This window comes from Exiguobacterium sp. CH10 (assembly GCF_018617635.1).
In the GTDB taxonomy this organism is placed as follows: domain Bacteria; phylum Bacillota; class Bacilli; order Exiguobacteriales; family Exiguobacteriaceae; genus Exiguobacterium; species Exiguobacterium aestuarii_A.
Window position 1 is genome coordinate 862,524 of the sequence record NZ_JACSKO010000001.1, and the last position, 115,343, is coordinate 977,866.

The 115,343-nt window shown below is 47.7% G+C and carries 84 protein-coding genes, 2 pseudogenes and 1 riboswitch (2 of these 87 cut by a window edge); of the genes and pseudogenes, 21 read left to right on the forward strand and 65 right to left on the reverse strand.

Going from position 1 to position 115,343, the window contains the following annotated elements:
- A protein-coding gene (locus KNP04_RS04415) for a sensor histidine kinase (protein ID WP_353047901.1) crosses the window boundary here: on the forward strand, nt 1–763 show its 3' portion. The gene continues 608 nt to the left of window position 1, outside the view; 763 of the gene's 1,371 nt are visible here — the last part of the coding sequence; its start codon lies beyond the left edge, outside the window; the stop codon is at nt 761–763.
- Nucleotides 764–777: 14 nt separating this feature from the next.
- Here the strand turns inward: KNP04_RS04415 and KNP04_RS04420 are convergent, their stop codons facing one another.
- Nucleotides 778–2,625 carry a sensor domain-containing phosphodiesterase gene (locus KNP04_RS04420; protein WP_214874784.1) on the reverse strand — a complete coding sequence of 616 codons (1,848 nt, stop codon included), beginning with the start codon at nt 2,623–2,625 and terminating at the stop codon, nt 778–780.
- Between the two features lie 279 nt (nt 2,626–2,904).
- On the opposite strand from KNP04_RS04420, the gene KNP04_RS04425 reads away from it, so the two are divergent.
- Nucleotides 2,905–4,716 carry a C40 family peptidase gene (locus KNP04_RS04425; protein ID WP_214874785.1) on the forward strand — a complete coding sequence of 604 codons (1,812 nt, stop codon included), beginning with the start codon at nt 2,905–2,907 and terminating at the stop codon, nt 4,714–4,716.
- Nucleotides 4,717–4,829: 113 nt separating this feature from the next.
- Nucleotides 4,830–7,526: an EAL domain-containing protein gene (locus KNP04_RS04430; RefSeq protein WP_214874786.1), complete on the forward strand. Its 2,697-nt coding sequence runs from the start codon at nt 4,830–4,832 to the stop codon at nt 7,524–7,526.
- A gap of 12 nt (nt 7,527–7,538) precedes the next feature.
- Here KNP04_RS04430 and KNP04_RS04435 read toward each other — a convergent pair whose 3' ends face one another.
- Together KNP04_RS04435 and KNP04_RS04440 are read right to left on the reverse strand one after the other, a co-directional pair.
- Nucleotides 7,539–8,267, reverse strand: a complete 729-nt coding sequence (locus tag KNP04_RS04435) for a DUF3784 domain-containing protein (protein WP_214874787.1) — start codon at nt 8,265–8,267, stop codon at nt 7,539–7,541.
- A gap of 99 nt (nt 8,268–8,366) precedes the next feature.
- A complete protein-coding gene (locus KNP04_RS04440) occupies nt 8,367–9,608 on the reverse strand; it encodes a UDP-glucose dehydrogenase family protein (RefSeq protein WP_214874788.1) in 1,242 nt (413 codons plus the stop codon).
- 104 nt (nt 9,609–9,712) lie between these two features.
- On the opposite strand from KNP04_RS04440, the gene KNP04_RS04445 reads away from it, so the two are divergent.
- Nucleotides 9,713–9,973 carry a hypothetical protein gene (locus KNP04_RS04445; protein WP_214874789.1) on the forward strand — a complete coding sequence of 87 codons (261 nt, stop codon included), beginning with the start codon at nt 9,713–9,715 and terminating at the stop codon, nt 9,971–9,973.
- A 98-nt stretch (nt 9,974–10,071) separates the two neighbouring features.
- Here the strand turns inward: KNP04_RS04445 and KNP04_RS04450 are convergent, their stop codons facing one another.
- From KNP04_RS04450 to KNP04_RS04555, 22 genes and pseudogenes are all read right to left on the reverse strand, one after another.
- Nucleotides 10,072–11,079, reverse strand: a complete 1,008-nt coding sequence (locus KNP04_RS04450; RefSeq protein ID WP_214874790.1) for a DUF916 domain-containing protein — start codon at nt 11,077–11,079, stop codon at nt 10,072–10,074.
- An 11-nt stretch (nt 11,080–11,090) separates the two neighbouring features.
- Nucleotides 11,091–11,804: a WxL domain-containing protein gene (locus tag KNP04_RS04455; protein WP_214874791.1), complete on the reverse strand. Its 714-nt coding sequence runs from the start codon at nt 11,802–11,804 to the stop codon at nt 11,091–11,093.
- Between the two features lie 17 nt (nt 11,805–11,821).
- The gene (locus KNP04_RS04460) at nt 11,822–13,168 is read right to left on the reverse strand and encodes a hypothetical protein (protein WP_214874792.1); all 1,347 of its coding nucleotides are present in this window, start codon (nt 13,166–13,168) and stop codon (nt 11,822–11,824) included.
- 151 nt (nt 13,169–13,319) lie between these two features.
- The gene (locus KNP04_RS04465) at nt 13,320–13,937 is read right to left on the reverse strand and encodes a sugar transferase (RefSeq protein ID WP_214874793.1); all 618 of its coding nucleotides are present in this window, start codon (nt 13,935–13,937) and stop codon (nt 13,320–13,322) included.
- Nucleotides 13,938–13,953: 16 nt separating this feature from the next.
- Complete coding sequence (rfbB, locus tag KNP04_RS04470; RefSeq protein WP_214874794.1) at nt 13,954–15,009, reverse strand: dTDP-glucose 4,6-dehydratase; 1,056 nt, start codon at nt 15,007–15,009, stop codon at nt 13,954–13,956.
- On the reverse strand, nt 14,915–15,886 hold the full coding sequence (rfbA, locus tag KNP04_RS04475) for a glucose-1-phosphate thymidylyltransferase RfbA (protein ID WP_214874795.1): 972 nt from the start codon (nt 15,884–15,886) through the stop codon (nt 14,915–14,917). The genes rfbB and rfbA overlap by 95 nt, the downstream gene beginning before the upstream one ends.
- Nucleotides 15,883–17,040 carry a DegT/DnrJ/EryC1/StrS family aminotransferase gene (locus KNP04_RS04480; RefSeq protein ID WP_214874796.1) on the reverse strand — a complete coding sequence of 386 codons (1,158 nt, stop codon included), beginning with the start codon at nt 17,038–17,040 and terminating at the stop codon, nt 15,883–15,885. The genes rfbA and KNP04_RS04480 overlap by 4 nt, the downstream gene beginning before the upstream one ends.
- 10 nt (nt 17,041–17,050) lie before the next feature.
- On the reverse strand, nt 17,051–17,767 hold the full coding sequence (locus tag KNP04_RS04485; protein ID WP_214874797.1) for a WbqC family protein: 717 nt from the start codon (nt 17,765–17,767) through the stop codon (nt 17,051–17,053).
- A 12-nt stretch (nt 17,768–17,779) separates the two neighbouring features.
- Complete coding sequence (locus KNP04_RS04490) at nt 17,780–18,910, reverse strand: glycosyltransferase family 4 protein (protein ID WP_214784368.1); 1,131 nt, start codon at nt 18,908–18,910, stop codon at nt 17,780–17,782.
- 3 nt (nt 18,911–18,913) lie between these two features.
- Nucleotides 18,914–20,065, reverse strand: a complete 1,152-nt coding sequence (gene wecB, locus KNP04_RS04495) for a non-hydrolyzing UDP-N-acetylglucosamine 2-epimerase (RefSeq protein ID WP_214874798.1) — start codon at nt 20,063–20,065, stop codon at nt 18,914–18,916.
- Nucleotides 19,992–21,167 (reverse strand): polysaccharide biosynthesis C-terminal domain-containing protein, encoded by a 1,176-nt coding sequence (locus tag KNP04_RS04500; protein WP_214874799.1) that lies wholly within the window; start codon nt 21,165–21,167, stop codon nt 19,992–19,994. Before KNP04_RS04500 ends, wecB begins: the two co-directional genes overlap by 74 nt.
- Entirely contained in the window at nt 21,164–22,189 is a 1,026-nt protein-coding gene (locus tag KNP04_RS04505) for a polysaccharide biosynthesis protein (protein WP_214784377.1), read from the reverse strand. Before KNP04_RS04505 ends, KNP04_RS04500 begins: the two co-directional genes overlap by 4 nt.
- Before the next feature lie 183 nt (nt 22,190–22,372).
- A complete protein-coding gene (locus KNP04_RS04510; protein ID WP_214874800.1) occupies nt 22,373–23,905 on the reverse strand; it encodes an oligosaccharide flippase family protein in 1,533 nt (510 codons plus the stop codon).
- Nucleotides 23,906–23,920: 15 nt separating this feature from the next.
- Nucleotides 23,921–24,985, reverse strand: a complete 1,065-nt coding sequence (locus tag KNP04_RS04515; RefSeq protein WP_214874801.1) for an EpsG family protein — start codon at nt 24,983–24,985, stop codon at nt 23,921–23,923.
- A 17-nt stretch (nt 24,986–25,002) separates the two neighbouring features.
- A complete protein-coding gene (locus tag KNP04_RS04520) occupies nt 25,003–25,920 on the reverse strand; it encodes a glycosyltransferase family 2 protein (RefSeq protein WP_214874802.1) in 918 nt (305 codons plus the stop codon).
- Nucleotides 25,863–27,134, reverse strand: coding sequence for a glycosyltransferase (locus KNP04_RS04525; RefSeq protein WP_214874803.1), 1,272 nt, complete (start codon nt 27,132–27,134; stop codon nt 25,863–25,865). The genes KNP04_RS04520 and KNP04_RS04525 overlap by 58 nt, the downstream gene beginning before the upstream one ends.
- Nucleotides 27,135–27,157: 23 nt before the next feature.
- Nucleotides 27,158–27,859: a CpsD/CapB family tyrosine-protein kinase gene (locus tag KNP04_RS04530; RefSeq protein ID WP_214874804.1), complete on the reverse strand. Its 702-nt coding sequence runs from the start codon at nt 27,857–27,859 to the stop codon at nt 27,158–27,160.
- A 178-nt stretch (nt 27,860–28,037) separates the two neighbouring features.
- Nucleotides 28,038–28,592: pseudogene (locus tag KNP04_RS04535) on the reverse strand (YveK family protein); the annotation flags it as partial.
- Between the two features lie 137 nt (nt 28,593–28,729).
- On the reverse strand, nt 28,730–29,887 hold the full coding sequence (locus tag KNP04_RS04540) for a glycosyltransferase family 4 protein (protein ID WP_214874806.1): 1,158 nt from the start codon (nt 29,885–29,887) through the stop codon (nt 28,730–28,732).
- 13 nt (nt 29,888–29,900) lie between these two features.
- Entirely contained in the window at nt 29,901–30,953 is a 1,053-nt protein-coding gene (locus tag KNP04_RS04545) for a glycosyltransferase family 2 protein (protein ID WP_214874807.1), read from the reverse strand.
- Nucleotides 30,954–31,143: 190 nt separating this feature from the next.
- Complete coding sequence (locus KNP04_RS04550; protein WP_214874808.1) at nt 31,144–32,055, reverse strand: NAD(P)-dependent oxidoreductase; 912 nt, start codon at nt 32,053–32,055, stop codon at nt 31,144–31,146.
- Nucleotides 32,052–32,897: an aldolase/citrate lyase family protein gene (locus KNP04_RS04555; protein ID WP_214874809.1), complete on the reverse strand. Its 846-nt coding sequence runs from the start codon at nt 32,895–32,897 to the stop codon at nt 32,052–32,054. The genes KNP04_RS04550 and KNP04_RS04555 overlap by 4 nt, the downstream gene beginning before the upstream one ends.
- A 235-nt stretch (nt 32,898–33,132) precedes the next feature.
- Here KNP04_RS04555 and KNP04_RS04560 point away from each other — a divergent pair, with 235 nt between their 5' ends.
- From KNP04_RS04560 to KNP04_RS04600, 9 genes are all read left to right on the forward strand, one after another.
- Nucleotides 33,133–33,780, forward strand: a complete 648-nt coding sequence (locus KNP04_RS04560; protein ID WP_214874810.1) for an acetyltransferase — start codon at nt 33,133–33,135, stop codon at nt 33,778–33,780.
- A gap of 229 nt (nt 33,781–34,009) precedes the next feature.
- On the forward strand, nt 34,010–36,133 hold the full coding sequence (locus KNP04_RS04565; RefSeq protein ID WP_214874811.1) for an NAD-dependent epimerase/dehydratase family protein: 2,124 nt from the start codon (nt 34,010–34,012) through the stop codon (nt 36,131–36,133).
- A complete protein-coding gene (locus KNP04_RS04570) occupies nt 36,123–36,992 on the forward strand; it encodes a hypothetical protein (RefSeq protein WP_214874812.1) in 870 nt (289 codons plus the stop codon). Before KNP04_RS04565 ends, KNP04_RS04570 begins: the two co-directional genes overlap by 11 nt.
- 10 nt (nt 36,993–37,002) lie before the next feature.
- Nucleotides 37,003–38,637: a DUF2194 domain-containing protein gene (locus KNP04_RS04575; RefSeq protein WP_214874813.1), complete on the forward strand. Its 1,635-nt coding sequence runs from the start codon at nt 37,003–37,005 to the stop codon at nt 38,635–38,637.
- A complete protein-coding gene (gene pelF / locus KNP04_RS04580; protein ID WP_214874814.1) occupies nt 38,637–40,076 on the forward strand; it encodes a GT4 family glycosyltransferase PelF in 1,440 nt (479 codons plus the stop codon). Before KNP04_RS04575 ends, pelF begins: the two co-directional genes overlap by 1 nt.
- Nucleotides 40,021–41,475, forward strand: a complete 1,455-nt coding sequence (pelG, locus tag KNP04_RS04585; RefSeq protein WP_214874815.1) for an exopolysaccharide Pel transporter PelG — start codon at nt 40,021–40,023, stop codon at nt 41,473–41,475. The genes pelF and pelG overlap by 56 nt, the downstream gene beginning before the upstream one ends.
- Before the next feature lie 15 nt (nt 41,476–41,490).
- On the forward strand, nt 41,491–43,218 hold the full coding sequence (locus KNP04_RS04590) for a CotH kinase family protein (protein ID WP_214874816.1): 1,728 nt from the start codon (nt 41,491–41,493) through the stop codon (nt 43,216–43,218).
- Nucleotides 43,215–43,913 (forward strand): polyphosphate polymerase domain-containing protein, encoded by a 699-nt coding sequence (locus KNP04_RS04595; protein ID WP_214874817.1) that lies wholly within the window; start codon nt 43,215–43,217, stop codon nt 43,911–43,913. Before KNP04_RS04590 ends, KNP04_RS04595 begins: the two co-directional genes overlap by 4 nt.
- Nucleotides 43,914–43,926: 13 nt before the next feature.
- Nucleotides 43,927–44,607 (forward strand): DUF4956 domain-containing protein, encoded by a 681-nt coding sequence (locus KNP04_RS04600; RefSeq protein ID WP_214874818.1) that lies wholly within the window; start codon nt 43,927–43,929, stop codon nt 44,605–44,607.
- 69 nt (nt 44,608–44,676) lie between these two features.
- Here the strand turns inward: KNP04_RS04600 and KNP04_RS04605 are convergent, their stop codons facing one another.
- The 3 genes from KNP04_RS04605 to KNP04_RS04615 form a co-directional block, all read right to left on the reverse strand.
- Complete coding sequence (locus tag KNP04_RS04605; RefSeq protein WP_214874819.1) at nt 44,677–45,780, reverse strand: transglutaminase domain-containing protein; 1,104 nt, start codon at nt 45,778–45,780, stop codon at nt 44,677–44,679.
- A 202-nt stretch (nt 45,781–45,982) separates the two neighbouring features.
- The gene (locus KNP04_RS04610; protein ID WP_214874820.1) at nt 45,983–51,673 is read right to left on the reverse strand and encodes a SpaA isopeptide-forming pilin-related protein; all 5,691 of its coding nucleotides are present in this window, start codon (nt 51,671–51,673) and stop codon (nt 45,983–45,985) included.
- Between the two features lie 116 nt (nt 51,674–51,789).
- Nucleotides 51,790–52,557: a transglutaminase-like domain-containing protein gene (locus tag KNP04_RS04615; RefSeq protein ID WP_214874821.1), complete on the reverse strand. Its 768-nt coding sequence runs from the start codon at nt 52,555–52,557 to the stop codon at nt 51,790–51,792.
- A gap of 13 nt (nt 52,558–52,570) precedes the next feature.
- Nucleotides 52,571–52,647, reverse strand: a riboswitch (cyclic di-GMP riboswitch).
- A 508-nt stretch (nt 52,648–53,155) separates the two neighbouring features.
- Between KNP04_RS04615 and KNP04_RS04620 the strand changes: the two genes are divergently transcribed.
- From KNP04_RS04620 to KNP04_RS04630, 3 genes are read left to right on the forward strand one after another with little or no spacing between them, the layout of a single operon-like run.
- Nucleotides 53,156–56,839 (forward strand): RecQ family ATP-dependent DNA helicase, encoded by a 3,684-nt coding sequence (locus tag KNP04_RS04620; protein ID WP_214874822.1) that lies wholly within the window; start codon nt 53,156–53,158, stop codon nt 56,837–56,839.
- Nucleotides 56,836–57,504 carry a hypothetical protein gene (locus KNP04_RS04625; protein WP_214874823.1) on the forward strand — a complete coding sequence of 223 codons (669 nt, stop codon included), beginning with the start codon at nt 56,836–56,838 and terminating at the stop codon, nt 57,502–57,504. Before KNP04_RS04620 ends, KNP04_RS04625 begins: the two co-directional genes overlap by 4 nt.
- Entirely contained in the window at nt 57,504–58,313 is an 810-nt protein-coding gene (locus KNP04_RS04630; protein ID WP_214874824.1) for a DarT1-associated NADAR antitoxin family protein, read from the forward strand. Before KNP04_RS04625 ends, KNP04_RS04630 begins: the two co-directional genes overlap by 1 nt.
- 93 nt (nt 58,314–58,406) lie before the next feature.
- On the opposite strand, the gene KNP04_RS04635 is transcribed toward KNP04_RS04630, so the two are convergent.
- Both KNP04_RS04635 and KNP04_RS04640 read right to left on the reverse strand, forming a co-directional pair.
- Entirely contained in the window at nt 58,407–62,471 is a 4,065-nt protein-coding gene (locus KNP04_RS04635) for an Ig-like domain-containing protein (protein WP_214874825.1), read from the reverse strand.
- Nucleotides 62,472–62,695: 224 nt separating this feature from the next.
- Entirely contained in the window at nt 62,696–63,460 is a 765-nt protein-coding gene (locus tag KNP04_RS04640) for an SH3 domain-containing protein (RefSeq protein WP_251129824.1), read from the reverse strand.
- 197 nt (nt 63,461–63,657) lie between these two features.
- On the opposite strand from KNP04_RS04640, the gene KNP04_RS04645 reads away from it, so the two are divergent.
- Nucleotides 63,658–65,010 carry a PDDEXK-like family protein gene (locus KNP04_RS04645; RefSeq protein WP_214874826.1) on the forward strand — a complete coding sequence of 451 codons (1,353 nt, stop codon included), beginning with the start codon at nt 63,658–63,660 and terminating at the stop codon, nt 65,008–65,010.
- A 54-nt stretch (nt 65,011–65,064) separates the two neighbouring features.
- On the opposite strand, the gene KNP04_RS04650 is transcribed toward KNP04_RS04645, so the two are convergent.
- The 11 genes from KNP04_RS04650 to KNP04_RS04700 all read right to left on the reverse strand — a co-directional run bounded on the left by KNP04_RS04650 (nt 65,065) and on the right by KNP04_RS04700 (nt 78,755).
- Nucleotides 65,065–66,027: an aldose epimerase family protein gene (locus KNP04_RS04650; protein WP_214874827.1), complete on the reverse strand. Its 963-nt coding sequence runs from the start codon at nt 66,025–66,027 to the stop codon at nt 65,065–65,067.
- A gap of 14 nt (nt 66,028–66,041) precedes the next feature.
- Nucleotides 66,042–67,571, reverse strand: a complete 1,530-nt coding sequence (locus tag KNP04_RS04655) for a UDP-glucose--hexose-1-phosphate uridylyltransferase (RefSeq protein ID WP_214875164.1) — start codon at nt 67,569–67,571, stop codon at nt 66,042–66,044.
- Entirely contained in the window at nt 67,568–68,572 is a 1,005-nt protein-coding gene (gene galE / locus KNP04_RS04660) for a UDP-glucose 4-epimerase GalE (protein ID WP_214874828.1), read from the reverse strand. The genes KNP04_RS04655 and galE overlap by 4 nt, the downstream gene beginning before the upstream one ends.
- A complete protein-coding gene (locus KNP04_RS04665; protein WP_251129825.1) occupies nt 68,569–69,738 on the reverse strand; it encodes a galactokinase in 1,170 nt (389 codons plus the stop codon). Before KNP04_RS04665 ends, galE begins: the two co-directional genes overlap by 4 nt.
- A gap of 37 nt (nt 69,739–69,775) precedes the next feature.
- A complete protein-coding gene (locus tag KNP04_RS04670; RefSeq protein ID WP_214874830.1) occupies nt 69,776–71,842 on the reverse strand; it encodes an alpha-galactosidase in 2,067 nt (688 codons plus the stop codon).
- The gene (locus KNP04_RS04675; protein WP_214874831.1) at nt 71,839–73,827 is read right to left on the reverse strand and encodes a beta-galactosidase; all 1,989 of its coding nucleotides are present in this window, start codon (nt 73,825–73,827) and stop codon (nt 71,839–71,841) included. The genes KNP04_RS04670 and KNP04_RS04675 overlap by 4 nt, the downstream gene beginning before the upstream one ends.
- Nucleotides 73,828–73,845: 18 nt before the next feature.
- Nucleotides 73,846–74,631: a carbohydrate ABC transporter permease gene (locus KNP04_RS04680; protein ID WP_214694276.1), complete on the reverse strand. Its 786-nt coding sequence runs from the start codon at nt 74,629–74,631 to the stop codon at nt 73,846–73,848.
- 12 nt (nt 74,632–74,643) lie between these two features.
- Nucleotides 74,644–75,597: a carbohydrate ABC transporter permease gene (locus KNP04_RS04685; protein ID WP_214694278.1), complete on the reverse strand. Its 954-nt coding sequence runs from the start codon at nt 75,595–75,597 to the stop codon at nt 74,644–74,646.
- Between the two features lie 67 nt (nt 75,598–75,664).
- Entirely contained in the window at nt 75,665–76,966 is a 1,302-nt protein-coding gene (locus tag KNP04_RS04690) for an ABC transporter substrate-binding protein (protein ID WP_251129826.1), read from the reverse strand.
- A gap of 24 nt (nt 76,967–76,990) precedes the next feature.
- Nucleotides 76,991–77,437 carry a hypothetical protein gene (locus KNP04_RS04695; RefSeq protein ID WP_214744383.1) on the reverse strand — a complete coding sequence of 149 codons (447 nt, stop codon included), beginning with the start codon at nt 77,435–77,437 and terminating at the stop codon, nt 76,991–76,993.
- Nucleotides 77,438–77,603: 166 nt separating this feature from the next.
- Nucleotides 77,604–78,755, reverse strand: coding sequence for an ROK family transcriptional regulator (locus tag KNP04_RS04700; protein ID WP_214874833.1), 1,152 nt, complete (start codon nt 78,753–78,755; stop codon nt 77,604–77,606).
- Nucleotides 78,756–79,050: 295 nt separating this feature from the next.
- On the opposite strand from KNP04_RS04700, the gene KNP04_RS04705 reads away from it, so the two are divergent.
- On the forward strand, nt 79,051–81,000 hold the full coding sequence (locus KNP04_RS04705; protein ID WP_214874834.1) for an AAA family ATPase: 1,950 nt from the start codon (nt 79,051–79,053) through the stop codon (nt 80,998–81,000).
- A gap of 18 nt (nt 81,001–81,018) precedes the next feature.
- Nucleotides 81,019–83,058: a hypothetical protein gene (locus tag KNP04_RS04710; protein WP_214874835.1), complete on the forward strand. Its 2,040-nt coding sequence runs from the start codon at nt 81,019–81,021 to the stop codon at nt 83,056–83,058.
- A gap of 130 nt (nt 83,059–83,188) precedes the next feature.
- On the opposite strand, the gene KNP04_RS04715 is transcribed toward KNP04_RS04710, so the two are convergent.
- The 16 genes from KNP04_RS04715 to KNP04_RS04790 form a co-directional block, all read right to left on the reverse strand.
- Nucleotides 83,189–83,884, reverse strand: coding sequence for an N-acetylmannosamine-6-phosphate 2-epimerase (locus tag KNP04_RS04715; protein ID WP_214874836.1), 696 nt, complete (start codon nt 83,882–83,884; stop codon nt 83,189–83,191).
- A complete protein-coding gene (locus tag KNP04_RS04720) occupies nt 83,881–85,389 on the reverse strand; it encodes a DUF4127 family protein (RefSeq protein WP_214874837.1) in 1,509 nt (502 codons plus the stop codon). The genes KNP04_RS04715 and KNP04_RS04720 overlap by 4 nt, the downstream gene beginning before the upstream one ends.
- Nucleotides 85,390–85,398: 9 nt before the next feature.
- Complete coding sequence (locus KNP04_RS04725; RefSeq protein WP_214874838.1) at nt 85,399–87,057, reverse strand: ROK family protein; 1,659 nt, start codon at nt 87,055–87,057, stop codon at nt 85,399–85,401.
- A 24-nt stretch (nt 87,058–87,081) separates the two neighbouring features.
- Nucleotides 87,082–89,574 (reverse strand): glycoside hydrolase family 38 N-terminal domain-containing protein, encoded by a 2,493-nt coding sequence (locus KNP04_RS04730; RefSeq protein WP_214874839.1) that lies wholly within the window; start codon nt 89,572–89,574, stop codon nt 87,082–87,084.
- Entirely contained in the window at nt 89,571–90,914 is a 1,344-nt protein-coding gene (locus KNP04_RS04735; protein ID WP_214874840.1) for an FAD-dependent oxidoreductase, read from the reverse strand. The genes KNP04_RS04730 and KNP04_RS04735 overlap by 4 nt, the downstream gene beginning before the upstream one ends.
- Before the next feature lie 21 nt (nt 90,915–90,935).
- Complete coding sequence (locus tag KNP04_RS04740) at nt 90,936–91,760, reverse strand: carbohydrate ABC transporter permease (RefSeq protein ID WP_026825194.1); 825 nt, start codon at nt 91,758–91,760, stop codon at nt 90,936–90,938.
- Nucleotides 91,761–91,773: 13 nt separating this feature from the next.
- Nucleotides 91,774–92,709 carry a carbohydrate ABC transporter permease gene (locus tag KNP04_RS04745; RefSeq protein WP_214736631.1) on the reverse strand — a complete coding sequence of 312 codons (936 nt, stop codon included), beginning with the start codon at nt 92,707–92,709 and terminating at the stop codon, nt 91,774–91,776.
- 70 nt (nt 92,710–92,779) lie between these two features.
- Nucleotides 92,780–94,102: an ABC transporter substrate-binding protein gene (locus tag KNP04_RS04750; protein ID WP_214874841.1), complete on the reverse strand. Its 1,323-nt coding sequence runs from the start codon at nt 94,100–94,102 to the stop codon at nt 92,780–92,782.
- Between the two features lie 144 nt (nt 94,103–94,246).
- Nucleotides 94,247–96,571 (reverse strand): glycoside hydrolase family 10-like protein, encoded by a 2,325-nt coding sequence (locus tag KNP04_RS04755; RefSeq protein ID WP_214874842.1) that lies wholly within the window; start codon nt 96,569–96,571, stop codon nt 94,247–94,249.
- A 241-nt stretch (nt 96,572–96,812) separates the two neighbouring features.
- Nucleotides 96,813–97,763 (reverse strand): acetylxylan esterase, encoded by a 951-nt coding sequence (locus KNP04_RS04760; RefSeq protein ID WP_214874843.1) that lies wholly within the window; start codon nt 97,761–97,763, stop codon nt 96,813–96,815.
- Entirely contained in the window at nt 97,750–98,634 is an 885-nt protein-coding gene (locus KNP04_RS04765) for an ROK family protein (RefSeq protein ID WP_214874844.1), read from the reverse strand. Before KNP04_RS04765 ends, KNP04_RS04760 begins: the two co-directional genes overlap by 14 nt.
- A 32-nt stretch (nt 98,635–98,666) precedes the next feature.
- Complete coding sequence (locus KNP04_RS04770; RefSeq protein ID WP_214874845.1) at nt 98,667–99,605, reverse strand: type I phosphomannose isomerase catalytic subunit; 939 nt, start codon at nt 99,603–99,605, stop codon at nt 98,667–98,669.
- Nucleotides 99,606–99,667: 62 nt separating this feature from the next.
- The gene (locus KNP04_RS04775; protein WP_214816677.1) at nt 99,668–100,126 is read right to left on the reverse strand and encodes a PTS sugar transporter subunit IIA; all 459 of its coding nucleotides are present in this window, start codon (nt 100,124–100,126) and stop codon (nt 99,668–99,670) included.
- A gap of 13 nt (nt 100,127–100,139) precedes the next feature.
- A complete protein-coding gene (locus KNP04_RS04780) occupies nt 100,140–101,552 on the reverse strand; it encodes a PTS fructose transporter subunit IIC (protein ID WP_214874846.1) in 1,413 nt (470 codons plus the stop codon).
- 96 nt (nt 101,553–101,648) lie between these two features.
- Nucleotides 101,649–103,439: a BglG family transcription antiterminator gene (locus tag KNP04_RS04785; RefSeq protein WP_214874847.1), complete on the reverse strand. Its 1,791-nt coding sequence runs from the start codon at nt 103,437–103,439 to the stop codon at nt 101,649–101,651.
- Between the two features lie 203 nt (nt 103,440–103,642).
- Nucleotides 103,643–104,584, reverse strand: coding sequence for a hypothetical protein (locus KNP04_RS04790; RefSeq protein WP_214874848.1), 942 nt, complete (start codon nt 104,582–104,584; stop codon nt 103,643–103,645).
- Nucleotides 104,585–105,052: 468 nt separating this feature from the next.
- Between KNP04_RS04790 and KNP04_RS04795 the strand changes: the two genes are divergently transcribed.
- Together KNP04_RS04795 and KNP04_RS04800 are read left to right on the forward strand one after the other, a co-directional pair.
- The gene (locus KNP04_RS04795) at nt 105,053–105,505 is read left to right on the forward strand and encodes a sigma factor (RefSeq protein ID WP_214874849.1); all 453 of its coding nucleotides are present in this window, start codon (nt 105,053–105,055) and stop codon (nt 105,503–105,505) included.
- Between the two features lie 5 nt (nt 105,506–105,510).
- The gene (locus tag KNP04_RS04800) at nt 105,511–106,431 is read left to right on the forward strand and encodes a tyrosine-type recombinase/integrase (RefSeq protein ID WP_214874850.1); all 921 of its coding nucleotides are present in this window, start codon (nt 105,511–105,513) and stop codon (nt 106,429–106,431) included.
- A 40-nt stretch (nt 106,432–106,471) separates the two neighbouring features.
- Here KNP04_RS04800 and KNP04_RS15480 read toward each other — a convergent pair whose 3' ends face one another.
- The 8 genes and pseudogenes from KNP04_RS15480 to KNP04_RS04840 form a co-directional block, all read right to left on the reverse strand.
- On the reverse strand, nt 106,472–106,633 hold the full coding sequence (locus KNP04_RS15480; RefSeq protein ID WP_353047913.1) for a lasso peptide biosynthesis protein: 162 nt from the start codon (nt 106,631–106,633) through the stop codon (nt 106,472–106,474).
- A gap of 744 nt (nt 106,634–107,377) precedes the next feature.
- Entirely contained in the window at nt 107,378–107,830 is a 453-nt protein-coding gene (locus tag KNP04_RS04810; RefSeq protein ID WP_214874852.1) for a serine O-acetyltransferase, read from the reverse strand.
- A 5-nt stretch (nt 107,831–107,835) separates the two neighbouring features.
- A complete protein-coding gene (gene murJ / locus KNP04_RS04815) occupies nt 107,836–109,344 on the reverse strand; it encodes a murein biosynthesis integral membrane protein MurJ (protein ID WP_214874853.1) in 1,509 nt (502 codons plus the stop codon).
- A gap of 43 nt (nt 109,345–109,387) precedes the next feature.
- Nucleotides 109,388–109,546, reverse strand: a pseudogene (locus KNP04_RS15525) (DapH/DapD/GlmU-related protein); the annotation flags it as partial.
- Between the two features lie 350 nt (nt 109,547–109,896).
- Complete coding sequence (locus KNP04_RS04825; protein ID WP_214874855.1) at nt 109,897–111,201, reverse strand: O-antigen polymerase; 1,305 nt, start codon at nt 111,199–111,201, stop codon at nt 109,897–109,899.
- Between the two features lie 9 nt (nt 111,202–111,210).
- Complete coding sequence (locus KNP04_RS04830; protein WP_214874856.1) at nt 111,211–112,299, reverse strand: glycosyltransferase; 1,089 nt, start codon at nt 112,297–112,299, stop codon at nt 111,211–111,213.
- A 17-nt stretch (nt 112,300–112,316) separates the two neighbouring features.
- Nucleotides 112,317–114,236 carry a heparinase II/III domain-containing protein gene (locus tag KNP04_RS04835; protein WP_214874857.1) on the reverse strand — a complete coding sequence of 640 codons (1,920 nt, stop codon included), beginning with the start codon at nt 114,234–114,236 and terminating at the stop codon, nt 112,317–112,319.
- Nucleotides 114,184–115,343, reverse strand: the 3' portion of a protein-coding gene (locus tag KNP04_RS04840; protein ID WP_214874858.1) for a glycosyltransferase family 4 protein. The gene runs 148 nt beyond the window's last position; 1,160 of the gene's 1,308 nt are visible here — the last part of the coding sequence; its start codon lies off the right edge, out of view — the gene reads right to left on this strand; the stop codon is at nt 114,184–114,186. The genes KNP04_RS04835 and KNP04_RS04840 overlap by 53 nt, the downstream gene beginning before the upstream one ends.

The window sequence follows — 115,343 nt, forward strand, 5'->3', positions numbered from 1 at the left end:
TTCGACATCCGAACCGAAACGTGTCGGCATTTATCGTCCTGTCTTCCACGACTTGAATGCGGTCTCTGAGACATTGACGACGTACGAACGACAACGCGAGGAACTCGATGAGCGACGGAAAGAATGGATGAGTAACGTGTCGCATGATTTGAAGACCCCACTCGCTTCGATTCAAGGATACGCCGAACTATTGGATGACGAATCGCTAGATGTAACTGAGCGTAACCAATACGTACACGTGATTGAACGTCAGGCGAAATATATGAAAGAATTACTTGATGACTTCAACTTGACGATGCGTCTTCAGCATGGCGACTTCCCGCTCACGTTGGAAGAGTCGCGCCTCGAGCCATTCGTTCGCGAACTCGTCATCGACGTGTTGAACGACCCCCGTTTCAGTGAGCGTCACATCGAATTCGAGGCGACCACGGCAGCGACCGTTTCGATTGACCGCCACTTTATGAAACGTGCCCTGCTCAACTTCCTGTATAACGCCCTTCTTCATAATGATGAATCGGTAAAAGTGACGATTCAGGTCCGTGATGATGTCGTGACGATCCAGGATGACGGAAGCGGGATTGCTGAAGCCGAATTGCCTTATATATTCGAACGCTATTACCGTGGAACGAACACGGACGATGCCCGCGGGAGCGGTCTAGGAATGGCCATCTCGCGCGACATCATCGAAGCGCATGGTGGGAAGGTCGACGTCGACAGTGCACCAGGACAAGGTACTACGGTTCGAATCATATTCATTCCATAACAAAAGGGACGCACTCAGGCGTCCCTTTGCTTTGTCGTATAGTGATCAATCCATGTCTCGAGTTCCTCGAGCGGTAACGGTTTAGAGAAGTAATACCCTTGCATCTCATCACAGCCGAGTTCGCGTAACGCATGCCACTGATCAATCGTCTCAATTCCTTCACAGACGGTCTTCAAGTTCAGTCCTCGCGCGAGGTCGACGATCGACTCGACGATGACGTTTCCGGTCGGATCGTTCTCCGTCACTTGGATGAATTGACGATCGATTTTAATCTCGTGAATTGGATAGTGCTTCAAGTAGACGAACGCCGAGAATCCGGTCCCAAAGTCATCGATTGAAATCGAAAACCCTTCTTCTCGAAACGCAACAAATCGATCGATGACATGCTGTTGGTTTTCCATGCCGACACTCTCGGTGATTTCGAGCGTCAAATAGCTCGTACAGACCCCCTCTTCACGGGCAATTTGAGCGAATTTCTCGACGACGCCTTCAGACAAGAAGTGACGGGCTGATAAGTTGAGGGCAAGTGAATACCATTCTCCTCGGTCATGCCATCGTTTGAGCTGACGACAGGCCGTCACGAACACCCACTCTTCTAAGTCAATGATGACCCCCGTCGATTCGGCGAGCGGAATGAAGTCGAGCGGAGGAACGAGACCACGCTCTGGATGATTCCAGCGCATCAAACCTTCGAATCCTCTAAGCGCTCCGGTCGTCGCATCGATTTTCGGTTGATAATACAGCATGAACTCATTTCCTGCGAGTCCACTTCGTAAATTCATCTCCAAAATCAGTCGATTCGCCGCTTTCGTCCCCATCTCTTCTTCATAGAAGACAATCGCCGCTCGTTGAAACGCTCGTTCACTCGCGGCGATACGTGCCCGATGAACCATCTCGAGTGTCGTGATATCCTTTTGCTCGATAGCGATAAACGCGCTCATCGTCAAGATGACTTCTAGCTCATCAACAAGGAACGGGTCGCGTACGAGAACTTCACACAACTCATCCGCGACGGCATTCAGTTTAATCCGATCCCCATAGGGTAACCAAATCGCAAACCCAGACTGCGACATGCGACTCAGATTCGATTCATCGACATAACGACGTAGACGATTGGCCACTTCTCGGACAATTTCATCTGATTTCTCGATTCCAATGGCATCTTCGATTGACCGAAAATCGTCGACTTTCAAATAGACTAAAGCGCCTAGTTGTTGCGGTTGACGCTGACGTTCTTCGTCCATCTTCTCGATGAAGCCCGTATCTTTTAAAAGACCCGTCAATTCATCTATATAGGCTAATCGACGGATGTGTGTATCGACTGCCTGTCGATCGAGCCGGAAGTAAAGAATCGAAATAAAGTCCGTCAGTGTACTAACAATCAACTCTTCAAGATAGGTCCATTCCCGTGGAAGGAATGACTCACAACAGATGACACCTTTGACACGATTATTCGCATAGATCGGCGCATCGAGCATCGAGTAGATACGCTGTCCCTCTACGAAATACTCCTTGTATAGCTCCCTCACCCAAGGATGATTGCGGACATCCTCAAATGCGAGCACCCGGTCTTTTTGAAGTGCATCAAAATAGTCCGGTGCGAGTTCACGGTGAACTGTCAGTTTTGGATAATGTGTCCCTGATTCTTGAGAATAGGCAACTTGGCATGATATTGACCGATAAGATGGATCAAAGTGCCAAATCGACACCGTATCGACCGCTAGCATGTCAGCGACAATCTCACACATATATCGAGTTGCCTCTTGTACCGTGCCTTCCGTCACGATTGGCATGCGTACGAGCTCGAACAGTTTCTCTTGATGTTTACGATATGTTTGGTTTGAAAAGTTCTTCTCGACCATCAGTCTTCTACCTCACCCCATTTGATTTGACATTATAATAGCATGAAACCTTTCATCTCACGTTTTCCAAAATTCAACAGAGAGTCAATGCTTCCTACTTTTTTGAATGAAAAAAATAGGCAGTTATTCCCACTTATAAATTATTGACCTCCTTTATAAGAAAGAGACCCGAATTGACCATTTGTCCCATTGCTTGCTCATTTCATCTCACCGTACAATGAAATTGTATTGTTTCACTTGTTGAATGTTTCGCTCTCATTTTTGAAAGGAAGTGACGCTATGAATCCAAAGTCAGGTCTCACCTATTCATTCGCGGCTCTCGCAGCGGTCAGTGTATTGGCTCATGCAGATGAAGCAGCCGCCGCAAGCACACACACGGTGCGATCCGGTGATACGTTGTGGTCCATTAGCCGATCCTACGACCTTTCCGTTTCGGCTTTAAAATCGTTGAACGGATTGATGTCTGATTCCATCCGAATTGGTCAAACGCTTCAAGTATCCGGTACTGGATCGACAGGCGGTTCGTCACTCTCAACGTCGAGCACGACGCGCATGGCGACGACGGATGCGTTAAATTTACGCTCGGGCGCCGGGACGTCCCATCGGATCTTGTTGACGATCCCAAAAGGAAAAGTTGTCACACCGATTCAAACGAACGGCTCGTGGACAAAAGTAAGCTACGGTGGTCAAACGGGGTGGGTGCACAACGGATATTTGAAAAAGACTTCAACGTCGACTCCCACAACACCTGCACCGACGACACCGCCTAGCGTGAAACCGAGTGCGACCACTGCGAAGACGACAGTCAATTTGAACCTCCGTGCTTCCAAGTCGACGAAAGCTAGTATCTTATTGACGATTCCGAAAGGGAAAGCCGTCACGGTGCTAAAACGAGAAGGTTCTTGGTCACAAGTCAAATATGGCTCACGCACAGGTTATGTCGCTCATACATATTTAACGACATCAGGATCCGCGACACCGTCCACACCTGTCACGACTACCCCAAGCCCAAGTACTCCTACGGAAAGTACGGTGAACCAGCAGTTTGTCACGACGGCGAACTTGAACGTACGCCAAGGAGCCGGCATCGGCTATGCACTCGTGACGAATATCCCGAACGGTACGGTCGTTCAAGCGACGAAGAAGTCAGGTGACTGGTATTACGTCACGTATAACGGGAAATCCGGGTATGTGAGCGCCGGATATTTGAAGCAGACGACGACAACTCCAAGCAATCCAACCCCGAACGAAGGCGATGCGGGTGCCGGGAATGCGGAAGTCGATTATGTCGTGAACACACCGTCCCTGAACGTTCGGTCGAGCGCGTCGACGAACGCGACGATCATCGGGAGCGTCAAGGCCGGACAGACATTACGTGTCGTTCAAGCGTCAAACGGCTGGCTTCAAATCTACTACGGCAATACGGTCGGTTTTGTCGCTTCAGCTTACGTCAAAACAGTCTCAAAGGGCTCGACCGGGACCGAAGGACCGACATGGGTGGAAGGTTCATATGATGCGAATTCATACTACACGTATTACCCAACAGCGATTCGGGCACAGGCGAACGAATCGAGCAGTACGGTCGGTTCGACGCTGCGCGGTGAATTGTTAAACGTCATCGGGGAAACGACGACCCACTACAAGCTCGCGTCAGGGTTCGTCGCAAAATCAGCTGTCACCGAAATCAAAGGTCAAAACGCGCAGGCGACACGACTTGCTACGATTCAGGTGGCCAAGCAATACGTCGGCACCCCATATGTATGGGCCTCATCTAGTCCCGCAAATGGTGGTTTTGATTGTTCAGGTCTCATCTATTATGCATTCAATCAGTCAGGCGTCAGCATCCCACGCACAAACGTGGCCAACTACTGGGCTGGTGCTTACTTCGGTCCACAGTTACCGACGTCGTTCGTCCCTCAGGCGGGTGACCTCGTCTTCTTTGAGAATACGTATACCGCAGGACCTTCACACATGGGCATCATGATCAACGCCGATACATTCATTCATGCCGGCTCGTTCGGCTTAGGATACAACCAAATCAGCAAAGAACCGTATTGGCAATCACGCTTGATTGGTTACAAACGACCGTGACTTTTGTCACACTATAAAACCCGACGAAAGTCGGGTTTTTCTTTTGTTTTGCAGGATTTTTATCCGATGAAACGAAATCGGAAGTATGATGAAGGAAAAAAAGGAGGTGCCGGATGGGCCAACCCCGCTTTGCTAAAATTCCATACCGTACCTACACGATGGTACTAGCAATTGCTTGCCTCATCGGTGTCTTGATGTTCGGACTCGGAACGAGTTATTACTGGCATGAAAAAAAAGAAGCGATTGACGAGACCATCACGAACTTGAATCAGGCAGCAAACCTGGCTGGCGTCGAAGCATATGTCACCTTGTTCGAGGCGGCGACTCGATACGAGGATCAATCGAATCAGACAACATCATTTCTTTCTATTCCTTATAAAGAGCGCGCGCTTCAATACAATGAAAGACTGCAAAAAGACTTTGAGGCCGGTGTGAATGAACGAGAACGGGAGACGCTTCAAACATTTTCGAATGAATTGGAAGGCATTCTCGACGCAGAACAGTTCGAAGCGGTCCCATCTGATGTCATCAGTTCAATCAATCGACGTTGGCTGTATCAGGCGCTCGAACAGACCAATCAACCGAACGCCACGTATGAGCTGACGGACGCGATGATGCGAATGCAGTCGATGCTCTTGCGCAGTAGCGATACGCTGTTCCAAGAACCGATTGACGTGGAACAATTGACGAACACCGTTGACTTGATTGTCAACGAAGCGACGATCATTCAAAAAATCATCGACCAAAACGAAGCGTTACAAACGAAAGCTGTCATCGATGTTGCGGAAAGTGGTCAATCGTTTGCGAATATGGCGAGCAGTGAAGCGTCACTTGAAGCCCGTTACGTCAATTCGACGAACGTCTACGAAGATGCATACGCCGCCCTTCGCTCGATTCGTTCCACATCCGAAACGATGTTGCGAGAGGAAAGTAAACACTATCAGGTGCTTGCCACGACATCCTTTGTCGCAACGCTCCTCTTATCGCTTGGACTGATTTTCCTGCTCTACCATACGCGTAAACGGTATAATCACGATTTGGCGCATCTGAAAGCACGTGCCCTCGCCATCGATCCCAGTATAGATCCGGTCGAAGCGACATTCCCGAAAACACATGACTTCCGTGGTATTGAGGACGAATTACGTGAGATTGCGGTGAGCGTTCATTCGACCGTTCATGAGCTTGAAAATCGCTCACAAGAACTCGTCCGCTATCACGAACGTTGGTCATCGCTCTTCTCCGAGACGGGTCTCGCCATCGCCTTGATGGACGATTCGTATAACCTGATGGAACGAAACGAGATGTTCCGTCAATTTTTCGGGGACCGAAACTTATACGAAATCAATCAGCTGTTTACCGAGACGGGACGGCGCCTGTTCGAGCAAGCGCTTGAGGGTGTGGCCGACCAAGGTACGAGTGCGCAGTTCATCATTCATTTAAAAGGTGCACACACACGCTATTTGAACATCAAGCTCACCCCGCTCAAACGAGAAGAAAAACTGACGTACTATTTAATTGTCGAAGATGAGACCGACCGGGTCGAACGGGAGCGAAAAGTCGACCGACTCGTCCGCTTCGATTTGGCGACGAATCTCTATAACGAGTATGGGTTTATCAAGAAGTGGGAGCATCAAGAGATTGATGGGACGTTCTTGTTGATTCGATTGCACGACTACCATCATCTCGTTGACTGGTATGACCCGGCGTACGCGGACCTACTCATGACGGAGTTCGCCCGCGCTGTCGAAACCCGTCTATCGAAATATGCGCACCATCTCTTCGGACGATATCGGGATGATATGTTCATGCTGTATGTCAAAGGCTTTAGTGCCGAGGATGAACATGAATTGCTGGAATTGTTCCCGAGCGAAGTGACCGTCAATCACAAGCGACAAAACGTGCATATTCAACTCGGTGCGACCGAGACGAAACCTTCGTATACCGATTGCTTGTTCGAGGCAATGAAAGCTTTGCAACATGCGAAAGAAACACGTACGCCACTCGTTTGGTATGACTCAGATATCTTAGCTCAGATGCAGCTCGCTGCCTTAATCGAACAGGCACTTCCGGATGCGATTCGAAAAGGTGACTTGACGGTCGCCTATCAGCCGCAAGTCGAGCTGAAAACCGGACGCATCGTCGGTGCGGAAGTACTCGCCCGTTGGACACATCCTGAGATTGGAATCATTCCACCGAATGAATTCATTCGTATCGCCGAACGGTCCGATCAAATCCTGTGGCTGTCACACAACATCCTTGACCAGACGATTGAACAACTCGTCGCTTGGCAAGAAACAATGTTTGAAGATATCTCCTTATCGTTCAACCTGTCGGCCCACTCGGTCGACCCATCGATTGTGACGAAGCTTCGCGATTCGATTGAGAAATATCCATGGTTACCGGACCGTCTGAAAATCGAATTGACCGAGTCATCGGATATCATGTCGTATGCAAGCGAGCTCGAACGGTTAGAAGATATCGCCGACCTCGGGTATTGTCTCTCGATTGATGACTTTGGGACTGGATACGCTTCATTCGAAGCGATTTGGCACTTACCGATTCAGGAAGTGAAGATCGACCGGATGTATGTTAGCGGGAAAGCGAAAGAAAGCACGTCGTTCTTACGTGCCGTTTCACGCTTTGCGAACGAGCAACAGTTAACCGCTCTCGCGGAAGGCATCGAGACCGAGAGCGACCTGTCCCGTATGATTCGGGAAGGGGTCGAGCTCGGGCAAGGTTACTACTTCTCACCCGCACTCGATGCGGCTTCATTTGAATCATGGGTTAAGACGAAGGGACACTCGAATTGAGTGTCCCTTTCTTCAGCGAGAACGAATGTCCTCATATAATTGCCTCGTCGCTTCTGCCGAAGACTGATTCAAATAAATCGGTTCTTCCGACCAATCGAGTCGAATGACAGGCTCGACATCACGGTCGATAAAGAGAAGAACGTCCTCCCCTGCTTTCGTTCGAAAATGTCCCGTCAGACGTGATCCCGATTCCGCCCCGCTCGTCCGTCGCGCGATTTCGGGTAACGTCGTCCACGTCACATCATCGAGTTCATCGAATGGGATCTCACGGCTGTAGCTCCCCTCAATGACGATTGTCGAATCTGTCACGGTCACCTCGGTCGGTTGACTGAACCAAAACATGAGCGCCGGCACTCCGACGAGTAAGACGACGGAGACGATGACAATCGGGATGAGACGCTTTTTACCACCCGGTCTCAAGCGCCCCGATTCGTCATAAATATTGCCGTCATACTTTTGCATACGCCAAAGCATAGCTACGATGAAGACAATCATCACGATAAAGAACGGAGCGAGTGGAATGTCCAACTCAAATCCTTCGATGAGCGCGATGAGGAGAAAAATAGCGCCAATCCCGTAGCACATCCAGGCGACAAGACGTGCCACTTTTTGAATGTTGATTCGCTCCCGCTTCTCCTTAGACATCGTATTGTAACCCGAAATCAAATCGTGCCATCCGAGACGATCTACCGCAAAACCAAGTGCGATGACAATGACCGCGGCCAATACAAGAATCCACATGTGCCTCACCTCCTCTTCTTTACTTTACGTCATTCGTCACACAAAAGATTCATCACACACAAAAACAGGACCGCTAAATGGAACGGTCCCTCAGAAGATTTAGTTTGATGTCGGGGTGTTGGACGGACGTTGCATCCGACCGATCCCTTCATACGAGACGTCACCCGGGTCACGTGCGAACTTCCACGCATTCCGCGCGTCAATCAACCGACGTTGACGCATGCCGGAGAAGGCTTCCGGTGCCAAGTTGACGAGTTCTTCCCATTCCGTGACGAGAATCGCATAATCTGCATCTTTCAAGGCTTCTTCAACAGACGCCGCTTGTGGGTATTCCCATGTTGCAATCGGGTCATAGCCAATGACCTCGATATCTCGGGCGACCATATGGTGTGCGAGTAGAATCGACGGTGCATCTCGCATATCATCCGTTCCTGGTTTGAATGCCAAGCCGAGAATGGCGACACGCATCTTAGGTTCTAGATGAAGTTTCGACAATACGTACGGCGCTTGTGTTTCGTTCACTTTTGCTGCCGCCTTGATGATGCGAAGATTGACGTCGTTTTCTTTTGCGACATGAAGAAGCGCATCCATATCTTTCGGGAAACAAGAGCCTCCATATCCGATTCCGGCATTGAGGAACGAACGTCCGATCCGTGGGTCAAGACCCATTCCGTCCGCAATCGTCGTGATGTCCGCCCCTGCCTCATCAGCTAGACGAGACAAGTCGTTCATGAAGCTGATCTTTGTCGCCAAAAAGGCGTTCGAGGCGTATTTGATGAGCTCGGCATTGATCGGCGTCGTACAGATGAGCGGAACGCCAAGTCGGCCATAAATTCCTGCCAACTCTTCGCAAACCTCAAGGTCCTCACATCCGATGACGACACGATGTGGTTTCATCACATCTGCGAGGGCGCGCCCTTCTTGTAGAAACTCAGGTACAATCGCAAACGTATGAGAAGGATACATGATCTTCAACAAATCTGTCGTGCCAGGTGGGACCGAGCTACGAATGATGACCTTGTGCTTCGTCTTCAATTCGGAAAGAGCTGTCTCGATATAAAAGAGGTCACAACTTCCATCGGGCTTGCTCGGTGTGCCGACCGCGAGAACCAAATAGTCGACATGATCCGCATCCGCGATTTCGTCGGTCAACGTGATTTGATCAGCGTGCTCTTGTAACACGTCCGCCATGCCCGGTTCGTGGAATGGAAGGTGACCACTCTTCAGGAGACCTAACTTCCCTTGGTGCGTCTCGACACCGATGACTTCATGACCAGCTTTGGCCAATCCGCATAGTGTCGCCAATCCAACATATCCTAAGCCTATAATTCCAAATTTCACATCAGTTCCTCCTTCAATCATCTTTTCTAAGCGTACTCAAATACGCTCAAGAAGTGAAGCTTCTAACACTCTCTCGATGTTCTTTGCTATAATGAGTCAAAATGATGGGTGAAAGGACAAACCGTATGGGCTTAATCGCTTTCTTTTTGGTGACGTTATTGATTTATTTTTGGCTGCCAGTCCGGGGGGGACTGAAAACCTTTTTACTTGTCTTGATCATGGTGAGTGGTTGGCTCTCCATCTTTGAGCTCGTTTCAATCTTAGAAGCTCGACCTTGGATATTCGCTCCAATTCTAATTGTCATTGTGTCAGTGATTTGGAAAGTACAACGCGACCGAAAACAGCAAATGAAGAAAAGTGTTTGACCTCGGTCGGGCGCTTTTTCTTTTTGTCCTATTCGAGAAAGCTTGTGAATTTCCTGCATGCATACAAAAATCCTCGTTCTATCGACGAGGATTTGACGTTATTGTGTCTTTAACTTTCTTCTTAAATGGACGATGTACAAGAAGGCTGCCGTCAATAGAAGCGCAAGCAGAGACATCGTCCAAGTGCCACTAAAGAAGCTCGATTCTTCCACAATTGGTTGCTCGACACGTTCGCGAATCGTTTCCGCTTCTTCTTCAGAAACGATCAGTTCGTCTTCCCAAGTCCAAGTCGCCCCTGTACCCGATTCGGTCATCGTCATCTCGACTTGATAAGTGCCCGCATCTAGTCGTTTCGTCAACGGGAAGCGAAAACCCGTCGATGTGTAAGGGACGAGCTTCGCCTCCATCGCATGATCGAGCTTCACATCTTGTTCATCCGATCGAATCGTCATTTGAACGTCCAAGTCTTGACTGATGGAACCAGACGCATTCATCACTTGAAACGCGATGTGCGGATAATGATGCTCTTGATTGACGTTCACGCCTTGCCATTCTGGAAGAAACGGGACTTGTTTGACCGATGTTCGTAAGACGACGCCAATCACGTATTCATATCGATTTTGAAGTCCGACCTGCGCGTCTTCTTGTCGCTCCTCCGTTTCGGATACGCGAATCCCTCCTAAAATGACGCCGTTCACGTCTTCATTCACGCTCTTCAATACGAACGATATTCGCTTCGACTCGCCTGACGCAATCGTTACGTTTTCATCAAAAGTGGATACAAGTTCTGTGAAAGAGAGATGATTCGAGATGGCTTTCTCCTGATCATACATGACGACCCCGTTCTCATTCGTATAGCCATTCCCAATCTTTACATCGAACGTTTTGTCTTCAGACGCATGGTTGTGGATGATCACGTCTAACGTCGTTTCATTATCTTGCTTCACGAGCAAGTCAAAATACCCGACACGGTCATTCGTTTGCTGAACATGTGGGACCCGTTCAACGGAAAAACCCACTTCTCCGGTTTGCGCGCTTACTGGCGTCACGGAGTTGACGAATAGACAAACGAATAAGATGGAGAGCAGTCTGTAACACATTCTCATCCTCGACCCTCTTACGGTCCTAAATCAGGACTGAGTGTCCATGTCAGAACAGACGTGTGTTCTCCGACTTGTTTCGTATTCACTGGGATATCCAAAAACACACCGACATCTCCTTCTCCAATCCAATGTGCAAGCCATGTGAATGGCGCTTCTCCTGTATCGGCTGACAAGAGAGGGACCGCTCCTGCTAAGTCATCCGCAATCACCTGAATCGCTTCACTTCGTAACTTCGGACCTGTGAATCCACTATTCGTTTCCGGACTGGTCACGACACCTTCAGAAAATGTCAAATACGCTCCAGCTAAAGTCTTTGCTCCATTGCTCATAAATGTTGAAGCTTTAACTGAAACCGTCCATTGTCCCGGGATGATGCGGCGATCGGTCACTTGAAGGAATGGACCTTTCGTGAGTGAACCACCTTTCGCAGGAAGCACGGCTTCATATCGCGCCGCCAAATCATTTTCAATCTCGTTTGACCCGAAATAAATATGGGGAACGAAGTCGAGTGTCAGATCACCAGCTGTATCGTTCACGTCCCCGTCTCCTTCATTCGGTTGGGGGTCCAAGACGATATCCGGATTTTCTGGATCTAAAATCTCAGGCGGTTCGAGATCGACAAAGTCAATGACGGCGTTTGTCGTCCCTGTCGTCGCAGCATTTACTGTCATTACATTTCCAACAACCCATAATCCAATCATCCAACCCGTTACTTTATTCCATTTCATCATCGGTCATCTCCTTTTCAAGGCGCGTTGACGAGTGTCCAAGTAATCGTTGAGTAATATGGTTGTGCACGTGGTGTTTGTGTTTGTAAATCGAGAACAATCCCTTCATCAGAAGAATAGGAAAGTGTCGTCGATTCCGTTTCCATCACGCCGGATGTGATCAGTTGCGGACCTTGTTCAAGAGGCAACAGTTGCCCATCCGCCGTACGAAAATAGACACTATTTTCGAGAACATCCCCCTCACCTGTCTGTAACGGTGAGGCGTTGGCCAGGAGCCGCCACGGATAACCGAGTGCCCGCTCATGCGACACAATCAATGTCATCATCGTCTGGCGATTCACCGTTCGTCTCGCTTCGTGGAGCGGGACAATCCCAAAATCAATCGTGGAGGGCACGGTTAAATAAAACAGAGGACCATCTAACGTAAGCGTCCATGAATCGCTCCCGTCGGAAAAGAGTTCAATGTCCACGATTTCATTCGTCATATGGCTAAAAAACGTATATTGCTGTGGGTGCCCTAGTGGCAACGATGACAGTGTAAAGCTAATGGTGAAGCGATACGTGGAGCTCGAAAGAAGGGAAACACTTAATAACTCGTTGGCGTTAAAAATAATTTGTCCGCTTGCAGTGTCGATTAAAAAATCATCACGTGCTAGCGCTCCCGACCGTCTCCCAATTTCAATCCCAAGTAAACTGATGGAAGGTACATTATACGTACCTGTTAAACTCGCTTGATTGACATAAGGCATCAGACTGATTGGAACTTTAAAGATGACATATCGATCTTTTAAAAGATTCAAGTTCAGAACCCCACTTCCTGTCGCCGTGAGCGTCACACGATCAGCGTATGACCCGTTCAAGGTCAGGTTATCTAGTAACGATATCCCAGCCACTCCTGATGCCTCTGCTTCATTTTCTGCCTTTTCCTCTACTGCTTTGTCCGTTGACGGAGGATTTGAAGAAGACGTGTCTTCAATCGGTACATCTTCCGTCGGGATCTTCTCATTTGGTTCTGCAGATTCGGTGACAGGTGGGGCTTCTACTGAATCGTCGAGCTCCTCCGTTTCAGGTACGATTGCATCTGAATCGTCTGGTATCGGGATCACTTCTACCGATTCGGGGTTATCCGTTTCATCCGTATCACTTTCTGTTGATGGGGGGGCTTCCGACGATGGTGGAGACGATTCTGACGGATCAGGTTGAATCACCTCTTCAGAGGGAGACTCCTCCGTACCTGCGACGGGTGACGGCTCCTCCTCACAGACTGTACATGTCGCATCGTTCGTCGCTTCGTAAACCATTGGATGATTCAAGCAAATCACACCAATCAACATCATCGCGAACAATAAGTACTTTTTCCTCATACTCCCTCCCTATTTATGCGACAAAAGAAACAAGATTCTACATACATTATATCCATTATCAGACAATTAAAACTTTTATTATGTAAGATTTACTCTTTTATGGTTTTCCGAACTCATAAAAAAACATCTCTCCGCATTGCGAAAAGATGTTTTACTGATGCATGGTCTTATTCCCCATAAATGCTTCCATCGTCGCCGATGTGTCAGAAGAGATCCCTTCTCTTCGTAACACTTTGTAGGCGGTCCGAATCACGATCCACCAGTCGCCCCAAAAGGTCACATGTTCGACGTAACGGACATCTAGTTTAAAGCGTTCTTCCCACGATAAGCGATTGCGACCATTCACTTGAGCAAGTCCCGTCAATCCAGGTCGCACCTCATGACGTCGTTTCTGTTCCACACTATATCTAGGTAAATATTCGACAAGGAGCGGCCGAGGACCGACAATCGATAAGTCCCCTTTGATGATGTTGATCAGACTTGGTAACTCATCGATGCTAAGGGAACGTAACTTCTGACCGAATGGTGTCAAACGCTTCTCATCGGGAAGCAGTTCTCCATGTTCATCTCGTTCCTCTGTCATCGTCCGAAATTTGATTAAATGGAATACGACGCCATCCTTACCCGGGCGTTCCTGTAGAAAGAAGATGGGGCCCCCGAGCTTGATTCGAATCATCACACCGACAACGAATAAGATTGGGCTCAATACGAGTAGTGCGAGCGATGCTAAGGTGAGATCTTGCATTCGTTTAAAATGACGTTCATACATATTGAACCTCCCCTTTCTATAGAGAAGCGTACATTTTTTCGTAGTAATCGCGATAGGCACCCGTTACGACGTCCTCCACCCATTCGGGATGCGTGCGATACCATTCAATCGTTTCTTCCATCCCTTGTTCAAACTGATAACGAGGTGTCCAACCGAGCTCTTCCCGCATTTTAGAAGCATCGATTGCATAACGTCGGTCATGGCCTGGTCGGTCGGTGACGAACTGAATCTTATCGTCTGATTGTTGAAATACTTGTAAAATCGTACGAACGAGTTCGAGATTCGTCTTCTCGTTATGCCCACCGATGTTATACACCTCACCGAAGCGACCTTTCTCCCGAACGAGATCGATAGCTTCACAATGGTCTTGAACGTGTAACCAATCCCGGATATGTCCACCATCCCCATACACAGGAAGCAGTTTCCCAGTCATGCAATGATGCACCATGAGCGGAATCAGTTTTTCTGGGAATTGATACGGTCCATAGTTGTTGCTGCAACGTGTCGTTTTGACGGGGAGCCCGTATGTTTCATGATACGAGCGGACAAGTAAATCCGAACTGGCTTTTGATGCGGAATACGGGCTATTCGGTGCAATCGGTGATTCTTCCGTAAAATAGCCAGTCTCGCCGAGTGAGCCATACACTTCATCTGTCGAGACGTGAACGAAACAGACACCCTCTCGGTAGTCCCGACTGTATTTGTCATCCGGATGCAGTTTCCAGTGACGCATTGCCACATCTAACAGTACTTGTGTCCCGAGTACGTTTGTCGATAAAAATAATTCGGGCTCGAGGATACTGCGGTCGACATGGGATTCTGCCGCAAAGTGGACGACTTCGTCCACTTGAAATAGCGTGAACAGTTCATCGATCGCGGGACGGTCCCGAATGTCCACTTTTCGAAACACGTAGAGCGGGTCGGTCTCAAACTCCTGGATGTTGTTCAGGTTGCCTGCATACGTCAGCGCGTCGACGTTAAGAATGCGGGACGTCGGATGTTTTGCCCGATAGTGTTTTATGAAATTTGAACCGATGAACCCGGCTCCGCCAGTCACTAGGATCGTATGCATTGGTCTGTTCCCCTTCCTCTACGAGTGAGATTAAATATTGACCGTAGTCGGTCATCTTGAGCGTCAAGCCGATGTCCCGAAGCTGTTCACGTGTGATAAAACCGCGTCGCCACGCAATTTCTTCGAGACAAGCGATATAGTAGCCTTGTCGTTCTTGCACCGTCTGAACGAAAATCGAAGCTTTGATCATGCCTTCTGGCGTCCCTGTGTCGAGCCATGCCATCCCCCGACCGAATAGGACGACGTTCAGCTCGCCGCGCTCGAGATACATATTGTTGATGGATGTGATTTCAAGTTCTCCCCGTGGTGACGGTTTGACTTGTTTTGCGAATTCGACGACTTGATTGTCATAGAAGTATAGGCCAGGTACCGCATAGTTCGATTTTGGCACGGCCGGTTTTTCTTCGATGGACACGACGCGATGATTCTCGTCAAACTCGACAACACCGAACGCCCGCGGATCTTTCACCGGATACCCGAACACCGTCGCGCCTTTCGTCTTCGCTTGGGCGTCTTTTAAGAATCGGGTCAAGTCGGGTCCGTAAAAGACGTTGTCGCCTAAAATGAGGCAGACCGAATCATCACCGATGAACTCTTCTCCTAATATGAAGGCATCGGCTAAGCCGACGGGTTTCGTCTGGACTTTATACGAGACGTCAATCCCGAGCTGATGACCGTCACCGAAGAGGCGTTCATATCCTCCGATGTCTTGAGGAGTAGAGATGACGAGCACTTCTCGGATACCTGCGAGCATTAAGACCGACATCGGATAATAGATGAGTGGCTTGTCGTAAATCGGTAAGAGTTGTTTCGATACAGCTTTTGTCATCGGATAGAGGCGTGTCCCGTTCCCGCCCGCTAAAATGATCCCTTTCATCGTGTCATCATCCTTTCTCTCAAGATGTCACAAATTCGCGTGACGTCGGTCGGTGTCAAATCAGGATAAAGTGGCAACGTCAGGACGCGATTCGCGATTTGTTGGGCGACCGGTGTGCGTCGGCTCGCAAATCGATTTTCCATCCAGTCGTAGTCTGTCACGAGCGGATAAAAGTACTTTCTCGTCAACACACCTTTTGCAGCCAGTACCGCCTCCATCTCATCCCTGCGATTGATTGCATCCGTGAACACGATTGGATAGTAGGAATGATTCGGATGGACGCCTGGTTGATATTCGAGTACACGAATCCCCGGGATTCCTTTCAAAGCGGCGTCATACAGTTCTCGAACCTGCTTCCGCTTCGCCATCACTTCATCGATATGACGAAGGTTACACAGTCCCATCGCCGCTTGAAATTCATTCATTTTGGCGTTCCCACCTGGTTCTTTGACGGTTTCAGGACCGGTGATCCCAAAGTTTTTTAGTCGCTCAAAACGTTGTTTAAGTGCCGGGTCATTGAATGTGAGTGCCCCGCCTTCAATCGTATGGAAGACTTTCGTCGCATGAAAACTGAACATCGAGACATCTCCGAACGTTCCAATACCACGCCCGTTCACCGTCACCCCGAACGTATGGGCTGCATCATAGATCACTTTCAACTTATGTTTTTTCGCGATCGCCTCAATGACCTCGACATCACATACATTTCCATATACGTGCACCGGTAGAATGGCGGATGTTTTTGATGTAATCAATCGCTCGATTTTTGAAGCATCGAGCGTATAGTTGTCTGCTCGAATGTCTCCAAAGACAGGTGTCAGTCCTTTTCGAATCAACGCATGTGTCGTCGAGGCGAACGTAAACGGTGTCGTGATGACTTCCCCTGTCAATCCGAGCGCCTCGATTGCCGCCTCTAACGCCAAGTGACCGTTCGTGAAGAGCGCTACCTGTTCGACGTTCAAATAGTCTTTCAGTGCTTGTTCGAGTTGTTGGTGCTTCGTCCCGTTGTTCGTTAGCCATTTTGACTCCCATAACGATCGAATCTCTTCCACATATTCTTCGAATGGAGGGAGTGCCGACTGAATGACCGGAATGACGGGCTCATGCGATGGTAGCGGTGGTGTACTCGACTGAAGATCAACGATGTGCAACATATGCTCCCTCCTAAGTCGGTTGGTGATTGGCGACAAGTTTGTAACGATGAAGCATTTCATGAATGTGTTGAGCAGAGCAGTTCATCATGCAGTCGATGATGGACATGTAAGGCAGATACGTATCCGTTCCCTGCCTGTAAGCTGGGAGGTCTGACTGTAAGAAGGATAACGCCACCCCTGATTTTTGGAACGATTCTTCATCATAAAGTGCCCTACCGTTGATGGCATTGATGTAATGGGTCGCATCAAGTTGCCTACAATAGTCAAGAATCCGTTCCTGCCCTTTCAGCGCGGGATTCCCTTTAAGATCTGACGTAAAGAGAAAGGACGTATCGATTTGAAGATAGTGCGCCACTTCTTGTAGACTTTGAGCGAGATAGATCGCGACGTTTCGTTCTGGATTCGAAAGCGCGCGTTCGAGAACCGGCATCGCCTCATTGAAATAGGGCGCCTTTTGATACGCGTGGTGCAACTGTTTGATTTGCCGCACAACCGTCTCTTCCGCAAGCGCTCGTTCATGTTCACAAATCAACTTGTTCTGGCTCATCTTTTGAATGGATAACGTGAATGGATGGGGTTCACCGTCCATCACAATCTGATTCCGATGAATCCATCCCTTTTTGATAAATTGGACATCGTCGAAGATGACAAATGTATCGACGGCGTGCATCAGTTGGAAGTAGCCGATGTAGGGGAAAAAGTACGGCTGCATGATGGCAACTTTCATACGAACACTCCTTCACGAAATGATTTGTTTCTCCCGCAACGTGTCATAGTACCCTTTTGCCGTCACATCATTTCGATGGAATTTCACGAGCTCACGAGAGAGTTTGCCGTGTTCGATCAAGCGTTCGGGATGCGCCAAGTATTGCTCGATTCCCGCTTCAATCGACTCCACCGTGACATCACACATGTAACAGTTCTCTCCATCTACCGAATGATGCGATACGTTGTTGATCTGATTGCTGATGACGACGCCCATGCCGGAAGCCCGTGCCTCGATGATCGTCCCGTTCCCATTCGAGTAAGTCGCCGGGAGAATCAAGATATCGGCTTGTTCGTACACGATTGGCATCTCGTCCCACGCCCGAATCTCGTCTAAGAAATGAACGTTCTCGAGATGGTGTTCCGCGATGTATGATTTACAGGCTTCGAGTTGTTGACCCGAGTGGTTCAAGTAAAGCTCTAGGTTGTATCGTTTTGATAAATTGCGATACGCCTCGAGGACGAGCAGTGGCTGATACCGTTCGACCAGGCGATTCGCGAACAATAACTTGAACGTGTCCCCTTGTTTTTTATGACGGAGACCATGATCGAAATAGGCATCGATATCTTGTGCATAGGTGGCATGCACGACTTTATCCGGGTCGAACTGTAGCTCCCGTTTGAACTGATCGACCGCGACTGTTCCCATGCCGAAGAATAAATCCGCATCTTTGAACATCCAATGCAATAGCTGTGTTTTTCGAGGGTTATCGATCCGATTCATCAATCGATCTGACGGGTCATCGTCGTTTTGAAGTGGACGAAGCGGTTCACTCATGACGACCGTTTTGATCCCTAACCGTTTCGCCACTTTTGTAATCAGTGCATGCATCGGCATGAATCCTCCGAGCAAGATGATGTCAGGCTTGAAACGAATGAGTTCAGGAATCAACCCGAGTGAGAGATAGCTCAGTTTCGGGAACCGTTTCGAGTATTTTAAGATCTTACACTTGTCTCCGAGCGGGATTTTCCACCAGTCCGGTCGATTCGCATCCAAGTGTTCATAAAACCAAAACTCTGCATCGAAATATTCTTCTAAGGCGTAACAGAGCTTCACTTGGTACGGAGATGCGATATTACTAATAAAGACGAGCTTCTGTTTCATCGTTTATCCCTCCTTGACGACCTGTCTCGGGTCGACGCTACCTTTCCATACTTCACGTCGAACGTAGTCCGTATAAGACAAGAGGATTCGTATGACCTTGTCCGAGACGTTCGGCATACTGTAGTCACTGACGAGTCGTGGACGTGGTTGTGACATGACGACAGAGATGCCTTGGAGGATACGCTCTTTCTCGAGCCCGACCATCAGGACGGCCCCTTCCTCCATCGCTTCAGGACGTTCATGACTCTCGCGGATATTGAGACCTCGCAACCCGAGAATCGAAGACTCTTCACTGATTGTCCCGCTATCACTGAGGACCGCCTTCGCATGGAGCTGTAAGTGATTGTAGTCGATAAAACCGAGCGGCTTGAGCAACCGGACGTGCGGATGGAACGTGATGTTCAACTCCTGGATCCGCTTCATCGTGCGTGGGTGTGTACTCACGATGACGGGAAGGTCGTACGCGTCAGCTACCGTATTCAAACTGTCCACGAGCGCGATAAACAACTTGTCCGAATTGATATTCTCTTCCCGGTGAGCCGAGACGAGGAAATAGCCCTCCCGTATCAAGCCGAGTCGGTCGAGCACGTCCGACTGTTCGATGGCCTCACGCTTAGAGTGGAGCACTTCATACATCGGACTCCCTGTCTTGATCACCCGTTCTGGTGGCAACCCTTCACGAAGAAGATATTCCCGGGCAATATCGCTATACGTCAAATTGATATCCGACGTATGATCCACGATTTTACGGTTCGTCTCTTCCGGGACGCGCTGGTCGAAGCAGCGATTGCCCGCCTCCATATGGAAAATCGGAATCTTCCGTCGTTTGGCGGCGATGGCCGTCAAGCAAGAGTTCGTATCGCCTAAGATAAGGACCGCATCCGGACGCTCCTGTTCTAAAATCGGATCGATGTGAATCAAGATGTTGCCGATTGTCTCCATCGGACTACCGGTCGCGGCATTTAAAAAGTGATCTGGCTTTCTTAGTCCAAAGTCTTCGAAGAAGACCTCATTCAATTCGTAGTCATAGTTTTGTCCGGTATGCACGAGGATGTGCTCGATGGCTTCAGATTGTTCAAGTTTATGAAGGACGGCCGACAGACGAATGATCTCGGGTCGCGTCCCGACGATAGTCATCACTTTGAGCTGTTTCATCTTGCACCTCCATGAAATAAGTATCCGGACGATTCGGGTCAAACGCTTCATTGACCCACATGACCGTCACCAAATCTACCGTTCCAACGTTTTCGATACTGTGCGTATAGCCGACCGGGATATCAATGACGCGCATCATCTCACCCGTCACATAATACGAATGGACGACGTCCTCCCCGACTTTTCGAAAGTGAATGTTCGCTTCCCCGCTGATCACTAAAAACTTTTCGTTTTTCGTATGATGCCAGTGGTTCCCTTTCGTGATCCCGGGCTTGGCCACATTGACGGAAACTTGACCGCGGTCAGGTGTCCGAAGGAATTCGGTGAACGAGCCCCGATGATCCTCATGCTTCCGTAAGTCATATCCGAATTCATCGACCGGCAAGTAGCTGAGATACGTGCTATAGAGTTGCTTTGTGAATTGATCATCGAGCGCAGGGACGGCTAAATTCTTCCGACTCTCGCGGAACGTATAGAGAAGGTTTGCCAAACGCTCTAGCGAAACGGGGTCATGTGTGTCCACCATCTGATAGCCAGGCTTGACCGGATGTTCCAACACGTTCACGAAAGCTTCCACGACGTCATCGATATAAGCAAGGGTGACGGTGCGATTCGGATCATGAATCTCGACTGCCTCTCCTTTGGCGACCCGGTCACAAAATGTGGCGACGACGCTGTTATAATCCGGTCGACTCCATTTCCCGAACAAGTTCGGAAGTCGATAGATCATCACCTGACGTCCTGTCCGGTTCACTTCATCTAGTAGCAACTGCTCGGCTTGACGCTTACTTTGTCCATACGGGTTGTCGAGTTCGGCTTGAACGGAAGAAGCGTACACGATTGTTGCCGAGTTTCCGACTTGTGTGAGGATATCGAGAAGATGTTGCGTCAATCCGACATTTCCCTCGAAAAACTCGCGCTCCTCTTTCGGCCGATTCACCCCAGCCAGATGATAGATGAAATCTGCATCACGACAGTAGTTCATGAACGTCTCTGCGTCCGTATCACGTGTTTGAGCAAACACGTCATGCCCGGCCGCTTCGAGCGTCACCCTCAAATTCTTTCCGACAAACCCGTTCGCTCCTGTGATGAGAATCTTCATGAGACTTTCACCCAGCTTTTCAACTCTTGTTGGATATAAGGAAGTTTCATGAGCAGTTGTTTCACTTGTTCGACGTTCAATTGCTCGGTGTTCGCCGAATTGTACTCGCCTTCGACGGTCAATTTTTGACTACCTTCGCTGAAGTATTTTTCATAGTTCAAGTCTCGCGTATCCGCAGGTACCCGGTAAAAGCCGCCCATGTCTTCAGCGACCACATTCTCTTCTCGCGTCAAGAGTGTCTCGTACTGTTTCTCCCCGTGACGTGTCCCGATGACTTTGATCGGGTTGTCGACACCGAACAGTTCGATGAGCGCCTGTGCCAACGTTCCAATCGTGGAGGCCGGTGCTTTTTGGACCATGATGTCTCCTGCATGTGCGTTTTTGAAGGCGAAGACGACGAGTTCGACGGCGTCTTCTAAACTCATCAAGAACCGTGTCATGAATGGATCCGTCACCGTCAGCGGCTCGCCTCGTTTGATTTGTTCGACGAAGAGTGGGATGACGGAACCGCGTGATGCCATGACGTTGCCGTAGCGTGTCCCGCAAATGAGCGTCTGGTCGGGACGAACCGCTTTCGCTTTCGCCACAAACACTTTTTCCATCATCGCCTTTGAGATGCCCATCGCATTGATTGGGTAGGCGGCTTTGTCCGTCGAGAGACAAATCACTTTTTTCACGTGTTGCTCGACGGCAGCCGTTAAGACGTTATCTGTGCCAAGTACGTTCGTCTTGACCGCCTCGAGCGGGAAGAACTCACAAGACGGAACTTGTTTCAATGCTGCTGCGTGAAAGACGTAGTCGACTCCGTACATGGCGTTACGGACGCTGTTCACGTCACGGACGTCACCGATATAAAATTTGAGCTTATCGTCCTGATAGAGTTTACGCATATCGTCCTGTTTCTTCTCATCGCGCGAGAAGATCCGAATCTCTTTAATGTCCGTTTTGAGGAAGCGTTGCATGACCGCATGACCGAACGACCCAGTCCCTCCTGTGATGAGTAACGTCTTATCTTGAAACATTGCAGATCCTCTCCTTCATGATGTAAATGGCTTCTATCGGTGATTGGAAAACTATTGCAATGAGTGGATATTAACGTGATACCCTTCTCCTACAAGAATCTGAAAGATATGTGTATCATTTTTTTGAAAGATGGCTTAATGGCGCGTTCCCATAATTAGAAAAAGCACCCTCGGTTGGGATGCTTAAGAAGATCTTCGGAGTAACCCGGTGATAAGTTGTTTTTCATCCTCCCGAAACGTGAAGAGCCACAAGACGAGGATGTAGGCGACCCCAAGCACCCCGGCTTTCAGTAAGAAGAGAAACAGTGAATTGACGGGGAACGTTTGCTGAATCATCCAGCCTGCCACACCCAAGGCGATGAGAGCCGGCATAATCTTGAGATGACACTCTTTAAAGAAGCGCCACATGTTCAGCTGAAGAATCCGGAGATAGACCCAGTTCATAAACAAGATGGTGCCAAAGACATTCCCGATTAAAATGGCGACGGCCGCTCCAATGGCCCCATAATGCGGCGACAAGATGGAAGATAGGATGACGCTGACGAGTGCGACAATCAAAGAGGCGAACGCGCGATATTTGATTTGGTTCGTCGCAATCAATGTCGTGTAGGCAATCTCTTGGGTCAATGTGATGAACCCTGGGGCGATCAAGAAGAGCGCCACCCAATAAGATGTATGGAACGATTCGCCGACCCATAGTCGAATAAACTCTTGTCCCATCGTCATGAAGCCGACGATGATCAAACCGACAATATAGAGTTGAATCCGCCCGACCCGGATGAGCAAGTTTTCTAAATCCCCGTGCCGGTTACTCGTCGTCATCCGTGTGACTTTCGGAAGGAAGAGCGAGCCGATGGCAGATGAGATGGTCCAAACGTATCCTTCGATGACCATCCCGATGGAGAAGAGTGCGATGGAAGCACTACCCGCGACCGCACCCAAAATGGTCGGGGTGATGTTGAGGATGAATCGCTGCGCGAGTGCAATCAGTGTCGTCCAAGACGAGAAGGAGAAGATATCCCGATACATCGTGCGGCTCGAATAGAGGAACTCGACGACGGTATCCGTCCGTCGCATCAAGTAGAGCCCTTTCCCGACGATAATCGAGAGTCCGACGAGCGCGTTGACGAACACGAGCGCATATAATCCATATCCGAGGAGGAGCGCCCCAATCATCAAGACGACCGTGAGCACTTTTTCAGATAAGTTGAACCAGTTCAAGACGACGAACCGTTCATTCGCAATCAAGATGCCGTTGAACGGTTTTGTCGGAAAGAGGACGACGATATAAAAGCCGACCATGATATAGAGTGTCTTCAATGTATCGATTTCACTCGCGGACAAGCTCGCATAAATCGTCTCGATCATGACGTATACGCCGACGAGCACGAGACCGATCAAGATGGCGATTCCCGTGAACAGTTTGAAGGCGACACCTAAAAAGCGAGACGCCCCCTCTTCGTCACCGAGTGCGTGATAATTGGATAAGAAGCGTGATACGGCCGCTTCAAGCCCGAAGTCGAGAGCGAACATGCTGACGAGCGAGATGGACAGCATATAAAGTCCGTAACTGGCCTGTCCGATTTCAGCGATCATCCACGGCGTATAGATCAACCCTGCTAAAATGTTGAAGCCGATGGCGGTATATGACATGAGGGCACCGATTTTGATTTGACGTGAGCTGCGTTGTTCATCGAATTCCACTTTCGTCGCCATTTCGACTTCCCTCCTTTATTTTTGCTGCCAGAAGAATAGATAAATCGGTTCGTTCCGGACGAATAGGAAGAGTAGCGCTGTGATGGCCACGTAATAGACGAGCAGGCGCTCCCTTCGGTCAAACGATCGTAAGATTTCCGGAATGAGAAGCATGATAAAGACGGAGAAATATTGAACGACGCGCATCATCGATGGATTGATGAAGGTGAGCGGTAAGAAGCAGAGTGCGAGCAACAAGGCGTTGATATAATGGACGGCATACGGGTTGTTCGCAATCATCTCGTCTTTTCGCCAGACGGCGACGATGGTGATCAAGAGGAGGAGCAACGAAAAGTTGAGCGTCCCTGCTCCCGCATAGTAATCGTATTGGTCATACCCGCTGATGATCCGGAACAGTTCAAACAGCTGTCCTCTGAAGACGAATAAGAACGGGATGAGCGCCCCCATGAAGAGAAGATAACGGCTCGTCAATTGCTTGTTGGCCAAGAAATAAAACGGGATGAAGACGAGTGCTGATTTATGAATGGTCGCTGCGAGAAGGACGATGAGTAGGAATGGCCAAAACCGACGCGCCTTCACGAACCCATAACCAATCATGACAGCGATGGCCGTCGCAATCGTCTGACGGATTCCCGTAATGGCGAAGAACGCATAAAATAATGTCGAAAAGATGATAAAGCTAAGTAACGGTTCCGTCGAGTTGCGATAGATCCAAATCCCGAACGGTACAAGGAATAGAATCGCGACAATGAGCAAGTACCATTGGTAGTTATCTGTCACGAGCTGGGTCGCTTTTTGAAGAACGAAGTAGCCCGGGTCTCGCTCGTCCCCGCTCTCGAATAAACCGTTCATGAAGTTGTTGCCGATCTGCTCCCACGACATGACCTTCGACTGGTCGAACATCCATTTGTACTGCATCGTATCCGCCCCGACACTCAGATGCCGGAAGCCAGACAACACGATCCATTGAACGGTCGCAATGATCACGAACAACAATTTCCCGTTTCGAATGCCGTCATCGCGAAGGAGTAACGCTGCCCATGCGATGAGGAGAATGAGGTTGATCAAATAGATGAGCATGTCGCCCCTCCTTTTCGTTAGCGATAACGTAAGTCCATGACACCGCGATAGACAGACAACGCACGATGATATAGATAGGATCTACCTTGTAGCCACCTCTGCTCCCGGTAAGATAACAGACGATGACCGTCGTAACGTGTCATCAACTCATCCCGCACATCAGGTGCGGCAGAGCGATAGATAGCTCGAAAGACTGTCTTTTGTTTTGAGGGTGACTCGAGTCGCTGTAGCAACTGTTCGAAGAAACGTCGTGTCTCGATCGGGGCCACATCCGAAATCCGTTTCGTCTGCTGTTTCGGATGAACGCGCGATTTGACATAAGGATTTGTCGTCACGAGAAATTCGTATCCGGCAAGCGCCATATCGACCCAGAGCACCCAGTCTTGGATATAGCGATAGTTCGTCGGGAACATCCCTGCCTCTTCAAACGCCTGCTTCGGAACGAGTAATGCACATCCGCTCAGACACGCTTCTAACATTAAATAATCAAACATCTCGTCACTCGTGTAATGGCCTTTCGTCCGCTTCCGAAGTCGCTGGATCGGCCGCCCGACCTCATCAATCAAATCGGTCCCACAAGATAGAATCGTCTTCTGTGTGGAATCCATTCGATTGAGGAGTTTGATTTGATGTGCGATTTTCTCAGGGGTATATAAATCGTCGTGACTGAGCCACGAGAACCATTCTCCTCGCATCTTCTCAATTCCAAGGTTCAAGGCGGTCGATACGCCACCGTTCTCCTTCTCAAAATAGCGAATACGATCACCAAACTGTTTAGCGATGGCTGCCGTCGCCCCACCATCCGTCGACCCATCGTTCACGACGATCACTTCAATCGGTTCGTACGTTTGAGCGAGTGCACTCTCAATCGTCTCGTTCAAATAGTCCGCTCCATTGTAGACGGGGATGACGATGGAGACGAGTGGCTGTGCCATAGTGAATCCCTTCCTTTCTGATCGATCAATTCCTGATAGACGTCCAAGTAGTCTGCGACGCGATGTTCCATCCGAAACGCCTGATGGGCATGGGTGACACACGCTTCCGTATAAAACCCTTTTCCATCTCGTTTGATTCGCTCAATCGCATCGACGAGAAGTGCCGGATGACTGCCAGATACGACAGATCCACACGAGGCCGGGACGAGCTCTGGGTTTGCCGTCCCATCTAAGACAATCGCTGGCGTGCCACACGCCATTGCTTCTGCCGTTACTTTCCCGAACGACTCTTCTTCAGATAAGTTCAAAAAGACATCAGCGAGCGCATAATATTCCGCGAGCTCTTCCGGGCGGTTCGTCGACGGGATGTGGATGATGTGTTTTGGCAACGCGATATCTGGCATCGCACCGACGAGTAAGATGGTGACGTCCGGGAGTCGTTCAGCCAAATCCATCCATTTCGACAATCCTTTCGAGTCATCCCAAGAGCTTGCGACACCGAGGAGCACAAAGCGATTCGTCAGTCCGAGTCTACGGCGCAACAACGCCGTATCCCGTGGACGGAAAATATCGGTGTCGACCCAGTTATAGATTCGACGGATGATCGAAGATTGCCCGAGAAATGAAAACCGGGCCTCCGTCGTGATCCAATCCGATACCCCGATGACAGCGAGTCGAGGAATCGCTTGGAACCACGTTTTCTTGTCTTGCCACATCCGGGCGGTCCGGTCGAGACCCCAACTCGGATTATCGAGGGCGAGTCGCGGACAGTTTCCGCACCCATATTGCCAGCGGTCACATCCCGAACTCGTGTAATGCGTACATTTACCGGTATAGAACCAACAGTCATGCAACGTCAGAACGGTCGGTGTGTCAGTTTCAGCTAACCAAGTCAAAAGCGTCTCCAAATGCATATAGTTGGAATGAAGGTTGTGCAGATGGACGACGTCTGGTGGATTTGCTTCCAGTCGACTGATGAAGTCTTTCGTCGCTCCTTTCGAGGAATACCCTTGCTTGCCGGTAAGTCTCGACAAGAAAGCATGACGCTTTTGATCGAACGGTGAGCCGATCCGAATGCCTGTCTCACTGTCCGGTCCTGTCGCATAGGCAACGATACTCTCATGACCAGACTGGTTGGCGATGGTCGAGAGCTCTTTACAAATTCGCCCTGTGCTCTTTTCCTCATTGATCGCGTTAATGTGTAAGATGCGCATCGTCCTTCGCCTCCTCTCCTGGCTCAATCGTATTTGTAGTGATAATGACGTTCTTTTCCTTTGTCTCGCTTATTCATCACCAAACCGAGGATGTTCGCACCTGACAGTTCAAGCTGCTCTTTCGCTTTCAACACGTAGTCTCGGTTCGAATTATCACACCCGATGACAAGAATCGTACCGTCCGCTTCACTCGCGACAATCCGGCTGTCCGCGACCTGCATGATCGGTGGCGCATCCAAGATAATCATGTCATACGATTGCTTGATTTCTTCAAGCACCCGTTTCATCATCGGAGAAGCGAGTAATTCCGAAGGGTTCGGAGGAATCGGTCCGGCCGGAAGCATAGACAGTTTGGGCACTTGGGTAGCCTGGATGGACCGTTCGAGCGTCGTCCGTTTGGCGAGCACGGTCGAAAGCCCAAGTTGCCCCGGAAGTTGGAAGGTGAAATGGGCTGTCGGTTTTCGCATATCACAATCGACGAGTAAGACACGCTTTCCAAGCTGCGCATAGACGATGGCCAGATTGGAAGCTGTCGTCGATTTCCCCTCTCCTGGTGATGCGGACGTGACCACAATCGTTTGTAAGTCGGCTCCAAGCGAGGTGAATTGTAAGTTCGTCCGAATCGTCCGATATTGTTCGGCGATGGGAGACTGCGGATTCACGAGGGTGATCAAGCTTCGTTTCGTTTCACGAACTTTGTCTTGTGTCTTTGGTAGGTGGAACATTTGTCTCGTCTCCTTTCGCCACTGGATTGACGTCTTCTTTTACAGGTTCCGGTTTCGACCGCTTCGCGGCCATGTCTCGCTTTTCAATCACAGGAATGTTTCCGATGACCGGTAACGCCAATAGCTTCTCTGCTTCCTTCTCATCACGGATCCGTTTGTCGAACGTGTAACGGATGAGGGCGAGCACACTTCCGATGACAAACCCGACGATCAAACCGATGCCTGTATACATGACCGTACTCGGTGCCACGGGGTCGCTCGGCACCTCAGCAACCGACAAGATCCGGACGTTATCGATATTCATGAGATCCGGGATCTCATCCGCGAATACTTCCGTGATGACGTTCGCGATATTCGCGGCGACGACCGGGTCGCTATACTCGACGACGATATTGATGACTTGGGATTCTTCCTCACTCTCGACCAACAACACTTCGCTGATATCATCTGGGGCGTTCGCCACTTGCTCCTGTACCTCATTTAAGATGGCAGGACTCCGCATGATGACACGATACGTATTAATCAACGAGAGCGATGACGAGACTTGGGTACTGTCGACAACGTTTGAGCCGGCTTCTTGCTTCGGTACGATCAGCACTTGGGTTGATGCTTCATACGTCGGCTCGATCACATATTGACTGACATAATAGGCCGCTCCTCCAACGATCATGACCGTCAAAAGAATCAATAGTTTACTCTTTTTAAAGACAGCGAGTAAATCCGATAGGAGCATCGTCTGACTATTCACGGGTGAACCCTCCTTCAACTATTCAGCTGCATTTCCTAGTGTCTAGAATCTTGGTGTGCTTACTACTTACCCCCGCTCTTCTGACAAATCAAAAGAAATGATGACCATCTTTTTATAAACTATCAGGAAGGACGTCGATTCCTGAACGTATCGTAAATCTGCTTCATCTCTTCATGAGAACGCTCGACATCAAACGCCTTGGCCGATTGTGAATTATGCAACCCCATCTGATGAGATAATTCGAAATCCAGTCGCATCGTTCGAATGGCGCGTGCGAATCCTCGAATATCGTTCGGGGCACACTTGAAACCCGTCACCCCGTCGACCGAATAGTCGTTGATCCCATGCACGTTCGAGGTGATGATCGGTAACCCTGCCGCCATCGCCTCAAGCGCCGCCATCCCGAGTCCTTCTCGTTTAGACGGAAAGACGAAACAATCTGCCGCTTTCATCACTTCAAACACATCATCCCGGAAACCTAGGAGCTGTACTTGATTCGTGAGGTTCGTCTCTCGAATGACTCGCTCTAATTGAGATCTCGCGTCCCCCGTCCCGGCAATCCAGTAACGGATGCTTGGATCACCGAGTTCGGCAATCGCTCGAATGATGGTCTCGTGATTTTTGTTCTCGTTCAATTCTCCGACGGACAGTAAGACGAAATCGGTATCGGTGTCCACCCCGAGCGACTGACGTTTCAACGGGCGATTGATATGAACCTGTTCGATTCGTTTCGTGTCGACCCCAATCCCCGGAATGCGGAACGTGTGCGTCGTTTTAAATGTCTGCGCTCTCGAAAAGTCTTCCTGATTGATCGTCACGATGGTATCGGTCAATCGGGCAAGTGTCCGTTCGACGGGATAATAGAGCATCCAGTTGAGAGAAGGACTGCCTTTGAAGAAGTGGAACCCGTGAGCCGTGTACATGCATGGCGTATCTGTCTGTCTTGCGACGAGGCGACCAATCACGCCACCGATCGGGGAATGACAGTGGAGAAACGCATACGACTGTGTCGTCATGACACGTTTCAATTGTTGGAATGCCCGAACATGCCCGTTCATTTTTTTAATGTCCCGCTCGAAGTCAATTTGAAAAAGGGTGACCCCTTCCTCTCGTAAACTTTGTTTGACGCGTTCGACCTTTTCTTCGCTATACATACTGCCCCATTCAAAATTCGTGGCGACGTGCACCTCGTATCCCATGTTTTGAAGGGTCCGGATGTTGTCACGGTTGAAACTTTCAATCATCGATACGACCGATGCGACCATGAGGACTCGTTTCATGTTCAATGCCCCCTCACACGCGTTTCCGCAAATAGTTCACGCTGCGGAGCATCAGGACGAGTGGCACGGTCCGTTCATGCTTACATAATTGGAAGAACGTCCGCCATTTCAAATCGAAGTAACGCATATCCATCTGGGAATACGCCTCTTTGTATTCTTTTTGTTGGAGCACTTGTCGCAACACCTCTGCTTGTGCGAACAGTGGTTTGTTGGAACTCAATTCGTTTAATCCGATCCCGATCATGCTGAGTGCGATCCGATTATAGAGGGCACGTGTATAATCTTCTCCGAGATCATGTTCTTCAATGTACGTCATGAGCATGTGAAAGAATTCGAGTCGTGAGTTCACGAGATTACGTTGATAAACACTCGTCTCAGACTGTCCGTTCGTCTTCCGGTAGTGATAGATCGGATAATCGATGTAAATAAAGCGTTGGCAATGTTCGAGTGCCTGAATTTGAAAATAGAGGTCGACAAATGAACCGTACGGACTACGGAACGACAAGTGACGAATCAAATCCCGATGGTACAAGGTGATACAATTCGAATTCAGCGCATCGACCGTCTCCGGATGGGCCAGTTCTTCCCCGACGAGTCCGAACAAACGACGATGGACGAAACGTCTCGTCTCTTCAGCGTTGTACGATAAAAAATCTGCCTCAAAGATGCGCTTCGGCAAAGACCGCCCTTCATACTCACGGACGTACGTGCCCATGACGGCATCGGCACGTTCCGCTTCGGCATGTTTGACGAGAAGGCGAATCGCATCAAGATCTAACCAATCATCGCTATCGATGAACATCAAGTATTCACCGGTTGCCATTTGAAGACCTCGGTCGCGGCAGAAGGAACAACCACGATTCGTCTGGTCAATCAAAATGACACGCGGGTCATCATCAAATTCCAGCATGATGTCGAGACTTTGATCCGTACTGCCATCATTGATACAAATGATTTCAAGGTGAGGGTACGTCTGATTGACGAGACTGTTTAAGCATTGACGTAAAAAGGCGCTCGTGTTGTAAATAGGCACGATGATGCTGACGAGCGTGTCAGGACGTTGCATGTGCGTTCACTCCTTCTTCGGTGCAGAGTCATGGTGTCGGTGAGTTGCTATATCTCGTTGTTCCCATTCGATTTTTTGAATAAATACGAATTGAAATGAGTAGCGAATAATTTTTTAGTGAATTATCATAAGGGCTCCTTTTGAAGCGGCACAACAAAAAAACAGACCGAAAGTTTCGGTCTGTCCGTCGTCACGTGGTAGATGGTTGTTCATTCTGTAGATTTGCGAGCACGTTCTGGAAGAGTCGGTTGTTTACCTGATCCGATACGTAGGAGTTGTGTGGCGTGAGACTCACCCACGCGAACTCATACAATGGATGACTCGGTTGAATCGGCTCCGTTTCGAACACGTCGAGCGCGACGCCGAAGAATTTTCCTTCTTGGAGCGTCTCGACGAGTGCCTCCTCGTCGATGATTGCCCCGCGTGCCACATTGATGAGGATCGCATCCTCTTTCATCGCCTCAAGCGCATCCCGATCGATGAGGTGATACGTCTCGTCCTTGAGCGGTAACGCCAAAATGACGACATCACTCTCTTTCAACACGTCATGAAGTTCGTCCAACAACACGTAGCGATCGACAAACGGTACGTCTTTTTCACGGTGCCCGACACCAATCAGGTGCATATCAAATGCACGCAGTCGTTTGGCGATTGCCTCACTGACGTTGCCGACACCGAGTAGCGTGACCGTTTTGCCCGTCAGTTCAAGTAACCGCCGTTCTTTTTCCCATTGTCGGTTTTGTTGCTTCTCCCGAAACGCAGCCCCATGTTTCATAAAGTCGAGCAATTGCCAGACGACCCATTCCGCCATCGGCACGGCATATGTATCGCCGGCGTTATAGACGCGGATGCCTCTTTCTTTTAAGGCTTGAACAGGTAAACGGTCAAGGCCAGCACTCACTGCTTGAACGACCTTCAATCGTGGAAAATCTTCAAGCGCTCGATCAGCAAACACGTTTTGGCAGACGAGCACCTCCACTTCAGATACATCTCGTTCTTGAATGTCTGACTCTTTTTCAAGAATAGTGACGTTGTAGCCTAACTGTTCAAGTCGTGCTTGTTGGTCGAGGGATAGACGCATCCCTGTCACCCATACGTTCATGACAACATTCCTTTCTGTTGTTGTATTTCTGATGTGATGGCTTGAACCTCGTCGACGAGCCGTAGACGATTTTGTTCAAACCACTCCACAGGCATCGTTTCGAGTTGTTGCTCATATGCCCTAATTCTCCATACCCCTTCTTGGAACGATTGAGCCTGCTGTGATGACACTTTTGTCGCATTTCCGATATGACAGAAGCTCCGAGACAAGATGACGCACGAAGAACCGAGGCGGACATGTTCCGAAATGATTCGCTCGGCAGGCACTCGCCCCTCCCCGATCCGGGCAATCCCACCGAAGCCGTACGGAATACCAGCTTCACGGATTTGCGTGACAATCGTTTCGACGAGTCCATTCGTGAGCGGTTCAAATAGAAATGCCTGACCATAACTCAAATGAAGATCGTTCAGTCCGATATGAATCGAATCGATTCCTTGTAAACGTAATACGTCCGGCATGCACGTGACCGCTTCTTTCGTCTCACAAAGAAGACAAACTTTGACGCGACCATCGACCATTTCGATAAATGTTGCCACTTCAGCTACCGTCTTATAGTACGGCAACATCAACATGTCCGCACCACGAAAAATCGCTTCGTTTATTTCAAAACGTGACCCTGCATGAATCGGATTGATGCGGACGAGCAACATCGCATGTTTCAAGACCGAACGGATGCGACTGACATCGTGCATCGAATGTCTTGAAATGACCGTGTCGAGATGTCCCTGTCGTTCCTCTTTCCCATTCAATTCTAAATCAACAAAGATGAGATCGACTCCGTTTTGTTCAGCTAACTGTGCAACTTCTGGTTGATTCGTAATGTACATGAACGCCAAAGACATCGTCCAAACCCCCTTTAACAAAATCACTACGATTTGAAATTAGCCATTGCCAAAAACAATGAAACAGAAAAAAATAGCATCTTTTTGAAACGACATACGTCTTCCAAAGTGGCATTCTGAAATCATACTCGCCAATTCTTTTCTGTTTTGTTTGAAATCAAGAGATTCGGCAATACTCTCATTACAGACAAATCATTTCGACATTTTTCGGCAAAACAAAAGGGGTGACTTCCAGATGGAATGGATTGTGATTTTTGGTGCAGGTGGTCACGCGCAAGTATTGATTGATATGTTGGAACTGACAGGAATGTATCGAATTGCAGGGATTTATGACGATAGTCCACATTTAGTAGGGAAAATGATTTATGGATATCCAATCCTCGGGGTCATCGGTTCAAACACGGCTATCCGAAAAGGAATCATCGGAATTGGAGACAATGATCAACGCGCACTGATTGCACATCGAATAAAAGAACAGATGCCAGACTTTGAATTCATATCTGCCGTTCACCCTAGCGCCATCATCGGCAAAAATGTCAAGATTGGTCCAGGTGTCGCTGTGATGGCCGGAAGTGTCGTCAACCCGAACACGCGACTCGAAGCACACAGCGTCGTCAACACGATGTCTTCTGTCGACCATGATTGTCTCCTCGCTCCATTTTCATCCGTTGCACCTGGTGCTCATCTTGGTGGCAATGTTCGTCTTGGCGAACGTTCTTTCATCGGGATGGGCGCGACAGTCATCCATAATATTCACATCGGGTCCGATACCGTCGTCGGTGCCGGCGCGACCGTTGTTTCCAACCTACCGAGCCAAGTCATCGCGTTCGGGACGCCGGCAAAAGTCACAAGGAAGCGTGACATCCAAGAAAAATATTTATAGGTAAAAAGTTCCAACCGTTATCCATCAATCGGTTGGAACTTTTTATTATTCGCATATATCTTTTGTCGCATTATGTCGCATCCTTTATGAAACATAAATTTTTCGACTAAAAACGACAAATTATCAGTGAAAATCGTTCGAATTTAGGTAAATCAAAATATCCTTATATTATAATATTTCATACATATTTTTATTTTTTTATAAAATCATTTCACGAAGGAGATTGCCCATGAACATTCTCATTACAGGAGGCTATGGTTTTTTAGGCAGTTCGATTGCCGAGCGGTTCTTCAAAGAAGGGCATCGTATACATATTCTCGACAATCTCATATCCGGCTCAAAAGATACAATCGACTTCAAGCATCGCCACTTATCGGCAGACGTGGCCGACCGTAAGTGTGAGACATTTTTCAAAACATATGCGTTTGATGTCGTCATCCATTGTGCGAACAGTTCAACCGAAGAGTACTCACACCCAACGACAGATGGTTTATTCAACCTGTTGTCTTTATCTGAAAAATATGGAGTCAAACAGTTTGTCTCCTTTTCATCAAGTGATGGATTTGAATTCGATGTCGATACAGATATACCTGAGACAGTCTCTCCCGTTCTACGCTCGCCTTCTGCATTAAATGAGCGACACGGCGAGGAGTACTGCCTGCACTGGGGCACTCACTCTACACTCTCCACATTAGTTTTCCGTTTGTCGTCCGTGTATGGACCGAAGCAACACGTTAGTCTCAAGAGTCGATGGATCCACGACCTCATGTCGACGACCGATCCGGAACATCTCCGACTTCCTTTATCGCATGACAGTCAAACTGATTTCATCTTTATCGGAGATGTGGTGGAAGCCGTATATCGAGGCGTCATCAGTGAGTTATCGGGACTGTATCATCTATCTTCGGGTGAATCGACTTCGATTGAATCAGTCTGCGCGCATCTAGGAATCCAACCACCACTTGGGGATCAACATGTACCGAAACACCAGCCCATCCTCGACAACCGTAAATTGAAGACAGATTTGGACTGGGTGCCTCGATTCGGTTTGGAAGAAGGGCTGCACGTAACGAAAAGTTATTATGCACAACAATCGTCATCCTCATCGCCTCATCCGATTCCAAAAGAACGTCGATTTAAGAATATACTCAGCCACCCGGTTCTACGAACGCTAGAGAACCTCACCTTGTTCTTTCTGTTCTTCATCGGCTCTCTTTTACTGACACCGATTGTGGATACGCCGGACTATTGGTTCATTTATGTCCTCTTAGCAGCACTGTTGTTCGGTAAGTCCCAATCACTCATCGCTTCCCTCCTCGCTGTCGGGGTCCACCTCTACGAGAGTGCATCGATTGGTCGAAACCTCTTGTCTCTCTTTGTCGACAACTCGATTTTGGCCACATTTACGATGTACTTATTGATTGGTCTTGTCGTCAGCTATGTGATGGAACGTCGAAATATTGAAATTCAATTTTTAAAAGATGAGTTGGCCGCAACGACCGAACGGCATACATTCTTGAGCGAAATCTATGAAGAAACGCTCACCATCAAAAATCAGTTACAGCAACAGATTCTTCACTCAGAAGAGAGTATCGGAAGTGTGTATGAAGCGACGCGTGCCCTCGACAGTTTGGAACCGGAAGGGCTGTTCGTCGGATCGATTTCTGTTTTGGAGAAGACATTGAAAGCGAAACATTTTGCGATTTACATGGTCAATCAGTCATCTTTCGCCCGACTCGCGGCAAAATCGGCTGATTCCACTTTCGCACCACGTAACTCGTTAGAAATCGTAGAACAGACGGTGATTCATGAAGTGGTCACTTCTTCCGATATTGTTTTCAATACATCGCTAACACCTGGTGAGCCTTTATTTGGTGCCCCGCTCATTCGTCAAGGCGAAGTAGTGGCCGTTGTCCTATGTTACGAAGTACCATTCCAGAATTTGACCTTGTCTTACCGCAATTTGATTGACGTCATGATTCGTCTCATCAACTCTTCACTCGATCGCTCGCTCGGGTACATTCATGCGATTCAATCTGATCGCTATGTCGGCAACACGAACGCATTGAAACAAGAGTACTTTGAGCGCATCCTCACTCAAAAAGAACAGGCACAACAGGAATTAAATATCCCGTATACCCTCCTGCTCATCGCAGAAGATAACAGTGAATCCGTCATTCAGAGCACGGATACGACGCTACGGACGACCGACTATTTAGGTTTCCGAACGGATGATCGATTGTATGCCATCCTGTCGAATGCGACGAAAGAAGAGTCACAAATTGTCATCGAACGTCTCGCACGTAAGGCGATTCGTGCCGAAGTCGTGGAGGACGTCACCTATGTGGATTAACCTCTTGCTGTTTCATTATGGTGTGTCTTTACTCGTCTTGCTTCTTTTGTTCGTGAAGCGACGCGAAGATGTCATGCCAAGCTTCTTCTTGCTGTTGGCACTCCCCTTTTTCAGTTGGGGAATCCTCTATTATTTGCAACGCTCGAAGCATAGAGATGCCGAACTGCCAGATTGGTTACTTCGAAAAGAGACGTATGAAGATGTGTCGCTTCAACGACCGGACTTGATGAACGAAACGAATATGATTTCCCTACAGGATGCGCTCATCCTCAACTCCAATCAAGTGAAGCGGAAGACGCTGATGAACATTTTAAAAAATGACTTTCTTCAACAAGCGCCGCTTCTCGCAGCAGCACTCAAGAGTGAGGACAACGAGACGTCACATTATGCGGCAACCGCGCTACAACAGGCAAAATCATTGTTATCCAAACAACTTCGACACGTGGAGCGAGAGCTAGCAGAACGTCCGAACGACTTAACTGTCATGATCGACTACTTAAATATTCTGAAACAGATGATTGATATGGAATTTTTAGATCGACGCACACAAGTGAAATATACGTATTCCTACTTACATGCGTTAACCACCTTGATTGAACTAGGAGGGATGATCAATCCCGACTACCATGCCGAACGAATCCGGGTGGCGCTTTCTCTAGAAGAGTATGACCAGGCGCTTGCAGCGAGCGAGCTCTTTTTAAGACAGTATCCACGTCGTGAACAAGCCTACTTCGAGGCGATGCACGTTCATTATGTGATGAAGAACGTCAAACAAGTGCATCATATGGTCGATGCGCTTCGTGCATCCGACATTCGTCTCTCTCCAGAGGGACTCCAACAATTACGATTTTGGATATAGGGGATTTTTTATGAAATATACATTTAAGATTCAAAAAGGGATGTATTTAATCGGTGGCTTTATCGCGCTTTTCGGTTTCATCTTCATCCTGATTCGTTCAGATGTTGTCTTAAAGTTCCCACTGTTCTCAGAGAGTAATCCGACATCAATCCAATCACAATCCGTCTCTCGTGCAGATGGGATGCTCGACTCCTATTTAATATTGAACAGTACGAATGATGAACAGCTTGCGGAGCGTCTCCAGGAACGTTTTCATTCGATTGGTAAAGAAAGCACTCTCATGGACATTGAACAACTGACGTCTTTGACGGATGAGAAGACGGTCATCATCGCGACGGAACATCTCGACCGTTTAAAAGACCGACATATTCTTCTCGATTACGTCGAAAAGGGCGGGACCGTCTTGTTTGCCACACGTCCGTCGCCGAGTGATCGACTGATGGAGATGTATCGCCAGATCGGCACCATCGAAATCGGATCATTTGTCGAGACGACTGGAGTTCGGTTGACCTCTCCGTTTTTCGGAGAGGATGCCGCCAAGTCATTTGAGTCAGAACGTCTATTGAACTCATCACTCGCCTTACGGATTGACCCAGAGGCTAACTTACTCGCCACGTCTTCACAAGACTTGCCTTTACTGTGGTCAAAAACATACGGGGCAGGCCGCTTCATCGTATTCAATGGCACGATGCTCTCCGAGTTCAACCAGCAGGCGCTTCTATTTGTCGGTCTCGCCCAAGGGGAACCGGTGCTGCGACCGATCTTGAATGCAGAAGTCACGACGCTTCAAGGTTTCCCATTTTTAGCCTCGAACGAGCGCCTCGTGACAAAGTCGATGACCGACCGTGACTACTTCCGAAACGTGTTTTGGGCCGACGTACAACGCCTCGGCGCCAAATACGGGTTGAACTATGTTCTCGCCACGACGAGTCCTTCGTTGAATCCGACACCGGCAACCTCTGCATATTCGGAAGACTTAGCCCTTTATGGACGAGAAACACTACGATCCGGTGGAGAAATCGCCGTCTCAGGTTCCTCCCCCGAAGAGATTCGCGCAACGAAAACACAGTTTGATTACGCGTTACCAGGTCTCACCATTAAATCGTCTTATCTGACTGATGGAGAGACAGCTCAAGGCGTGTTTGATGATCATATGACAGAGATCGGGACGGCCAGTTTTCCAATAAAAACGGAAGCGGTCGTACAACTGCCATCGACCCCGCTCGACTTTTCCGACTCGGACTGGACATCTTGGACGCTTTTCAACGAGCTCGTAACAAGTGGGAGTGTCTCGATGACGCTCTCCCCTCAAAGCATCACGTCACAAACAGAAGGCGAGGCGTTGGTCACAGCCTTTCAATCTGTCTTAGATGAACAACGTCATGACGTTCCGTGGATTCGCTCGATGAAAGCATCGGATGTCGCACGAAACCATCACTTTTTTGAAGGTCACGTGTATGTCAGCCAGTCAGAAAACGTGTATACCTACACGTTGGACGAAGCAGCTGGTGCGACGTACTTTTATCTTCAGTCTTCACGAGAGATTGAAGAGGTAGACCAGTGCGAAGTCGAACGAATCGGTCCTGACTTATATCTCGTCAAAACCGAAGCATTATCCTTCTCAATCCGATTGGAGGCGAAATGATGAAGATTTGCTTGATTTCAGAAGGCGCATATCCTCACGTGACGGGTGGTGTATCGAGCTGGATTCAGTCAATCATCACCGAGATGCCCGAGCATGAGTTCATCGTCTACTCCATCTCGGCAAAAGAAGTGAAAGGAAGTAAACCGAAATATCCCATTCCTGAGAACTTGGTTGAACTGCATGAGATTCACCTCGGTGATTATGTGGATCAGAAAATCGTCAGCGGAAAACGATACAATCTGACGGACGCGGAACGTCTCGCCTTCCTGTCCCTCATGTCGGAACGCCAGACGGACTGGGACGTATTGTTTCAGTTCTTTACGAGCGGTCGCATCGATTCGGTCATGAACTTCCTTGGCAGTAAAGATTTCTTCGATATCGTCAGCACGCTTTGTGAGAAGCGGTTCGTCCAAGTGCCGTTCACCGATATGTTTTGGGCGCTCCGCTCGATGCTGTTACCATTGTTCGTCTGTATCGATCACAAAGTACCGGAGGCGGATGTCTATCATAGCGTCTCGACCGGTTATGCGGGCGTACTCGGCGCTCTCGCAAAATATCAGTACGGCAAGCCGTTACTTTTAACGGAACACGGGATTTACACACGGGAACGTGAAGAAGAGATCATCAAAGCCTCCTGGATCAAAGGCTACTTCAAAGACGTATGGATCGATTATTTCTATAGTCTCTCCTATTGCGCTTACGGCTATGCCGATGACGTCAGCACGTTGTTCGAAGGGAACCGAGAGATTCAACTGGAGCTCGGTTGCCCACCGGAGAAGACGTTCCTCGTCCCGAACGGCATCGATGTGTCTCGTTTCTCACCTGAAAGCCGGACGACACGTCCTGGCGTGCACATTGGTGCCATCCTTCGGGTCGTCCCGATCAAAGACGTCAAGACGATGCTCCAAGCGTTCGCCATCGTTCAGGAGAAGTTCGCGGAATCCCAGTTTTACCTCATCGGACCGTTAGATGAAGACGAGGAGTATTATGAGGAATGCCTCGAGCTCGTCGATATGCTCGGGCTCAAACATGTTCATTTCACGGGACCTGCCAACGTTCAAGATTATTTGTCCTTTTTAGATATCCTCGTCCTCTCGAGCATCAGTGAGGGACAACCGCTCGTCATCCTCGAAGGGCTCGCCATGGAAATCCCGTTCGTCTCGACCGACGTCGGGGCTTGCCGTGAACTGCTAGAAGGCCCGAACGACCGCTTCGGCAAAGCCGGTAGCGTCGTCCCCGTCATGCATTTTCATCTGTTGGCGCATGAGATCATCAAATTGGTCGAACAGCCTGACGTACGCCAGACGTATGGGGAGAATGGACGGGCGCGCGTCACGAATCTCTATACGTTACCGATGATGATTGACGCGTATCGCACCTATTATGAGAAAGGAGAACGTCATGGCCGGAATCGGATTTCAATTGAAACGACTGTATGACAAATCAGGATTTTTTGGACAGCTCCGTGCGTACGGCTATTCGGCCATCACGGCGGTCGGTCCGATGTTTCTCTCCATTCTGCTAATCACGGCATCGCGTGAATGGTTGCTCTACTTGAACGTCGGCGCGAGTGAAGTGAACATCTATATGGCGGCCGTCCAGTACACGTTCATCTTCTCGCAGCTATTGACGGGTGGATTTTTATTTACGATTTCACGGTTCGTGGCGGACCAGACCTTCTTAGAAAAAGAGGAAAACGTTTTGTCCTCGCTATACGGACTCATCAGTCTGATCGTCGTGATTGGTCTGGTCATCTCTGTGTTGTTTTATATGGGGTCGCCCCTCCCGTTCAGCTATAAACTCGTGACGTATCTGTATTTCACACAGCTATCTGTCATCTGGATTTTATCGATGTACGTGTCCGCCTTAAAAGACTATAAAAAAATCGTCACGAGTTATGTCCTCGGGACGTTGGTCGCGGCATTCTTCATTTGGTTGTTGACGTCCCCGCTCGGTCATCCGACGGCGACCTCGGTGTTCATCGGACTAAATCTCGGCTTCTTCGTCATTTTGATCCGATTGTTTCGCGATATCCATCATTATTTCCAAGTGAATAACCGCAACTACTTTTACTTTTTAGTATATCTCGAGAAGTATCCGCTCCTTTTCTTGATCGGAACGGCCTACTACTTCGGATTGTATGGCCATAACCTTGCCACCTGGTTCAGTGACCGAGCGATCATCGTCGGGGAGACATACTTGATGGCGCCGTATTACGACACGCCGGTCTTCTACGCCTACTTGAGCGTCCTTCCCTCGCTCGTCTTGTTCATGGTGACGCTCGAGACGACGTTTTATACGTCTTATAAGAAATACTACGGTCGGATCTTAAACGGGTATCCATTTCAAGACATCCAGACCGCCAAACGTGAGATGTTCCGCGTCCTCAGCTCGGAGTTATTATTCATGGCTCAAGTCCAGATGCTCGTCACATTCATCTTCTTGTTCCTCGGTGTCCGTCTATTGCCGTTCCTCGGCATGACACAAAATCAGATCGACATCTTTATCATCGTCGTACTCGGCAGCTGGTTCTTGAGTCTCGTCATCACGATTTTCTTGATTCTACTGTACTTCGACGAGCGTCGCGCCGCCATCCAGCTGACAGGATTTTATGCGGTCACAAGTTTCCTCGTGACACTCTCCCTCGTCTTGTTGTTCGATTTATATGGCGTCGGCATGTTCCTCTCTGCCATTCTCGCCTTCATGTGGGGAGCGAGATTACTCATTCGGAGCTTGAACGATATCGACTATACGACGTTCTGCTCGCAGCCGATTGTCTATCAAGAAGTGACGACAAAAACGGAGATGTTCTTACGGCGCATCGGAAGTCTGTCTTAGAAGGAGTTTATATGTATGAAGCGTTTGCCTTACCCGAGAGTGATGATTGGCCTTATCATTCTCTTCTTCCTCTTGTTAGGGATACAAGCCTTATTAAAAGCACCGGAATCAGGCGCGACATCGACGGAACGTGCTGAGACGACGAACGAGGTCGCCACACTCGAATCAACGTTCAAAGAAGATAAACGCGTCTACGACAAGCATGACGGGAACAAGCTTGAGCACGTGTATGTCACCATCTTCGACCAGCGTACCGTTCCTGAAAACGACTTGACGTTATATGACTTGAACGAGTCGTACAAACAGTACAGCAACCTCGAGAGCGGTCCTAAGCTATATGTGCATTTTGAAACTGGAGACGCGAAAGGACCGGACGGCATCCAACTGTTCGATGAGCAGGAAGTGAATGCGACGATCCAACTGCGAGGTCGGTCGAGCCGTCTCGAACCACAAAAATCTTACAAGATTCGCCTTCAAGACAACGCAGGTCTTTGGTACGGTCAAAGCGTCCTCAACTTGAACAAACATGCCGACGACCGCACACGCGTCCGGAACCGACTCGCGTTCGCGTACTATGAACAGTTAGACGATATCTCTAGTCTACGCACGAACTTTGTGCAGCTACACGTCCGGGATATGACCAATCCAGAGAAAGCCGATACGTTCGAAGATTACGGGCTCTATACCCACGTCGAACAATTGAACGAAGAAGCACTCGCCGCACGCGGGCTTAACCCGGACGGCCATTTGTATAAAGCCGAGAACTTCGAGTTCTTCCGTTACCCCGACAAGCTCTTACCGACCGACGACCCAAACTACAATAAAAAAGCGTTCGAATCGGTGCTGAAAATCAACGGGTCTGACAATCATGACGAGCTGTTGACGATGCTCGACGACTTGAACGACTTGTCGAAACCGTTCGATCAAGTGTTCGACAAATACTTTGATGAAGACAACTACCTGACTTGGCTCGGGACGAATATCTTGTTCGGGAACTACGACACGATGTCGACGAACTATTATCTATATAGCCCGCTCAACTCGGAGAAGTGGTATTTCATGCCGTGGGACTTCGACAAGGCACTCGGCCGGGACACGGAACGTACCGACGCCATGCCAAGTTGGCAACAAGGGATTCAGCGCTACTGGGGAACACTTCTCCATCGTCGCTATTTAAAAGACCCGGAGAACGTCAAGTCGCTCCAGGCGAAGATGACAGAACTTCAGGAGACAATTAATCCGACTAGAACGAAACAGTTGATTGATGGATTTTATCCCGTCGTCTCACCACTCGTGACGAGCGAACCGGATTTACGTTTCATGAAGATCGAGGCGTCTTCTTATGAAGCAAATTATCGGAGATTAGAAGACATCACGGCGAAATATGCGACAGACTTTGAACGGTCGCTCGAAAATCCGATGCCGATTTTCCTACAGTACAGTCGAGATGGAAAACAAGATGTGTTCCGCTGGGATGCGTCGTACGATCTCCAGAACGAGGAACTGACGTATCATTTCGAATTGAGCACCTCGCCCGACTTTACGACCTTACTCAAAGAACAAGCGAACTTGACGACGTTCTCATATTCGATGCCTGCGCTCGCGCCAGGTCGCTACTATTGGCGCGTCACCGTCAAGGATGAGTCGGGCAACACGCAAATCCCGTTCGACTATTACCGCGACAACGACCGGAAGCTCCATTGGGGCATCCAACAAATCGTCATACCAGGAGAAGCATCATGAAACGATTCCGACATGAGTTAAAATATTTTATCAACGAGCAAGACTATCATACGCTTCGGGAGCGTATCGCCACGATTTTGAAACAAGATGAGCATTCCGTCTCTCGTGACGGTTACTTGATTCGAAGTCTCTACTTCGACAACGTCTACGATCATGACTTGATTCAAAAAAACAGCGGCATCTTCCGTCGGAAAAAGTTCCGCATCCGCACGTATAACTATTCAGATGCCGTCATTCGACTCGAGAAGAAGAGCCGCCAAGGCGAGTATATCTTGAAGTCGTCCGTCGCCATCACCCGCGAGGAATACGAACAGATTTTAGATTGGGAGTATGACTTCTTACTCGAGAAGACCGAGCCACTCTATCATGAGTTTTACTCGTATCTCACAGGTACGATCATGCGCCCTCGTGTCATCGTCGATTACGTACGCGAGGCGTATGTCGGCAGCCTCGGCAACGTCCGGGTGACGTTTGACAAAGAACTCAGTTTCGTCACGAACAGTGTCGACCTGTTTGAGCCAAACCCGGTCTCCGAAGAAGTGCTCGATTATCCGAAGACGATTCTCGAAGTGAAGTACGACGAGTTTTTACCGGACTATATCCGGCAAGTGTTACAACTTCATACCCATCAACGTTCCGCCATCTCAAAATATGTGCACTGTCGGATGGCGAGCATTCAATATCACGGATTTTAGAAAGTGAGAGCCTATGGACACAACCGTAAACTTTAACGATATTATCAAAAACAGCTTTTTAAACGAGTTTAGCTTCGGCAACTTGTCAATCATCGACGTCATGCTCGGACTGCTCACGGCTTTCTTAGCGGGGAGTTTCATCTATTTCATCTATAAAATTACCTATCGCGGCGTTCTATATAGCCCGAGCTTCAACGCGACACTGCTCGTCATGACGATGATCACGTCGCTCGTCATCATGACGATTTCGACGAATGTCGTCCTCTCGCTCGGGATGGTCGGGGCGCTCAGTATCGTCCGCTTCCGGACGGCGATCAAAGATCCGCTCGACGTCGTGTTCATGTTTTGGGCGATCGCTGCCGGTATTTCAAGTGGTGCCGGGCTCTACTTCCTGACCCTGTTCGGTGCCGCCGTCATCGGAGCCGTCATCGTCAGCCTCGCTCGTAAAAAACATACGGATACGCTTTATCTTCTCGTCATCCATTACTACGAGGACGGGAACGATGAGGTACGACGAGAGCTCCAGCAACTCGACTACACGCTCAAGTCGAAGATTGTTCGAAAAGACGTCGTCGAACTGACGGCCGAAGTTCGGTTGAAAATCGACAACACGGCGTTTATGAACCGATTGAATGAAATCGAAGAAGTTCGAGATGTTTCGCTTGTACAATACAATGGGGATTATGCTGTTTGATGCAACGGGACCGATTCAACAATCGGTCCTTTTCGTATGCAAAAAAGCGAAAGGAATCACCTTTCGCTCTCACAATTGAATATTTTGCGTGGCTGTCACCGGATAACGACCGAATGCCCACGTGTGGTCCGCGCGAAGCGTTGCGTCTGAGACAAGGAAGTAATCGAGTCGCCCGTTCCCAGGCTGGTTCGGGACCGGGTCGTTCCACGTCGTATCGAGATGGTACCATTCGTTGTTCACACGGACGAGGTTCCACGCATGAAGACCGCTTTCGACTTCCCCGGAAATATAACGGGCTTCGATGCCTGCCGCCTCTAACAATAAGAGCGTCGTCAGCGCGTATCCTTCACATACTCCTTCCCCATTGAATAAGATCGAGTACGGCGTATACGGACTTGCCTGGCTGTCTAGATTATAGGCCGTATGCGAGACGACGTAGTCATTGACGTATTTGACCTTCCCGACCTCGTCCAAATTACGCGGCATATCACGAATCACTTTGCTTACGCGCTCTTGTACTTGTGCGGCCTCGGAAGCCGTCATGTCATAGTTCAATTTCATCTGTAAATTGAAGACGCCATTCTGCTCAATCCATTTCGATTCCCCTCCACGCGAGAGACGATACACGTAGATGTGATGTCGCTCAATCCATTCCCACGCCGCGTCCATCGTCTGTTGCATGTCTCCCGTATCCCCCGTATATGGAATCGAGAACGTCTCATCGAATCGGGTCATATGATAGCCGATAGCTGTCCCGAGCGTTTCGGCTGAATCAATTTCGTATGGGAGTTTGAACGTCTTCCCGAGAACGGTCGTCTCACTTTCGACGTGTTTTGGACCAAACCAGTTCGCCACGTCAAACGACTTCGTTTCTTGCGCGACGATATTCCCACTCACGCTGGCAATTCCGAAGAAGATCATCGCAAGTGCCCATCTTCCGACAAGAGCCAAGGAAGACAACCATCCGTACTTCAACACACGATTCAGCTCATCATTGACGGCTTGTTCGAGCTGGTGGCGCTTCATCAAGTTCCTTCCTTTGAGCTGAAAGACGACACCGCGATAAATGGGGTCGAGTATGTCAAACTGACGCCCGGGATGATGCTTCGCAGCTCGTAACGCATGACGGACCGAGAACAAGCCGGCACGTAAACGCGTGTGAATTCGAAACATCTGAAAGGCGCGCATGCCTAAAAGACAACCCAAAGGTAAACAAATCAACAATAAAGCCGTTCCAATCATCACAGGACTCATACATTCACCCTCACAACAGTAGTCTCTTCATTTGTCATTATAACCCATAATAGTATCTAAATTTACATCAACTAGACAAAAACAGGCTCTGCGCATTCATGATCGCGCAAAGCCTGTTCCATCATGCGGTTTTTCGTTTTCTCGCCGACCAGATGAATCCAGCTCCGACTAGTAGTAAGAGCAATCCAATCCATAGGCCATTCGAGGTATCTGTCCCAAGGAACGGAAGTCGGTCTGTCACAGACGGCTTACCGGCTCCTGTCGGAACATCGTCCTCTTCAAACGTCACGTCCGGATCCGTACCTGAATCACCGGTTCCTGAGCCACCCGGAATTTCTGAATCTCCAAATTCGTAGTCAGGATCCATCGTGTTTTCGATGATGAGTGTCACCGTATCGTTTTTACTTGCCTCAAAACGAACCGGTTGCGGCGTCTTATCAAGAAGGTAACCAACCGGTGCTTTCGTTTCCACAACAGTGTACGTACCGAGCGCAAGATTTGTGACGCTTGCTTTACCCGATGCATTCGTGGTGACCGTGGCTACAACCTGACCGTTTTCGTCAAGTACGTCGAATGTTGCACCTTTCAACGGTTTCTTCGTCGTAGCATCTACTTTTTGAATAAGTAACGACTTGATGCGTTGATTCTCGACGGTCAACGATTGCGACACATCACCTTTTTTGAACGTGAAGGTATGTTTCGTCTCGTCAAGCATGTATCCTGCTGGTGCTTTCGTTTCGACGAAGACGTATTCTCCTGGCATGAGGTTGTTGACTTCAATCAATCCAGACGCATCCGTGATGAGTCCCTTTTGAATGACTGTTCCATCAGCCTCCATCAAATCGAATGTCGCACCAGCAAGTGGTGTATTCGTTTCCCCGTCTACTTTCGTCAAGCGGACAGACTTGAACGGATCATTGGTCACATTGATTGCAATGACTTCATTCGTGCCACGCACGACTGTAAATTCATGTTTAGCTTCGTCAAGAATATATCCTGCCGGCGCTTTCGTTTCAACGAACGAATAAGTGCCCGGCTCTAAATCTCGAACGTAAATCTCACCATTCGCATCTGTGACGAGGTTTTCTTGAATCACCTCTCCCGATGCGTCAAGCAAGTTGAACGTAGCTCCTGGGAGTAACGCGCTCGTTGCTTGATCTGTTTTCGTGAGACGAACGGCTTTCTTCTGTTCGTTCGTCACAGTCAATGTTGTCGGTACCGACTGAAGCGCGGACACGGTGAATGACTGCTCTTTCGAATCCAGCAAGTAGCCTGCCGGTGCTTTCGTTTCAATGAACGCATACGCTCCCGGCGTGAGACCTCCAACGTAAATCTCACCAAGTTCATCCGTGACGAGCTCTTCACGAATCGTGTTACCTAATCCATCGACAAGTTTGAACGTGGCACCCTCGAGTCGCTTGCCAGACTCAGAATCGACTTTCGTCATCTGGACCGCTTTAAACGGATCGTTTGTCGCTTTCACCAAGACGACGTCATTCGTACCGCGTACGAGTGTGAATGGCAACTTTCTCGAATCTAACATGTAACCGCCTGGTGCAGACGTTTCACGGAAATAGTACTCGCCCGGATTTAACTGGTCGACGTAAATCTCTCCGTTGCCATCTGTCTTCAATCCTTTTTGAACGAGCGTATCGTCCTGATGGAAGAGAGAGAAGGTCGCATTGGCTAACGTAGCGCCAGATGTGACATCCGTCTTCACGAGACGCACAGCTTTTTGTTGCTCGTTCGTCATGATAACCGTCTGTACGCCATCATCCCCATAATTTACCTTAAACGATTTTGGCGTGGCGTCTTGAATATAGCCGACAGGCGCCTCTACTTCTCTGAAGTAGTACGTCCCGACGTCAAGTCGGTCTACTGTGACCGTTCCATCTTTCCCAGTCACGATATTTTCGCGGATGACTTCTTTTTTATCATTCAAGAGCTCAAACTTCGCCCCTTCAAGAACTTTTGTATTGTCATCCTGGTCCACTTTCATCAGTTTAACGGTCTTCATTGTTTCGTTTTCCACGATGACTTGTTGACGTTTCGGACTCTTGAGTGTAATCGTGAATGCTGTCCCGACTTCACGATTTTCTGGGAGGATATAACCGTCCGGTGCTTTCGTTTCGACGAGCTTATATTCACCGAGGTCAAGGTCTTCAATGAGCAACGTCTCATTCAAACCAACCTTCAATCCGTTCCGAAGAACCGTCTCCTTTCCATCTTTCACGACGATTAAGTCAAACTCTGCATATTTTTTATCAGCGTCTAATGTGAGAGTTGAACCTTTCCAGTCGACTTTCTTCAGTTCGATGGATTTGAACGGTTGGTTCGTGACATTTACGAGCGTCGGTTGCAACTGGTTTTCCTTGATTTCGAATCCATGCTCCGTTTTGTCATCGAGCAAATGATTCCCCGGCGCGATCGTTTCAAGGAAGTAATAATCTCCTGGAAGCAAGTTTTCGACAGAAATGGTACCTGCTTCATTCGTTTGTTTCGTCAAGATCAATGTGTCTTCAAGTTCTGGTGCGACAGCTCGTTTATACAATGCAAATGTCGCGCCTTGTAACACGTTCCCGTCTGTTGTGTCTGAGTATTTCGTCAACGTGACGTCCTGACGAATTTTTTGGTTGGTCACGATGATCGGTTCGTTTGTTTCGTCTTCTTTTTTACCGGACACTTCAACTGTTTTTGCTTTGTTGAAATGAACGTATCCGTTCGGGGCTTTCACTTCTTCAAGTGAATATTTTCCATATAGAAGTCGTTCGAATGTGAGCGTACCTTTATCGTCCGTCACACCACGTCGAATGACGCGCTCTCCGAGTTTCAAGACGAATTCTGCACCTTGTAGTAAGGTTTGCGTGTCTGCATCTTCTTTTCGAATGACCAAATCACCAAGATCACCCGAAGCGGATCCGAATCCAGTCGTCAAACGAACAGTGACGCTTGATTGACGTTTCTCCGAATCTCCTTCAATTTGATCAGCGGTAAGCGTGATTTCGTTTGAGATGCGAGCTCCGACCGCTGCTAGGATGAGCGACTCATACGTGAGGACGTATGGACGATCAATCGTTTTCTTAAATGACAATGAGAACCCGCCGTCCTCATTTTTGACAACATCATATTCTGAAGATGGAACAGCTGTGTCAGTCTGATTCACATTCCCATTCGCGTCTACAGTTGTCTCATAGACGACAATACTCGTGTCATCATCGGAATGCAGAAGCTCTTGGTTGTCAGAAGGCGTATCCGTGATGACGACATTGTCCAATGTCGATTGTCCGTAGTTGATCGGGACGGACCATTTGATAAGCGTGTCATCTTGTGTGCCCGTTTTCTCGATATGTTGTCCACCATATTGTACAGATACGGATGCACTCAATTGATCGGGCTCAAGTTGATCAATCGTGACGGTCGCCTCGTTCGTATAAGTAGGTTTTGTCACTTGATCGGCGAGAGAGGTTTCATAGACGATAACATACGCTTGTTTTGTCGTTCCGGTTACAGTAAGCGTGAATGTGTTGTTTACCTCGTCCCACGAGAGCGTATAGGCATCCGCGGGTAGCGGCTCCCCGATTTCTTGGTAAGAGTCTTGTCCAGTACCTCGTTCAATCGGAATGACACGCAATGATTCTTTGATTGGTGATTGACCCGAAGACCACGTGTCGACCACTTTTAAATCTGTCGTTTCATATTCATGGAAGTTCACACCGAGCGACCATGTAATTTCTTTTTTCACGGCATTGTATGTGCCGCCTTTGAAGCCATTCTCACGCGAATACTGCGAAGGCTTGAATTTGTCGGTCACCGAAATCGAGCGCTCAGAACCGTCTGACTCGTTCCAGTCGATCGTCGCTTGGTTACGCAACTCTTGAATCGATTTGTTATCACGCTGGACATAGTCAAATGATGTGACATATGACAAATCATATTCGACTGTGAGCGGTTGATTAAAGGTGATGATAAATCCTTTCTTCTCGTCAATCACCTTCTCCTCGACCGTGTAATCCGTGTCGAGAATCAGCTTCTTATTCGTTCCTGCCTCTTTGATCTCAATCGTCTCAGGTTTTAACGTGAGACCTCCGTTTGTGAATACGTCCGTGTAGACAGCATTGTTCATGACTTTTTGGTCACGGTTGATATCCACTTTCCACTTGATCGTCTCCGTGTTGTAGTTCGGGCCGTCATGCCCTTTTCGTAAGACAGATTGATTCGTTCCACGACTAGCTCCGTCCGTGAACTGACCGACCGTGATCGTATTGTCCACTTTACCTGCCTCAAATTGGCGGTCTTTGGCTGTCGTTTCATAAAGGAGTAAATAAGCCGTTTTATTTTGACTCAAATCAAATGTGAATCCTTCGAACCCTGGCTTCGTGAGGTCGCTTGGCGTCACATCGACTTTCGTACGAGATGCCTCGTTCCCGTTCGCGTCCAACTGAATTTCATACAACTCCAACTTTGATAGCTTGTGAGTGTCTGTGAAGTAATCAGTCACCGTCAAGTCCGTCAACTCTTTTTGACGATAGTTGATTTTCGATTCCCACTGAATCGTTTGGGTACGATCGTTGTAACCCGACGAACGCTTATCGAGCTCGACACCACGTTTCACGGTTGCCGTAGCTGTCGCCGGAAGCGTGCTATACTTCTCGCCGACCAAGTTCGCCGTGTTCAAGAAGCTCGCTTTTTCTTCGTCCGCAATATCTGTATCGAACGTGATGCGATACGCATTTTTCGTGTCACCGAACGATACGATGAGTTCCTCGTTTACATAGCTCGTTGTGAATCCAGTATACGGTTCTGCGCCCGTCACTTTTCCAGACATATCGATGATCAAACGCTCGACACGTAATGTATCCGGTAAGTAAGTCAGGCCTGTCGGAATCGCATCCATCATCTTCGCATCCATGATGGATTTGAGTCCTTTGTTTAATTCAACGGTCCATGTCAACGTTTCTGGATTATAGACACGGTTTGGAACGACATTTTTTGAAATGTCTCTCGCAGGTGCCGGTACACCAACTTCAAGCGTATAAGACTGTTGATCTTGAATCGGTGTGATGACGACTGTGTTTTCTTCTGAGACGGTCGTCGTTTGTTTCACTTGGGTGAGGACTTGAAGCTTCCCTCCGATGTTTGAAAACTGGGTCACGTTTTCATTGAAGACGATCGTCGCGTTACCGTTCACATCAACGTTGAACAAACCCATCGACTTTGTCTCACCATTGTCGATAAAGTTCAGCGGTTGGTTCGTTACCGCTTGATACACGTTGAGCTGTTCAGGAATTTGGAACCGGTATGTCGATCCTTCTCCATATGGATGCCCGTTCGCAAGCGCCCAATTGTAGTCAATTTTGACGATCGAATCCGTCGTGACGACATCTACCGTCCCCCCGGTCTCTGTCGTCTCAGTAACGTTGTAGTCAGTCAAAATCTCTTCTTGAATATCAAGAACCGTTTCTTCCGAAGTTGCTTGAGCTGCTACTGGTTCATCAGATACTGAACCTTTCGATACTGATTCATCTGGAACGAGTGTTTCTTCTCCCTCTTCATTGTTTGACGGGGGAGGTGTCTCTGTTTCTGTTGTTGCATCGTTCCCCGTTGGAGTCTTATCCGAAGATGTTACTTCCTCTCCAGGGGAGGTGGCATCCGGAGTCGTTTCTCCAGATGACTCATCAAGCAGTTGGTTCGATTCTTCTGTACTCTCTGTTTGGGAAGAATCAATCGTGCCTTCCGCATATGCAAGTTCGGTTACAGCAAATGGCTGTACAACAAGCAAAACGGTCAAGACAATGGATAACCATCGTTTCATGTGCGTTTCCTCCTGTGTCTTTGTTTGTAGACATCACAAACGTGGAACAAGGAGGTTCGCCTCAAAGAACACACCAAAAAAAGGTCGCCTTCTCAAGAAGGAACCTTGGTCATTGTTCAATAATAGATTGAGGCACGATAGTCAGAGGCGCTACGGAACGTCGTCGTACGTTTCTCCGTCACATCCCGTGTCACATCAACGATGCGCCACTTTCCACTAATAAATACTTCATTCCAAGCATGATAACCCGTTACTCCTTTTGCTGAACCCATGACAAGACGGGTCGGAATGCCTTGCGCGCGTAAAAGTGCTGCGTTCAACGAGGCGAAGTCGTAGCAAATCCCACGTTTTGTCCGTAGCGTTGTTGCGTGATCGGGCAAATACGTCGAAGAGAGTTTGGTGAGTTTCTTATAATCATAGGCAATGGTCTTGCCAACATGACGGCTCGTCACGAGCGTTTGCTGTGAAGTGGAATAGGATGAACGTGACAGGGACGAAGCGAGGCGCGACGTCACAAGATCGATAGAAACGTTTTGAGTAGAATGGAGATACGGTGCCGACGAATGTGTCAGACGAACCGTTTTCTGAAGGAGGCTTATGCGTTTATAGCGTTTGCCGTCCGATGACTGATAGAGTGCGAATGTATAATCCCCGTTCCCGTAGTTTAGATTGAAATGATTTTTCCCCTTGTAGACATCATGATAGCGAACCTGCTTGCCTTGTCGAATCTCTAATTTAAATGAGCCTTTTTCTTGGCTCGAGATATACACGTCAACTTTCCCACTCCGTGTATCGACACGTGTACTCGACGCATCTGCGACGGCAGGTCGCAACACAATCAAAGCGAACAACAATACCAACATCCCCGTGAAGAATTTCTTCATGAGACGAACCTCCTTTGGAAACTGGCTGCCATGTTAAAGGCCCTTTAGCTTTGCGTCACTAGCTTTCGCATAGTTTTGCCATTATCAGTGAAGTCTTACATGACTAATTTAGCATATAGGTATATTGAACCTCTTAATCTTTTTGTGATTCAGGGGAATGGATATTTACTTTAAGTCTTTATACCTAAAGAAAAACTCGACCTCTCGGGAGATAAACTTCCTTGACAATAAAGATTTTTCGATACCGTCAGCATACTTTGCGAGAAACGATTGGTTTATGGAGCGTTCATCGATATGGTTTGTACTCTGTTCGATTCTGTTAACGCTTTTCGATTTGATCTTTTTTGTTATATATCGATTTCGTGCTCTTCAAAAAACGGCATACGAATACTAATTACAGGGTAAAACAGACATAGACTTTATTACCTTATTGTTCAGTTCTTATTAGATTGTTTGTGTGAAGGAACGGAGTTGTATAATGCAACAGTTTACGAGAACGATACAACCTTTTTCATGTGCATTGTATTGCACCGTCGAAAGAAATTTCATAGGGACTACCGCACAAACTGTGACTTTTTAGACGGAAGGATGTGACTACATGGCTACTGGAGAAAGTGCGAGGATTTATGACTTTCTAACAAAAAGAGGCGTGAAAGAACTTCTTCATTTTACAGACGCCAATAACTTAGAAAGCATTGCGCATCTAGGCATTTTGCCCAGAAGTGAACTGGACCGGAAACGTATTCGTTATCAGTTTAATGACGACAGAAGATTCGATGGAAAAAACCATATCAATTTAAGCGTGTCTAATTTAAACGCGAGAATGTTTTATAAGTTCAGACACACGAATCCCAATTGTAATTACGTCATTTTCAGCCTCGACCCTTCTTTGTTAAAGGATCTTGACCCGAAGGATTATTTATTCACGTCGACGAATGCCGCAAGTCATAATGTCCAACACGTCCATGTCGAAGAACTGTTTGCGGGTCTTCGTGAACAGTTACCGGAAAACGCCCCGACTGACATTCAATCGGAAGTGCTCGTCAAAACAAAAATTGACACATCTTTTATCAATTTCATTTATGTGGGAGACACGTGTGACGAATCATTGATGCAAAAGATTAATACCCTTTTCCCTGCCGTAACCATCATCCAAGGAAGTACTAAGTTCAAGTTTCAGCAAGGCTTGATTTCGAAACAACACGATTCGGACTTAGAAGATACATTGACGCTCAGTCAAATGATTTCGAAACTTCTTGAGTTAACCAACCAGCGCAACAGTAAACACCCGTCAAACGGTTTAGTGCTGAAACAAGAAGAAATCGACAAATATGTACAAGAGTTGTACTTAACCAGTTGGTTTGCCACCGAGCAGGAAATGAAACAAATCGAGAAACTGTTTATCGCGAATCAATCAACCGCAGTTTTCGATACGTATGCGCTTCCGAGCCAATATTTTGAGGAGCGGCAATATGACAAATCGACAGCTCCAAAACCTACCTATTGGCAAATGCAATACAGCGCCTCACCTTTTGATGAGAAACAACACCGAACCCGAAATCAACTATCTGCCTTGTCCGTTCTCGAAAAAATCATAAATCGAGGAAGAATGACGCGTTTATCCGTCTCTCTCGAAAAAACGATTACCCAACTAGTCAACCCCAATGATCAGTTCCGAACAATCCGCTACGCCCATCAAATTCAGTCTGCTTTAATTGAACTGATTAAACTTCAAAAGCTAAAGCCCGGTGATAGCATCGGGATAGACAATATTGCTCCAGAAGTAGCAGACGCCATCTTTCAAGACATTGTGGAACTCGATCATCATGTTGCTTCTTTATATAACGTCGATCCCTTCTTCGAACAACTTTCATTATCACGCAAACCGAACTCTTTGGTCATATCGAACCAACAGTCCGGAGAACACTTTGTTCATATTTCTTCACGGACTGCGCCTGAAGATTACATGCGCGATTTCATCCGAGTCCAAGAAATAGTTGATGTAAACGTTAATCAGAAGCATTTAGAATTTTTACTGCACTATATTTTTGGTTTCGACACGTTCCGTCCAAATCAAATCGATGGGATTGTACGTGCGTTGAATCATCAAGATTCGATTGTGTTGCTCCCTACAGGTAGCGGAAAGTCCATCGTTTATCAGTTGCTTTCCCTCATCACACCCGGTGTTTCCTTCATCGTCGACCCAATCGTCAGCCTCGCCTACGATCAAGTGGACAACTTATATCGAAAAGGAATCGACCGCGTGACCGAACTAGTAGCAGACACCGAGGATAAACAACAAGTCGAAATCGATATCGGGAGAGGGCAATATTTCATGACCTTCGTCTCACCCGAACGCTTCCAAAATCAAGTGTTCCGAAATAAGGTCCATTATTACGCCAGAACGAATCTCATTTCATTGATTGCGATTGACGAAGCCCATTGCGTATCAGAGTGGGGACACGATTTTCGGACCGCATACTTGAGTCTTGCCCAAACTTGCAGACGCATTTGTACGACAGAAGGCCGCACCCCACCTCCTTTACTCGCCTTGACAGGAACAGCCAGTGCCAGTGTGTTACGAGATATGCAACGGGACTTGGAAATATACGAAGAAGATGCTGTCATTCAACCCGAAAGCTTTGATCGAAAGGAAATCGAATTTCGCATAATTAATTGTGCTTCCTCGGCAAAAGAAAAAGCGCTCGAACACATTCTAAAGCATGAGATTCCGAATCATTTCGACGACTCGTTCGATCATTTTTATGAATTAAAAGAGGGCGACACGCATTGCGGATTGATTTTTTGTACGATTGCCGGCGAGAAGCGGTGGCAAAATGGGAATTATCATCCGTATGGTACTCGATATGTACAATCTAAATTGAATCACCTGTTACCTGACAATCGATGCGGTATTTATAATGGAAAGCTTGACCCTGATGATAAAAAAGTAAACGCGAGAAATTTTAAGAATAATAATTTGATTGCTCTTTCTGCGACCAAATCATACGGGATGGGTATTGATAAACCGAATATTCGTTGGGCCATCCATTATGGTATTTCCAGTTCAATCGAATCTTACTATCAAGAAGCTGGGCGTTGCGCCCGCGACGGTAAACCTGCGGTGTGTTGGATCATCCTCTCTGATGACTATCCAGAAGTGAATCAACGTCTATTAGATAGTACGAAGACACCGGTAAGTAAAATCATGGAGGAAAATCGAAAAACAAAAGGAGACAAACCTTGGCAAGGTGATGATGTCTCCCGAATCATCTTTTTCCACTCCAGTTCTTTCAAAGGTATTGAGGATGAGTTGATTACGACCCGATTCGTATTGAGTCATTTGCTAGACGGACGGTTATCCATTCCTTTTGAAGATGAGATACAAATCAAGTTGGAAAAAACGCTATATCGTTTGCGTTTGCTCGGTTATGTCGCAGATTATACGATTGACCATGCCCATAAAACATTGAATACCTCATTACGTGAGTTCTCACCCGCAATGATTGAGGAGCATTACAAGGCGTACATTGCAGGATATCAGGAAGATGACGGGTATGTGCAAACACAAGTCGAGTTATTGAAACAAGCCACTTATGGATTTGAACAATCACCTGCAGACTATATGTTAGCCGCGGTTGCGACACTGCTTAAAGAGTTCACTTACAAAGTTGTTGAGGAAGGACGTCGCATTGCGATGCGTAACATGTTGTTGTTCACATCTGAGGCGGCAACATTCGATGACCCACTTCAAGGTGGCGAGCATTTACGCAAAAAAATAATCGACTATTTGTCGACTGATGACAAAGTGAATGTCAGTGACTTGATTTCAAAGGCAACTGATTTAGAAGCACTTCATGATTTTTTAAACCGTGTCACCTCTAAAAAAATGGCACATCGGGTCCTTACCCAAACAAGTCGTCTATTAGAAGCATACCCGGAACATTTTGGCTTTTATTTCGTCATGCTTAACTTACAAGTAAAATATGACACGATTGAAAGTGCCCTCAATACGATACGCTATTCTTTGCACTATGGAAAACAGTCATATGGAATGGATCAAGACTTTCTGTACACACACGTCGTATCCGCCCTATGTAATCACACACTTAATGAATCCGATTGGAATAGCGTCCTTCAAATCATCACACATGAATTAGGTGACGAATACCGTCAGCGCTTGCTTGACGACTACGAAAGCGATGCACTAAACCGTGCATATTTGATTCATACATTCCACACCTTGTCGAACGAGGTATTGAAGGAGTTGGTCGATTTATGAACACCGAAAAAATCAAATCACTAGAAGAACAGACAGCAGAATTGATTGAAAATATCTCTTCAATCAAACGGACGCTCACAAAAAAAGTATCGACTCAAGCTCAGTTTGAGGAAGAGACATCAAAGATTTCAAAGAGCTTAGCTGAGGTCGTGACCGAAATCAACCTGTTGCACTCTTTGTTCCAATCACTCGGTGAGTCAGAAATGATTGAATTATTTGATCAAATTAACGAAACTCATGATCGACTAAATTCCCTGATTCCAGAACTCCAAATCACCTTAGGTGAAGGACTGTCAGATTTTACGACAATATACCACCAGCTCGAAGCGACGAACAATGACTTGAGCAAAGACTACGCACGACATTTGAGTGGAATCACCAACTTGACGAACACGATTGAGAATTATCAACAATACATGAACCTTCAAATCAAAAGCGCACATGATGATTTGTTAAAACAGTTAAATCAATTCGATACGAAGATTGAACAATATGAGAAACGAACGGAAGACTCAATCCACATGATGATGGAACGACTCGAAAAAAGCGAACAAAACCAACGTGACTTATTGAAAAAAACGGACTCTATTTTGGAGTGGTTAGAGACAAACGGGGATATATTAATTACCAACTCAAGAGCCGGAATCTTTGGGAGAAAACGATAATGGCAAACGCAAAACGAGTCGCCTTCTTTCCAGTGAAAGACTGGCATCCCGGCATGCGCGCCTTCAAGGAACAAACCATAGAATTTGAATGGTGTTCTGGAATGAGCTGGCAGCAACGACAAAAGTCTTCGTTAAGCATGTTGCACGTGCTTGAAGACCAAGGATACGTCCCGGCTGAAATTTCTAGAAGATCCGTGGATTTAGATTTCGGGGTCCAATTGTCTGCTTTCAACTTAAAATTGAACGCGGTAAGTGTCGAAAATATCTTTCAAGCCTACAAACAGTTCAATGACGGCGGCCCTTATTTAGACTTGCTACATGTTGACCCAAAGAGAGCTCGTAACGATTGCCGCATTCAGACACACGAATCCAAGAAGCCTTGTCTCACCCATGACATCGAATATAAAAATAAACAGTTCTTCGATGACGAATCGATTTGTGTATACTGTCAAAATCGGTTGAACAGACACCTGATTGGTTTTACTTCCGGAAAAGTCAGCTGGGAGACTGAACCAAAGAGTATGTTTTACGATGCGGTCTATATCGCTGCACTTTTACAAAACCCCTCACAGTCTAATCGTTTGATTGAGTATAACGCCTTCACTGATATCGAGTTTAACCAAAAAATCGAGTACTCAAAAGAGAAAGGACCATTCAATTGCCAAGCCAGAAGTTGCGCAATCTTCACTACGCTAAAGAATGCCGACTATACGGATGAACAGATTGCAGACATGATTCATTCCCCAGAACAAATGAAACGGCTATATGGACATTTCGCTGAATCAACCGAACAACCGTCTTTTTTCTAATCAACTGCATGTCTAAAAAGCGTCCCCCTACAAGTCGGATTGTTCCGAGGAACTTGTAGGGGGACGCTTTAATGTGCGGACATATTTTTAAAGTTATCGAGTAACTTTAATCATTTTCTTCATATCTTGATACCCGCTCTGTTTCATCTTCACTGTGACTGTCACGCCTGATTTCTGACGTGGAATCACTAGTTTATAATTTCCTCGGGAATCGACTTTAGCCGTCTTGCTGATGGCTTTCGTCCCGACAAATGCTTGAACTGTCGCCCCTTTGTTCCCTTTACCCGTCACGTAAGTCTGACTCGCCCGGACCGGGTTGACAGAAAACGTACGGAACGTGTTGAGGACACGTAGCGACGCGAGCGGCGAAAGATTGCCGGCGGCGTCTAACGCACGGACTGATACGGTTGCGCCGACTTTAGTCGTCTTCATATCGTAGCGATACACACCCGTACTGCTTGCTTTCGCTTTATACGTGCGGTTGTTGTAGTAAATATACACCATCGCTCCCTTTTCTGCTTTCCCCGTCACGCGAGTCGATTTGTTCGTGAGCGTGAGTAGAGTCGGACGAGCAGGTGCTTTTTTATCGATTGTGAATGTAAGTTGTGTGATGTTCCCAGCGGCATCCGTCACACGGAGTGTATAAGCTCCAGAAGTACTCACTTTCGTCTGATTAGCGATCCGTTTTCCATTCAATGTCGCCGTTCCTTCATTGAACTTGATGACGAGATCTTTATTCGTCAATTGGCGATGCGTCACACCAGTCACGACTGGGGAGGTGCGATCAATCGTAAACGTTTCGCTCCGCTTGTTCCCATGCTCATCTGTAATCTCCAACGTATACTTCCCTGCTGTGGCAATCGTTGTCCCAGAAAGGAATGGCTTCCCGTTCAATGTCGCTGTTCCTTCTGTAAAGGTTGGTTTCACTTCTCGATAGGCGACTTTTCCTGACGCGAAGCCACTGACTGCAGGAGGTGTCGCATCAACCGTGAATTGAACGACGGTCTGATTTCCAGCTCGATCGGTGACGATCAATGTATAGTTTCCGTCGGTTGCGATAGCTTGACCCGATGTGAACGGTTTTCCGTTCAGTGTTGCCTCTCCCTCACTAAATGTCGGTTGAGCGGACGGGTACGTGCCATCTTCTGTCACACCTAGAACTTCGACTGCTGTCTTATCGATGGTGAACGTGATTTTTGTGACGTTCCCGGCCTTATCCTTGACCTCTAAGTTATATACGCCTTCTTCCGACACGACCGTCCCACTTGTGAACGGTTTGTCATTCAAGGTCGCAGTTCCTTCTTTAAAGATCGGAGTAATGTCTCGATTAAATGATCCGTTTTGAACATTGCTGACGACAGGCGCAGTACGGTCAATCGTGAATGATTGCTTCGTTGCATTTCCAGCTTTGTCTCGAACAATCAGCGTGTACGTTCCGTCTGTCGTGATTGATTGACCTGACGTGAACGATTTCCCATTCAACAGCGCTACTCCTTCATTGAAGGTCGGTGTCACGATTTGATTGGTCAAACCGTTCGGCACACCCGTCAAAATAGGCGCTTGCTGATCCAACGTGAAACGCACGGTTGTCTGATTGTTCGCTTCATCCTTAACCACCAACTCATAGGTTCTATCCGTTTCAACACGGACAGGCGACGTGACAACATTGCCATTCAACGTCGCTGTCCCTTCATTGAACGTGAACGAGACAGGTTGAGCGTAGAAATGGTCATGTGACACACCTGTCACGATCGGTGCAATCACATCTTGGATTGACTTCGTCCAAACGTCACTCGTCAGCATTCCATGAGTCGCTTGGAGTGAGAATGTTGCTTGATTGGTTAACTGTAATCCGTTGAAAACGAAACGACCCGTTTCATCGGTCGTCACTGTAGATGTGTCTGTGCCGAGGGTCAATGACACATGTGTCCCCGGTTCAGCCGTTCCTTGAATCGACGTATCTCGGTTCGTCACAGGATCAATCGTCATGACTTCATATCGACGAGATACGGTCTCAGATGTACGATCAATCTCATCTTTCGCATATGCAGAGAGGCTCACGGTTTCATTGAGCGTGAAGGACCCTTCGTAAACAAATGCTTGATTGTTGCGCGTGACATGAATCGTTCCATCGGTCGTCGCCAATCCAACCGTCTGACCTTTCAAATAGATGCCACTGTCGAGTGTAGCAGTTACGACTGGAACGTCCGTCTTATACACTCGATATGACCATCGGTGAATCTTACCGTAAGCATCGGTCATCGAGAAACGTAACGTCCGATCTTCCGGAGTCTTCAACTCGACACGGAACGTCCCGTTCGCTTTCGTTTGGAGTGGTTCTCCATTTAAGTAGAGCGTCGACAATGGAATGAATGATCCCGATACTGATACCTGTCCATCTTGTTCGAATACAGGTGTGCTTTCGAGTCGGAATGGTAACGTGTCATACAATTGATTCGTCGCAGTCATCGAATAGACACTGTTCGACCCTGACATGACGACCATTCCATCTTGTGAAGGCGTATAGTATCCAAATGTGAAGTATGTGCCACGAAGTTGCCCCTTCACATTTACTCCTCCGGTCAGTCGTAATCGTCCACCCACGTACACATTGCCGTTCAATACCGTTCCTTGTCCAAGTGTCAATGTGACACCTGGCATGATATAGACATCCTGGTCTACAGTCGTATAGCTCCAAGACTCATTAAACGTGACGATGCGCGCATCGACAGGCGTGATTGGAGCGAGCGTTTGAACTGTGAAAGATAACCCTTCCTTCACGATGGTTTCATTCGCATTCATATCTTGAATACGCAAGGACTGGAGTTTCCATGTTGCTGCTTCTTTAGGGAATGCGCTACGAGGCAGCTCCATGTTGAACCCATCTGACATGACATGTGTACTTGATAATGTCGTGGTTTCATTGAATTCGTTCACAAACGTGGCATCGACTGACTTTAGCTTCAAGTCGTCAGACGCAAAGATGGTGAATGATTGTAAGTCACCTTCATCGAGTTCGAGTGTTCCTGAATCGATTTTTTCGAAGGTTGGTTTGACCACATCAGATAAAGAATAGCGTAATGTAAAACCTTGAGTATCTTCTGCATGTCGATAGATGGAGCGGTCGTTCCCTCTCGAATCCTTCAGATAGATGCGATGCATGACGTAGTGACCACTCTCCATCCCCTCTTCGATGGTGAACGTCCCACGGTACACCCCGCCTCCTTGATGACTCATCGAAACGTATTCGGCGTCACCCGTTATCGGCTTCTTCAGATAAAGAAAGACATAGGACAGCTCCGAAAGATCATCTTTAGCAACGACCTCCACATTCACTGTGTCCCCCACCGTAAATTCTCCAGGCTCGATTGTGTAACTTACCAATTCCGGGGCTGTCGTATCGCTAGTTGTTCCGTACACCTCAAACCCTTGAGTGTCTTCCGCATCCCGATAGATGGAGCGGTCGTTTCCTCGTGAATCCTTGAGATAGATGCGATGCATGACGTAGTGACCACTCTCCATCCCCTCTTCGATGATGAACGTCCCACGGTACACCCCACCTCCTTGATGACTCATCGAAACGTATTCGGCGTCACCCGTTATCGGTTTCTTCAGATAAAGAAAGACATAGGACAGTTCCGAAAGATCATCTTTAGCGACCACCTCCACGTTCACTGTGTCCCCCACCGTAAATTCTCCAGGCTCGATTGTGTAACTTACCAATTCCGGGGCTGTCGTATCGCTAGTTGTTCCGTACACCTCAAACCCTTGAGCGTCTTCCGCATCCCGATAGATGGAGCGGTCGTTTCCTCGTGAATCCTTGAGATAGATGCGATGCATGACGTAGTGACCACTCTCCATCCCCTCTTCGATGATGAACGTCCCACGGTACACCCCACCTCCTTGATGACTCATCGAAACGTATTCGGCGTCACCCGTTATCGGTTTCTTCAGATAAAGAAAGACATAGGACAGTTCCGAAAGATCATCTTTAGCGACCACCTCCACATTCACAGTGTCCCCCACCGTGTATTCCCCTGAGTCAATCGTATAGCTGATCAGTTCGGGCGCCTCTGTATCCTCCATCGCAAATCCTGAATAAGGCAATGAATGCACTAATAATATGATGATAATCAATTGAGCCAACCACTTCTTCATATGTTTTCCTCTTCTCTTTACTTATATGTAGGTTTTTGAATATGAATCCTATAAATCCCATATAAAAATATAGCACGTTTTTCAAAAACGAAATGACCTATTTTATAAAAATAGGGACATAAACAACAAAAAAGCGGAGTGACCAGTTTCGGTCACTCCACTTTCCTAAACGCTTATTTATACATGAATTTTCCACTCTACATTTCATGCGTAGAATTTCTATTTCATTCAGTAAACTCAATCTCAATTCCTGGTCCAGCCATGTAGTATCTAAATGAATCCCCATTCGCACGGAACGTTCCTTCTTTGAAATAACGCATCCGATTATGCCAGTCTTCCATAACAAGACGTTCCACCTCAGTCATATATACAGATGCCACGCTCGCATAGTTTTTAGCTTCTTGTGTATCAGGTCCGTACATCAACTCACCCATCATTTGAATGGATTCGTATTGATATTTCATCATTGCCTCACGTTCCTTTGGTCTGACACCTGGTTTATAGGCATCACCGAACCAATGTCTCATGACTAAAATTCCTTTGTCTTCGAGGTGAAACACCTGAAGGAAATTCTGTTCTCCCTTTTCATATTTATAGCCAATTAGACGAATACCCTCAAATTCGGTGAAACGGGAATCTAGCTTCACCTTTTCAAATAGAGCTGTTGGGGAAGGACGATCAATCTCAATCTTCGGCTTCACCACACTCAAATCTCGGTTTGCAGTCCATCCCGTTTTCTTACCCGTACGCACCTTGCTCCAACTACCGACTGTCTCGAGTACTGTGACAGTCTGATTCTTTTTGACGTTAAGGATGACTTTTGCCTTCCGACTACGTGATGCATAGATTTTACTCGATTTGTTGAACTGCTTTTCAATCGCTGCTTCGACTTTACTCACATCACCTTGAGAAAAAGGAATCTGGGCTGGTGAGAGTACGGCTGTCAAACAAAACACTGCTAACATAACGCCACTTAACAACTTCTTCATCTGTATAGCCTCCATGACTTTATTCTTTATATGTAGTTTATCAAGTGGTCATATTGCTTTTTCGGAGATTTTAGGAAATAAGAAAATCGTTTTTTGATTTTTTAACTCCCATTTCATACCTATAGTAATTTTATTAAAGGATACTAATTCATTGTATGATTTAATGAACTTACATTATATGTTAAGGAGGCTACTACATGAATCCTACTTCTGAACAATCGATTCAACTGGATACCATTCTTCAACTTGAAAATGCACCTGAGTTCAATCGACTGCATCAACAATTCGAGCAATTCAATCCATTGAAAGTGTTACGGGTCGATCAATATGAGATTCGACATTCGAACGTACTCGCCTGGTTATTAGATCCTAACGAGAATCATCGCCTCGGAAGCTTCTTCTTGAGAAAATTACTGATGCATCTCATTACAAAACAAGACAATGAAGATAAAATTCATCTGTTCGATTACTTAGCCTTCTCTCACCAAGCTCTCTCGGATGTGATTGTTCATCGTGAATGGTATACGGGAAATGGGTCGATTGACTTACTCATCGATATCCCCACTCTCAATATCACCTTACTCATCGAAAATAAATTTCATTCTAGTGAGTCGTCTGGACAATTGACTCGATACATTACTCACGTGAAAGACATGTTTCCGAATCGGAACGTGCTACCCGTTTACCTCACCTTATCGAGTGACCTTCCTTCGCATGAAGACTATTGGGTACTCGACTATGGTGATGTGTTGACCATCATCAAACAAGAACTTGAATTGAATCGTGCGACGATTGCTGACAACATTTATGATTTCTTAACGTATTATACGAATCTGTTAGAAGAGCGTCTCGTCGAGAACGAAGAAGCGGACCGTACGGCACTACAGCTGTATCAAGAGAACACGCTTGCCATTCAACTACTTTTTGCGAATGCCAATCCATCAAAACAAAAACAAGTCGACCTTCGAAAAGCGACGCGTATCTTAAAAACGTTAGATGAGGATACCAAAAGACATCTACGCATTATTTATAACCGAAAGCGGCAGACCATCGATCACATTATTAAAGTGAGTGGGAACATTCTGCCTCAGGCATTTGAATCATTCGCAAATGAACTGCAATTGAATGTGTACAGTGCACATTCACGTGTTCCAAACTTTGTGATGAACGAGTGGTTACCTGCACTTGAACAATTGCCTCGCTTGAAACGCTATTGGCTCAATTATGCGCTCATCATGTGGTTTGAGCGAAAAGGCGATAAGCGACTCAAACTATATGTCGAAGTTGGTCCGATTCCTTACGAACGTCGTCTTGAACTATTGGAAGCCATCGAAGAAAAAGGAATCTCCTTCATGAAATCAGGAAAACAAGAAGGGAAAAAGTTCACTCGCATTTATACAGATACGATGGATGTTCCAGATTGGACGAATGCCAACCATGTACATCAAACAATGAAAGACTTAGTAGAAACCGACGCATTTCGAGATTTCCATAGCAGTATAGTTGATGTGTTGAAAGAGGTAGCTGAAAACAATCATATCACTCCATAAAACAGACCACTTCCCTCGCTTCAAATTCCGAAGCAAAGGAAGTGGTCTTTATGCTTATTCCACCCCAAACCGATACACTGTCCGCGAGTGATATAACTCACCCGGTTTCAGTTCGATCGAGGTCGCGATGTCTGGATGATTCGGGGCGTCTGGGAACGCCTGTGCCTCGAGACAAATCGCGCTATGTTTTTGTCGGCCGCTGAGTGTCACAGGCGTCTCTTCACTGAGGAAGTTGCCCGTATAGACGACCATAACGGGTTGATTCGTCTCGACAGTCATCGTCCGTCCGCTCACCGGGTCATGTAGTCGTGTCTCCCCGTCCTTCAAGATGAACGGATGATCGAGCCCACCGGCTTTTACAATCGCCTCGTCTCCTGACGCGAGCGCCTCCCGGACCACTTTCCCGTCGCGGAAATCAAACGGACTTCCGCTCACATCCCGCAACTCCCCTGTCGGCAGCGATTCCGCATCGAGCACCCCGACCGAATCGGCTGGTAGCGTCAGCTCATGGTCGTGGATGGTCGGGCGTCCCCCGAGATTGAAATAGTTGTGATGGTTCAGGTTGACCCACGTTAGTTGGTCCGTCTCCGCCGTCATCGTGACGATCAGTTCATTGTCATCTGTCAGTTCATATAACACTTTGAAAAAGACGTTTCCGGGATATCCTTCCTCCCCGTCCGGGCTCACATACGTGAACTGGATACACTGCTCGTCGGCATCCATCTCCCAGTGACGAGCCGTGATGCCTTTGTCGCCTCCGTGGATATGATGGGGCGCTTCGCTTGGGGTCAAGGCAACGCCATCGATTTCCGCATCGCGAATCCTTCCGGCAATCCGCCCGACGACCGATCCGAGATAGACCGGGTTTTCTAAGTATTGAGAGACGTCCCCATATTTCAAAATGACCGAGTCGAGATTACCGTCTCGGTCCGGGGCCGTCAGTTCCGTCATAGCACAGCCATAGTCGATGGCGGATAGTTTCATGCCGTTGGTGTTTTGAATCGTCGCTTGTTTCACTCGTACAACCACCTTTAGTTCGTTTTCTCTCTCATTCCCGACCTTGGTGTTCCGTACTCCACTTTATCGACATGACTCAGGAGCGAACGGACGAACACATCAAACCGTTCCTGCCCCGTTTCGGTCTGTTTGAAGACTCCGGCGTCTTCGAGTCCTTTCACGAACTTGTCGACGACGGCTTGGTCGACGATTGTTTTCGGGTCGCCTGCCTTCTTCCGTAACGCATCCGCCCATTCCTGGTGCATCGCTTCAACTTCGACATCTTCACCCGCCACATAACGGACGACTTGTTCGAGTTCCGTCTTCAGGCGTGCCGGTAAGACGGCGAGTCCCATCACTTCAATCAAGCCGATATTCTCACGCTTGATGTGATGCACGTCAGCATGGGGGTGGAAAATCCCATCCGGATGTGCGTCGTTCGTCCGATTGTTCCGAAGGACGAGGTCGAGCTCATATTGCCCGTCCCGTCGTCTCGCAATCGGAGTGACCGTGTTATGGGGCACGCCGTCCGTATACGGGATAACCTCACTCGATTCGTCTTCATAGTCGCGCCAATAGCCGAGCAACTGATTCGCCAACATGACGAGCTGCTCTTTTTGACGGGAACGGAGACGAACGACCGAGAGTGGCCAGTAGAGTGTCTCAATCTCGACTTGGTCATAGCGCTCCGAGCGATACGTCGAGACGACACGCGCATCATCCATCGCAAACCGGTAGCGGCCGGCCTGATAATGGTCGTGTGTCAAAATCGAACCGCCGACGATCGGCAAGTCCGCGTTCGACCCGGCAAAATAGTGCGGGAACTGCGTGATGAAGTCGAGCAGGCGCTCGAACGCACCCCGGTCGATGACCATGTCGCGCACCTCGTTCGACAACAAGATCGAGTGCTCGTTGTAGTAGAGATACGGTGAATATTGGAACGACCATGGCTGTCCGCCGAGCGTGAGCGGGATGATGCGATGGTTCGCACGCGCCGGGTGTTTTAAGTGTCCGCCGTAGCCTTCGTTCTCAATCGCGAGCAACCCTTTCGGATAGTTCGACGTCGGGGTCGGCTGCGTCCGGGCGAGTGCGATTTCACGCGGGTCCTTCTCCGGTTTGGACAAGTTGATGGTGATGTCGAGCGTGCCGTAGCGGGTCGGTGCTTGATACGTGATGTTGTTCGCGATCCGACGCGTCTGGATATAGTTTGACGCCTGGCTCATCCGATAAAAATAGTCCGTCGCCGCCGTCACGTCCGTCGCGCGAAGTTCATTGAAACGACGCGTCACTTCAGACGGTTTCGAGACGAAGATGTTCATCACTTCAGCCATGAAGCGGTCCTTTTCTTCGAGGATCGGTTCGATCAACTCCTGTTCAATCGCATACGCGACCAACTCCTCTAATGCGTCCGGGATTTCTATCGACGGCACAGACGTCGGGACGTCCATGTCGAGTTTATGAAGCGTGGCGAGCACACGGTTTCGTGAATAGATCCGGTCCTGTTCTTCAATCAACTCTGCACGAATCGCTGCCTCGACGAGCGCCTCAATCGTCACATCAATCATCGTCTCACCTCTTTCGCCTGATAACCAAACGGATGTGTCGCATGCCAGTTCCACGCGTCCGTCAAAATCGTCTCGACATCTGAGCGGGTCGGTGTCCATCCGAGGACGCGTCGTGCCTTATCGGACGAAGCGATCAACTTCGCCGGGTCACCGGCACGGCGTTCGCCGAGTCGGACCGGGATGTCATGGCCCGTCACGCGGCGTGCCGCTTCAACGATTTCAAGCACGGATAGTCCGTTCGCCGTCCCAAGGTTGAACACGTCGCTCGCTCCGTCTTCCCGTAAATAACGGAGTGCGAGAAGATGCGCGTCGACGAGATCTTGAACGTGAATGTAGTCGCGGATACATGTGCCGTCTTCTGTCGCATAATCATCACCGAACACGGTGATGGCGTCACGCTGTCCGTTCGCCACTTGAAGGACGATTGGGATGAGGTGCGTCTCTGGGTCGTGGTCTTCCCCAATCTCACCGGTCGCGATTGCGCCAGCAACGTTAAAGTAACGGAGCGCGACCGAGCGGATGCCGTGCGCCTGGTCACACCAGCGAATCATCGACTCCATCGCGAGCTTCGTCGCCCCGTACGTGTTTGTCGGGTTCGTCAGCGCCGTCTCATCGATCGGCATGACGGTCTGGTCACCGTATGTCGCAGCCGTCGAGGAGAAGACAATCCGCTTCACCCCCGCGTCCCGCATCGCCTCAAGGAGCACCTGTGTCCCGAAGACGTTGTTGTCATAGTAAGCGAGCGGGTCCGTCATCGATTCACCGACGAGCGAGTTCGCGGCGAAATGGAGAACGTCCGTGATCCGTTCTTTCGCGAACACCTCTTTCACGAACGCACGGTCACGCAAGTCCCCTTCATAAAAACGGACGTCTTGCGGGATCGACTCGACGTGTCCCGTCTGGAGATTGTCGAGGATGACGACGTCTTCCCCGTCTTTCAATAAGGCACGGACGGCGTGCGATCCGATATAGCCGGCACCGCCGACGACAAGTACACTCATTTCACTTCCTCCTCTACGAGTTCTCGGACGCCATCGCCGACCGAGGCGACGTAACATGTCGGTGCGTAACCGATCGTTTCTTCGTATTTCGCGGATGTCTGTTCGATCATCGCGTTCGTATCCGTTCGTCGGACGATGGCGATGGCACAGCCACCAAATCCAGCCCCTGTCATGCGGGCACCGATGACACCGTCACAGCCTTGGGCAGCCGCGACGAGCGTGTCGAGCTCAAGCCCCGTCACTTCATAATCGTCCCGAAGCGATGCGTGTGACGCGTTCATCAACTGACCAAACGTCTCGAGTCGCCCTTCTTGCAGGGCGGTGTAAGCAAGTTTCGTCCGCTCGTTCTCCGAGACGGCGTGGCGTGCCCGTTTACGGAGCGTCTCCGGCAAGTCGAGGGCAACTTGTTCGAATGCCTCCATCGACAGCTGCCCGAGTGACGCCACGTCGAATTTTGGTTGAATCAACCCGAGTGCCGTGTCACATTCACGTCGACGCTCGTTATATTTCGAGTCGGCGAGCTCGCGTCGTTTGTTCGTGTTCATGATGACGATATCGTATCCGTCGAGTGCGATCGGTGCGTAATCATGATGGAGCGTCTCACAATCGAGGAGCATCGCCTGCCCGGATTTGCCCATCCCGATGGCGAACTGATCCATGATACCGCTGTTGACGCCGATGAATGTGTTCTCGACACGTTGTCCGAGTCGGACGAGGTCAAGCCGTTCGAGACCGAGACCGTACACTTCATTCAACATGAATGCCGTCACGAGTTCGAGGGAAGCCGATGACGAGAGACCCGCCCCATTCGGGATGTTGCCCGCGAGGAGGAAGTCGAACCCGTGGATATCGTGCCCGCCTTGTCGAAGGAGCGTGACGACACCTTTCACGTAGTTCGCCCAGTCGTGGCTCGCCTCATACGTCCCGTCCGTCACAGGGAACGACACGATGCCGACGTCCTCAAAGTTACGTGAGTAGACACGAATCAAATCGTCCTCCCGCTTCTTCACGAGACCATACGTCCCAAACGTGATCGCACATGGGAAGACGTGCCCTCCGTTATAGTCGGTGTGCTCGCCGATCAAGTTGATGCGACCCGGTGCGAAGAACGACCGGTCCGCTGATGCGGCGAACACCTCCTCGAATTGTTGTTTCAGCTGTTCCATATCAAATGAAAGCATACGGCTTCATCCCTTCCATCGCTCATGCCGGGTGGATGACCAGGCAATACGCGTCATAGTCTGTTTGTTGTGTGAGGTTTATGCCTTGTTCCATCAAATAGCGTCCACTCACGCGGCGCCCTTCTAGTTCGTACGTCCGTTCCGGGTCGAGTCCGCGTAGCTTCACGCGTAAGCGGTTCTTCCCGTATTGGCGCCGGTCGGCGTTGACGAGGACAACGTAGTCTTCTCCGTCCGTATAGCCGACGGCGTGGAAGCCGTCCCGTTTGAGTGAGGCGAGACGATGACTCGTCCCGTGCTGCACGAGCGGACGGATTGTCTTGTACGTCGCGATCCATTCTTTTGCTTCTGCCAATTCTTCTTTCGTCCATTCGAGCAGGTTGCCGCCGATACCGAGCGTCCCTTGCATGGCGCTGACAAACCGGTACCCGAGTGGCAACGAACGATTGTTCAACCAGTTCGGCGCGTCCGTCACCCAGCAGCTCATCATCTTGGCGTTATAGGCGTATGAGAAGCCTTCCTGAATCGTGAGACGGTCGAGTGCGTCCGTGTTATCGCTCGTCCAAACTTGTTCGACGCGAGAGAGGACGCCGAGGTCGATCCGCCCACCGCCACCGGCGCATGATTCGAACGCGACATTCGGATGTCTTTCCCGTAACGTGTCGAGGATGCGATACACCGCTTCCGCGTGACGGAGCCACAGTTCCTTCGCGTCACGTAGATGTGGGCTGTCCGGCTCGGAGAAGGCACGGTTCATGTCCCACTTGATGTAGCGGATGTCGTGGCGTCCGAGCAACTCGTCAAGCCATTTCGTCACGTGCGCCTCGACTTCAGGCAGGGCGAGGTTCAAGACGAACTGGTTTCGCGACGTCGTCGACGGGCGTCCATCCGTATAGTAAATCCACTCCGGATGAGTTCGGTACAGGTCTGAATCTGGATTGACCATCTCCGGTTCGACCCATAGCCCGAACTGGAGACCTTTCTCCTCGACGTATCGGACGAGCGGGTCGAGACCGTTCGGGAACTTCGTCTCGTTTACGTGCCAATCCCCGAGTCCGGCCGCGTCCGAGTGGCGCTCACCGAACCAGCCGTCATCCACGACGAACAACTCACAGCCAATCGCGGCCGCCTCGTCGACGAGACGTTTCTGTCCGTCCTCGCTGACGTCAAAATAGGTCGCCTCCCACGAGTTGTAGAGGACCGGGCGCAACACGTCACGCGTCGCTTCCGGCATGATGACGTCGCGCTCGAAGTCATGGGCGTTCTGGCTCATACCGCCGAATCCGCGCTGTGTATAACCGATATAGCCGGGTGGCGTCGTGAACGACTCGTCCGCTTGAAGCGTCTTCGCGAAATCGAACGAGTTGATCCCGCCCGTCACTTGCGTGAAGCCGAACTGGTCTTTCTCAAAATGGATCGCCCAGTTGCCGGAATGTCCGAGGAAGCCGTAGACGACTTCCCCATGTGTCTCCGTGGCGTCACTGTCGAGTGCGAACCATGGGTTGCTTTGATGGCTCGTCAACCCGCGACGGCTCTCAATTGTCTTCTTACCTGGAAGGAGCGGCCCTTCTTGAAGCTGGAATTCGCTCGTCCACGCCCCGCTGAAATGACGGAGTCGCATGTCGCGCTCGATGAGTCCGAGGCTGAACGACTGTGCGCTACCGAGCGTGACCGTCTCTCCTGCTTTGACGGTCATGCGACGGGCGATGATGTCGTACGCCGGATAAAGTGTGAACTGAAGCGTCACGTGAAGGGACTGAATCGAATCGAACAAATCGACTTCGAGCGTCTCTCCATCGATCCGTGCATCACGGAGTGCGAACGCATGTAACCGTTCCATCTCGGTATGACTCTTCAACGTCGGTTCCGTATAGACGAGGTCGCCGAACGAGGTGAACTCGTAAGCGGCCACCCCTTCCGGTGTCTCGAACGACGAATGCAACACGCGCGCGTCCGGTAGTTCTTTAATGTCCGACTCATGTAGGCGTCCACCGAGATACTGATGGACGAGACGACCGCGTGCATCGACATCAAATACGTACGTGAGATTCGTCCCGATGAGGGCGAACCGATTGTCGTGACGAACAATCATGCTTCCACCTCCCGTTTGAGGAGGACGACCGCGAGTGGTTCAAGTTCGAGCGTGCCCGTCACCGTCTCCCCGTCGAGCGTCTGCCACGCGCCGTCAAGTTCGACGGATGACGTGACCTCAGTCGAATGGTTCAAATAGAAGCGGATCAACTGCCCGTCCCCATGACGGTCGACTTTCTCGACATCGTCCGGGAGTCGGTGCGCGTCAATGCCGGCACGTGTGAGCGCCTCGTGATAGACCGTGTCGAGCATCGCATCGTCGACCGATGAGCCGATGTACGTCACGTCGCCTTTATACGTGTGGCGCGTGATGGCCGCCGTCCCTTTATAAAACGCCTGCCCGTAAGTCGCGAGTACGTCGGCACCTTTTGGCGTGATCAAGTCGCACCAGATGTTCGCCTCAGACACTTGGTCGCCGAGGCGGACCTCGTTCGACTGGACGGCTTGTAAGCTCTCGTACTCATCAATCTCGATACCCGCGTATTCGGCGAACTTGCCTGGGAGCGTCAAGTTGTGACAACGGTTAATCGAGTCTTTCACGCCAGTCCGATACGTGAAGATGACGTTCCCACCATTCTCGATATAGTCGATGAGCGTCTCGTCGAACACGTCATTCCCGAGGAAATAGAGTGGGACGATGACGAGTTTATACGAGTCGAGCGTATCACCCGGGAAGACGATGTCCGTGTTGACCCCTTGACGGACGGCCGCACCATAGAAGCGGACGAACTCTTGTTTGAAGTTGAACGCGTCCGAGTGCGGTTGGTGCGTCCACGCCCATAAGTTCTCTTGGTCGAAATAGACGGCGACGTCCGACTTGTATGCAGCCGCGTTGATCATGTCGCCATGGACGTGAAGCTCTGACATGACCTGCTTCACCTCTTCGAACTTCCGTTTCGGCTTCCCATCATGGTCGATGATACCGTGACAGAACTCTTCTGTCCCGAAGTCGGCGGCACGGAATCGGAAGTAGACGATCGCCTCGGCGCCACGGGCGACGGCTTGATGTGTCCAGAGACGGATATGTCCCGGTCGTGGCAAGTAGCCGATGCGGCTCCATCCTTGGGCCCCACTGAGTTGCTCCATCACCCAGAACCCTTTTCCTTGTTTTGACGAGCGGCATAGGTCGTGGTCGTGCGCCGTCTTCTCGAAACGGTTCGGCTCCGGCAATCCGCCCCAGACCGGGTAGTTGTCGAACGAGACGTAGTCGAGGTCTTGGGCCATCTGTTGCTGGTTGATCGCCATGTCGCTATACACCAAGTTATGCGTGATAAACGCATCCTCGTGGATGAGCGAACGGAGCGTGTCGACTTGGAGTTTGTTGAACGAGCGATACGCGTCCGAACAGAAACGGTCGAAATCGACGAGGAGCGACGGGTTGTGTTCTTGGAACACGGTGCGAGGGACCGGAATCTGTGTCCATGCCGTATATGTATGGCTCCAGAAGACGGTCCCCCAAGCCGCGTTGAGCGCGTCGAGCGTCTCGTAACGTTCTTTCAGCCATCCCTGGAACGCCACTTGATCGACGTCGCCGTACGAGCGGTCCGACTGTTCATGTCCATACTCATTGTCCGTCTGCCAGCCAATCACGCGCGGATGACGTCCGTACCGTTCCGCCATCTTGCGGGTGATGCGTTCACAGTACTTTCGGTAGACCGGGCTGTTGACCGTATAATGACGACGGGCACCGAAACTGATGCGGACACCGTCTTTCGTCACCGGGAGAATGTCAGGATACTTCTCGATAAGCCATGCGGGTGGTGTCGCCGTCGGCGTGCCGAGGACGATGTCAAAGTGTTCGCCGAACATCTCGACGACCTCGTCCCAAAACGAGAAGTCGAACTCACCGTCTGCCGGCTCCATCATCGTCCAGGCGAATTCGGCCATACGGATGACGTTGACCCCGAGCTCTTTCATCAAGCGGACGTCCTCGTCCCAAAGCGCACGGTCCGTCTGTTCTGGATAGTAATCTACTCCTAAATACATGCTGTTCACCTCAATCGATTATTTGACCGCTCCCGAAGTCATGCCTTTTTGTAAGAAGCGTTGGAAGAAGATATAAAACACCATCGTCGGCAAGCTGATCAAGACGAGCGAGGCGTACAGTTTACCAGGGTCCCCACCGAGTGCTTCCGTGAAGAAGGTCGGTGCCATCGTCACCGTCTGCTTGGCCGGGTCCGTCATGAACGTGAGGACCATCAAGTACTCGTTCCACGAGTTGAGGAACGCATAGATCGTTGCCGTCGCGAGCGCCGGTTTGGCGAGCGGCATCATGACTTTATAGAAGATTTGGAACGTCGATGCCCCGTCAATATGCGCCGCTTCCATCAATTCGTTTGGCAGCTCATCGAAGTAGCTCTTGATGAGCATGAGACCGAACGGAAGGAAGAAGGCGATCTCGGCACCGATCAATCCCCAATAGCTGTTGAGCCCGTCAAGTGTACGTAGCGTGAAGAAGAGCGGCACGATGAGCGAGGCGACCGGTAGCATCAACCCTGCCAAGACGAGATTGAACAACAGGCGCTTCCCAGCAAACTGGAGCTTCGAGAATCCGAACGCCGCAAAGGCGAGAAGCGAGATCGAAATGAGAATCATGAAGAACGCGACGATAAAGCTGTTGATGACGAACTGTGGGAAGTTCGGATTTTGAAGCGTCGCGATATAGTTTTCAAAGCCGTTGACACGTAAGCTTTCCTTGAACATGACGAAGATTGGGAACAACCAGAGGACCGCCATTAGCGAGAGACCGATATTGGTGAACCATCTTCCTTTTTTCGTTTGCAGTTCCATAGCTACTCCCCCTTAGTCCATTTTCTTCTGTACACGCATCTGGAAGTACGTGATACCGAGTGCAATCGCGAGCAAGATGATGGCGACGGCACTGGCGTAACCGACCTCTTGATGAAGCATCGATTTCCGGAACAGGTATGTCGAGATGACCTCGGTCGAGTTACCCGGTCCACCTTGCGTCGAGATCCAGACAATATCGAACGTCTTCAGACCACCGATGACCCCGAGGATCGTCAGCGTGAACGTCGTCCCTTTCAAGTTCGGGAAGACGACGCTCCACAGCGTGCGCCAGAAGCCGGCCCCGTCGATATTGGCCGCCTCGAACACTTCCCGTTCGATTGCGAGCATCGCCATGTAGTACATGATCATCGACGAGCCCGTCCATTGGAAGATGTTGATCAAGATGATGGCGTAGAGCGCGACATCCTGGTCACCGAGCCAGTTCTGCTCCAAAGCACCGAGTCCGATCATGCGAAGGAATTCGTTGATGTAACCGAACTGGAAGTCAAAGATTTGCGTGAACGCCGCCCCGAGGACGACCGGGCTTAAGACGACCGGGAAGAAGAACACCGATTTGAAGAACGTCCGGCCCGCGCCTTTCGTGTGAAGCAAATAGGCCAACACGAGCCCGAGACCCGCCTGAATCGTGACCGTCAAGATCGTGAAGATGCCCGTATTCTTGAGCGCGTTATAAAATTCTGGGTCTTGGAACATGCGTGCAAAGTTCTCGAAGCCGACATACACTTTCTCAAACGAGATCCCGTCCCACGAGAAGAGCGAGTGATAGGCATTATAGAAGATCCCGTAATAGATGAAGGCGATGACGAACAGGACGGTCGGGGCGACGAACGCCCAGCCGATCAAGTTTTGCTTCATCCGCTCTTTCTTTCGGATCGGGTTCGGCGCGCTGGGTGGCACCGACGCGAGCTTCGGCTTGGACTTGTTCAAATCGGTTGCTTGTTGCATAAGGTTCCCTCACTTTCAGATTCAAAAAATCGAGCGCCAGTGAGTCTGGCTACTGGCGCTCGTTCGATTATTTACCTTGGTCCGCAATCGCCTGGATGCGTGCGAGTGCTTCTTTCGCATCTTGTCCGGCAGCGATGTTTTGAAGTTCTTTCCCGAGTGCGTCGTACACTTTCGGGTCACGGATTCCGCGTCCCGCTACAGCGTTCTTCACTGTCTCGTTCAAGATTTCGTAAGACTCACGCTCGACGTCGTTCGTGAACTTGTCTTCATATGCGACTTCGATGTCTTTAACAGCTGGTGCCATCTCAAACTTCTCCATGTAGAGCGCTTGGCCTTCGCCTTGCGTCATGTAGGCGATGAAGGCAGCCGCACCTTCTTGTTGTTTCGATTCTTTGTTGACACCGAGTGCCATGTCGATTGAAGCGATGACCGGTTGTTCTGTGCCGCCTGCAAGGTTAGGCATCGGGACGAAGCCGATCTCGTCTTCGAAGTTGTTCCACTTGTCACGCTTCTCGACCGTCGTCATCGAGTGGGCTTCCCATGAACCGATGATCCACATCGCGGCTTTCTTGTCGAAGAAGTTGTTCATGCCGTCCATGTATGTCGCGAGACCCAATGCCCCTTCTTGGAACACTTTGTCTTCGTAGAGTTGTTGCCAAAGTTCAGCCGTCTCGACCATCTCTTTGTCCGTCCACTTCGCGTCACCGGCGAGTACGTCTTGAATGTAACCTGGTGCGACTTGGTGGCTCAAGACGTTGAAGACGTCGACGCCGACCCATGCGTCTTTCGCACCGAGTTGCATCGGGATGACCTTGTCGCCTGAGGCGTTGATCTTGTCAATCGCTGCGACCGTCTCGTCATACGTCTTCGGCGGTGTCACGCCGTATTTGTCGAGGAGCGTCTTGTTGTACATGAGATATGCCTGTCCTGTGAAGCCGACCGGTACCGCATACTGTTCGCCGTCGACCGTCGTCTGTTCGATACCGAGCTCGATCAACTTGTCTTTCCAGCCTTCGCCGGCGGCTTTGTCCATATAGTCTTTCGCTGGCACGAGGCGATCCTTGTATTGCGGGATCATCGGCTCTTTGAGACCGATGACGTCCGGACCGTCACCACCGAGCATCGCGACTTGGAGCTGTTGCTCGTAGTCTTCGAGACGCTTGAATTTGACGACGTAGTCGTCTTGCGATTCGTTGAACGCCTTCGCCATTTCTTCCCCGACTTCAGGTTGTGGCGCCCAGCCCCACCATGTGATGACCGGCTTGCCGTCTTCCGTTGTCGCCGCCGCTTGTTCGTCATCGCCGCACGCAGCGAGTAAAGATGAGAGCATTAAGACAGATGATGCGAGTGCAATCGTCGTTTTTTTCATGTTCATTCTCCTTTGAATGTGTTGTCACGCCACGATACGATGGCATAACTCCCGAATAAGATGGTCTGGCATCGGGCGATCCCCGAGCCGTGTCAACGTGTACGTGATCAGTTCCAAATCGAGCTTCGGTCCGTCTATGTATGGGCCGACGACGTACAGGTCCGCCCCGAACGGCAACGCGTCTTGTTCTTTCAATCGCCAGAGCAACAGTTCGAACAAGCCGTCCATGTCGTCGAACGACACGTCACGAGAGAGCGTCGATGCCCGGAATAATCGGATGTCACGCGTCTCCTCGTCATAGAGACGAAAGATGCCGTCGCGTCTAGAGCGCGTGATGATCATGCTCGTCTCCTCTCCTGTGAACGCTTCCATTTCGTCGAAGGCGAAGTCATGTCGTGCGAACAATCGGGTCGCCCCGTAGCGACCGAAAATCGCGTGGAACTGGTCTTTCAATGGTGTCTCTTTTTGCATCGCTACCCCTCCAAACGTGTCGTTGAGAGTGTCACCCCTTACTTAGTAAATTAAATTTATTATCTAACTACACATAGACTATAGCATGCCCTCGTTTACGTTGTAAACGCTTTCTTATGAAGAAATTAAAAATCGCCTTTCTACAAGAGAAAGACGACTCATTGTTTCATTGAATTTCACCGAACATCTCGTTCGTGATGAGTGCCGCGGCCCCGAGTGCGCCTTGGCTAACGTTCCACGGGACGACACGGATGTCGGTCTGACGGGCGTCGAGGGTGAGCGCGGTCTGGGCGACACGATCCTGGATGTTCGTCACGACGTCCGGCGCATAGTTGAAGAGTGGTCCCCCGAGCAGGATACGGCCCGGATTCAACAGATGGATCATATTGAGCGTGGCGATGCCGATATATTCACCGGCCCGTTCATACAGCTTTTGAACGTCTTGATTCGAGCTTACGGAATCACGAAGGTCGTCGAGCGTCAGATCATGCGCGAGTTGACGGGCCTCATTCAAGATGGCACGCTCACCTGCGACCGCCTCTAAACAGCCCCGGTTCCCGCACGAACAAATCGGTCCATCGAGCATGATGCGCATATGTCCGATCTCACCGGCGATGTGATGCTCCCCATCGATCAACTCGCCTGCGTGGACATACGCACCCCCGATCCCGTACCCGGCATACACATAAAAGAACTCCTCGATCCCGATGGCTTCCCCAAAATACAGTTCGCCGAGAGCGAGCGTCCGTACGTCGTTCTCGACGAAGACGTGCTGGCCGAGTCGCTTCTCGAGTTCGCGCTTGAGCGGGATGTCGTGCAAGTGAAAACGTGGTGCGAACAAGACGACCCCGTCACCTGCCTCGACCATCCCGTGGACAGAGACACCGAGTCCGATGACGTCCCCTTTCGTGCGGTCGTTCAACGTTATGTAGAGCGCGACGATGGCGTCGATGAACTCCTCGTTCGTATCGAACCGTTCGTCATGCCATGCCTCGTCGAGCAGTTCCCCATGGATGTTCATGACGACCCCGTGCAGCTTTCGCTGCGTCGCATCGATGCCGATGACGAAACGGTCGCTCGCCGCAAGCTCGAGCATGATTGGGCGTCGTCCCCCACTCGAGACGCCGAGCTCCCGCTCATTGATCAGTCCTTCTTCTTTCAGTTCATTGACGATGTTTGAGATCGTCGGTTTCGTCAAACTCGTCTTCTTGGCGAGCTCGACGCGGGACACCGGCTGATGGAGCCGGATGAGCCGAAGGATGAGCGCCCGATTATAGGACCTCATCCATTTGGAGTTGCGTGGTGTTGTGTTCCCCATGACCATTCCACCTATTCCTGTCATTTTCTTTTAGTATAGCATGTCTGAAATGACCGAAAGCGCTTTTGTTGAATGTGGTTCATTTTACATTTTTTATGTATCGCAGTCAGTATATTTATTCTTTTCTAGACTTTTGCTTTAGTAATGAATATTAATAATTTTTGACCTGTGCACTATTTTTATTTAATAAGGAGTTTGATTATAGAGTTGTCACTTTTGGATTTGGGTATAAATTACCATGTGTTTTTTTGATATTTAATTATTACTCCACTAACAGAAAGGATTGGATTCCCTTATGACAACTCAGAGACCAATTAACACACCAACCAATCTTCGAGAATGGCTAGAATTCAACCATGAATTAATTGAGAAACTCAAAAATCGAGACCTTACAAAAGAAGAGACGAAAGCATTTTATGAAAAAATCACACAAGATAATATCTTTGGCCTTAAAATAATTTTTCGTGTAACCAATAAAACAAAAATAGGCGATGGCAAAGTTCAAATAACGGCTCATATCATGGAAATGACCGAAAATGGATTAATCGGTTGCAAGTCCCCATTATCACCGAATCGAGATTGGGAAATAACAGCATTTTTCCATGGTGAAGTCAGAGTAGAAGAAGGTGAATTGTACGAAAGTAATTACACCTATCAATCGTATCGCGAGTATAGGCATCAGTTACTCACGATTCCTTCGAAAGATATATCTCCATTAAAAGTATCATTTCATGACATTTTACTTCTAAATGGAGGTAAGTCTTTAGCGTCAGTTGCAGAACAGGTTTTTGGGACCGATCTAGAAGCCGTTCTGTTTTCAAGACTTAGTGAATACCGCAATTCTTTATTCAAAGATGAGGTTAAAAGAATAGAAACATTAAAAAAGAAGAACGATGAGACACAAAAACAACTTAGTATAAAAGAAGCCTCATTGAAAGAAGAGCTACAAAAAATTCAAAAAGATTACGAAAACGAGTTTTCTATTTTAAAGGAAAGCCACCAAAAAGAAATATCTAAACAAAAGATCGCGCATCAAAAAGAGAAAATCAAGCTAAATTCGCGCGATTTAAAACTCTATAATATCCTTTCTCAAATCCCTTCGAAACTAAAAGCACGAAAAGACGAGTATTATTTAAAACCAATTTTACAATGGGATCCCAATACAATCGTCGAAACACTTCAAACCTTATTTTATTGTGACCGCGAAGAACCTCTTTACTACTCTAAGTCTGTGATCGAAACATTTTTGAGAGCACTTCAAACTAATACACTCGTTGTGCTAAGCGGACCGTCCGGGACAGGGAAATCCAGTTTGATAAGAGCATTTACTGACGCGATTCAGGAAGCCACTGCTCATTTTATATCTGTTCAATCCAGTTGGACGGATAAGATGGACTTATTTGGCTACTTTAATGCAATCGAGCGCTCCTTCGTACCTACCCCATTCCTTGATTCACTTTTAGCTGCAAAGGAATCTAATAGTCTTTATTTAATTTGTCTAGATGAAATGAATTTAGCTCACGTGGAGTATTATTTCGCCGAAATTTTGAGCAGTCAGGAACTAAATAATACGATTCCACTCTACCCACCGCGTTATTATGAAGAGGCCAAAGAATTCATAGATTTTTATGATTGCATCGATGACCCCACTACGGAGGATAGAAAACAATATCAAAATGCTAAAGAACTACTTCGATACCCTTACGAAATCGAGATTCCATCAAACGTAAGATTTGTTGGAACAATTAATATGGACCATACCGTCAAACCGCTTAGTCCTAAGGTGATTGATCGTTGCTTCATCATCGAACTTACACAACAATCTCCTAGCGCTGATGAACAAACGACACTTGAGTCCTCAACGCTCACAGGTAGAATTGAAATCGACTTAGAATCATTCACGACTCCTATATCATCAGAAGAAGACGTCAAACATGATGTTGAATGGTTAATCGAATGTTCGGATATATTACAGATGATTCCGAATGCACGACTAAATTCACGTGGTAAGAAGCAGCTTATAAACTATTTGCGCATTGGAGCACATACATCTGAACGTACGTTGAATCAGCTTGTCCTCTCAAAATTGTTGCCCCGCATCAACTTTTCAAAAAATCAATATCCTGCTGCAACCGATGCCTTTGAGTCTTTTACCAATAGACTACGCGAAAAAAAATTGAAAGAGAGCGCGCAGCGTGCCTCGCAGATGTATAACGATAGTCGACACGTCAACTTTTTCAAATAAGAACAGGAGTAGACATCGATGAAACTATTCAACATACAGTTCTCTAGCAAAGGAGAAGGTAATACGTCAACGTTTCCCGCTCTCCGACTTCCGACTCGTAAAATCAATGAACTTTCAAAATCAGGAGAGACATACTATTTTCAAGAATACAACATGTATAAAGGAAAGCATCTCCATATTGGCGTTGAGGTTGCAGGCGCATACTCGGTACGCCTTAAAGAATATCCTAAGTCTACTTTTATTCGCTCACTCAATGATGAGAATCTATGGTATATGCAATCAGGTGATGCAGAGTTTGGATTAAACGTATGTGGTCAATTTGAAATAGAGGCCTATAACGTCGATCGTCATCTAATTGCTTGCAAGAAATTGATTGTTACACCTGTCACCCTGACGTTACATCAATACGAGCGCATGCAGGCTGAAGTGCAAGATTTACTACTCGCTTTCAACACACAACCGCATGAATCAGATGGTGTCACGAAAACAGGTCCGACTCATTCTTTTCCGTTGGATGATTTGTACGATCTCGTCAATCAGTTCAAACATACACTCAATACCATTGTTGACTCCCCAGCTGAAGTATTAACTCGTACACCTGGGAAATCAACAAAAAATCAAATCAAGCGGTGGACACCTCGAACAATGGCAGCCTACCAAGCAGGAGTCGGTCAACCAAAAATCAATGTCGAGATAGTCGAAGCTTCACACGACATCATCGAGCATCAAATGATCCGAACGATGGTTGACACAATCCTTTCCTTCTTAAGGAATACACTGAGAGTAGAACTCGGAAGGAAAGAGTTACTTGAAAATGAAAAAGAAGAGCGAGATTCTCTTTCCCCGTCTCAAAGTGAATACTCAGTAATCGTTTGTAATATGCAAAAGAAATTACTGGACGTGATGAACCGACTCTCCATAGCGGAACAAAAAATTAATCATCTCAACGAAATGATTGACTCGCTACAACCATTCACGGATTCAACATCTTTATTTGATGTTTCTCCGATTGAAGTAGAAGGAACACATTTATTTTTACATGAACCCCGTTATCGCGAAACGTTCGAATGTTTCGAAGACATAATAGCCTTGACTCCAAAATTCACCATCGAAAAGCAACAATTTGTTGAGTCGATGATTCGTTCGCCGTATCTATTCGAGATTTGGACACTGTTGCAAATTTATGCGGAATGTATACGCCTACGATTTCTCCCAGCCGAGTCAATTACTGGACTCTTATTCAATTGGCACAACACATATGGTACGTTACGTAATCTCCGTATTATCTTTGAACACCTTGACACGAAGGACTGCATTGCCATCGATTACGAGCCAAACCTACAGTCAAATGAAGGAAATGATCGACGTCCTGACTACTTGATTTCTTTTTATAATCGTACGAAGAATTCAATTGTTCGACATACACTTGATGCAAAATATAAGCCCTATGGAATGCCAATAACAAAGATTAAAATCAAAACTGACCTTGAAAGATCGTGCGCCAGATATTATGTTGATTTTAAATATACTCGTTACGAGATAGCGAGTGCTACTCTTGCTCATAGTTCATCTTCTTTAAACATTTTTAATTGGAATATAAAACCAATCGAAATTTCAATTAACCTACCTCGTGATTGTAGTAAACTTCAATCGAAAATCATTAATGAGCATAATGAAGACAAAACACCTAATAGGTACTCGCATTTTAATATCGCCCCTGGACAGACACATCATTTGTCCACTTATATGAAACGAATCATTCATCAGTATAATGGTAATATCGGTTATTGCCCGTCATGCGGCATGATTGTAAGAGGAATAGATGAAGGATACAAACGTACGTATATTTGCACTTGTCAGGAAGTGTGGGTCGACAACGTATGTAAATTCAAAAAGAATCATCCGGACCATTTACTATACATGCGACTGCTGAAGTATGCGCATGGGAACTATAATAAGCAAGTCGAAAACAATTGGGATGTTCATTGTCAGGTGTGTGGAAAGAATTTTCACGGAGAAGTGTATGAAACAGATGTGCTAGGGAGAAAAATCACTTAAACAGACATATAAAAATCAATACATTAGAGTGGATGATACTATTGAAATTGTTTTTCTCTTTTTCAACTTAATAATACTCAAAAAAGCATAGATGCTTGGTGTATAATCACCAAACAACTATGCTTTTTTGTTATATTTTTTGACTTTTTTGTGAAATCCCTTCCAAAAACCGCTTCGCAATCTGTTGCGGTCTTGTGATGGCGCCACCGACGACGACCGCATGTGCCCCAATTTCAAGGACACGTCGCGCGTGTTCCGGTGTGATCACATTCCCTTCTGCAATGACAGGAATCGAGACGATTTGCACCATCTCCCTTAAAAATTGAAAATCACCTTCATACACTTTCTTCCCAGCCGTCTCCGCGGTATACCCGAAAAGAGTCGGTGCGACGACGTCGAATCCTAACAGTTCAGCACGGACCGCATCTTCTAGTGTGGCGCAATCTGCCATAAAGCATTGATTCGGATACTTCTCTTTTAATAGCGGGAAGAATGTCGCAATCGTTGAGCCGTCCGGTCGATCACGGTTTGTCGCATCGAGGGCAATCAAGTCAACACCTGCAGATACGAGCGCATCGACTTCTTCCATTGTAGGTGTGATGTAGACATCGGAACCATCGTATTCCCGTTTGATGATTCCGATGATTGGTAAATCAACGACAGCTTGAATCGCCTGAATATCTTCGATTCCGTTCGCACGAATCCCACTCGCCCCACCTTCTTTTGCGGCGATGGCCATGCGGGCCATGATGGCCGAACCGTGGAGCGGTTCATCCGGGAGTGCCTGACAGGACACAATCAACTGATTTCTTAATCGTTCAATCATTGGGTTGTTCCTCCAAACTCTAATCGGCACTCAAACATACGGTTCCATGGTGCCGATGTGTTGAATGTCCATGATTCTTGGAATGAATGACGGAGCACATGTCGCGCCACTTCCGTCATCATACGGTCACGCTCTTGCGAAATCGCTACAGCATGTCCGCCTAAATCGAAATAGCTGGCTCCGTACTCTGGTAACACGGTATTCGTCATCTTCATCCGAACTTTCGCTTGATAGACGAAATCATCAAGGACGTGATAGAGGACGTTCTCTCGAATCTGCTCTCGTTTCCCGACTTGGGCAAACGCCCCTTGCGCAAGCGTCGTCCCGAGCGTGTTCCCATTCGTGTTCCAACCTTTATAAGAGTCTAACTGTTCGAGAAGATTCAACTCATCGAGCCACATGATCAACTCTTGATCCCCGCCGTTGGCATAGGCGCTGTCGGCGACGATGACGCGTTTCCCTTGCTTAAGCGCCGATTCGATTTTGATGACGAATTGACGTATGTGACGAAAACTCGTGTACGTCACATCACGCTCGTCTTGATCCCACGATTCCTGCATCGTGCGTCCCGGTACGTTATAAGCCAGAACAAGGTCCGCCTCTTCCATCGTCTCCACGAGGTGTAGTCCAATCGCGTCCAGGTGGGCATACATGCTTTCGATAAACGGTCGGTCCTCATACATCGGAATCAACGTCGGACCGAAGACACTACTCCATATCGGATACACACGCGGCTTTGTTCCTCGCTTGTCCAAAAAGGCTCGGGCGACCATCGTGGCGCCCACTTCGTCCGCTCCCGGATACATATGGACCTTCGTGAAGACACGCCGCTCTTGAATTTGTCGCAATACAACTGTCTGATCGAGCGACGTATAACCGTATTCGGCACTGTCGTCTTGCGGGATGAACAATCGTTCGATGACCTCTTCCTCAACGAGTTGAATCATCGCCTCGTTGATGGATCGGTTGAAGGCACGTCTCGTCTCGTAATCCACGACATACTCAGTCGGAATCAACTCATTCAAGTTCGCGAGTTCGTCTTGTTCCTCCATGGTCAATCCGTCCCGTTCATCCCGGTCTTTTAACCAGGCGCGTCGGTAAATCTCCGCACCAAATTGTCCATAATAGTCTGGTTCTTCGTCATCCGAGCTATACTTCGGCGTGCGCATAATCATCGTCGCGACATAGAGCGGTGCCTTTGTCTCACTCCGAAGTGTCCGGATCCACTCGATGAAGGTATCCCGATCCGTGTCTGTCATGTGATGAAGACGTGACGGCAATAGCCCGCCATAGCAAAGCATGTCCGCACTGAGGACGAGAGCGTCGCAGTCGTTGACACTGCGCACCCACTCCCGCATCCCCAATTGGTCGGCTGCTTCTTTTTTATATCCATATAAATGATCGGGTGGCGTGAGCAGCGTCACCTCGTCGGTCACTCCGACAATGCGCTGCACCACATCGACATTACACGGTCGTTCATCAATCGGTACATATACGATTTTCATCGTCACACCTCAAATCGTCTCACTGCTCGGCTCTTCCACCCGAACCGTGTGCGTGATGACATCTAATAGATAAAAGAGGGCCACTTCCCGAATCGAGGTCACGTTCGCGTTTTCTGTCGAGGCGACGGTCAAGCGGATGTCAGAGACAGAGAAGAGCGGTGAATCGCTCTGTGTCGATAGACCGACCGTGACAGCACCGATTCGCTTCGCATGTGTCAATCCGTCGATGACTTCCTCATTGTAGCCATCGCGACTGAGCCCGATGACGAGTGTCTCTGGACGAATCGCTCGTTTCGATAATTGAATCGCTTGCGCGCCCGAGAATCCGTCCGTCATGACGCCAAATTCGAGGAGCTTCGTCTTGATGGCGGGTAAGAGCGGTGACCACTCATCTGTCGCGTATAAGACGACCTGGTTCGTCGATTCAAGCACTTCCTTCAGTCGATTCATCGCTTTTTGGTCGTACAACGACTCGTATTTTTTCATCATCATGAAGTACGCTTCATTGATATCATCGAGCCCATCGATATTCGAGGGACCGTAATAGCGATTGCTGACGGTAGCTTCTTTGGCGAGTAGGCGCAACTTGTTATATGACCCGAATTCGAGCTTTTGACAAAAACGGGTGATCGTCGCTTCCGAAACGTTGATTTGACGAGACATCTCGGTGATCGTCTTGTTTGGAACGGCTTCGAGGTTCTGGATGATAAAGTCGGCGACGAGCTGCTCCCGCTTCGTGAAACGATGATGGTTCGACTCGATGATCGTCGTGATGCTACGGAGCGGTCGCATCGATTCCTGGAGCAAGAAGTGACGAAGCGCCCCAATCATGCCCGCGTTGTTCAAGTTGCGGGCAATCTCGATCGTCGTCTTCTCCAAAATGGCCGGGATGATGTCGGCAGCCAGTTGCTTCATGATGCGAGGATACAGGTAGTCTTTTTGCGCCGTGATTCCGCCACCGATGATGATTTTTTCTGGGTTCATCATATACGTCACCGTCGCGATCCCTTTTGACAAGTAATAGACGAGGCGGTCGATTTCTTCGATGGCGATCGGATTACCCGCATGCGCCATCTCGAACACATCTTTCCCGTTTAGTCCTGTCTGTTCCGTTCTCGCCTCGACACGTTCGATGAGGACGCGCGTCGACGCCAATTCTTCGAACGCATATCCTTCGATCGGGATGTATCCGATCTCGCCGCCACTGAAGCTATGTCCCGTATGGAGCTTGTTGTCGAGAATGTAACTGCCTCCGATTCCTGTTCCGATTGTCAGGCAGAATAAGCTTTTCGCTCCTTTGCCGCTCCCAATCCATGACTCGGCCAGTCCGGCACAGTTCACATCGTTTTCGACCTCGACCGGCAGACTGAACGTCGCCTCTAACGTTTCCTTTAATCGCGTGCCCGTGTAGGCCGGAATCAATTTCGAGGCATAGACAACGACTCCTTCTTTCGAATCGACTTGTCCTGCCGTCGAGATGCAGATGCCTTGTACGTCGTGACGCGTCTGCAAGTCACGGATGAATCCCGTCACCTTCTCTAAGATGTGAGCCCCGCCCTGATTGGCCTCGGTCATACTCTCGTGCTTTTCGATAAAAATCGCATCTTCCGTCAACACACCGTACTTGATAAACGACCCGCCAATGTCGAGCGCTACGAATTTTCTCATCTTTGTCACCTTCTTCGTTAAAGTCTATTTCTCTTCGCTCGTCACCCGGATCGTCACGATGTCTTTCGGTCGGACCGTGAACGTTTCACCCACTCGTTCGATGACGTCTCCTGTTAACGTTACTCTCTCTAATGTTACCTGTTGTGCGAACGTCATGGTAACCGAAACACGTTCCGTCGTCGGATTGAATAGGCGAATCTCACTTACATTCGGTTCAATTCCTGTCACACTCGAGAAGACGCCACCTGTCATCGTGAACCAATGCTTCGGTGCCGTTGCGCGTGTTTGCTGCACAATCGGTCGTCGACGGAAGCTCGTGATGTGTGTCGCCGACTCGTTCTCTCGGTTCAACACAAGTCCGTATTCGAACGTGTCGGTTCGCAGACATTGTGCACCCGGCACTTCAAATCCTGGTCCTGCCCCGTTTCCTCGCGTGCGCAAATCCCGTCGCGACAGCCAGCCGACCGCACGGAGCATCGTCAGCTCCACGACGTCTCGGCCGTCATATGTGCTCACTTCGTATTCTTGCAAACCGCGATGGACGAGGGTGTGCGCATTCGCCTGAACGAACGAATAGGTCGGTGCTTGCGCCATGACGCACTCTTCATTTTTCCCGGCATCAAATCGCTTGTCCCGCATCGTTTTCCGTTCGTTCCAATCAAACGCCGTGTCCGCTGTCGTGACTTCGCACGTTCCGACATCAAAGGCGACACGGAGCTTGTGATCTTGCGCTTTGTTGTCTATCGTCGTCTTGAAGCGGATGAGCGGGTCGTGTTCATAAAGTGTGACCGTCGTCGTGATCGGCATCGTCACCATCTGTTCGCTTCCTGTTTGACGTGAATCATCCAAGGAAGTCGGGACCGTCAACGCATATTCGAGACGCATCGTTTGATGGGCTTGACCACGCTCCACCGTGGCATGGCGTAGCGTCGCTTTCGTCAAACGGTCTTCACGTGGTGGTGAATAGTTATATGTGTCTCCTGCATCGAGACTCGAGTAGAAGACATGCTGTCCTGGATATCGCGTCCCCGTCTCTACATCTGTGATCGTTAAGCCTTGATCGTCCACTTCGACTTTGACGAACGCATTCTCGATAGCATCATCTGTTCGGTCGGGCCGTGCGACTTCTGCTTCAATCCGTTCAATCTCGCACACATAGGCTCCTGCCCCTTCGACCGGTATTGAAAAGACGACGTCATACTCGACATACTCATCGTAATGCGGCTCTGCCAAAATGTGTCGTAGAAACACTTCCTTCTCTTCCCGGCGCAAGACGTCAACCTCAATCGGTCGCCCATTCATGCTGAGTCGGATCTGTCCGAGGTCGAGTCGTTTCGGAATGCGAATCGTCGTTTCCACCGGGAGCGTCCGCTCAATCGGGACGGTCGAGATCACCACGAGTTGATCGTTATACCCTTCACCAAAATACGGTGCCGGATAATGCTTGTCGAGCTGCGTCTGTTCGAACTGTCTCATGGCAGCGAGTGCACGTGCCGTACGTGTCTCCATCTCGTCATGGACGGCATCGATGCTACATCCGCAGATGCTGTCGTGTGGTTGGTTTTGTAAAATCAGTTTCCACACATACTCTCGGAATGAATCATTTCGTGTCTCCGTGCCGAGGAATGCGTTCAAAAATCCGAGTGTGTTGAGCGCTTCATCTTCAATGAGTTGATTGTCCCGCTTCAGATACGTCCTTGTCGAGAGAACACCTGGTAGGATAAAGATTTTCGATGGGTCCCGCTGTTCACCGTGTATCGTGGCGGTCGGACGATGTGTCGCCACCGCGTCCGTGTAATCGGACATGAGTGATTGACGGATCGGCAAATTGATGGCATCGAGCCGATCCTTGATGTCAGGTGCCGTAAACGTATGGTCGGCCCCGTTCATGACAAGGTAATGACCGCTTTTCACGAACGGTTCGTTACATGTCAAATAGTCATCCATCTCTTTTTGAAAGGCCTCGTGCTTTAAGAACGTCTGATAATAGCCTTCGAACAAAGGCAGGACGAACGTCTTGACGTGCGACCCGTTCGGCGCAATCCACGTATTCTCGAATGAATCCGATACGGCGCCACGCCAGAGGATGGCGTGACCGATCCCGAACTGCTCTAGAATCTGTGGCATCTGTCCGATATGTCCGAACGTATCCGGCAAATAGCCGATATCATGTTTCGAACCCAGTTGGCGTGCCATCTTCGTCCCAATCTTCAAGTTTTGAATGAGCGACTCTCCTGCCACTAAAAACTCGTCGGCGAGTAAGTACCACGGTCCGACCTCGATCTTGCCTGCCCGGATCCACTCGACGAGCTGTTCATATTCGTCTGCACTGACCACTTCCCGGTAATCGTCGAGCACGATCGTCTGTCCGTCTAAGAAGAAGTTATCGAATTGTCCAGTCTGAAGCCGGTCGACGACATAGCGTAGCCCTTCCGTCAGTTTGAAGCGGAACGACTCGAACGATTCGTACCATTCCCGGTCCCAATGCGTATGATTCAAGACATGCACTTGTTTCATTGGAGGACCTCCATTCGTTCTCGAATCAACGCACCGTCGAGTTCATTCAGTGTCGTTTTCGTTTTCAATGCGAGTGCGACGGCAAGTCCCGTCGCTTCCCCGACGTCTCGTAGCGTCGGTTGAATCCGAAGGGAAGCTTGCATCAAGAACGTGCTTGAGATGTGTCGTCCGGCGAAGATGACATTCGTCACTTCGTTCACGATGAGGGCACGGTACGGGATCTCATAATATTCACCCGCCGTATATTTCTTCGGTAATGCCTCGTCCCCTTTGACGCGATGCACATCGACGTACCAGTCACCTTTGGCGATCGCGTCATGGAAACGGGCCCGATTCGCATAGTCCGTCTCGGATAACACATACTTCCCTTGAATCCGATACGACTCACGGATGCCGAGCTGTGTCGCTTCTTTTAATAAGAACGCCGACTCAAATCCTGGTAAATGACGGACCAAGAATCGACTGAGACGCTGCATCATCTGTCGCCCGATCCGCACCGCTTCAGAGCGGGCGAACGGGTCGGTCGTATCCGTCAGTCCAGGGATGTGGGGACAATTGAAAGAGAAGACACCCGGTTTGCCCGGTTGTGTGAACCCCTGGAAGTATTTCAGGTCGTCGACCGTGAGTTCGCCTGTTGCCAACCCGTCCCGGAATAACTCCTCGAGCACATGCCCTTTCCCGGGGACCATGACGATTTCGAAGAAGTCCGGGTCCTCGATTTGACAGAACGTTTCGCCGAGTCCGAGTACATAGTCCCGGACACGAGCGAGGTCGACACCACCCATCTCAAAACGGAACGTCATCTGTTGGTTATGTCCGTTCTCATCCCCAGAAGATGTCGGGATGCCCGACACACGGGCGACGATGGCGTCCGCTGAAGCATCGATGACCGTCTGCGTTTGAATCGCGACGAGGCCGGCACATGTCTGGACGATCAGATGAGTGATCGTGTCTTCGTCTTTCAACACATCGATGACGACAGCATCGTATAACACCTGACATCCGACCTGTTCCAACAACTCATCTAGCACTGCAGTGAGCGTTTCGACGTTGAACCATCGACACTTTGTCGTCCCATCATCCGTTTTGACGCCGCGCTCTTCCAGTCGGTCTAAAATATATCGATTGACGCCACGAGGCTGAACGTGTGTCGGCATCATCGGAGAGACAAGCGCGTTCGTCTGCGTCCCCCCGAGTGCGATCGTCTTTTCAATGAGAAGTGTATCAATTCCTTCGTTCGCTGCCGTATAGGCTGCCGTCACGCCAGACGTCCCGCCGCCAACGACGACACACCCGACTTCTCGTACTACTTTGATTTCGTGTCCTGCGTAATGAATCATCTCTTCCGCGTCCTTTCTCTCTTAACCTTTCACGGCGCCATCTGTCGCACCGGAGATAAAGTATTTTTGGAGCGCCATGAATAAAATCAATGTCGGGATCGTCGTCAAGATCGAGGCCGCACTAATCAATTTCAAGTTCGAGCCATCGAAGTTTTGTGACAGTTGCGCCAATCCGATTGAGAGGGTGTACATGCTACTCTCCGTCGAGTTGAGGAGTGGCCACAAGTAGTCACCCCACGTCCCCATGAACGTGAAGATCGCCAACGTGACGAGTGTCGGTTTCACGAGCGGCAACGCCACGCGATACCAGACTTGGAAGCGGTTCGCCCCGTCCAAGTAAGCTGACTCTTCAAGCTCTTTCGGGATACGTAAGTATGCTTGACGCATCAAGTAAATCCCAAACGCTGTCGCCACCTGCATCACGACGAGACCGATGTAGGAGTTGCGTAGACCGAGCTCTCCTGCAAGTTGGAAAAGTGGTGCCATGTACAGTTGAAACGGGACCATCATCGTCGCGATGATGAGCGAGAGGACGACGCCTCTCCCCCGGAAGTCCATCCGTGCGAGCGGATATGCGGCCAAACTACAGAAGAGCAAGTTCAACGGGATGGCGATCGCCGTCACGATGAACGTATTCAAAAAATAGAGACCGAAGTTCGCTTTCGAGAACGAATCGGTGAAGTTCGCGAGTGTCGGGTCTGTCGGATAGACCGTCCCGTAAATGCTTTCCCCTGGCGACTTGAGTGCCATGAACAACGTGATGAGGAACGGTCCGACCGTGATGACCGAAATGAAAATCATCAATAGATACAACATGATTTTTTGTGTCGTTTGTTTACGTTTCATCTTCACTTCTCCTTTATGCCCGTAAATCTTCTTCTCGTGAACTCGTCAACTTCATCTGAAGCAATGAAGCGCCGATTGCGAGAAGGAGCAGGACGACACCAGCGGCGGATGCGATACTGACGTCCAGTGACATGAACTTGTTGTAGATGTACATGACGAGCGTCGTGGTCGCGCCAGCCGGACCGCCACCTGTCGTCAAGGCGATTTCTTCGAACACTTTCATCCCGGCGATGATCGTCATGACCGATACGAGGGTGACAGATGGTGTGAGCATCGGTACGGTGATGCGCCAGAATTTTTGGAAGGCGTTCGCTCCGTCAATCTCGGCAGATTCGTAGACGTCTTTCGAGATCGACTGAAGTCCTGCCAAATAGATGATCATGTAGTAACCTAAACCCTTCCACACGGTGATTGCGGATACCGCGACGAGAGCGGTCGAGCTTTGGACGAGTAAGTTTGTCGGATTGTCAAACAGGCCGAGCGATACGAAGATCGACGAGACCGGACCGCTCTGTGAGTAAAGCATCTTCCACATGAGCGCGGCGACGACCATCGGCGTGACGACCGGCAAGTAATACAAGATGCGGAACGTCGAGACGCCTTTGATGGCCTGATTGACGAGAACTGCTAAAATCATTGGCAAAAAGATATTTAATGGAAGGACGATGATCAAAAATAAAATCGTATTCCATAAGGCAAGCCAGAACGACGTATCTGTAAAAATCTCTTTGAAGTTGGCGAGTCCGACGAACTCTCCAGTCCCCGCAATGATTTTATAGTCCAACAAACTCCAGTGGAACGCCTCGACGATCGGAATGACGAGGAACGTGCCGAGCACAACGATCGATGGGAGTAGGAACAGCCAAGGGGTGAGGAGGTTTTTCTTCTTCCGTCTGACGACCTTCGTTTTCGTGGTCGATACAGGGAGTGCTATATTCTCTTTATTCATCTTCAGGTCTCCTTCCAATAAAACGAGCTGAACCAAAAGAGGGGTCTCCTTTTGATTCAGCTCTCAACGTTTAGAACGTCACGCTCTCTCCAGATTTCTCAAACGCGTCATCCCAAGCTTTCGCAAGTGCTTCTACTGCTTCTTTACCTGACATTTTTCCTTGTAAGTTTTGAACGAAGATGTTCTTCGTCGCTTCACGTAACTCCGCACTGTTCTCTGTCGGTGGGACGAGAACCTCGGCACGTTCGAGTGATTTCGAAGCTTGCATCATCCCGAGCGCTTTCGGTGAGTCGCCCGGATTCGTGAAGTAGTCATCCTCGAGTGACGCTTTCGTCGATGGGAGGACCGTTCCTGCCGTCTTCGCGAATTCGAGCTGGTTGTCGGCGTTCGTGACAAACTCGGCGAATGCGACCGCTGCCTCTTTATTCTTCGTCTTCGCCGGTACGGCGAAGTTCATGACTGCAACGTTGACCGGTGCGTCTGAAGCTTCAAGCGGTTGTCCGGCTTTTGAGACTTCATAGATGTCCGGTGCGCCGCTCTCGACCGGTCCGAGGAATGTGACGCCCCCTTCGAGTAATGACGTGTTGCCTGCCATGTAGAGTTCTTGTCCTGTCTTGATCGATCCTTCAGCCGCTTCTTGCGGGATCAACCCTTCGTCATACATTTTTTGCATCGTCTCGAAATAGTTGATGATGTCCGCATTGTCAGCGAACGTCGCTTTTCCATCTTCGACGATCGGTTCACCCGCGATCGAGACCATCTTCTCCATGATGGCGTTCCCGTCATTGATGACCGGATAGAACGCCGGTTTACCCGTCTTGTCCGTCAACATTTTCGACGCTTCGTAAATGCCCTCTGTCGAAGTCGGAACTTCTTTGATGCCTGCCTGTTCGAAATGATCGCCGTTGTACCAAGAGACGGTCGTCGTCAAGTACCAAGGAAGGGCGTACAGTTTGTCTTCGAACATACCAGACTTGTATGGACCATCCACATAAGCCGTTTTCGCTTCTTCCGACAACATGTCATCGAGTTCGAGCAATCCACCTTGTGCCGCGATGTTCGACATATAGTGTGGGTTCAAGTTGACGACGTCTGGGACGTCACTACCCGTCAACGACGTCAGTACTTTTTGCTCCATCTCATTTTGTGGCACGTCTTCGATGACGACATCCACGTCTGGATGCATCTCTTCAAACTCTTTTTCAATCTCGTCAAAATACGAATCGAATGGCTCCCCTGCGAGTGAGGCCGTCCACATCGTCACCTTCCCCGACAGTTCCCCGTCACTCGATGCTGAACTGCTACTAGACTCTTCATTGCTACAAGCCATCAAGCCGACTGACAAGGCAGCGATCGATGCGCTCGCCGCGAGTTGTTTCGTACGTTTTTTCATCTTTCATTTCCTCCCCGAGATAAAATAGAAAGCGTTTTCACAAATTCATCATATCGTCTTAGAAATCTATTTGCAATACTAAAATCAAAATGAAAATAATTTTCTAAAACAAAACTCGCCCCTTTTCAGAGACGAGTCTAACGGTTAGAACCCTTGACGGTCGATGGCGTATTGTAACCATTGTTTCATGTCAGCCGTTCGTGATTGTAAACGGTCGTATAACACCGGCTCGAGTTGCTTGTTTGTTTTCATGACTTCTAACGACTGGTCGATTCGTTGTACGTCCTCTAGGTTGAGCGATTGTTTTCTCGCTTCCTTCTCAAGACGCTGAATCTCTTTGGCGAGAGCACGACCCGCTTTTTTATCCATCGCTCCTTTTGGCATATACAGGCTGTTCATCTCGCGGCGCGTGTCTTTCAACAAGGCTTCGATGGCGAGGAGCGGCTCTTCCCCCGGGTTGACGGCCGTGTCACGCCAAGGACCTTTCCCTAGCGCATCGACGGATGGGGCGCTCGCTTGACCGAATGCGAACATGTTCACACCCGATGTGCCAAACTTCGCAGACAGGACATCGTCCACCGCCGCTCCCTCGTTCAGGTGGTGATAGAACGAGTAGATTCCAGTGAAGTACATCGTCCCTTCCGGCATCAGCTTCTTACTCGCCTGAACCGTCTTTTGAATGCTATTGAAGTCATGTCCGTATGCTTGTGGGATGACGGCATCGATGTCTTCTTTCCAGTCACTGATATACACTTCTTCTGCTCCTGGTTCTGGCGTCGCCGTCAGCATGAACTTCGCATCGTTTTGTTTGGAGACGTCATGTAACTTGTCGACGAATTCATTCTCTCGTTCGCGCACCCATGCTTGGAACGCCTCCCATTCCGGCGTGTCCTTCTTCAAATCGACCGGGTCGATGCCGCTCACTTGCTCATAGAACGCCCGCGTCGGTTCGCTAAATCCATACGCTTTGTCAAAACCATGATGCGGGAGTCGCATGTAATCGATGTTCAACCCTTTGATGTCGTAAGTCGATTCCATCTCCTCATAGAGCGCGAGCATATAGTCTTGCACTTCAGGCTGCATGATATCTAGCCAATAATAGCGGCTCGACGTGTCCGGCGCCGGCTGTCCGGTCGTATTCGTCCGTTGTACGGCCGCCCATTCCGGATACTGTTTGAACTGAGATGGGACACCGAGGCTCGCTTCCCCGACCATGAATCCATCTGTCCATGCGTGAACCGTCATGCCTCGCTCTTTCGCTTCCGCGATATAGGCGGCGAGAATGTCGGTGCCGTGCTCGCCGAAATCACCGTTTTTGAAGTTCGGGTGCTGGGTGGGAAGTCCATACTGTTCCTGGACCGCACTCGGATAGATCGGGTATCCCCAGAAGGTCGTCTCGAGATAGACCGCATTGAACCCGGCCTTTTCCATTCGATCTAAGACGGTCTCGACGCCTGCTAACGTCGATTCTTTCGGACGATGCCACACCGCACGCTGCTCGGCGACACCGGAGTCGATAGAGTAATAATAGGCATCATACGCACGCTGCGTCGCTTGTCTTACCGCGTCTAGTGCGATGACCGGGTCTGACTCCCCATCCGCCTGATTTAAATATGTCCTAGCGGAACGGAGCGCCTCTTCCGCCAAGTCGAGCGGGACGTCAATCCATTCCGAACGCGCTTTTGCAATCGACTGTTCAGCCTTCTCGATTGCTTTCTCACTTTGGAACGCATAGCTGTCCACGTCCTGTGTGATTGTGACAACCCCGTCCGTCACGTCGACTTTCGCCCCGATGATGCTGTTCCCTGAGAGGAATGCCGAGCTGACACCGTGGCCACTGACGACGAATCCGTTATCTGGGATGCTTGAATTCCCGCCCCCAAGCTTCGTCACATAGCCATTCTCGACCGTGATCTCATAGCCATATACGTTCGTCTTCGTCGACTCCCCGAATGCAGGCGTATAAACGATCATCTGGTCCGGCCCACGGAATCCATCGAACGGTGCTCCGTCCGGGTTCGACGTTCGCGTCGGATCGACGGCATTCGCCCTGCGTTCTTCTTGTTTGACGACCGGCTCCTCGAGCATGACGCGCTCCCCGACTTCGAGCTGACGCAAGAACGAAGCGACCGCTTCCGTCGTGTCTTTCCCAGTCGACAGGACGAGACCGTTCTCTGGGATTGGACTGTTCCCGCCTCGTTTCTCCGCTACCGTGTACGTATTGATTCCGACTTTTTCGAGCACGACTTCCGTACTCGCCGGGTTCGTCTCCGTGTAGTAGCTGAACTGATCGTTGAAGATGATGAGTTGCTGCTGGTTCGCAAGTTTGTTGATGCCCCCGACACGCATCTCGTCACCAGAGGCATCGATGACTTTCATCACCTCTTCAGCTGCCGCTCCTTGCATCGGTAATAAACTTCCCAACAATGTGAGGCTAAGTGCCGTACCGACTACGTTACGTTTATTCATCCCATTCACTCCCTCTTCTAAAAAAGTAACCGCTTACAAAAACAACATAGCATAGAGAGTGATAGGTAAAAATAATCATTTTACTTTTATGGAATTTATTGAAAATAATTTTCATTTTAAGAATAGAGCTTCCCGTCTTACGTTTGTCTGCATGAATGACTAGTTCCTTCGTCCCAATACGTCAATGAAGTCTGACTTGTTCACCCAGAATGAAAAAAACTCCGTCAAAATGACGGAGTACTCACAATAACGGGGCGATGAACTTCAGTTTTTCTTCCTCGTGGCGGCTCGAGAGGCCGTGTCCATATTCCGGATAGACACGGAACGCCTTCTCACCGGAAAGTTCACGGAATAGCGCATACCCTGTCGACGGAGGGCAGACCTCATCTAAGAGACCAATCCCGACCATGACGGGACAGGTGATACGTCTCGCAAAATTGATCCCGTCGACATAACGAAGCGTGTCGTACAATCTCGCTTCCGCCTCGTGAAGAGGATCGTGTACTTTGAAGTAATGCGAGATTTCTAAGTACGGACCGTCCGTCGCGAGTTCGACCCCTCGCGGCATATCACAAAGGAATGGGATATCAACCAATGCGGCCTTCACTTTCGGATGTAAGGCGCTGACTCCGAGGGCGATGCCGCCACCCTGGCTCCCCCCTTCGACAATCGCTGATTTTGCACCTGACAGCATGAGGGCGACATCGAGCGCTCGGACCGCGTCCAGCATGACCCGCGTATAATAATACGTCTCTTTCTTGAAAATCCCTCGCGTCATCCATCCGGCGGCACCACCCAAAGGCATGAGCAACGACTGCTCCGGGTCCATTCCTTGGTCACGTGTCTCGACGAGCAGCACGGCCATCCCTTGTACGACATATTTCATGGCGATGTGAGGCTCGTGAGTATTCCAGTTGTAACCGTGATAGAGGACGACGACGGGAAGCGAGCAATCAATCGTTGTCGGTTTGATGAACGTCGCCTTATGTACGAGCGCCCCATGCGACAAATAACGTATGTCTTCCATCTCGACGTTTCGGACGTAAGCGGGGATTGGATTCCGTTCGATCTGCATCGGAATCTCTCGTAACGTCTCGAGTTCTTGTTCCCAGAATCGATCAAAGTCGTCCGGCATCGTGACACTCGAGCGGTAAGCCTCTAACTCACGGACCGACACATCAACGCCCGGCATGGACGACATCCCCTTTCTTGATGGCGAGGGCGAGTGCTCCTTTTAATCCGGCGAAATCACCGAGTGTCGGTGGGACGATATACGTCTCCAGCTCATTCACATACGGATTTTGAATATAGCCGTTCATCTTCTGTCGAAACGCTTCACGCACTTTCGGGAACAGGTGCGACTGCTTCATGACACCACCCCCGAGAATCATCCGCTCCGGTGCGAGAATCAGGGCGATGTTGACGAGCGCCTGTGCCAAATAATCCGCCTCGATGTCCCACGCCAGGTCGCTTGGGTCGAGCAAGTGCGCCTTCTTGCCATGTCTCGCCTCGATGGCTGGACCTGATGCCAATCCTTCAAGACAGTCTCCGTGATACGGGCAGACGCCGTTCGATAGATCATCCGGGTGACGACGGACCATCATGTGCCCCATCTCCGGATGTCCCATCCCGTGGACGAGTTCCCCGTCAATCACGGCACCCGCTCCGATTCCGGTACCGACCGTCATGTAGAGACAACTCGAGACGTCCGTCGCCCCACCAAACGTCATCTCCCCAAATGCCGCCCCGTTAACGTCGGTATCGAGCACGATCGGGACTTGAAAGTGTGCCTTCAACACGTCATAGAGCGGGTAGTTCGCCCACTTTATTTTCGGTGTCGTCGTGATGCATCCATACGTTTCACTCGATGGATTCAAGTCGACCGGACCGAACGTGCCGACACCGAGCGCTTCAATCGTTTCTCCTTCAAAGAACTCGAACACGCTTGCCATCGTCTCTTCCGGGTCCGTCGTCGGGATGGACGCGTGACGGATGACGTCCCCTGTCTCCGTCCCGATGCCACAGACGATTTTCGTCCCCCCTAATTCAATCGCTCCAAACATATGTAGCTCCCCTTTCCAGTGTGGTGTCCTACTCACTTCAAATTGCAATCGCTTACAATTAACTCCATGCTACCCGCCACGACGCGCGGTTTGTCGCTCACCGTCACGACGAGATGGTCGCCCTTCTCGAGCGGGACCCCGTCCAACGACCCTTCTCCGTTCAATACACTGATGAGACGGAAGCGGTCCAGTGGTCTGAGCACGAACCCATCTGTGACGTCCATCCGATAGACGTTGAACTCGTCCGTCTCGATCAATGTTTGAACCGTCCCACCCGTCACGTCTTTCGTCTTCGGATGGACGATTTTTGGCGAATCCGGTACCGTCGTCACTTCAATCGCTTGATCGAGATGGAGCTCACGGGTATTCCCTTCGTCGTCTGTCCGGTCAAAGTCATATACCCGATACGTCGTGTCTGAAGACTGTTGCGTCTCGAGGATGACGATTCCTTCCCCGATTGCATGGATCGTCCCGCTCGGAACGAAAATGAAATCGCCCGCCCTCACCGGTTGACGACGCAACAACGTGTCCCACTCACCGTGCGCGATTGCCTCGGCCAACTGTTCTTTCGTCTCCGCCGTATGCCCGAGAATCAATTCCGCGCCCGGCTCGGCCTCGACGACGTACCAACATTCCGTCTTCCCATATGGTTCTCCTTCTAGACGCATCGCTTCCTCATCGTTTGGGTGGACCTGGACGGAAAGGTCGTCCGCCGCATCGAGCAGTTTGACGAGGAGCGGGAAACTGTCGAGCGTGTACGCGCCAAACAACTCGCGCTTCTCTTCCCATAGTTCAGCGAGCGTGAGCCCTGCAAACTGGCCGGAAGTGACGACGCTCATCCCGTTCGGATGGGCCGAGATGCCCCAACACTCGCCGATGTTTCCTTGCGGTAGATCATACTCGAACGTTGTCTCGAGCTTACGCCCTCCCCAAAGTCGTTCCTGAAAGACTGGTGTGCATGTTAAGATCATGATTCATTCCCCCATTTCTGTGTCTACACCAAGAGGACGCTCTCCGTGAGCGCCCTACAGGTTTACGCATGTACCGTTTCAAGTTGTGCCATAACATCCTCGACCGTCGTCGCCTCTTGAAGATGACGGCGAAACTCATCATCGATGAGACGCCGGCTCAAGAGGGCGAGCATCCGTAAATGTTCGTCCCCTTCTGCCGCCTCTGGGACCCCGATCATGAAAATCAGCTTGGCCGGTTCCCCGTCGAGACTGTCCCACTCGATGCCGTTCCGTGCTTTTGCGAACGCGATGACAGGACGTTTGACAGCATCCGTTTTTCCATGTGGAATGGCGACTTCGAAGCCGATCCCGGTCGAACTGAGCGCTTCCCGACGCTCCAACGCCTCCAAGTACGACAACCGGTCGTTCAAATAGCCGGCACCTTCCAATTTACGCGTCAACACATCGAACGCTTCTTCCCGTGAAGTGACATCCAAATCCAGTTCGATCAGTGACGTTTCCATGTAATCCATCAGTTTCATCTCGATCTCTCCCTTAGCTGACTTGTTTCAAGGCTTCTGATTTTGTATTTTTCCGTTGGGCACGCTCTTTCAAGAAGATGGTCGTAAACGCCGTAATGAGCGAACCGATGAGTACCGACACGAAGAACATAATGACGTTGTCGACAGCACCGAGCACCGCCACGACCGGTCCCCCATGAGGAACATTGTTCGTCACACCGACCGTGATGGCGATGGCCGCACCGACCATGGCTCCGATCATATTGGCCGGGATGACACGTAGTGGGTCACCCGCCGCAAATGGGATGGCCCCTTCCGTGATGCCGACTAGCCCCATCATGAAGGCCGCCTTTCCTGCCTCTTGCTCTTCTTTCACGAATAGTTTTTTACGAAGGAATGTCGCGATGCCCATCCCGAGCGGTGGGATACAGATGGCGACCGCAATCGCCCCCATGATGCCCGTCTGTCCTTCGGCAATCATCGATGCTCCGAATAGGAAGGCGACTTTATTGACCGGTCCTCCCATATCGAAGGCGATCATGGCACCGAGCAACAGACCGAGCACGATCTTACTTGACCCTTCCATCCCTTGAAGCATGGACGTCAAACCGTCCATGAGTCCGGCAATCGGTGCGCCGACGACGAAGATGAAGAGTGCCGCGATGGCGACCATGCTGACGATTGGAATGACGAGAATCGGCATGATCGGTTGAATCATCTGTGGAACTTTCCACGTTTTGATCCAACGGACGAGATATCCGGCTGCGAAACCTGCCAAGATTCCCCCGAGGAACCCGGCCCCTGCTTCTGACCCATAAAAGCTACCGTTCGCCGCGATGTATCCACCAACGATACCCGGTGCGAGTGCCGGACGGTCGGCGATAGCATAGGCGATATATCCGGCAAGAATCGGTACCATGAACATGAAGGAAGCGGACCCGACATCTAGCACCTTCTGCCAGACCGACCCTTCCGGAATGGCTAACCCATTCGCGGTCGGTTCCCCTCCGATGGCGAGTGCCAAGGCGATCAATAGACCTCCGACTACAACGAACGGGATCATATGACTCACACCGTTCATGAGCGCCCGATAGACGATGTTTCCGTCTTTTTCTTTCTTGACGTCCTTCGTTGCTCCTTTTTGGGTCGGAGCGGTCTTGACGCGTTCAATCAGTTCTGCCGGTTGCTTGATTGCTTCGGCGACCGGGACAACGACGATGCGCTTCCCAGCGAAACGGTCCAAATCGACCGCCTTGTCTGCGGCGATGATGACACCGTCCGCCTCTTTAATCTCCTGTTCGGTCAATCCGTTCTCGATCCCGATTGACCCGTGCGTTTCCACTTTCACGTCATGTCCGAGCTCCGCACCCGTCTTTGACAACTTTTCAGCGGCCATGTACGTATGGGCGATGCCGACCGGACAAGCGGTGATGGCAACAATCTTCATAGTGGTTTCCCCTTTCAAATGGAATGGATCCGTGCTTGGGTACATGTATACTTTACTCGAATATGAAAGGGGTTTCAGATAACGTTTTGCCGTTGACTACGGCAACAGCAGATCACGGAAGGCACGCGGGTCTTTCGACTCGACTAATTCTCGGACGAGCTTCGGATTTTCCGTCAATGCGGCAATCTCCTCAAACAGATGGGTCGAGAAGGTTTGGTCCGAATCCCGGAATTGAAGGAGAAAGATGAGACGGACCTGTTCGTCCCCCCATGCGATCGGTGTCCGCGACACGAGCACGTCGATTCGGTTCGTCGTCGCGAGCTCCGGGTCCCCGTGTGGAATGGCGACACTCTGCCCGATCGAGGTTGAACCGTTCCGTTCACGATTGTATACGCTTTTAGAATAGCGTTCATCAATATGTGCCGCTTCCATCAGTACGTGTAAGGCATGACCGCGTGACAAAACGTCATCGACGAATTGAACGTGTCCGACGAGTGAGGCGATGGTCGCGTACGTGTTCCCGTTCACCCCGATCAGCTGTCTCAATTGTTGCACGTCCTGTTCGGTCAAGACGGCGGATACGACATGGACCGGAGTCTCCCGTTCTCCTAGCTGGACCGTTGATACGATCAAGTCTGGCTGATGCCGTTCGATCTGTTTCTCGAGCTCACGCAGCGACGAATACCCAACGATGTGAATGGCGTCGTGAAACTGGTTGTGGAGTCGTGCCGCAATCAATTTACTCGTCCCCATCCCGTATGTACACACGAGAAGAATCCGTTTTTTCTCCTGGCGTCGACGTTCTTCGAGCATCGTCTGAAAATGGAGCGTCAAGAATCCGACTTCATCCTCCGTGACATACAGGTCGAGCTCGCTCTCTAGGATCGAGGCATGTCGCAAGACGGCAGCGTAAGTGGCCGTGAAGCGACGTTTGATTTGATCGAGGAGCGGGTTTTCTACATACGCCTTGATTAGTTGGCGATACACCATCGGCCGGATGTGGGCGAGGAGCGACCGATATAACTCCCGCTGTAAGGCACCCCCATAAATTGTCCCGTTCACGGCGAGAGCGAACCGATTGGCGGCTCGTGCGACTTCTATCGTCACATCGTCTTCGGACGGATTGAACTCTTGCGCGCCCGATAGCGCCAGCATGAAGTAAGCCCGCTCTTCTGTCGGGATCTTCATCCCGAGCGATTGCTCCAACGTATCCATCCGGCGCATCAGTGTATCAAACCCGCGTGTCGCACGTGCCATCTCGAGCCCTGATGGTGATAAGGTCACGTAGGCGCGGCGTCGCATCCGTTTGAGCGACACGAGCAAGCGTGCCTGCAAGAGTTCGGACGCCGTATCGGAATATTGTTTGTCGACCTCTCGTTCCCAATCCGTTAGGAACGTTTCAATGAGTCTCACGTCTTGCGCATGTGCCTGAGGTGAACGCGTCTTCACTAACAACTGGGTCAACCATTCCCGCCTGACGAGCTCTTCCCCATCGACGCGACAATGTCGGCGATCAAACGTGAAGTGTGCGTCCTTCAGCATCTGTTCGATCGTATCGATGTCTTGTTTGACCGTCGCCTCACTGATATAGAAGGTGCTGGCGATGGCGGCAAGTGACGCAATCTCGTCAAACAAGAGTCGGATGAGGATTTGTTCGACGCGCCCCTCATCGTGCTCCGCCTCCTGCTTCGGGACGTAATGGTTCTCAAGGAGACGCACCCCTTTCCCCCGACTCGTCTCGATCTGCACGTCGGACAGTTTCTCGAGCGCACGCAGCTCGGTCCGGACCGTTCGTTCCGAGCAATGGAGCGCCCAAGCGATATCCTTCGTCGACATCCATTCTTTATGTTGTAACAACGCGAGTAGCTTTTGCTGTCGTTCCGTCATTATGCATTCCACCTTTGACAGTTTTCCACCAAAAGCATAGCACAAGTATTTCAGACGCCAAGACATTTCTTTGACGATGTGAATCTCAAGGACGAGTCATTCCTAATCCATTTTTCGTGACTTCTCGTAGTTCAGAACATAAAAAAACGCAAGAACAGGAGGGTGTTTCACCTCCACATTCTTGCGTGTATCGATTGGCTACGTCATTGTTTTACGAAAGTCATTGCCTCCATGGAGGGAATCGTGATTTGATGCCCTGCCACAGACTCATATGTTTCACTGCCGGTCATTCGTCCTTGTAAAGTCACGACATCATCTTCATATAACCCATCTGTTCCCAGGGCGCTATAGTAATCCACATAAACCACATCATTGACGCCGACGTCTAAACGTAGGTATGCATGGTAGTTCAGCATGCCTTCAAGACTTTCACGGCTTTCATGAATCTCTAAAACCGTTCCCGTAAATTCGACGCGTTCCCCTTCAAACTTACTCGGATTTTTATCAATCTCTCGATAATCAACTTTCGTGAACGAGTTCTGAATCTCATCAAGCGAATGAGCATTTTCTAAAGAGATACTCTCATCATAAAAATAAATCCAACGTTCAACCTCTTCATCTCGGTCAAAGAATGAGTACTCAGTGGGCTGTTCCTCAGAAAATTCGGCATTCGGGTAGATGGCCAAGAAATCTTCTTCTGTTTCAATCTGTTGGTAAAAACTTGGGTTTTTCGTCTCTGACATCGGGATGACTACTCGTAAATAATACGTTCCTGATGGTAACTTATAGGTTCCAAATTCTTGGTCCGTTATGTTGTATGAGATTTTGCCATCTTTTACAATCGTATGCACTTCTCTCATCAAATTAGTCGTATAGTTCCCGTAGTTATCATACTGATCTCCTGAAGGAAATCCCGGATTGATCCCAATGATGACCTCTGTTTGATCAGGTAATCCCGTATCATATTCAATCAATAAATCATTCTGTTCTTTATCGTACTCAAATGTCGCAAGCGACAAATCAAAGCTCGTCTCACCTAATTCAACAACTGTTTCCTGCGTCTGCATAGACGTATCCGAAGTGCTCGTGGCACAACCACTCAAGACAAGCACACATGCCAGCAACACCATGAAAAATTTATTCAAACCAAAAACCCTCACCATCTTTTTATTATTTCAGAAAAACTGTATATCTCTCCTTTGTCACCTTAACTTTTTTCACCTTTTTTTACAATAGAAGCAAATCGTTTTTTGTAATTAGTTTTCCAAATCATTCAAGATGTTTTAATTGTCTCAATTATCGTCAGGAAAATGAGGATCTCACTTCATAAATGATCTATGGGTAGGACGGAAAGTCTCATTTTTTCATCTGTTCCAAATGATCACATCGAATGATTCACCTGGTTAATACAACGCTAACAGGAAAGAAACGCTATTCTTCTCCTTTCTGTCGTTGTTACACCAATGCCTAACGCCTCTGTCACCTTAATCCCCATGTTATCGGAGATATCCCCTGGGCTTATGTGTGATAAGGGCGGTCGCTAGGCGGGGGGAATAGCGTTTATACTCGCTTCAACCTAGGAATACGAAAGAGCGCTCGGAAAAGAATTGACGATGAAAACGATTGACGAACAAATTGCAGAATGGGAGCCGATGATCTATTACGTCATCCGCCACTTGAACATCCACTCGAACGAGCAGGACGACTGTGTCCAAATTGCACGCATCGCCCTATGGGAAGCCTTGAATCGAGGCTGTACGCTATCGAAGACGTACTGCTTCCAGCGCATCCGTGGGGCGATCCTGAATCATCAGCAAAAGAACGCGCGGCACTTGAAACATGAGGTCGTCGCCGAACGGATCCCTGAGCAATGCATGACATCCGAGCGCCATCTGTTTGACTGGCTCGACGAACAGCGAAAGAACCTATCCCCACGCCACTTCGAACTTCTCTGTCACCTGATTGACGGCACGGAACAGACGCTCGACTACTCCGCAAGCCGATTGCGGGCGTATAAGGCCGACGTTCAACGTGAGTTGCGAGAAGAGTTGTATTCGAAGGAGTGAAAACAATGGAACCGATTCAAATCAAAGAAGCGATCACGCATTACTTGGAAGATGTAGAGATTCGGCAACAACGCTCACCCGAGACGGTGAAGACGTATCGGAACACGTTGCGTCGATTCGAACAGATGATGCAGCAGTCTAACGTGATTTTCTTAAAAGACGTGGATGAAACTGACCACGCGTTCCCTTATCGAGACAAACTAGTAGATGAAGAGCTTGCGTCCAACACGATTAAAAAATATGTGAGTGTACTCAAGTCGTTCATGTCCTACTCGGTCAAACGAGGATGGATCACATATAATCCGTTCGTATTCGTCAACGTACCCGGTGCCGAAGCAAAACGAGAATATGTGACTTTAAATCGGGAACAGGTGAATCAGCTACTGCACCATGCACACAATGCGACATTGTATAACATTTTTTTGATTGGCTGCGATGCGGGCTTCCGAATCAGTGAGACATTAGATTTAAAACTCGAGGACGTATCGTTTGAGTCGAACGACATCATCATTCGACATGGGAAAGGGAATAAAATGCGGGAAGTGCCGATGACCAATCGTATCCGAAAATCGTTGGAGCGTTATATTCAGGTCGAGCGGCCAAAATCAGATAAGGACTCGGGATACTTGTTCATCATGCCAAGCGGCACAAAAGTCCGCGCGAACTATGTGAATGAATATCTCTTGGAAGTATCAGAGGAGCAGCTCGGATTCGGAATAACGAGCCACGTCCTCCGTCACAGCTTCGCAACGGAGCTCTATAACGCCGATGTCAAAGTCACAAAGATCAGTCGATTACTCGGTCATGCATCGACCGAGACGACCGAGTTGTATCTGCACATCTCGAAAGAACAGAATCAAGAGACGATCGAAGTGTTGAATGAGAAGAATCGGGAGGTGCACAATTTTTTGAAGACTAAGAAATAATGAACCAAAAGAGCGAACATCCATCATAGAGTGTTCGCTCTCATCTATAAAATGTTTGTGTCACGCGGAAAGATTCATGTCCCTTCTCACCAGTGACAAATTTTCCTCCTGACATGGTCCAAGAATGAGCGATTAATACCCCTTGTTCGTCTCGTTTCACGCCCAAATATGTACTCGAAGAAATTCGTCGAATCCCGAGCATCCATGCCCTATGCGAAAGTATTGCTTGTCCATGGTTTGTGTAATCACCGCTGTTAAAATGGTTCTTCCTCACTTTTGATGAAGTCCGTCTTCGAGAATTAGTGCACTAAAAGGGTTGAAGAGATTCAAGATGTTGAGCGAGTTTTTTTCCAGCACTAAAAATAGCCGACGTGAAACCGTTGTGATGAAGCATATCGGTTCGTTTGTCATGGAAGAGAATCTTGTGCACACTGCCCGCATTACACTAATAGCTCACCCAGTGTTCATAGCAAATACATCAGAACATTGAAAGATGAGTGTGTATTAGGGATGGATGTACAGCAGTACGAGTTCGGGCGAGACGTTTCTTCTGTGACGTCCCTGCCTGGTCCACACGTATCTTCACCGGATAACATAAAAAGTATGGGACAATCGTCTGCGACTTGGAGACCACACGCCAAATTGCTTCGCTTTCCTCTAAGGATGCCGACACCGGCTGTGCCTGGACTCGTTTACATCCTACACTCCAGGTCGTGGCTCGGGACGGATCAATCGAGCACCGGGAGACAATCAGTTCGATTCAACAGGTGAGTGACCAATCGCATCTGTTTCATAGTTTAGGAAAGAAAATTGAATAGATTTTGAAACGACGACTTACCAACATTGCGTAAGAACCACTCCTATTTTGCACTATACATCCAAATAACTGTCGTAGTTTTTTATACGCTTTTGAGATACTTTCACATAAGTTCAATTACTAAAAATTTTAGTTCCTATTAATTCCAAAAGTATGAATTTCTTCATCATATTCTCTTATATATTTGGCAGGTATTCCTGCAAAAACTGAATTATCCGGTATATTCTTATTTATCACAACTGAATTCACGCCTATCACAACATTACTACCAATATCAGAGCTTATAATCCTTGCGCCGGCTCCAATGTATACATTGTTTCCTATTTTCGATCTTCCAAATCCAAAATTCCCTCCTAATGTAACATTTTGACCAATTATTACATTGTCACCTATTATCATTTGATCTTGAATAACTACTCCAATTCCACCATATGCACATCTAGTGTTCTTACCTATCACAACTGAAGGTGGAATACTTGAGTTGAACACAAAATATGTAATATAATAAATCAACTTGGGTAAAAAAGGTATTTTGTTGACATAAAAATAGTGTCCCACTTTTTGGAGGTTAATAGCATTCATATAATTCAATCCCCTTTTTGTAATCTTTTAATTATTAGACTGAATACGTTTTTCCCAAGAATACCGCTATAGTTAATAGCAGCCAAATAAACACTAATAGAAATTACAAGCATAGTTATAATATAAATATCTTCATTTATAAATTGAAAACTAAGAAATAAAAATAATGCAAGATATAAATTGTACAGAATAATTATTTTGAAATCATTTCCAAATAATTTAAATAAATCTATTCCATATTTACTTTTCAACTCATTTATTAATAAGTAACACACAAATATTGCTGAAACACTTGTGGAAAGTGCAAGACCTTTTAAACCAAAGTAATAGGAAAGTATAATACTTAAAGTTATATTTATTACAATACCGTAAATTGAATTTATCATAGGAGATTTACTATTTTCGAATGAGTAAAATGCTCGTGTAAGAATTTCCCTCAACCCTATAGCTACAATTCCTATTGAATAAAATCTCAAGCTTTCTGAAGTTAAAATTATTGCTTCACTGTCAAATTGTCCTCTTCCAAATAATAATTCGACTATATTTAATGAAAAATAAAACGTAACTATCATGACTGGAGTAAGTATAATTAATATTAATTTAAATGAGTATACTAAGGTGTCTTCTACTTTTTCAATTTTCCCAGAGTTAATATATCTACTTAACTGTGGATAAATAACTGTAGAGAGAGACATGACTAAAATACTTAGAACAAATGAGTTTAACCTATCTGCATAGTTTAAGGCAGAAATACCACCTTCAATAATTGTTGAAGCTAGAGTTTTATCAATAAGAACGTTTAATTGTATGACAGAAAGTCCCAAGAGTAATGGAGCGGAAATTTTAGATAATTCTTTCAAATTCTCATCTTTCAGATTAAAGATTAGTGATCTATCCAGTCCGTTAGACTTAGCGTATTTGAGTGTCAAAATATGCTGAAGAAATATAGCAAATAACCCGCCCAACACTAATATATATTTCATTCCAAAAAAATCTGAAGATATAATCGAAAGTACAACTAAAAAATTGAAAATAAAACCAAATAAAGAAACCATTAAAAATTTATTTTTTAACTGTAAAAAAGCAGAATACACTGAGATCGCGCTCAAGGAAATTAAACTAATAATTGTAATTCGTGAAAATTGAACTGCCAAATCTAATGTAGAATAATCAAATCCGATTGCAAATACTCTAACAATCTCATAAGCAAAGACTTGAAAAATAATTACCAACATAATTGTAAACAATAAGAATAAATTAGTTAAATTATTTGTAAATTTTAAAGCGAAGTCTTCACTTTTATTAACTGATATTCGTTGGGTTATCGGAATATATCCAATTGAAATTGCAAGACCGAATAAAGAAAATAAAATGAAGGGTATTGTTTGAGAAACAAAATAGGCATCAGTTATTAATGATGCACCATAATAATATGATAAAGCTAATTCTCGAATAAATCCAAAGCCCTTTGATAACAATGAAATTATCATTAAAAATACTACTGCTTTTTTCATATAGTTACTCCAGTGCGTTATTATTGACATCTAAAGGGGTACTTCTAAACTTAATAACCCTTGCTGGAACTCCTGCCACTACAGAAAAATCTGGTACATTTTTTGTGACAACAGAGCCGGCAGCTAATACTGCCCCCATTCCAACTTTAACGCCTGGCATAATTTGTACACCGTGACCTATCCATACGTCATCTCCAATCTCAATACTCTTTTCACCATGTCCTTGTTCCAAAATAGTTGATTGAGAGTCTTTGTACAAATGATAATCAGTTCTTATATGAATATCATTTGATAATAGACAGTTCTCACCTATAATGATTTTACTTCTTTCCCCTGCGAGTAAAAGCCCACTTGATACATAAGTATTTAGTCCTATATGAATATTATTCGGATTTCTAATTATTGTTTTCGGACCAATCCATAGAGCTTTTGAACCATGCTTATTTATTTGAAAAGTTTTATACTCCTTTAAAGAAAAGTCAATAATCTTCCTGATATTTTCAAAAATAAATCCTAAAGAGCAAAATATATATTTCAAGTTAATCACCCTCATTAATATTTTATTAATCTGATTTTATTAAAGATCAAAACTGCAGATAGAATAACTAAAGTAACTATAAATGAAAATATCGCATTGTAAATCGATCCTCTTCCAATAACAACGTACATTATACCAATAGATACGTACAAAACACCTGAAATGTACTTTTTAGAATTTAATATTAACTTATCCATCAATATCACAAAAAAAGCACATAAAAAGCCTACAAAAACACCTGCAAATCCAAAATTAGCGAAAGAATCACCAAATAGAGTAGGATGCATCGAAAAGTTATCATTAGAGTAATTATTCATCCAAGCTTGTCCCATAGTAATTGCAAAGTCAGGAGGTTTTATACCACTGATAAGGAATCCAGGAATCAAAATAAAAAATAATCTCTTATATGTATTTCCTTCTCCAAAACCAGGAAAGTCATTATTATAAGTTATGAAGTAGTAAAAAGCATTTCTTAGACCTAGTTCACCATCACCATTCAATAGCATACTAATCACTAAATCATTTATTTCAAATATACTTAATTCGCTAAACAACCCTACTCCGCTTCCATATAGTCTGATCAATCTTAAAAAGTATATAAGATAGATAGAAATTATCCCTACTATCCCCCCAAATAATAAATATTTTTTTTTGTTCTCAGACTTTAAAATTACATATGTTAATAAAGAAACTAACAGTGGTAAAACTGTAATACGGTTACCTGTTAACCAAACATAAAATAAAATTAAAAGTATCATAATAATACTTATTGTTCTCTTTCCTCTAACCAAATACATAAAAAGTATTGGAGATGATGCAAAATATAAAAATTGTGAAAAACGGTATAAATTAAAAACACCTTGTTCTTTATTCAAGTTATAATATCCTAACCAAGAAGCTCCCGAAAGACTTCCGAAATGACTAATTGTATGAATAATCAGCAATAAGTTGCTCAAAACAAAAATGGCAAATAGAGTTTTCATTAAGCGTTGTACATTTATATTTTTATCATTTGTTAGGTCAGACAAAATATTTACAGTAGTGTTGGAATTCATAAATTCACTTTTAAAAGATAAACTTGAAACAATTATTCTAGTAAAAATATAAACTATGCAAAACACAATTACATATAAACTTGCTATAGTTAAAACTTCTTCAGAAAAGTTTTGATTTCTCCAAATAGTAGACAAAAAATGGGGTATAGCAAATAATACCGTAAGAGTCCCCCAAAGAAATGATGCTGAACTTTTTAGACGAATTTCATACCCGAAGATCCCTAAAATAATGAGTAACTGTAATATACTTAAGAGTTCATTCATACGCGCTCCTTAAATTACTTTATTAAAGAGTTCATACTCTTTGTTGATAGTACTTTCTACCAAAAATTTCTTGGGAATATCTTTAGAATTTATATTTAACTCAACCATAAATTTATCAACGTCCATTTTTGAAAATGAATTATTAGAAATTAATTTTACATTGTCAAAGCCGCTAAAAATCTGTCTACAAACATCGATATCAGATGTTATTAACGGAATTCCAAACGTAGCCATTTCACATGCCATCACGCCCTGTGCATCCGCCCTAGTAGGCATTAATGCGACCTTTGATTGGTTAAGAAATTCAATCACTTCTTCATGGGTTAAATGCTTCTCAATTAAAACTATGTTTTGTGGTAGTTTATAATGATTAAAAAATTCACCTTTTCCAACAATACAGAATTTAGATTGTTTATTTTTTTCAGCTAAACTAACAACTATATCAATCCCGTATTTAGATTTATCTAACATATTTCTAATAGTAATATAATCATACTTTTTCTCAATCACAGTATCATATCTTTGTTTTTCAAATATTGAACCAATACTATTGTAAATCACATGACTTTTTTTATTAACTATCTCTTTAGGTAATTTAAGCTTAATATATTTGTCAAACATATCTTGCATCCATTCACTTACAAAAACCATTTCAATTTTATAAATATGTTTCTCGATAAAGTTTCTTAGAATACTTAACTTAATTTCATCATAAATGTTCTGAGTAACTTTTTTTAGTTTTGAGGATTTAGTGACATAATGAAATGCTTCGGGGTATATTTCATTTGATTTCAAAACCTCATGTCCATGGAAAAAGAAAATTAAATTCTTGATTTTTCCCATGTTTCTTTTTAAAAATAAATAATGATTTCTTAAGTTTGGTGCATGAGAAACGACAATGTCATAATTACTTACATCAACATTATTTTTTGTAATTACCTGTATTCCATCAATACAATAAGCTATAGGTGTACTAAATGACATCACCGTAACTTCAAGACCTTTTTTTACATACTCAATATTTCTTGTATGAATAAAGTACTGAGCAACATAACCATCAGGTCTAGGATAATCAGTAGCTAAAACTAAAATTTTCATTAAAGTATTCCCTCCATTTATAACAATTCAATCACTGTTGAAACTTCGAACTCGTTTTTTTCTAGCAAAGGATGAACGATAAATAATTTATTTATTTCTTCCTTTTTAAAATAATATTTACTTCGATAAGATTTTTCTAGTTTTAAAACCCCATTCGATTTTATTTTTGCAATGATCTTACTAGAGTTTTTTATTGAAAAGATATGAACTTCATTATTTATTATTTTTAGTGGATTAGGTATATTAAAAACTACACTTAATTCACCAAGCTTTGTATCAGTATTTAGTTTTATTGAATCTGTAATTAAATGTTTATTTTGATGTATAAAAATTTCACGTTGGTGAAAATACCCATTTTTTGAATAAAATGACCCTCTGAAATAATTATTGTCCAGTTTTACATCTTTTTTTTCGGTCCAATTATATATAAAAAAAGGAGGACGTCTTTCCATTTGGTCCAATTCTCCAACTTGAACAGTGTTATGACCTTTTGTACTTGCCAATTCTAACCCTAATGAACTTGCATATGAAAAAGACCCTGAGTCACAAAGCAAATTTTCCCCTCGATGCCATAAATCAAGATGTAGTTGATCCATTTGAGCAGGTCTAGATTCAAAATTTTGTAGTACAATCATTGAATATCCAAAATCGTGTGACAGTTTGTACAAACCATAGTTATCATACCGCTTATTTTTTTTTGCATTATACTTAGAATTATCCAAGAGATGATTAGCCTTAGAAAACCAAATAGACTCCTCTAAATAATTTTTATCATTCATTTCACTTATATCAAATAAATTTGTATCATTTAAATAATTCCAAAGAGCATTTATTTGTGGAGAGTAATTACTATAATCCACTGATGAAACAGGAAACAGCAAAGCTCCATCATTTGAACCATAATTGGGCAAAAAACTATTCTTTACAAGGAAATCTCTCATCATTTTCAAGGAATTATTAATTTTTTTCGTATTATTCGTAGTTAGAGTAAAATTAGTTTTTGGAGATATCTTTAAGTTAAACAGAATAATTTGAAATACTAACCTTTGATAATTAAAGGAATACTGTATATATCCACCGTCATCGAAAAATTGATTATCGATTTCCTTATTCAATAACTCACAATTTTTTTTCATCTCTTTTTCATTACCCAATACGTATGAACCAATGATTAAACCGGTAATTTCAGATATTGTATGATTATTTTTTATACAATTTTTTGCATAAGAAAAATTATTAATGATTTTGTTATAACTATCTAAAACTATTTTTTCTACATTACGTCTATCTTGTTCAGATGTTAAATTTAATTGGTTAAAAAAGTTATATCCAATTATAATATTTATCATCCTAAATGAACTTTCTTGACCACATTTATAATTTGGACCATAAGAAAACTCATTGGAGTCTATCCACTCTTGAACTTGAGACGAAAAGGCCACATAAAATTTCTTATCGTTTGTTAAAAGATAAGCTCTCATAAAATAAAATAGATGAGTAAATCTTGAAATTTCCCAAACTAATTTAATATCTCCAGATCTACTGTTAAAGTCTTTGATCCTATACCATTTTTCATATTTAATAAATTGATTAGTAACAGGGTTTAAATTCCAATTTATTGGCGAACCATAGTCTAGATCTAAATGTGAAAAAGCCAAAATCTTACCCTCTATGGCATTTTCAGCCAATCTGACTATTTCTTTTTTCGTCTCAATATCACAACTATCCAGATGTGCTTTTATTCCTTCAATATCTAAATTAATAAGATTAATCTGAAGTTGCTCTTTATTCTTTTTAGTTTTCTTATCTAGTATTAACTCCAATTTCGAGTTTTTATTTAATGCAAATATTTTCAAACTGTATAATGTACGATGAAAAAACCACTTATATCCGTATTCCATTATCAAGCTTTTCGCTAATTGATATTTCTTTGTCATGTTTTTCAATCACCTCAACTAACTTATTAGTTAATATTTTGAAATCAAAATCTTTTGCTGCACTTAGAGAATTTTGTGACATTTCATTGTATTCTTTTTTTGAAAGATTTTTTATCTGAATAATTGCATCTGCTAACTCTATAGCATCCCCTTTTTCTAACTCTAATCCGCATTGGTATTTTTTTATCAAGGAATAGCCCATCTTAACAGTAGATATGATAGGTTTCCCTGATGCCATATATTCGAACAGTTTATTGGAACTATTTCCTCTTTCCCAATTATAATTTTCCCCAGAGTAATTTAATAAATTTACTGAGGAATTTTCTAGAATAGATGGAATATATTTTTTTTCAACAAAGCCTTTAAGCTTAACATTTTTCAGTTCATTCTCTTCAATGTACTGTTGGATTCTTTCTTTTTCATTACCTTCACCATATATTAGAAACTCTATATCATCATATTGTTCTAACAGTTTTGCGGCTTCTACAATTTTATCGATACCATTAACTGGCCTAATTGATCCACAATATACGACAGAAAACGCCTGTTTAGAGTCATCAGAAGAATAATTATTAATTGCGTATTTCATTTTAATTTTATTAAATTCATACAAATCAACTCCGTTGTTGATATAATGAATTTTATCCTTATTTATGTATCCGCCGTGTTCTATTAACCATTTTCTTTCTTTTAAATAGTCAATATCACCTTCTTTTGTGAAAATTATTGAGTCTGCCTTTTCATATATCCATTTTTCTCCCCTAATAAGTAGTTTTCCTAGAAAGCTATTTTCATCGAGTTTATTGAACTGAAAAATTGCTTCCGGCCATAAATCTCTGACTTCACATATACACGGAATTTTTAAACGTTTGCCTATCTGTAGACCTGCAACCATTGTTAATGGGTGTACACTTGATGCTATAATTAAATTTGGTTTACCCATTTTTTTTATAATTTTTTTATAATTTTTAATTAATGATACGTAAAAAAACACCATATTTTTTATTCTGTCCATACCATTTCCTAAAGCAGGTGTTGTTTTTAGAAAAAGAAAATCTATACCGTTCTTTTGTTTGATTAGAACTTTTTCTTTTCCCATTTCGATAA

Bases quoted from the DNA above. Each gene is read 5' to 3' on its own strand.
- KNP04_RS04745 (WP_214736631.1), bottom strand. From the start codon at position 92,709: ATGAATAAAGAGAATATAGCACTCCCTGTATCGACCACGAAAACGAAG.
- KNP04_RS04540 (WP_214874806.1), bottom strand. From the start codon at position 29,887: ATGAAACGAGTCCTCATGGTCGCATCGGTCGTATCGATGATTGAAAGT.
- KNP04_RS04800 (WP_214874850.1), top strand. From the start codon at position 105,511: ATGGAACCGATTCAAATCAAAGAAGCGATCACGCATTACTTGGAAGAT.
- KNP04_RS04545 (WP_214874807.1), bottom strand. From the start codon at position 30,953: ATGCAACGTCCTGACACGCTCGTCAGCATCATCGTGCCTATTTACAAC.
- KNP04_RS04525 (WP_214874803.1), bottom strand. From the start codon at position 27,134: ATGCGCATCTTACACATTAACGCGATCAATGAGGAAAAGAGCACAGGG.
- KNP04_RS04680 (WP_214694276.1), bottom strand. From the start codon at position 74,631: ATGGAACTGCAAACGAAAAAAGGAAGATGGTTCACCAATATCGGTCTC.
- KNP04_RS04515 (WP_214874801.1), bottom strand. From the start codon at position 24,985: ATGCTCATCTATTTGATCAACCTCATTCTCCTCATCGCATGGGCAGCG.
- KNP04_RS04565 (WP_214874811.1), top strand. From the start codon at position 34,010: ATGAACATTCTCATTACAGGAGGCTATGGTTTTTTAGGCAGTTCGATT.
- KNP04_RS04730 (WP_214874839.1), bottom strand. From the start codon at position 89,574: ATGAAACAAGTGCATGTCTTGAATCATACGCATTGGGACCGGGAATGG.
- KNP04_RS04640 (WP_251129824.1), bottom strand. From the start codon at position 63,460: ATGAAGAAGTTGTTAAGTGGCGTTATGTTAGCAGTGTTTTGTTTGACA.
- KNP04_RS04750 (WP_214874841.1), bottom strand. From the start codon at position 94,102: ATGAAAAAACGTACGAAACAACTCGCGGCGAGCGCATCGATCGCTGCC.
- KNP04_RS15480 (WP_353047913.1), bottom strand. From the start codon at position 106,633: ATGCTCGGGATTCGACGAATTTCTTCGAGTACATATTTGGGCGTGAAA.
- rfbB (WP_214874794.1), bottom strand. From the start codon at position 15,009: ATGCATACGATCCTAGTGACTGGCGGAGCCGGGTTCATCGGTTCAAAT.
- KNP04_RS04450 (WP_214874790.1), bottom strand. From the start codon at position 11,079: ATGAGAATGTGTTACAGACTGCTCTCCATCTTATTCGTTTGTCTATTC.
- rfbA (WP_214874795.1), bottom strand. From the start codon at position 15,886: ATGAAAGGGATCATTTTAGCGGGCGGGAACGGGACACGCCTCTATCCG.
- KNP04_RS04835 (WP_214874857.1), bottom strand. From the start codon at position 114,236: ATGACAAAGAAATATCAATTAGCGAAAAGCTTGATAATGGAATACGGA.
- KNP04_RS04795 (WP_214874849.1), top strand. From the start codon at position 105,053: ATGAAAACGATTGACGAACAAATTGCAGAATGGGAGCCGATGATCTAT.
- KNP04_RS04595 (WP_214874817.1), top strand. From the start codon at position 43,215: ATGAAACGATTCCGACATGAGTTAAAATATTTTATCAACGAGCAAGAC.
- KNP04_RS04700 (WP_214874833.1), bottom strand. From the start codon at position 78,755: ATGGGGAACACAACACCACGCAACTCCAAATGGATGAGGTCCTATAAT.
- KNP04_RS04485 (WP_214874797.1), bottom strand. From the start codon at position 17,767: ATGAAAGTTGCCATCATGCAGCCGTACTTTTTCCCCTACATCGGCTAC.
- KNP04_RS04420 (WP_214874784.1), bottom strand. From the start codon at position 2,625: ATGGTCGAGAAGAACTTTTCAAACCAAACATATCGTAAACATCAAGAG.
- KNP04_RS04705 (WP_214874834.1), top strand. From the start codon at position 79,051: ATGACAACTCAGAGACCAATTAACACACCAACCAATCTTCGAGAATGG.
- KNP04_RS04715 (WP_214874836.1), bottom strand. From the start codon at position 83,884: ATGATTGAACGATTAAGAAATCAGTTGATTGTGTCCTGTCAGGCACTC.
- KNP04_RS04665 (WP_251129825.1), bottom strand. From the start codon at position 69,738: ATGGAACAGCTGAAACAACAATTCGAGGAGGTGTTCGCCGCATCAGCG.
- KNP04_RS04690 (WP_251129826.1), bottom strand. From the start codon at position 76,966: ATGAAAAAAACGACGATTGCACTCGCATCATCTGTCTTAATGCTCTCA.
- pelG (WP_214874815.1), top strand. From the start codon at position 40,021: ATGAGAAAGGAGAACGTCATGGCCGGAATCGGATTTCAATTGAAACGA.
- KNP04_RS04550 (WP_214874808.1), bottom strand. From the start codon at position 32,055: ATGAACGTATGGGTGACAGGGATGCGTCTATCCCTCGACCAACAAGCA.
- KNP04_RS04610 (WP_214874820.1), bottom strand. From the start codon at position 51,673: ATGAAACGATGGTTATCCATTGTCTTGACCGTTTTGCTTGTTGTACAG.
- KNP04_RS04520 (WP_214874802.1), bottom strand. From the start codon at position 25,920: ATGGCACAGCCACTCGTCTCCATCGTCATCCCCGTCTACAATGGAGCG.
- KNP04_RS04725 (WP_214874838.1), bottom strand. From the start codon at position 87,057: ATGAGAAAATTCGTAGCGCTCGACATTGGCGGGTCGTTTATCAAGTAC.
- murJ (WP_214874853.1), bottom strand. From the start codon at position 109,344: ATGAAAAAAGCAGTAGTATTTTTAATGATAATTTCATTGTTATCAAAG.
- KNP04_RS04460 (WP_214874792.1), bottom strand. From the start codon at position 13,168: ATGAGGAAAAAGTACTTATTGTTCGCGATGATGTTGATTGGTGTGATT.
- KNP04_RS04755 (WP_214874842.1), bottom strand. From the start codon at position 96,571: ATGAATAAACGTAACGTAGTCGGTACGGCACTTAGCCTCACATTGTTG.
- KNP04_RS04785 (WP_214874847.1), bottom strand. From the start codon at position 103,439: ATGACGGAACGACAGCAAAAGCTACTCGCGTTGTTACAACATAAAGAA.
- KNP04_RS04735 (WP_214874840.1), bottom strand. From the start codon at position 90,914: ATGATTCATTACGCAGGACACGAAATCAAAGTAGTACGAGAAGTCGGG.
- KNP04_RS04590 (WP_214874816.1), top strand. From the start codon at position 41,491: ATGAAGCGTTTGCCTTACCCGAGAGTGATGATTGGCCTTATCATTCTC.
- KNP04_RS04695 (WP_214744383.1), bottom strand. From the start codon at position 77,437: ATGCAAAAAGAGACACCATTGAAAGACCAGTTCCACGCGATTTTCGGT.
- KNP04_RS04625 (WP_214874823.1), top strand. From the start codon at position 56,836: ATGAACACCGAAAAAATCAAATCACTAGAAGAACAGACAGCAGAATTG.
- KNP04_RS04455 (WP_214874791.1), bottom strand. From the start codon at position 11,804: ATGAAATGGAATAAAGTAACGGGTTGGATGATTGGATTATGGGTTGTT.
- KNP04_RS04740 (WP_026825194.1), bottom strand. From the start codon at position 91,760: ATGAAACGTAAACAAACGACACAAAAAATCATGTTGTATCTATTGATG.
- KNP04_RS04435 (WP_214874787.1), bottom strand. From the start codon at position 8,267: ATGTGGATTCTTGTATTGGCCGCGGTCATTGTCATCGCACTTGGTTTT.
- KNP04_RS04760 (WP_214874843.1), bottom strand. From the start codon at position 97,763: ATGCCGGGCGTTGATGTGTCGGTCCGTGAGTTAGAGGCTTACCGCTCG.
- KNP04_RS04575 (WP_214874813.1), top strand. From the start codon at position 37,003: ATGAAATATACATTTAAGATTCAAAAAGGGATGTATTTAATCGGTGGC.
- KNP04_RS04720 (WP_214874837.1), bottom strand. From the start codon at position 85,389: ATGAAAATCGTATATGTACCGATTGATGAACGACCGTGTAATGTCGAT.
- KNP04_RS04615 (WP_214874821.1), bottom strand. From the start codon at position 52,557: ATGAAGAAATTCTTCACGGGGATGTTGGTATTGTTGTTCGCTTTGATT.
- KNP04_RS04530 (WP_214874804.1), bottom strand. From the start codon at position 27,859: ATGTTCCACCTACCAAAGACACAAGACAAAGTTCGTGAAACGAAACGA.
- KNP04_RS04600 (WP_214874818.1), top strand. From the start codon at position 43,927: ATGGACACAACCGTAAACTTTAACGATATTATCAAAAACAGCTTTTTA.
- KNP04_RS04510 (WP_214874800.1), bottom strand. From the start codon at position 23,905: ATGGCGACGAAAGTGGAATTCGATGAACAACGCAGCTCACGTCAAATC.
- KNP04_RS04685 (WP_214694278.1), bottom strand. From the start codon at position 75,597: ATGCAACAAGCAACCGATTTGAACAAGTCCAAGCCGAAGCTCGCGTCG.
- KNP04_RS04465 (WP_214874793.1), bottom strand. From the start codon at position 13,937: ATGTATGAACGTCATTTTAAACGAATGCAAGATCTCACCTTAGCATCG.
- KNP04_RS04765 (WP_214874844.1), bottom strand. From the start codon at position 98,634: ATGTTTGGAGCGATTGAATTAGGGGGGACGAAAATCGTCTGTGGCATC.
- galE (WP_214874828.1), bottom strand. From the start codon at position 68,572: ATGAGTGTACTTGTCGTCGGCGGTGCCGGCTATATCGGATCGCACGCC.
- KNP04_RS04830 (WP_214874856.1), bottom strand. From the start codon at position 112,299: ATGAAAATTTTAGTTTTAGCTACTGATTATCCTAGACCTGATGGTTAT.
- KNP04_RS04810 (WP_214874852.1), bottom strand. From the start codon at position 107,830: ATGAATGCTATTAACCTCCAAAAAGTGGGACACTATTTTTATGTCAAC.
- KNP04_RS04675 (WP_214874831.1), bottom strand. From the start codon at position 73,827: ATGTATTTAGGAGTAGATTACTATCCAGAACAGACGGACCGTGCGCTT.
- KNP04_RS04825 (WP_214874855.1), bottom strand. From the start codon at position 111,201: ATGAATGAACTCTTAAGTATATTACAGTTACTCATTATTTTAGGGATC.
- KNP04_RS04630 (WP_214874824.1), top strand. From the start codon at position 57,504: ATGGCAAACGCAAAACGAGTCGCCTTCTTTCCAGTGAAAGACTGGCAT.
- pelF (WP_214874814.1), top strand. From the start codon at position 38,637: ATGAAGATTTGCTTGATTTCAGAAGGCGCATATCCTCACGTGACGGGT.
- KNP04_RS04560 (WP_214874810.1), top strand. From the start codon at position 33,133: ATGGAATGGATTGTGATTTTTGGTGCAGGTGGTCACGCGCAAGTATTG.
- KNP04_RS04425 (WP_214874785.1), top strand. From the start codon at position 2,905: ATGAATCCAAAGTCAGGTCTCACCTATTCATTCGCGGCTCTCGCAGCG.
- KNP04_RS04710 (WP_214874835.1), top strand. From the start codon at position 81,019: ATGAAACTATTCAACATACAGTTCTCTAGCAAAGGAGAAGGTAATACG.
- KNP04_RS04570 (WP_214874812.1), top strand. From the start codon at position 36,123: ATGTGGATTAACCTCTTGCTGTTTCATTATGGTGTGTCTTTACTCGTC.
- KNP04_RS04555 (WP_214874809.1), bottom strand. From the start codon at position 32,897: ATGTCTTTGGCGTTCATGTACATTACGAATCAACCAGAAGTTGCACAG.
- KNP04_RS04620 (WP_214874822.1), top strand. From the start codon at position 53,156: ATGGCTACTGGAGAAAGTGCGAGGATTTATGACTTTCTAACAAAAAGA.
- KNP04_RS04655 (WP_214875164.1), bottom strand. From the start codon at position 67,571: ATGATTGATGTGACGATTGAGGCGCTCGTCGAGGCAGCGATTCGTGCA.
- KNP04_RS04635 (WP_214874825.1), bottom strand. From the start codon at position 62,471: ATGAAGAAGTGGTTGGCTCAATTGATTATCATCATATTATTAGTGCAT.
- KNP04_RS04445 (WP_214874789.1), top strand. From the start codon at position 9,713: ATGGGTGAAAGGACAAACCGTATGGGCTTAATCGCTTTCTTTTTGGTG.
- KNP04_RS04480 (WP_214874796.1), bottom strand. From the start codon at position 17,040: ATGTTGCACATCGTTGATCTTCAGTCGAGTACACCACCGCTACCATCG.
- wecB (WP_214874798.1), bottom strand. From the start codon at position 20,065: ATGAAACAGCTCAAAGTGATGACTATCGTCGGGACGCGACCCGAGATC.
- KNP04_RS04490 (WP_214784368.1), bottom strand. From the start codon at position 18,910: ATGAAACAGAAGCTCGTCTTTATTAGTAATATCGCATCTCCGTACCAA.
- KNP04_RS04775 (WP_214816677.1), bottom strand. From the start codon at position 100,126: ATGAAACTGATGGATTACATGGAAACGTCACTGATCGAACTGGATTTG.
- KNP04_RS04605 (WP_214874819.1), bottom strand. From the start codon at position 45,780: ATGTTTCGAATTCACACGCGTTTACGTGCCGGCTTGTTCTCGGTCCGT.
- KNP04_RS04780 (WP_214874846.1), bottom strand. From the start codon at position 101,552: ATGAAGATTGTTGCCATCACCGCTTGTCCGGTCGGCATCGCCCATACG.
- KNP04_RS04505 (WP_214784377.1), bottom strand. From the start codon at position 22,189: ATGTTTCAAGATAAGACGTTACTCATCACAGGAGGGACTGGGTCGTTC.
- KNP04_RS04770 (WP_214874845.1), bottom strand. From the start codon at position 99,605: ATGATCTTAACATGCACACCAGTCTTTCAGGAACGACTTTGGGGAGGG.
- KNP04_RS04430 (WP_214874786.1), top strand. From the start codon at position 4,830: ATGGGCCAACCCCGCTTTGCTAAAATTCCATACCGTACCTACACGATG.
- KNP04_RS04670 (WP_214874830.1), bottom strand. From the start codon at position 71,842: ATGATTGTTCGTCACGACAATCGGTTCGCCCTCATCGGGACGAATCTC.
- KNP04_RS04645 (WP_214874826.1), top strand. From the start codon at position 63,658: ATGAATCCTACTTCTGAACAATCGATTCAACTGGATACCATTCTTCAA.
- KNP04_RS04500 (WP_214874799.1), bottom strand. From the start codon at position 21,167: ATGAAGATTCTCATCACAGGAGCGAACGGGTTTGTCGGAAAGAATTTG.